The 115343-nt window shown below is 70.7% G+C and carries 104 protein-coding genes, 1 tRNA gene and 1 pseudogene (1 of these 106 running past the window's edge); 31 read left to right on the forward strand and 75 right to left on the reverse strand.

Features of this window, described 5'->3' with window-relative positions; genetic code table 11:
• Positions 1-17 precede the first annotated feature (17 nt).
• On the reverse strand, positions 18-596 hold the full coding sequence (locus OXR63_RS00005; RefSeq protein ID WP_267419179.1) for a hypothetical protein: 579 nt from the start codon (positions 594-596) through the stop codon (positions 18-20).
• Positions 597-676: 80 nt separating this feature from the next.
• Positions 677-1228: a phosphoribosyltransferase family protein gene (locus tag OXR63_RS00010; protein WP_267419180.1), complete on the reverse strand. Its 552-nt coding sequence runs from the start codon at positions 1226-1228 to the stop codon at positions 677-679.
• Between the two features lie 1231 nt (positions 1229-2459).
• Here OXR63_RS00010 and OXR63_RS00015 point away from each other — a divergent pair.
• Positions 2460-2696 carry a hypothetical protein gene (locus tag OXR63_RS00015; RefSeq protein ID WP_308202647.1) on the forward strand — a complete coding sequence of 79 codons (237 nt, stop codon included), beginning with the start codon at positions 2460-2462 and terminating at the stop codon, positions 2694-2696.
• Positions 2697-2817: 121 nt separating this feature from the next.
• Here the strand turns inward: OXR63_RS00015 and OXR63_RS00020 are convergent, their stop codons facing one another.
• From OXR63_RS00020 to OXR63_RS00095, 16 genes and pseudogenes are all read right to left on the reverse strand, one after another.
• Positions 2818-3627: a hypothetical protein gene (locus OXR63_RS00020; RefSeq protein WP_267419181.1), complete on the reverse strand. Its 810-nt coding sequence runs from the start codon at positions 3625-3627 to the stop codon at positions 2818-2820.
• 170 nt (positions 3628-3797) lie between these two features.
• Positions 3798-5552 (reverse strand): annotated as a pseudogene (locus tag OXR63_RS00025) (AMP-binding protein).
• Between the two features lie 24 nt (positions 5553-5576).
• Positions 5577-6194: a hypothetical protein gene (locus OXR63_RS00030; protein ID WP_267419182.1), complete on the reverse strand. Its 618-nt coding sequence runs from the start codon at positions 6192-6194 to the stop codon at positions 5577-5579.
• Positions 6191-7246: a BLUF domain-containing protein gene (locus OXR63_RS00035; protein WP_267419183.1), complete on the reverse strand. Its 1056-nt coding sequence runs from the start codon at positions 7244-7246 to the stop codon at positions 6191-6193. Before OXR63_RS00035 ends, OXR63_RS00030 begins: the two co-directional genes overlap by 4 nt.
• 89 nt (positions 7247-7335) lie before the next feature.
• The gene (locus OXR63_RS00040) at positions 7336-8382 is read right to left on the reverse strand and encodes a zinc-binding dehydrogenase (RefSeq protein ID WP_267419184.1); all 1047 of its coding nucleotides are present in this window, start codon (positions 8380-8382) and stop codon (positions 7336-7338) included.
• A gap of 14 nt (positions 8383-8396) precedes the next feature.
• A complete protein-coding gene (locus OXR63_RS00045; RefSeq protein WP_267419185.1) occupies positions 8397-9371 on the reverse strand; it encodes a ketopantoate reductase family protein in 975 nt (324 codons plus the stop codon).
• A 39-nt stretch (positions 9372-9410) separates the two neighbouring features.
• Complete coding sequence (locus OXR63_RS00050) at positions 9411-11114, reverse strand: DUF885 domain-containing protein (RefSeq protein WP_267419186.1); 1704 nt, start codon at positions 11112-11114, stop codon at positions 9411-9413.
• 83 nt (positions 11115-11197) lie between these two features.
• Positions 11198-11869: an SDR family NAD(P)-dependent oxidoreductase gene (locus OXR63_RS00055; RefSeq protein WP_267419187.1), complete on the reverse strand. Its 672-nt coding sequence runs from the start codon at positions 11867-11869 to the stop codon at positions 11198-11200.
• Positions 11870-11973: 104 nt separating this feature from the next.
• Entirely contained in the window at positions 11974-12918 is a 945-nt protein-coding gene (locus tag OXR63_RS00060) for a MurR/RpiR family transcriptional regulator (RefSeq protein WP_194660523.1), read from the reverse strand.
• A 117-nt stretch (positions 12919-13035) separates the two neighbouring features.
• Positions 13036-13986 carry an isoaspartyl peptidase/L-asparaginase family protein gene (locus OXR63_RS00065; RefSeq protein WP_267419188.1) on the reverse strand — a complete coding sequence of 317 codons (951 nt, stop codon included), beginning with the start codon at positions 13984-13986 and terminating at the stop codon, positions 13036-13038.
• Entirely contained in the window at positions 13986-14819 is an 834-nt protein-coding gene (locus OXR63_RS00070; protein WP_267419189.1) for a M55 family metallopeptidase, read from the reverse strand. Before OXR63_RS00070 ends, OXR63_RS00065 begins: the two co-directional genes overlap by 1 nt.
• Positions 14816-16138 carry an oligopeptide/dipeptide ABC transporter ATP-binding protein gene (locus tag OXR63_RS00075; protein ID WP_267419190.1) on the reverse strand — a complete coding sequence of 441 codons (1323 nt, stop codon included), beginning with the start codon at positions 16136-16138 and terminating at the stop codon, positions 14816-14818. Before OXR63_RS00075 ends, OXR63_RS00070 begins: the two co-directional genes overlap by 4 nt.
• Positions 16135-17262 (reverse strand): ABC transporter ATP-binding protein, encoded by a 1128-nt coding sequence (locus OXR63_RS00080; RefSeq protein ID WP_267419191.1) that lies wholly within the window; start codon positions 17260-17262, stop codon positions 16135-16137. The genes OXR63_RS00075 and OXR63_RS00080 overlap by 4 nt, the downstream gene beginning before the upstream one ends.
• A 1-nt stretch (position 17263) precedes the next feature.
• Positions 17264-18148, reverse strand: a complete 885-nt coding sequence (locus tag OXR63_RS00085; RefSeq protein WP_267419192.1) for an ABC transporter permease — start codon at positions 18146-18148, stop codon at positions 17264-17266.
• Positions 18145-19104, reverse strand: coding sequence for an ABC transporter permease (locus OXR63_RS00090; RefSeq protein ID WP_267419193.1), 960 nt, complete (start codon positions 19102-19104; stop codon positions 18145-18147). The genes OXR63_RS00085 and OXR63_RS00090 overlap by 4 nt, the downstream gene beginning before the upstream one ends.
• A gap of 89 nt (positions 19105-19193) precedes the next feature.
• Positions 19194-20762 carry an ABC transporter substrate-binding protein gene (locus OXR63_RS00095; protein ID WP_267419194.1) on the reverse strand — a complete coding sequence of 523 codons (1569 nt, stop codon included), beginning with the start codon at positions 20760-20762 and terminating at the stop codon, positions 19194-19196.
• Positions 20763-20889: 127 nt separating this feature from the next.
• On the opposite strand from OXR63_RS00095, the gene OXR63_RS00100 reads away from it, so the two are divergent.
• Positions 20890-21381, forward strand: a complete 492-nt coding sequence (locus tag OXR63_RS00100) for a GNAT family N-acetyltransferase (protein WP_267419195.1) — start codon at positions 20890-20892, stop codon at positions 21379-21381.
• A gap of 104 nt (positions 21382-21485) precedes the next feature.
• Here OXR63_RS00100 and OXR63_RS00105 read toward each other — a convergent pair whose 3' ends face one another.
• Positions 21486-21638, reverse strand: coding sequence for a hypothetical protein (locus OXR63_RS00105; protein ID WP_267419196.1), 153 nt, complete (start codon positions 21636-21638; stop codon positions 21486-21488).
• 127 nt (positions 21639-21765) lie between these two features.
• Positions 21766-24132: an excinuclease ABC subunit UvrA gene (locus OXR63_RS00110; RefSeq protein WP_267419197.1), complete on the reverse strand. Its 2367-nt coding sequence runs from the start codon at positions 24130-24132 to the stop codon at positions 21766-21768.
• Positions 24133-24209: 77 nt separating this feature from the next.
• On the opposite strand from OXR63_RS00110, the gene OXR63_RS00115 reads away from it, so the two are divergent.
• Positions 24210-24608 (forward strand): VOC family protein, encoded by a 399-nt coding sequence (locus OXR63_RS00115; protein ID WP_267419198.1) that lies wholly within the window; start codon positions 24210-24212, stop codon positions 24606-24608.
• On the opposite strand, the gene OXR63_RS00120 is transcribed toward OXR63_RS00115, so the two are convergent.
• Together OXR63_RS00120 and OXR63_RS00125 are read right to left on the reverse strand one after the other, a co-directional pair.
• A complete protein-coding gene (locus OXR63_RS00120; RefSeq protein WP_267419199.1) occupies positions 24592-25050 on the reverse strand; it encodes an NUDIX hydrolase in 459 nt (152 codons plus the stop codon). The genes OXR63_RS00115 and OXR63_RS00120 overlap by 17 nt on opposite strands.
• A gap of 40 nt (positions 25051-25090) precedes the next feature.
• A complete protein-coding gene (locus tag OXR63_RS00125) occupies positions 25091-25852 on the reverse strand; it encodes an SDR family oxidoreductase (RefSeq protein ID WP_267419200.1) in 762 nt (253 codons plus the stop codon).
• A 149-nt stretch (positions 25853-26001) separates the two neighbouring features.
• On the opposite strand from OXR63_RS00125, the gene OXR63_RS00130 reads away from it, so the two are divergent.
• Positions 26002-26475 carry an NfeD family protein gene (locus tag OXR63_RS00130; protein WP_267419201.1) on the forward strand — a complete coding sequence of 158 codons (474 nt, stop codon included), beginning with the start codon at positions 26002-26004 and terminating at the stop codon, positions 26473-26475.
• Positions 26472-27662, forward strand: coding sequence for an SPFH domain-containing protein (locus OXR63_RS00135; protein WP_267419202.1), 1191 nt, complete (start codon positions 26472-26474; stop codon positions 27660-27662). The genes OXR63_RS00130 and OXR63_RS00135 overlap by 4 nt, the downstream gene beginning before the upstream one ends.
• Before the next feature lie 79 nt (positions 27663-27741).
• Here OXR63_RS00135 and OXR63_RS00140 read toward each other — a convergent pair whose 3' ends face one another.
• The 9 genes from OXR63_RS00140 to OXR63_RS00180 all read right to left on the reverse strand — a co-directional run bounded on the left by OXR63_RS00140 (position 27742) and on the right by OXR63_RS00180 (position 38316).
• Positions 27742-28092 (reverse strand): RNA polymerase-binding protein RbpA, encoded by a 351-nt coding sequence (locus OXR63_RS00140; RefSeq protein ID WP_071275321.1) that lies wholly within the window; start codon positions 28090-28092, stop codon positions 27742-27744.
• A gap of 105 nt (positions 28093-28197) precedes the next feature.
• A complete protein-coding gene (gene lnt, locus OXR63_RS00145) occupies positions 28198-29754 on the reverse strand; it encodes an apolipoprotein N-acyltransferase (RefSeq protein ID WP_267419209.1) in 1557 nt (518 codons plus the stop codon).
• A 101-nt stretch (positions 29755-29855) separates the two neighbouring features.
• Positions 29856-32306 carry a DEAD/DEAH box helicase gene (locus tag OXR63_RS00150; RefSeq protein WP_267419211.1) on the reverse strand — a complete coding sequence of 817 codons (2451 nt, stop codon included), beginning with the start codon at positions 32304-32306 and terminating at the stop codon, positions 29856-29858.
• The gene (tatC, locus tag OXR63_RS00155; protein ID WP_267419413.1) at positions 32303-33055 is read right to left on the reverse strand and encodes a twin-arginine translocase subunit TatC; all 753 of its coding nucleotides are present in this window, start codon (positions 33053-33055) and stop codon (positions 32303-32305) included. Before tatC ends, OXR63_RS00150 begins: the two co-directional genes overlap by 4 nt.
• A gap of 395 nt (positions 33056-33450) precedes the next feature.
• Positions 33451-34422 carry a helix-turn-helix transcriptional regulator gene (locus tag OXR63_RS00160; protein WP_267419212.1) on the reverse strand — a complete coding sequence of 324 codons (972 nt, stop codon included), beginning with the start codon at positions 34420-34422 and terminating at the stop codon, positions 33451-33453.
• Positions 34415-35437 carry a helix-turn-helix transcriptional regulator gene (locus tag OXR63_RS00165; protein WP_267419213.1) on the reverse strand — a complete coding sequence of 341 codons (1023 nt, stop codon included), beginning with the start codon at positions 35435-35437 and terminating at the stop codon, positions 34415-34417. The genes OXR63_RS00160 and OXR63_RS00165 overlap by 8 nt, the downstream gene beginning before the upstream one ends.
• A 95-nt stretch (positions 35438-35532) precedes the next feature.
• On the reverse strand, positions 35533-36438 hold the full coding sequence (locus tag OXR63_RS00170) for an FKBP-type peptidyl-prolyl cis-trans isomerase (protein ID WP_267419214.1): 906 nt from the start codon (positions 36436-36438) through the stop codon (positions 35533-35535).
• Positions 36439-36481: 43 nt separating this feature from the next.
• Positions 36482-37519, reverse strand: a complete 1038-nt coding sequence (locus OXR63_RS00175) for a tRNA (adenine-N1)-methyltransferase (RefSeq protein ID WP_267419415.1) — start codon at positions 37517-37519, stop codon at positions 36482-36484.
• A 26-nt stretch (positions 37520-37545) separates the two neighbouring features.
• Positions 37546-38316 (reverse strand): HAD family hydrolase, encoded by a 771-nt coding sequence (locus tag OXR63_RS00180; protein ID WP_267419215.1) that lies wholly within the window; start codon positions 38314-38316, stop codon positions 37546-37548.
• Positions 38317-38456: 140 nt separating this feature from the next.
• Between OXR63_RS00180 and OXR63_RS00185 the strand changes: the two genes are divergently transcribed.
• Positions 38457-39389, forward strand: coding sequence for a proteasome assembly chaperone family protein (locus OXR63_RS00185; RefSeq protein ID WP_267419216.1), 933 nt, complete (start codon positions 38457-38459; stop codon positions 39387-39389).
• A 239-nt stretch (positions 39390-39628) separates the two neighbouring features.
• Here OXR63_RS00185 and mshC read toward each other — a convergent pair whose 3' ends face one another.
• The 3 genes from mshC to OXR63_RS00200 all read right to left on the reverse strand — a co-directional run bounded on the left by mshC (position 39629) and on the right by OXR63_RS00200 (position 43083).
• Positions 39629-40870, reverse strand: a complete 1242-nt coding sequence (gene mshC / locus OXR63_RS00190) for a cysteine--1-D-myo-inosityl 2-amino-2-deoxy-alpha-D-glucopyranoside ligase (protein ID WP_267419217.1) — start codon at positions 40868-40870, stop codon at positions 39629-39631.
• The gene (locus tag OXR63_RS00195; protein WP_267419218.1) at positions 40867-41694 is read right to left on the reverse strand and encodes an undecaprenyl-diphosphate phosphatase; all 828 of its coding nucleotides are present in this window, start codon (positions 41692-41694) and stop codon (positions 40867-40869) included. The genes mshC and OXR63_RS00195 overlap by 4 nt, the downstream gene beginning before the upstream one ends.
• 63 nt (positions 41695-41757) lie before the next feature.
• The gene (locus OXR63_RS00200; protein ID WP_267419219.1) at positions 41758-43083 is read right to left on the reverse strand and encodes a M20/M25/M40 family metallo-hydrolase; all 1326 of its coding nucleotides are present in this window, start codon (positions 43081-43083) and stop codon (positions 41758-41760) included.
• Between the two features lie 166 nt (positions 43084-43249).
• Between OXR63_RS00200 and OXR63_RS00205 the strand changes: the two genes are divergently transcribed.
• A tRNA-Leu gene (locus OXR63_RS00205) sits at positions 43250-43335 on the forward strand.
• Between the two features lie 229 nt (positions 43336-43564).
• Here OXR63_RS00205 and OXR63_RS00210 read toward each other — a convergent pair.
• The 3 genes from OXR63_RS00210 to OXR63_RS00220 form a co-directional block, all read right to left on the reverse strand.
• Positions 43565-44149 (reverse strand): hypothetical protein, encoded by a 585-nt coding sequence (locus tag OXR63_RS00210; RefSeq protein WP_267419221.1) that lies wholly within the window; start codon positions 44147-44149, stop codon positions 43565-43567.
• Positions 44150-44166: 17 nt separating this feature from the next.
• Positions 44167-45306, reverse strand: coding sequence for a zinc-dependent alcohol dehydrogenase (locus OXR63_RS00215; RefSeq protein ID WP_267419223.1), 1140 nt, complete (start codon positions 45304-45306; stop codon positions 44167-44169).
• A 135-nt stretch (positions 45307-45441) separates the two neighbouring features.
• Positions 45442-46134 carry an SDR family NAD(P)-dependent oxidoreductase gene (locus OXR63_RS00220; RefSeq protein ID WP_267419225.1) on the reverse strand — a complete coding sequence of 231 codons (693 nt, stop codon included), beginning with the start codon at positions 46132-46134 and terminating at the stop codon, positions 45442-45444.
• 193 nt (positions 46135-46327) lie between these two features.
• On the opposite strand from OXR63_RS00220, the gene OXR63_RS00225 reads away from it, so the two are divergent.
• Complete coding sequence (locus OXR63_RS00225) at positions 46328-47173, forward strand: helix-turn-helix transcriptional regulator (protein WP_267419227.1); 846 nt, start codon at positions 46328-46330, stop codon at positions 47171-47173.
• Between the two features lie 82 nt (positions 47174-47255).
• Positions 47256-48197 carry a LysR family transcriptional regulator gene (locus tag OXR63_RS00230; RefSeq protein ID WP_267419228.1) on the forward strand — a complete coding sequence of 314 codons (942 nt, stop codon included), beginning with the start codon at positions 47256-47258 and terminating at the stop codon, positions 48195-48197.
• A 79-nt stretch (positions 48198-48276) separates the two neighbouring features.
• Here the strand turns inward: OXR63_RS00230 and OXR63_RS00235 are convergent, their stop codons facing one another.
• The 6 genes from OXR63_RS00235 to OXR63_RS00260 all read right to left on the reverse strand — a co-directional run bounded on the left by OXR63_RS00235 (position 48277) and on the right by OXR63_RS00260 (position 56957).
• Complete coding sequence (locus OXR63_RS00235; RefSeq protein ID WP_267419229.1) at positions 48277-48930, reverse strand: NAD(P)H-binding protein; 654 nt, start codon at positions 48928-48930, stop codon at positions 48277-48279.
• 78 nt (positions 48931-49008) lie between these two features.
• Positions 49009-50508, reverse strand: a complete 1500-nt coding sequence (locus OXR63_RS00240) for a class II fumarate hydratase (protein WP_267419230.1) — start codon at positions 50506-50508, stop codon at positions 49009-49011.
• Positions 50509-50511: 3 nt separating this feature from the next.
• A complete protein-coding gene (locus OXR63_RS00245) occupies positions 50512-52185 on the reverse strand; it encodes an NAD-dependent malic enzyme (protein WP_267419231.1) in 1674 nt (557 codons plus the stop codon).
• A 37-nt stretch (positions 52186-52222) separates the two neighbouring features.
• Positions 52223-53110 carry an SDR family oxidoreductase gene (locus OXR63_RS00250; protein ID WP_267419233.1) on the reverse strand — a complete coding sequence of 296 codons (888 nt, stop codon included), beginning with the start codon at positions 53108-53110 and terminating at the stop codon, positions 52223-52225.
• A gap of 308 nt (positions 53111-53418) precedes the next feature.
• On the reverse strand, positions 53419-55488 hold the full coding sequence (locus OXR63_RS00255; protein WP_267419235.1) for an FUSC family protein: 2070 nt from the start codon (positions 55486-55488) through the stop codon (positions 53419-53421).
• Positions 55488-56957: an NAD-dependent succinate-semialdehyde dehydrogenase gene (locus tag OXR63_RS00260; RefSeq protein ID WP_267419236.1), complete on the reverse strand. Its 1470-nt coding sequence runs from the start codon at positions 56955-56957 to the stop codon at positions 55488-55490. Before OXR63_RS00260 ends, OXR63_RS00255 begins: the two co-directional genes overlap by 1 nt.
• Positions 56958-57129: 172 nt before the next feature.
• Here OXR63_RS00260 and OXR63_RS00265 point away from each other — a divergent pair, with 172 nt between their 5' ends.
• From OXR63_RS00265 to OXR63_RS00275, 3 genes are all read left to right on the forward strand, one after another.
• A complete protein-coding gene (locus OXR63_RS00265) occupies positions 57130-57717 on the forward strand; it encodes a TetR/AcrR family transcriptional regulator (RefSeq protein WP_267419237.1) in 588 nt (195 codons plus the stop codon).
• Between the two features lie 98 nt (positions 57718-57815).
• Entirely contained in the window at positions 57816-59219 is a 1404-nt protein-coding gene (locus OXR63_RS00270) for an amidase (RefSeq protein WP_267419238.1), read from the forward strand.
• 135 nt (positions 59220-59354) lie between these two features.
• The gene (locus OXR63_RS00275; protein ID WP_267419240.1) at positions 59355-60080 is read left to right on the forward strand and encodes an alpha/beta fold hydrolase; all 726 of its coding nucleotides are present in this window, start codon (positions 59355-59357) and stop codon (positions 60078-60080) included.
• Positions 60081-60152: 72 nt separating this feature from the next.
• Here the strand turns inward: OXR63_RS00275 and OXR63_RS00280 are convergent, their stop codons facing one another.
• From OXR63_RS00280 to OXR63_RS00300, 5 genes are all read right to left on the reverse strand, one after another.
• Entirely contained in the window at positions 60153-61481 is a 1329-nt protein-coding gene (locus tag OXR63_RS00280) for an NAD(P)/FAD-dependent oxidoreductase (protein WP_071275294.1), read from the reverse strand.
• 70 nt (positions 61482-61551) lie between these two features.
• The gene (locus OXR63_RS00285; protein ID WP_071275292.1) at positions 61552-61755 is read right to left on the reverse strand and encodes a hypothetical protein; all 204 of its coding nucleotides are present in this window, start codon (positions 61753-61755) and stop codon (positions 61552-61554) included.
• 55 nt (positions 61756-61810) lie between these two features.
• A complete protein-coding gene (locus OXR63_RS00290; RefSeq protein ID WP_267419417.1) occupies positions 61811-63601 on the reverse strand; it encodes a DEAD/DEAH box helicase in 1791 nt (596 codons plus the stop codon).
• Between the two features lie 143 nt (positions 63602-63744).
• Positions 63745-64995 (reverse strand): DNA polymerase IV, encoded by a 1251-nt coding sequence (dinB, locus tag OXR63_RS00295; protein ID WP_267419242.1) that lies wholly within the window; start codon positions 64993-64995, stop codon positions 63745-63747.
• Complete coding sequence (locus OXR63_RS00300; RefSeq protein WP_267419244.1) at positions 64992-66269, reverse strand: acyl-CoA dehydrogenase family protein; 1278 nt, start codon at positions 66267-66269, stop codon at positions 64992-64994. Before OXR63_RS00300 ends, dinB begins: the two co-directional genes overlap by 4 nt.
• 23 nt (positions 66270-66292) lie before the next feature.
• Between OXR63_RS00300 and OXR63_RS00305 the strand changes: the two genes are divergently transcribed.
• The gene (locus tag OXR63_RS00305) at positions 66293-67081 is read left to right on the forward strand and encodes an SGNH/GDSL hydrolase family protein (protein ID WP_267419246.1); all 789 of its coding nucleotides are present in this window, start codon (positions 66293-66295) and stop codon (positions 67079-67081) included.
• Here OXR63_RS00305 and OXR63_RS00310 read toward each other — a convergent pair.
• A complete protein-coding gene (locus tag OXR63_RS00310) occupies positions 67078-68325 on the reverse strand; it encodes a D-alanyl-D-alanine carboxypeptidase family protein (protein WP_267419247.1) in 1248 nt (415 codons plus the stop codon). The genes OXR63_RS00305 and OXR63_RS00310 overlap by 4 nt on opposite strands.
• 89 nt (positions 68326-68414) lie before the next feature.
• A complete protein-coding gene (locus OXR63_RS00315) occupies positions 68415-69233 on the reverse strand; it encodes a TrmH family RNA methyltransferase (RefSeq protein ID WP_267419248.1) in 819 nt (272 codons plus the stop codon).
• A 96-nt stretch (positions 69234-69329) separates the two neighbouring features.
• On the opposite strand from OXR63_RS00315, the gene OXR63_RS00320 reads away from it, so the two are divergent.
• On the forward strand, positions 69330-70163 hold the full coding sequence (locus OXR63_RS00320) for a Sir2 family NAD-dependent protein deacetylase (protein ID WP_267419249.1): 834 nt from the start codon (positions 69330-69332) through the stop codon (positions 70161-70163).
• Positions 70164-70249: 86 nt separating this feature from the next.
• Complete coding sequence (locus OXR63_RS00325) at positions 70250-70888, forward strand: histidine phosphatase family protein (RefSeq protein ID WP_267419251.1); 639 nt, start codon at positions 70250-70252, stop codon at positions 70886-70888.
• A gap of 50 nt (positions 70889-70938) precedes the next feature.
• Here the strand turns inward: OXR63_RS00325 and OXR63_RS00330 are convergent, their stop codons facing one another.
• Entirely contained in the window at positions 70939-71148 is a 210-nt protein-coding gene (locus tag OXR63_RS00330; RefSeq protein ID WP_267419253.1) for a hypothetical protein, read from the reverse strand.
• Between the two features lie 170 nt (positions 71149-71318).
• On the opposite strand from OXR63_RS00330, the gene OXR63_RS00335 reads away from it, so the two are divergent.
• The gene (locus OXR63_RS00335) at positions 71319-72092 is read left to right on the forward strand and encodes a hypothetical protein (RefSeq protein ID WP_267419255.1); all 774 of its coding nucleotides are present in this window, start codon (positions 71319-71321) and stop codon (positions 72090-72092) included.
• Between the two features lie 15 nt (positions 72093-72107).
• Here OXR63_RS00335 and OXR63_RS00340 read toward each other — a convergent pair whose 3' ends face one another.
• Entirely contained in the window at positions 72108-73178 is a 1071-nt protein-coding gene (locus OXR63_RS00340) for a glycosyltransferase family 4 protein (RefSeq protein ID WP_267419419.1), read from the reverse strand.
• Positions 73179-73183: 5 nt separating this feature from the next.
• Complete coding sequence (locus OXR63_RS00345) at positions 73184-74176, reverse strand: alpha/beta fold hydrolase (RefSeq protein WP_267419257.1); 993 nt, start codon at positions 74174-74176, stop codon at positions 73184-73186.
• Between the two features lie 118 nt (positions 74177-74294).
• On the opposite strand from OXR63_RS00345, the gene treS reads away from it, so the two are divergent.
• Both treS and OXR63_RS00355 read left to right on the forward strand, forming a co-directional pair.
• A complete protein-coding gene (treS, locus tag OXR63_RS00350; RefSeq protein WP_267419258.1) occupies positions 74295-76049 on the forward strand; it encodes a maltose alpha-D-glucosyltransferase in 1755 nt (584 codons plus the stop codon).
• An 88-nt stretch (positions 76050-76137) separates the two neighbouring features.
• Entirely contained in the window at positions 76138-76884 is a 747-nt protein-coding gene (locus OXR63_RS00355; RefSeq protein WP_267419259.1) for a 3'-5' exonuclease, read from the forward strand.
• A gap of 155 nt (positions 76885-77039) precedes the next feature.
• Here OXR63_RS00355 and OXR63_RS00360 read toward each other — a convergent pair whose 3' ends face one another.
• The 3 genes from OXR63_RS00360 to glgA form a co-directional block, all read right to left on the reverse strand.
• Positions 77040-77288, reverse strand: coding sequence for a type B 50S ribosomal protein L31 (locus OXR63_RS00360; RefSeq protein ID WP_071275272.1), 249 nt, complete (start codon positions 77286-77288; stop codon positions 77040-77042).
• A 119-nt stretch (positions 77289-77407) separates the two neighbouring features.
• The gene (locus tag OXR63_RS00365; protein ID WP_267419264.1) at positions 77408-78190 is read right to left on the reverse strand and encodes an ABC transporter ATP-binding protein; all 783 of its coding nucleotides are present in this window, start codon (positions 78188-78190) and stop codon (positions 77408-77410) included.
• 141 nt (positions 78191-78331) lie between these two features.
• Positions 78332-79528 (reverse strand): glycogen synthase, encoded by a 1197-nt coding sequence (gene glgA / locus OXR63_RS00370; RefSeq protein ID WP_267419265.1) that lies wholly within the window; start codon positions 79526-79528, stop codon positions 78332-78334.
• A gap of 47 nt (positions 79529-79575) precedes the next feature.
• Between glgA and OXR63_RS00375 the strand changes: the two genes are divergently transcribed.
• Both OXR63_RS00375 and serB read left to right on the forward strand, forming a co-directional pair.
• Entirely contained in the window at positions 79576-80817 is a 1242-nt protein-coding gene (locus tag OXR63_RS00375) for a glucose-1-phosphate adenylyltransferase (RefSeq protein ID WP_267419267.1), read from the forward strand.
• A gap of 103 nt (positions 80818-80920) precedes the next feature.
• Positions 80921-81577 carry a phosphoserine phosphatase SerB gene (serB, locus tag OXR63_RS00380; protein ID WP_267419268.1) on the forward strand — a complete coding sequence of 219 codons (657 nt, stop codon included), beginning with the start codon at positions 80921-80923 and terminating at the stop codon, positions 81575-81577.
• A gap of 3 nt (positions 81578-81580) precedes the next feature.
• On the opposite strand, the gene fabG is transcribed toward serB, so the two are convergent.
• On the reverse strand, positions 81581-82294 hold the full coding sequence (gene fabG, locus OXR63_RS00385) for a 3-oxoacyl-ACP reductase FabG (protein ID WP_267419269.1): 714 nt from the start codon (positions 82292-82294) through the stop codon (positions 81581-81583).
• Positions 82295-82471: 177 nt separating this feature from the next.
• Here fabG and OXR63_RS00390 point away from each other — a divergent pair, with 177 nt between their 5' ends.
• Genes OXR63_RS00390 through OXR63_RS00400 form a run of 3 tightly spaced genes read left to right on the forward strand, consistent with a single transcriptional unit; the run spans position 82472 to position 84209 of the window.
• Positions 82472-82903 (forward strand): DUF3099 domain-containing protein, encoded by a 432-nt coding sequence (locus OXR63_RS00390; protein ID WP_267419270.1) that lies wholly within the window; start codon positions 82472-82474, stop codon positions 82901-82903.
• Positions 82903-83238 carry a hypothetical protein gene (locus OXR63_RS18510; RefSeq protein WP_374116038.1) on the forward strand — a complete coding sequence of 112 codons (336 nt, stop codon included), beginning with the start codon at positions 82903-82905 and terminating at the stop codon, positions 83236-83238. The genes OXR63_RS00390 and OXR63_RS18510 overlap by 1 nt, the downstream gene beginning before the upstream one ends.
• A complete protein-coding gene (locus OXR63_RS00400; RefSeq protein ID WP_267419271.1) occupies positions 83235-84209 on the forward strand; it encodes an SURF1 family cytochrome oxidase biogenesis protein in 975 nt (324 codons plus the stop codon). The genes OXR63_RS18510 and OXR63_RS00400 overlap by 4 nt, the downstream gene beginning before the upstream one ends.
• 85 nt (positions 84210-84294) lie before the next feature.
• Here OXR63_RS00400 and OXR63_RS00405 read toward each other — a convergent pair whose 3' ends face one another.
• Positions 84295-85893, reverse strand: a complete 1599-nt coding sequence (locus OXR63_RS00405) for an ABC-F family ATP-binding cassette domain-containing protein (protein WP_267419272.1) — start codon at positions 85891-85893, stop codon at positions 84295-84297.
• Positions 85894-86008: 115 nt separating this feature from the next.
• Between OXR63_RS00405 and OXR63_RS00410 the strand changes: the two genes are divergently transcribed.
• On the forward strand, positions 86009-86608 hold the full coding sequence (locus tag OXR63_RS00410) for a biotin transporter BioY (protein WP_267419273.1): 600 nt from the start codon (positions 86009-86011) through the stop codon (positions 86606-86608).
• Positions 86609-86861: 253 nt separating this feature from the next.
• Here the strand turns inward: OXR63_RS00410 and OXR63_RS00415 are convergent, their stop codons facing one another.
• The 5 genes from OXR63_RS00415 to sufB form a co-directional block, all read right to left on the reverse strand.
• Positions 86862-87191, reverse strand: a complete 330-nt coding sequence (locus tag OXR63_RS00415) for a metal-sulfur cluster assembly factor (RefSeq protein WP_123653503.1) — start codon at positions 87189-87191, stop codon at positions 86862-86864.
• Positions 87191-87964: a Fe-S cluster assembly ATPase SufC gene (gene sufC, locus OXR63_RS00420; protein WP_194660470.1), complete on the reverse strand. Its 774-nt coding sequence runs from the start codon at positions 87962-87964 to the stop codon at positions 87191-87193. The genes OXR63_RS00415 and sufC overlap by 1 nt, the downstream gene beginning before the upstream one ends.
• Positions 87965-88074: 110 nt before the next feature.
• Positions 88075-88401, reverse strand: coding sequence for a non-heme iron oxygenase ferredoxin subunit (locus OXR63_RS00425; RefSeq protein WP_194625583.1), 327 nt, complete (start codon positions 88399-88401; stop codon positions 88075-88077).
• Entirely contained in the window at positions 88401-89693 is a 1293-nt protein-coding gene (sufD, locus tag OXR63_RS00430) for a Fe-S cluster assembly protein SufD (RefSeq protein WP_267419283.1), read from the reverse strand. The genes OXR63_RS00425 and sufD overlap by 1 nt, the downstream gene beginning before the upstream one ends.
• The gene (gene sufB / locus OXR63_RS00435; protein ID WP_267419285.1) at positions 89694-91112 is read right to left on the reverse strand and encodes a Fe-S cluster assembly protein SufB; all 1419 of its coding nucleotides are present in this window, start codon (positions 91110-91112) and stop codon (positions 89694-89696) included.
• 263 nt (positions 91113-91375) lie between these two features.
• Between sufB and OXR63_RS00440 the strand changes: the two genes are divergently transcribed.
• Positions 91376-92347, forward strand: a complete 972-nt coding sequence (locus OXR63_RS00440) for a COX15/CtaA family protein (RefSeq protein WP_267419287.1) — start codon at positions 91376-91378, stop codon at positions 92345-92347.
• A 776-nt stretch (positions 92348-93123) separates the two neighbouring features.
• On the opposite strand, the gene OXR63_RS00445 is transcribed toward OXR63_RS00440, so the two are convergent.
• Positions 93124-94047, reverse strand: a complete 924-nt coding sequence (locus OXR63_RS00445; RefSeq protein WP_267419288.1) for a heme o synthase — start codon at positions 94045-94047, stop codon at positions 93124-93126.
• A gap of 399 nt (positions 94048-94446) precedes the next feature.
• Between OXR63_RS00445 and tkt the strand changes: the two genes are divergently transcribed.
• The 6 genes from tkt to pgl all read left to right on the forward strand — a co-directional run bounded on the left by tkt (position 94447) and on the right by pgl (position 102818).
• Complete coding sequence (tkt, locus tag OXR63_RS00450) at positions 94447-96543, forward strand: transketolase (RefSeq protein ID WP_267419289.1); 2097 nt, start codon at positions 94447-94449, stop codon at positions 96541-96543.
• Positions 96544-96695: 152 nt separating this feature from the next.
• Positions 96696-97811 carry a transaldolase gene (tal, locus tag OXR63_RS00455; protein ID WP_071275229.1) on the forward strand — a complete coding sequence of 372 codons (1116 nt, stop codon included), beginning with the start codon at positions 96696-96698 and terminating at the stop codon, positions 97809-97811.
• Entirely contained in the window at positions 97811-99436 is a 1626-nt protein-coding gene (locus OXR63_RS00460; RefSeq protein ID WP_267419291.1) for a glucose-6-phosphate isomerase, read from the forward strand. The genes tal and OXR63_RS00460 overlap by 1 nt, the downstream gene beginning before the upstream one ends.
• Before the next feature lie 22 nt (positions 99437-99458).
• On the forward strand, positions 99459-100997 hold the full coding sequence (gene zwf, locus OXR63_RS00465) for a glucose-6-phosphate dehydrogenase (RefSeq protein ID WP_194625575.1): 1539 nt from the start codon (positions 99459-99461) through the stop codon (positions 100995-100997).
• Positions 100994-101938, forward strand: coding sequence for a glucose-6-phosphate dehydrogenase assembly protein OpcA (locus OXR63_RS00470; protein WP_267419293.1), 945 nt, complete (start codon positions 100994-100996; stop codon positions 101936-101938). Before zwf ends, OXR63_RS00470 begins: the two co-directional genes overlap by 4 nt.
• Positions 101939-102047: 109 nt before the next feature.
• Positions 102048-102818, forward strand: coding sequence for a 6-phosphogluconolactonase (gene pgl, locus OXR63_RS00475; RefSeq protein WP_267419295.1), 771 nt, complete (start codon positions 102048-102050; stop codon positions 102816-102818).
• A 205-nt stretch (positions 102819-103023) separates the two neighbouring features.
• On the opposite strand, the gene OXR63_RS00480 is transcribed toward pgl, so the two are convergent.
• The 11 genes from OXR63_RS00480 to uvrB form a co-directional block, all read right to left on the reverse strand.
• Complete coding sequence (locus OXR63_RS00480; protein WP_071275214.1) at positions 103024-103383, reverse strand: RNA polymerase-binding protein RbpA; 360 nt, start codon at positions 103381-103383, stop codon at positions 103024-103026.
• Positions 103384-103386: 3 nt separating this feature from the next.
• Positions 103387-103638: a preprotein translocase subunit SecG gene (secG, locus tag OXR63_RS00485; RefSeq protein WP_071275211.1), complete on the reverse strand. Its 252-nt coding sequence runs from the start codon at positions 103636-103638 to the stop codon at positions 103387-103389.
• 104 nt (positions 103639-103742) lie between these two features.
• Positions 103743-104522: a triose-phosphate isomerase gene (gene tpiA / locus OXR63_RS00490; RefSeq protein WP_267419298.1), complete on the reverse strand. Its 780-nt coding sequence runs from the start codon at positions 104520-104522 to the stop codon at positions 103743-103745.
• 43 nt (positions 104523-104565) lie between these two features.
• Positions 104566-105783 (reverse strand): phosphoglycerate kinase, encoded by a 1218-nt coding sequence (locus OXR63_RS00495; protein WP_267419299.1) that lies wholly within the window; start codon positions 105781-105783, stop codon positions 104566-104568.
• Between the two features lie 3 nt (positions 105784-105786).
• Positions 105787-106791, reverse strand: coding sequence for a type I glyceraldehyde-3-phosphate dehydrogenase (gene gap, locus OXR63_RS00500; RefSeq protein ID WP_267419300.1), 1005 nt, complete (start codon positions 106789-106791; stop codon positions 105787-105789).
• Between the two features lie 165 nt (positions 106792-106956).
• Entirely contained in the window at positions 106957-107937 is a 981-nt protein-coding gene (whiA, locus tag OXR63_RS00505; protein WP_267419302.1) for a DNA-binding protein WhiA, read from the reverse strand.
• A gap of 78 nt (positions 107938-108015) precedes the next feature.
• Positions 108016-108903 (reverse strand): RNase adapter RapZ, encoded by an 888-nt coding sequence (rapZ, locus tag OXR63_RS00510; RefSeq protein WP_194660456.1) that lies wholly within the window; start codon positions 108901-108903, stop codon positions 108016-108018.
• A gap of 150 nt (positions 108904-109053) precedes the next feature.
• The gene (gene uvrC, locus OXR63_RS00515) at positions 109054-111156 is read right to left on the reverse strand and encodes an excinuclease ABC subunit UvrC (protein WP_267419305.1); all 2103 of its coding nucleotides are present in this window, start codon (positions 111154-111156) and stop codon (positions 109054-109056) included.
• Positions 111157-114222 (reverse strand): excinuclease ABC subunit UvrA, encoded by a 3066-nt coding sequence (gene uvrA / locus OXR63_RS00520; protein WP_267419306.1) that lies wholly within the window; start codon positions 114220-114222, stop codon positions 111157-111159.
• Between the two features lie 48 nt (positions 114223-114270).
• Entirely contained in the window at positions 114271-115188 is a 918-nt protein-coding gene (locus OXR63_RS00525; RefSeq protein WP_267419308.1) for an SDR family NAD(P)-dependent oxidoreductase, read from the reverse strand.
• Positions 115178-115343, reverse strand: the final stretch of a protein-coding gene (gene uvrB, locus OXR63_RS00530; protein ID WP_267419310.1) for an excinuclease ABC subunit UvrB. Its footprint extends 1925 nt past the window's final position; 166 of the gene's 2091 nt are visible here — the last part of the coding sequence; its start codon lies beyond the right edge, outside the window; it ends in the stop codon at positions 115178-115180. Before uvrB ends, OXR63_RS00525 begins: the two co-directional genes overlap by 11 nt.

The raw sequence follows: 115343 nt of genomic DNA on the forward strand, positions 1-115343 counted from the left end.
CCGGACGCCTCGCGGCTTCATCGAATACGAGACCAGCGGTCATTGACCCGGAGGCTACGGATGGCATACACGAGCGTGAACGGCCCGAGGATCAGCAGCGGCAACCATGACCCGATGCTGGCGGTATTTATCACAAGGTTGACCAGCGCGAGCAGGAGCATGAGAGCACCAGTGATAGCTGAAAACCAGGCGATGGGCTTTGGCCACGGTGAGAGTTGCCCGACGTTGGCCGCCGCCGGGGCGATTCCGGTCTCACCGTCGCCGGTGCCGCTCGCATGACCGACCGCGTCGTGCAACGCGCGGATGTCGCGAGCACCTTCGCCCCAGTCGAACAGCGTCGTCGGCACGGTTGGACGCGATCGAGCAGTCACGCTTGTCCCGCCGGTTGTCGGTGCGAGGTCGATGGTGATGACCTCACCCCAGGAGTACAGGTTCCCACGTACGCCAAGTTCGACGCGGGCATCCGCGGACGACGTGATCCTTGCGCGCTGCGTCGACGTGGCGACTCGCACGAACAGACGATGCGTCTCTTCGAGAGGCTTCGCGACTATCCAACTGGCCGTTGAGCGCGCCGCTCGCGTCCTCACTTCAAGCATGTGCTCAGTCAACCCGATCGAGCGTGCCCTGGTCCCATTAGCGGATCGTCCAGCGGACGGTGCCGAGCTGGTACTGCGTCCTACAGCTCGCGCAGCGACACGAGCGAGCGCAGTCGCAGCGCTCGACGAAGCGGGGTCCGCTCGAGTCCGTCGACCACGACGGCGGCTCCGATCCAGGTCGCTCCGGCCATGTCCACGAGAGCGTGCGCGGCTTCCGCCTGGGCTCCCGTCGCTATCCAATCGTCGACGAAGAGCACGCGGTCCCCGGATTGCAACAGCGAGCGTCGAACTCCAAGGCGGAGGGAGCGGTCTCGGTAGTCTGGCCCGGTCGAGACCTCCCACCAGGGATCACTGTCCGCGGCACGCCTCGGGTCCTTCCGGACCTCGGCGAGGCCGACGCCGAGGTGCACTGCGACGAGCGCTCCGAGGATGGCCCCGCGCGACTGGATCCCCATGATCACCGAGGGGTGGGCGTCATCGAAGAGGGAAGCAAGGCCGGGACCGAGGGAACTCAGTACGTGCGGATCACGCCACCAGCCCGTTAGGTCGGCGTAGGAGTTGTAGTCCGTCCGGTCACCGAGCCACCGAAACGAGGTCTGTAGCCGTCGTTTTAAGTCAGCGTCCGTGGTCACGACGCCATTGTCTCAGGGCGTGTGACTGCTCAGGAAAGCAAGTCGAACCACGGACACGTGGTCTAGATGCCCGTTAGCCGGTCGTCCACCGGACCACACCCGGTAGTGACAACCACGACAACTCGACCATGTTGTGCTTGATCAGGGGATTCCCGTACAGGTGTCCCGCGAAAATGCCCGGTGAAGGGGCGCCAAACGCTACAACGCAGCAGGCGCCGTATGGTCGTGGTCAGCTGTCTCTGCCGTGGTGGGGGAGAGAGGCGTCGCGAGCATGGGGAGAGGTTGGTGCAGTCGATGCCGAACTCGCGGGCGATGGTGGCCGAAGCAAGCCGACGCGGACGCATCGGCATGCTCCTACGACCTGACGGTCAGTGAGCTTGAGGGTGCGCCCTTGTACACGCCGGCGGTCTTCGGGATGCGTATGCGTTGACGCTTGTGAACGACGGTGCGAACGAAGTCGCCGAGGAGGTCCAGGATGAGGCGACCGGTTGAGTCGTCGGTCTCGCGGCTGGAGGGCTGCTGTTGCTTGAGATGGAGCAGTCGGGAGAAGCTTGAGGTCCTCGACCTGACATAATAGGCATTATCGGCGCGCTGACGTGAGACGCTGCCGTTGGGCTGCTGCTACTTGCCGAGGCCGGGTCAGCCGCTCATGCCGCGGTTCCGGTACTTCGAGCCCACGTTCGCGGCCAGCGCCGATAGTCATAAGAAAACAGTCCCGGCTCTCTGAAAAGAACCGGGACTGCCTCTTGAAAGCAAGCTCCAGGAGGCAAAATTGAGCCCACGAGTGCGCCGCTGTTGGAATCCTTCTTCGCGACGGATTCCTTCGCGGTACACGCGAGGAAAACTTCCAAGGATGGCGCCTCTACTTCTTGAAACTCAACAGGAACAAGGTTGCGAAAACAGCAAACCCAACAACGGCGATCACTGACAGAACGATTGCCGGGAGAAGTATCGCTGACGAAGCAGAGGGTGGATCATTTGATGTTGACAAAGTGATGAGGTTCGCCACTGGAAGTATCGCGAAGACTGCGAAGACTGTAGTGAAAATCAGGCTAAGAGTCCGATTTCGCTTACTCCACCTAGGCCTAGCTTGCGTCGGATCGTTTGTTCCATGTGATGACATTGCGGCCCTTAGTACGTGTCGACTGGGTTGTGTTGTAAGTTCACCCAAAGCTTGGGGCCCAGCCGGAGGTCAGAGCATAGCTCCACGAACCGTCGCTGTCTGCTCGCGATGCAGTCACCCCAAGGAACGAGTAATCGGAGGACCAGCCCGACGAGCTACTACTGCTTCCAGGTCGACATGACGCTCCGGGTCCACGACCTCGGTGGGCGGATCGTCGAGGTACCGATCCGTTTCCGTGACCGCATTCACGGTGTGTCGAAGATGAGCCAGGCGATCGTCGTCGAAGCCATGCTCCGCACCACGCAGTGGGGGCTCCAGCGCCGCTTTCGTCGGCGAACGCACTGACTGACGGTCAAACCGACATCTGCCTGTCGCACTGGCCCTCGGCGGCGGTCAGAGCCGCCACGTCATGCACAGTGGGAAGCCCGTCACCACTGATGGGTCGGCGGTGCTGCACGCTCGATCATCATCCGACCAACTCGGTCACGATACGAACATCAAGGTCGAGTTGCGTCCTCGAACTGTGCTCCACTCGAGGTTCATCGAGCGATCTCGAGGTCACGACTGCGCCAGTTGAGACCGTGACCTCGATCTGATGTGCGTCGAAGACCGCGCCACTGTCCACTTGCACGTGTTCCGAGCTGATCCAGCGAACCGATCGAGATGCGCGCCGAATGCTCTCGATCGTCGTCGAACCGATGAACTCTGCGCTCAGGTTCACTGCACCATCGCGCGCAACACGAAGACACAGGCGTGCGAATCCATCGTCAGCGATCCTCGCTTCGAGGCGAACGCGCGTCTTCCGGTCCCGACTCGACTTCCACGGGCCGGTGAACGCGAACCGGTACTGCGCCTGGCGGAGCGAGGCAGCGGCGCGAAGTACTCGCGACATTTCCAGAGCGCGGAGTTCCGCAACGCCGACCGCTCCTGCCACGAGCGCTTCTCCTGCCAGGACCCGGATCACCTCGCTCGACGCTTCTCGAAGGCGCATCGGGATGAGGATGACCCCGCCCTCCTCACCCCCGCGATGGAACGATCGTTCGACCAACACGGTCACGTCGGGGCCGTCGTGGGCTCTGCCCGTGAAGCCGATCGATGACGAGTGCGGTGTGTCCACGGCTTCGTCCTCCAGCAGGGCGGAGAACGCCTCTGCGGGCGATCGCGAAGCACGGAGGAATCGGTCCAAGGCAACGTCGGAGCGCTCTGGTTCCTCGAACCACGGATCGCTGAGCGAACCGGCTGTCGGCCAGAAGGCGATCCGTCGCAACTTCGGCATCTCGGAGCTCCTTCAATGCTGTCTCACCTGCAACTACGACGCCTGGTCCGGCAAGTGTCCCATCCGCGCGGCGGCTCACCTCGTGTCCTGCAGCAGCTGGGAGTACTGCTCCCGCTACCGATGTCCGCGACGGGGCTCGGTAGACACATGCACGGACATCATCTCCATCGTCAGCGCCGATGTGGGCTACTCACGGGGCCCCGGAGCTCCGGGAACTGCTCGTCTCGCCACTCGCCGTCGATACCCGCGCCACTCGCAGCTGCACGCTCCTCACGCTCGCGCAGCTCCACCCGACGGATCTTGCCCGAGATCGTCTTCGGCAGCTCTGCGAACTCGACGCGTCGCACCCGCGCGTAGGCCGGCAGCGCGGTCCGAGCGTGCTCGAGCACTTGCTTCGCGGTCTCGGCCGTCGCCTCCCACCCGGCAGCCAAGGTGACGTAGGCCTTCACGATGTTGAGTCGAGCGTCGTCAGGTGCCGGCACGACGGCGCTCTCCGCCACGGCGGGGTGCTGCAGCAGGACGCTCTCGACCTCGAACGGCGAGACCTTGTAGTCGGAGGACTTGAACACGTCGTCGATCCGGCCGATGAAGGTCAGTTCGTCGTTCGCGTCCCGCGAGGCGATGTCGCCCGTGTGGAAGAACCCGTCGCGCATCGACGCTGCCGTCCGCTCAGGATCGCCGAGGTACTCCGCCATCAGGTTGACGGGCCGTTGGCGGAGGTCCAGGCAGACTTCGCCCTCGTCGCCCGGCTTCCCGGTCACCGGGTCCAGCAAGGTCACGGTGACACCAGGCAGCGGGCGCCCCATCGCGCCCGGTGTGACGTGCGCGCCAGGAGCATTGCCGATGATCGCCGTCGTCTCGGTCTGGCCGTAGCCGTCACGGATGGTCAAGCCCCAGGCTTCGGCGACTCGGTCGATCACCTCGGGGTTCAGCGGTTCCCCCGCCGACACGATCTCGCGCAGCGCCTGGGGACGCTCCCCCAGATCGGACTGCAGCATCATCCGCCACGCGGTCGGCGGCGCGCAGAACGTGCTCACCTCGGCTGCGTCCATCTGGGCCAGGAGCGCAGCGGGGTCGAAGCGCGGGGTGTTGTGGATGAACACCGTGGCCTCGGCGATCCACGGCGCGAAGAAGCAGCTCCAGGCGTGCTTCCCCCAGCCGGGAGAGCTGATCGCCAGGTGTACGTCCCCGGGCCGCAGGCCGAGCCAGTGCATCGTGCTGAGGTGCCCGACGGGGTAGGACGTCTGCGTGTGCACCACCATCTTCGGCTTCGACGTCGTCCCGGACGTGAAGTAGACGAGACAGGGGTCGGACGTACGGGTGACCACGACGGGCCGCGACTCCCCCGCGGGTGCGCGCTCACCGAGGTCCGATGGGTACTCCGTCCAACCCTCCGCCGCGCCACCGATCACGATGCGCGAGAAGGCCCCACGGACATCGTCGTACTTCGCCGTCTCGCCGTGGTTCGTGACGACGTGCGCCACGGCTCCGCGGTCGACTCGGTCCTGCAGGTCGGAGGTGTCGAGCATCGTCGACGTCGGGAGGATCACGGCGCCGAGCTTGATCACCGCCAGCATCGTCTCCCAGAGCTCGAGCTAGTTGCCGAGCATGACCAGGACGTGGTCACCCTTCCGGACGCCGTGCTCGTGCAGGCGCACGGCCAGGCGGTCGGACCTCGCGGCCATCTCCGCGTAGCTGAGCCGCTGCTCCGCACCGGCCGCATCGACGATCCACAGCGCGGTGCGGTCGTTGTCGGCGGCGATGACGTCGAACCAGTCGTTCGCCCAGTTGAAGGTCTCTCCGAGGTCGGGCCACCGGAACCCGGCGCGCGCGGCCTCGGAGGACTCCGCGGCGAGCAGCTGGTCACGGGCAGCGCGGTACGCAGCGGTCGGGGTCAGTGGTGGCACGGTCCGATCATGCCGCATCCGTCCGACGCGAATGCCCGCTGCTCAGTCGCCGGGCTTGGCGTCCTCGTCGCTCCAGCCGCTCCGCATGCGAGCGACCGCACGGTCCCAGGTCCCGAGCAGGTCGGGTTCGACCGTGAGCAGGTACTGCAGCTGGAGTCCGTCGTAGAGCGCGACGAGCTGCTTCGCCGCGTGCCGCGGCGCCATCGACCGTGGCTCCCGCCCGGTGACCATGTCCCGAGTCAGGAACAGCGTCGTGTCCTGCAGCAGCTGCGAGTACTGCTCCCGGTACCAGCCGGCGTCGGTGTCCGGTGCGCTGCAGGCCGTGCTCATCAGGTGGATGCGCGCCCGCATCATCGCCGGGTCGAGCTGCCCGAGCCGGAGCAGGTGACGGAGGTAGGGCACGGCGCCCTTCGTCTCGGCGATGACGCGCGACTGTCGACGGCCGGCTTCGATCCAGTGTGAGGCCGCGGCGACGACGAGCGCGTCCCAGGTGGGGAAGAGCTTCTTGACCATCCACACCTCGACGTTCGCCGCGCGCGCGACGACGAAGTAGTCGATGGTGTCGAAGCCGTCGCGGCGGGCGGCCTGGACGGCGCCGGCGATGACGCGGCCGCGTTCCGCCTGCTCCCCCGTCAGTGCGGTCGATCCGCTGTCGCTCATGGGCGTGCGCCCACGGGCAGCTGCTGGAACGGGTCGTGCTGCTCGTACGGCTCGGACCAGCCGCGTCGGGCACGTGCGGTGGCACGGTCGAACGCGTCGACGATGTCGAGTCCCGGTTCGAGCAGCGCCTGGACGCGGAGGCCGTCGAACAGCGCCAGGAGCTGCTGCGCCCCGCGCTCGGCGTCCATCGTCGCCGGCTCCCGACCGGACCGGACGTCGTCCTCGAGCGCGTCGCGGACGACGGCCTTGAAGCCCGAGTACATCGCCCGGAAGTACTCGCCGCCGGGTTGGGTCGAGCTGGTGCTCGTGCTGAGCGTGCTCGCGACGAGTCGCATCAGCGCCGGCTGTTCCGCGTGCGCCCGGACCAGGGCCCGGAGGTAGGCGACGGCGCCGAGTTCCGCGGCGATCGGCAGCAGCGGGCCGGACAGGGCACCTGCCCAGCGCTCGATCATGGCGCGCACGAGGTCGGGCCGCGTCGGGAACAGCACGAGGAGCTCGTCGAGGTCGATGCTGGCGACGTCCGCGACGAGCTCCAGGGAGCAGTCCTCGATGCCGGTCTCGTGCAGCACCTCGATCGCCACGTTCACGATGCGCACCTGCTCGGAGGTGCTGTCGGTGTGGTGCTGGGCGGACAGGGGTGCTCTCGGGTGCGCTCGGAACCAGGTCAGCAGCGCTCCCCCGCGACGAGCCAGGAGCTCCGGGTCGGTGTCGAGCGGTGCCGTGAGCAGCGCGGCCACGTCCTGGTCGCCGTGCAGGAGCGGGTCGGCCTGCTGGTACGCCGCAGCCGACTCGGGGAAGACCCGGCGCCGGGAGGACTCCGACCACAGCACGCGGACGGTGCCGTACCGCGGCTCGGCCTGGAGCTGCGCCAGACGGTCCGACACGGCGGCGTCGTCACCCTCGACCACCCCGACGGCCCGGTCGTGGTGTCGCGTCAGGACCCCGGTGACGCCGACCGCGGCGTTCCCCTCCCGCAGAGCGGCGAGGAGCACCGCGAAGGCTCCGTCCGTCCACGGCGTCGACGGAACCATCGCGAAGACGACTGCCCGCATGCTGGATCCCCTGATCAGTCGGTAAACGAGTCGTCCTCACCGTCGCACCTCCCCCGCCCGGGCGGAAATCGCGAACTGGGGGTTGACTCTCAGCCCGCGAGCATCGCCTTGATGCTGCGTCGTTCGTCCATCGCGCGGTACCCCTCGGCGACGTCGACGAGCGGCAGCGTCAGGTCGAACACCGAGCCGGCGTCGTAGGTGCCGGCCATCGTGCGCGCGACGAGGTCGGGCAGGTACCGGCGCACCGGTGCGAGACCGAAGCGCAGCGTCAGGTGCTGCACGAACGGCTGGAAGATCCCGAGCTGCGGGCTGGTGTGCGGGACGCCGACCGCGCCGATGGTGCCGCCGACCCGGGCCATGCCGATCGCCGTCGCCCAGGACTCCGGTGTCCCGACGGCCTCGACGACGTGTCGGACGCCGAGCCCCCCGGTCATCTCGCGGACGGCGGCGACGGCCTCGTCCCCGCGGACGCTCACGACGTCGGTGGCGCCGTACGACCGACCGATGGCGGCGCGGTCCTCGTGACTGCTCATCAGGATGACCCGCTCCGCACCGAGGACGGACCGGGCGCCGAGCACCGCGGCGAGCCCGACGGCGCCGTCACCGATCACCGCGACGGTCGAGCCCTCGGTGACGTCGGCGAGGACGGCGCCGTGCAGGCCGGTGCCCGCGACGTCGCTCAGCGCGAGGAGGGACGGGAGCAGGTGTTCGTCGACACCGGCGAGGCCGCCGGGCACGACGACGAGGGTGCCGTCGGCCAGGGGCACCCGGACGGCCTCCCCCTGTCCTCCGTCGGCGCCGGGCGCGCCGAAGGTCCCGCCGTGCTCGCACCGCGTGTTGATGCCGTCCAGGCAGGCCGGGCAGGTGCCGTCCGACCACTGGAACGGGGCGACGACGAGGTCGCCGACCGCGACGGTGTGGACGTCCTCGCCGATCTCCTCGACGACGCCGATGAACTCGTGGCCGAGGCGTGATCCGGGCGCACGCTGGGTCACGCCGCGCCACGACCAGAGGTCGGACCCGCAGACGCACGACCGGACGACACGCACGACCGCGTCGGTGGGCTCGTGCAGGGCGGCGTCGGGGACGTCCTCGACGGTGACTTGGCCGGCGGCCTGGTAGAGGGCTGCGCGCATGGGGGGACTCCGGTTCAGGCGTGGGTGGGGAGGTCGTGGACGAAGGCGGCGAGCTCGTCGAGGTTCGCGCGCTCGCAGGTGCGGCGGCCCTCCTCGACGTCGTGGACCATGGCGACGATCCGGTCGAACACCGGACCCTGGATGTCCTTGTGCACCTCGTCGACCTCGGTCTTGCGCCTGCGCACCATGAGGTCGCGCCAGATCCCGGACCGGGCCTTGGCGCTGCGGCGGTTGAACGCGGCGAGGCGGTCGAGGGAGCCGGGCAGGTCGTCGGGCACGAAGCCGTCGAAGGACTCGACCTGGACGGGTGCCTGGTCGATGGCCTCCTGCGCGACGGCGATCATCAGCTCCCGGTAGGCGGGCAGCGAGAGCGAGTCGGCGATCGTCAGGTCCGAGACGGCCCCGGCCCAGAGCATCGCGCCGTAGGCCTCCTTGCCCCACAGGTACCCGAGGACGTTCTCCGTCGGCAGCGCGTACGGCATCGCGTCCGCGAGCAGGCCGACGCGTGGGGTGATCGCTCCCCCGGCGAGCTCGCCGATCCGGAACGCGGCGATGTTGCCCTGCAGGATCCGCCCCGGCTCGAGGTAGTCCGCGCCGACGTTGATGAAGCTCGACACCACGCGCTCGGCGCCGACGACCTCGGACAGAGTGTCGGCGGTCAGCCCGTTCTGGGTGGTGAGCACGTACCCGTCCGGGGCGAGCACCTCGGCGAGCACCCGGGCAGCGGACGCGGTGTGCAGGCTCTTCACCGCGACGACCGCTGCGCCGACCCCGCCGGCGCCGACCCGCGACGGCAGCTCCTCCGGCGTGACGGCGTCCACGCGGACCGTGAAGTCCTCGACGGGCCCCTCGATGTGCAGCCCGTGGGCGTTGATCGCGGCGACGTGGTCGGCGTCCGCGTCGCACAGCAGCACGCCGTGCCCGGCGCGGGCCATGTGTGCGCCGATGGTGCCACCGATCGCGCCGGCGCCGATGATCGTGATGTCCACGGGGGTCCTCCAGGGTCGTACGGACGGGGGTGGTGCAGGTCAGACGGCGGCGGTGGTCCGCTGCTGCCAGCGGGTCACGGCGTCGGCGAGGACGGTCAGCGGGACCGCACCGTTGCCGAGCACGATCTCGTGGAAGTCGCGGATGGAGAACGCGTCGCCGAGGGCCTCGCGCGCGCCGCTGCGGAGCCGGAGGATCTCGCGTCGGCCGATCATGTACGCCAGCGCCTGTCCGGGCCAGGCGATGTAGCGGTCGACCTCGCTCCGGACGTGCTCGTCCGTCGTCGCGGTGTTGTCGAGCATGAACTGCACGGCACGCTCGCGGGACCAGCCGAAGGCGTGCATGCCCGTGTCGACCACGAGTCGGCAGGCCCGGACGGCCCGCATCGAGAGCATCCCGAGCCGCGAGAGGTCGTCGGAGTACAGGCCGGCGTCGTCCGCGAACTGCTCGGAGTACAGCCCCCAGCCCTCGTTGAAGCTGCAGGCCTCGACGTCGAGGTGTCGTCGGTACCGCGGGATGTCGAGCCGCTGCGCCATCGCGAGCTGCATGTGGTGTCCCGGGACCGACTCGTGGAAGGTCAGGGCCTCGTACTCGTAGCGGTAGTGCGTCTCGGGCGCGCTGGCGTTGATGCAGAAGGTCCCCGGACGGCTGCCGTCGACGGCGGGCGGACGGTAGAACCCGAGCGCACTCGACGCGGCGTCGACCTCGTTGATCGGACCGATGGCGCAGTCGGTGATGTCGTCCGCGGGGAAGTACCGGTCGCGCACGGCCTCGGCACGGGCGAGGGCGTCGTGTGCGACGGCCATGATCTCCTCGCTCGAGGTGAACCGGAGCGCCGGGTCCTCGCGGAGTCGGGTGGCGATGGCGGCGAAGTCGCGCAGCCCGAACAGCCGGTCCCCGATCTCGGCGGCCTCGGCGCGGATGCCCTCGAGCTCCTCGAGCCCGATCCGGTGCACCTCGTCCGGGGTCAGGTCGGTCGTGGTGTGCCGGGCGACCGCGGCGACGTACCCCTCGGTCCCGCCGGGCACCTCGCTGATGCCGACGTGCTCGTCGTCACGCGCCACCGGCAGCAGTGCGCGGAGCGCCACGGCCAGTGCGGCCATCCCGGGGCGCACGGACTGCGCGACGAGGTCCTCCGACTGCGCGACCAGCGACGCCGCCTCGGCCACCGTCGCGGTGCGGGCGGGCTCGAGCAGTGGGTCCTCGGCGAGCGGCAGCCCCAGGTACCCCTCGAGCTGCTCGACGGCGTGCAGGACACCCATGCTCGTCGGGACACGGCCGGCGGCGGCCTCGTCGGCATACCGCTCCCCCAGCGCGACGAACATCGCGCCGAGCCCGGCGAGCCGGGACGTGTACCGGGCTGCCGCGGCGCGGTCCGGGACCGTCATCGCGGGCACGGCCTGGAACACGAGGCCCTGCCGGCTGACGTAGCCCTTGGCCGAGGCGTTCGCCGCCCAGAGTGCGTGGCGGGCGTCCGCCGCGGCACCGCGGGCCAGGGCGACGAGCACGTCCCGGTCGACGCGGCCGGCGTCGTCGAGGTCCTCCGCCGGCAGCGCCGCGGCCTCCTCCGCCACGGCTTCGAGAAGGTCGGCTGCGCGGTCGCTCGCCGCCCGCGACGGGTCCCCCGGCAGGTGGTCGAACTCCGTGATCCCGAGCAGGGTCGCGTTGTACGGGTCGTACGTGTGCTGCGCGACGAAGTACCGCTCGCCGAGGGCGTGCAGTCGGGTGGCCGTGTCGGTGGTCAAGGGTCCTCCAGAGGACAGGAACAGGGACGAACAGGAACGAACAGGGACAGGGACAGGACGGACTGGAGGCTCGCGCAGCCGACTCAGAAGAGCGAGTGGCCGCCGTCGACGGAGAGCGTCTGCCCGCTCACCCATCCAGCGTCCGGGGCGACGAAGAAGGACACGGCACGGGCGATGTCCTCGGGCGTGCCGGTCCGGCGCACCGCGATCCGCTCGACCAGGGCGCGCTGCCCCTCGGGCCCGTAGGAGTCCCACTGCGCCTGCGTCGTCGGGTTCGACAGCACGAAGCCGGGCGCGATGCAGTTCGCGGTGATGCCGTACTGGCCGAGTTCGTGCGCCATCTGTCGGGTGAAGCCGATCTGTGCCGCCTTCGCCGCGGTGTACGCCTGGATGCCGGTGAGGCTGACACTCCGACCGGCACCGGAGGCGATCATCACGATCCGGCCCCACCCGCGCGGCTTCATGCTCCGGACGGCGGCGCGCGTGCAGTTCCGCGTGGTCGTGAGGTTGGCATGCAGGACGGCGTCCCAGGCCTCGTCCGAGAGCTCCTCGATCGGGGTGTGCGTCTGCCCGACCACGCCGCCGGCCACGTTCACCAGCACGTCGACGGGACCGAGCGCGGCGAACCAGGCATCGGTCGCCGCGGAGTCACTGAGGTCGACGTCGTCCCGGTCCACCCGGTGCACGACCGCTCCGTCGGCGGCGAGCCGGTCCGCGATGCCGGACCCGATGCCCTGGGCCGCACCTGTGACCACCGCGACCCGACCTGCGAGCGTCTCCCCGGGCCTCCCGGCCGGAGCAGCCGGAGCAGCCGGAGCAGCCAACCCAGCCGAACCGTCCGACCCGTCGACACCCGCGCTCACAGCGCGCCCCCGGTCCCCGGCAGGGCGAGCGCCTCGACGTTGCCGGCCCCGACCTCGCGGGGTCCGGTGTCGTCGCGGACGTCCTCCTCGGCGTGGGCGGCACGGGAGGCGCGGGTGATCCGCACCGACTCCTCCCACTGCCGCATCCGCTCCAGCCCGCGGGGCCCAGCGGCGCGCAGCACGCCCTCGACCAGGGCCTCGATGAGGACCAGCAGCGGCGTCATGGAGTCGAACGGGATGCCGTCGACGGTGACCGGGAGCACGATGTCCGCGCTCTCGACCACGGGCGACAGCGACGTGTCGGTGATGAGCAGGACGGTCGCGCCCTGGCGCTTCGCCGCGGCCGCCGCCTGCTGCGCGACGAGCTCGTGCCGGCGGAAGTCCATCACGACGACGACCCCGCCCTTGCCGAGCTGCAGGAACCGGCCGACGTCGTGGCCGAGCGGCTCGGCGACGAAGTCGACGTTCGGCAGGATCTGGTCGAGCTGCGCCGCGAGCACCATCGCGAAGTACCGGCTGAAGTAGCCGCCCAGCAGCGCGACCTGCTTGGGACGGTCGGCGAGCACGGCGACTGCCCGGTCGAACTCGCTCGGCGGGACGCTCGTGCCGAGCGACTCGACGAGCGCGACACGGTCGGCGATGGCGCGACCGAGCGTGCCGCCGTCGCCGAGGGCGATCCCCTCCTGGGAGCGGCGGAGCGGGCTGTTGAGGTGGTCGGCGATCTCGTCGCGGACCCGCGCCTGGAAGTCCGGCCAGCTGCCGAACCCGAGTCGGCTCGCGAGCCGCAGGACCGTCGGCGTGCTCGTCCCGGCGGTGCGGGCGAGGCTCGCGGCGCTCTCCGTCCCCGCGGTGGGCCAGGCGGCCAGCAGGGCGCGGGCGACCTTGCGCTCCGCCGGGCTCAGCTCGTCCATGCGGGCGAAGACCTCGTCGTTGATGGGCATCCCAGCTCCTCGTCGTCGGTGGTGGTCGTGGTGCTCGTCGTGCTCGTGATCGCGAGCCTGGCAGGCCCGACCGGACGGACGCCCGGACGGGCGCCCGGACGGGCGCCCGCCCGCGGCTCAGGTCCGGAGCACCAGGCCGCTGCCGTCGTCGAACGCCGCGAACATCGTCGGCGAGTTGTGGGCCACGACGACCCGGCCGTCCGCGCCGACGGCGACGAGTCCGCCGCTGGCGTGCTCCTCGGTCAGCTCCTGCTGGATGGTCGCGGCGACGGCGTCGTGCAGCGCGCTGCCGCCGTACCGCATCCGCGCGACGATGTCGTAGGACACGACCCCGCGGATGAACGCCTCGCCCTCGCCCGTGCAGGAGATCGCGGCGAACCCGTCGAGCGCGTAGGTGCCGGCCCCGATGATCGGCGAGTCGCCGACACGGCCGTCCTCCTGGTTCGCCATGCCGCCGGTCGACGTGGCCGCCGCGATGGAGCCGGTCCGGTCGCGGGCCACGGCCCCGACGGTGCCGTGCCGCGGTGCGACGAGCCGGTCCGCCAGGATGCGGGCGAGCTGCGCCTGCCGGGCCTCGGTGACGAAGTAGTCCTGCTCCGCGGTGGCGAGTCCCCACGACTCGACGAGCGCGCGGGTCGGGTGCACCAGGAGCAGGTGGGCGGACCGTTCCATGACGGCGCGCGCCAGGTGCACGGGGTTGCGGGCATGCCGGGAGGCTGCGATCGCCCCCGCCAGGCCGGTGCGGCCGTCCATCACGGCCGCGTCCAGTTCCACCTCGCCGTCGGTCGTCAGGGCGGCGCCCCGTCCGGCGTTGAAGAGCGGGTCGTCCTCGAGCTGCTCGACGGTCGCGCAGACCGCGTCGAGCGCGGAGCCGTCCTGGTCGAGGACCGCTTCGCCGGCTCGGTAGGCGCGCGTCAGGCCCGCCTCGAAGCGCTCGCGCTCCTCGGCGGCGAGCTCCTGGATCCGGCCGCCGGCACCGCCGTGCAGGGCGAGCGACCAGCCGCGGACCGCCGGCACGTCGAACAGGACGGTGTCGCGCGGCGGGGCGATGGACTCCTCGGCGGGCATCAGCGCCCTCCGGCCTGGCGGGTGATGTAGTTCACGGCGACGAAGCGCGTGAACACCGAGAGCAGGTCGTCACCGCTGATCGCGATGGTCCTGGTGGCGATCCGGTCGACGCCGCCGACCCAGGTCGCGACGTCGGCCATGTCGGCCGTGGCGACGTCGAGCTCCAGGGTGGCCGGTCCCTCGATCGCCCGGGTGCGCATCTCGGGGATCCGCTCGACGGCGGTCTTCGCGGCCTCGCGGATGCGGCGGCACGACTCGGTCGGGTGCAGCGCGTCGGCGCTGGCCCGGGTGATCGAGGTCTTCGTCACGACGTGCTCGGCGTCCGGTGCGAAGGGCTCGGTCTCGTCCCAGGTGACCTCGTCGCCGGTGACGAGGGCGATCGGCACGCCGTGGTGCGAGGTGACGAGGGCGTTGATGCCGCTCTCCCCCACCCAGGTGCCGTCGACGCGGGCGCCGGTGAACACCTCGGGGTTGTACGTGTGTGACAGGACCGACGGCGCCCCCGAGATCGAGCCGTGGTACCCGACCAGGAACGCGCCGTCGACCGAGGCGTCGAGGCCCTGCATCATGTACATCGGCTTGTGGCGACCGGTGATGAACCGCACCTTGTCGGGGTGCACGACGGCACGCGGGTCGAGGTTCGACATCCGGCTGTGCGAGTCGTTGAGCAGCACCTCGGTGGCACCGCCGGCGACGGCGCCCTCGATGGCGGCGTTCACCTCGTCGAGGAGCAGTGCGCACCCCTGGGCGTAGCCGTCGCTGCCCGGGCGGCACTGGTCCCAGTCGACGATGCCGGCGACGCCCTCCATGTCGTACGAGATCCAGATCTTCATGCGGACGGTTCCTCCTGGTGGTGCGCGGCCGAGGCGGCCGGTGCGGCTGGTGCGACCTCGCTGAGGTCAGTCTCGACGACCCGTTCGGGGTCGAGGAGCACGTCGGGGCGGGTGAGTGCGGGGTCGTCGGCTTCGATGGCGGGTTCGTGGAGCGGGTCCACGTCGCCGAGCTCCGCCGAGCGGATGCAGGCGGCGACGTGCGGGGCCTGCGGTGCCGTCGCCTGAGCGGCGGTCGTGTCGGCACCGGGAGCCGACGTCGGGACCGTGGACGGGCCTCCTGGCCGGGTGCCGAGCACAAGCGGGACCGGGGTGAGTGCGGGGTCCGTCGTGCCGCAGGCGTCGACCGCGTACGGGCAGCGCGGGTGGAAGCGGCAGCCCGTCGGGATGTCGAACGGGCTCGGCGGGTCGCCCTGCAGGGCGAGCCGGGACGTGACGCTCTCGGCACCCATGCGCGGGATCGAGTCGATGAGCGCGCGCGTGTACGGGTGGCGTGGGTTCCGGAACAGCTCGTCGGTGTCGGCGACCTCGACGATGCGGCCGAGGTACATCACGGCGACCCGCTGGCTGAGGTGCTGCACAACGGCGAGGTTGTGCGCCACGAACAGGATGCTCAGGCCGAGCTCGCGCTGCAGCCGGGCGAAGAGCTCGAGGATCGTCGCCTGGACGGACACGTCCAGGGCCGACACCGGCTCGTCGGCGATGAGCACGTCGGGGCGGACCGCGATGGCGCGGGCGATCGCGATGCGCTGGCGCTGGCCGCCCGAGAACTGGCTCGGGTAGGCGTCGAGCGCGTCCTCCTCGAGCCCCACGAGGTTGAGGATCCGGATGCTCTCCGCACGGACCTCGGCCCGCGGCACGATGTGGTGCAGCACCAGGAGCTCCCGGAGCATCGAGCCGACGGAGATCCGCGGGTTCAGGGACGAGTACGGGTCCTGGAACACCATCTGGATCCGACGCGAGGCGTCCTTGTCGCGGTGGAGGGGCACGCGCTCGCCGTCCGCGTCGAGGGTCCCGGTGGTCGCGGTGACGCTGCCGACCAGGATCTTCGCCAGGGTCGACTTGCCGGAGCCGGACTCCCCCACCAGGGCGAGGACCTCGCCGCGGCGGAGCTCCAGGTCGATGCCGTCGAGCGCGGTCAGGGCGGTGGGAGCGGACCGGCGCATCCGGTCGATGACGGTCACGGGCAGCTGGTAGCGCTTGGTGACGGCCTCGGCGCGGAGGACGGGGGCGGTGGTGGTGGTGCTCGTGCCGGTGCCGGTGCTGGTGTTCGTGTTCGTGTTCGTGTTCGTGTTCGTGTTCGTGCTCCTGCTCGTGCTCATGCCAGGACCTCCACGGGTTCGCCGGGGGCGGCGGAGCCGATCTCGTGCGTGCGGATGCAGGCGGCCGTGCGGCCGGGGCCGACGTCCTCCTGCGCGGGCATCGCCGTCGTGCAGGCCTCGATCGCGAACCGGCAGCGCGGGGCGAACGGGCAGCCGTCCGGGCGGGCGGCGACGTTCGGCGGGAACCCCGGGATCGGGATCAGGGCGCGGTCCGGGTCGTCGAAGTCCGGAGCGGACTCGAGCAGACCCCGCGTGTACGGGTGCCGGGGGTCGCGGAAGACGTCCTTCACCGGCCCGGCCTCGACGCGGTGCCCGGCGTACATCACGGCGAGCTCGGTGCACGTCTGGTTCACCACCGCGAGGTCGTGGGTGACGAACGCCAGCGCGGTGCCGGTTTCGTCACAGAGTTCCTCGACGAGCTGGAGCACCTGGTGCTGCACCGTGACATCGAGCGCGGTCGTGGGCTCGTCGCAGAGCAGCAGCCGCGGGGAGCACGAGAGCGCCATCGCGATCATGATGCGCTGCCGGAGTCCGCCGGAGAGCTCATGTGGATAGGCCCGAGCGCGACGAGCCGGGTCGGGGATGCCGGTGCGGCGCATCATCTCGACGGCGAGCTCCGCGGCGGCCGCGCGGGAGAGCCCGAGGTGCCGGCGCGGCCCCTCGGCGATCTGCTCGCCGACCCGGACGACGGGGTTCAGGGCCGTCATCGGCTCCTGGAACACCATCGCGATCTGCGGGCCCATCAGCTTCCGACGGGCGGCGGCGGACATGCCGCCGAGGTCCTCGCCGCGGTACCGGATCGTGCCGGAGAGCACCTCGACGCCCTTCGGCAGGAGCCCGGCGATCGCGCGGAGCGTCAGGGACTTCCCGGAGCCGGACTCCCCGACGATGCCGAAGCGCTCGCCGGGCTGGATCGCGAACGAGAGGTCCTCGACGATGCGCACGTCGTCGCGGCCACGACGGCGGATGCCGATCGTCAGGGCGTCGACCTCGAGCAGGGGGGCGGTCATGCGCGGTCCTTCCGAGTGGACGCTGGTGTCGGTGCTCGTGCTCGTGCTCGTGCTCGTGCTCGTGCTCGGGATCTTGCTCGTGCTCGTGCTCGTGCTGGTGCTCGTGCTCGGCATGTCAGCGCCTCCGGTCGGGGCTCAGCAGGTCGCTGATGCCGTCGCCGAGCCAGGACAGGCCGAGGCTCGTGACGACGACGACCAGCCCGGGGATCGTGGTCTGCTGCCACTGGGTGGTGATGAACTCCTGGCCGTCCACGATCATCGAGCCCCACTCGGCCGTCGGTGGCTCGATGCCCAGGCCGAGGTAGCCGAGCGTGACGATCGCCATGATGTCCATCACGATGTCGCTCATCGCGTAGATCACCGCCTGGCTCATCACGTTCGGGGCGATGTGGCGGACGAGCAGCCGGGCGTGGGACATGCCGCCGAGCCGGGCGGCGACGACGTAGTCCTGCTGGCGGGCGACGATGACCTCGCCGCGGACGATCTTGGCGTAGGACACCCACGAGACCGCCGCGATCGCGAGGTAGATGCTCGTCTCCCCCGCGCCGAGGACGAAGACCAGCACGATGACCATGACGTAGAAGGGGAACGCGAAGAACACGTCGACGATGCGCATCAGGATGGTGTCGACGATGCCACCGACGTACCCGGCGATCGCCCCGATGACGCTGCCCACGACGAACGGGATGAGCACCGCGAGGAAGCCGACGCGCAGGTCGACGCGGGCGCCCCAGATCAGGCGGGACAGGACGTCGCGGCCGTACTTGTCGGTGCCGAGCCAGTGCGCGGCGCTCGGGGACTCGAGTGCCTGCTCGAGGTGCTGGGCGATCGGGTCGTAGGGCGCGATCACCGGGGCCAGCACGGCGACGAGCACCAGCAGGCCGACGATGACGATGCCCGCCATCAGGGAGCCGTTGCGGTACCAGGCGCGGAGCGACCGGGAGCGCGACGCCCGACGGCGCTGCTTGAAGCCCACGAGCGCGGCGGTGGGGGTGGTCATGGGGTGGTGCCTCCGGCCAGGTCGACCCGCGGGTCGAGCATCGTGTAGACGACGTCGGTCAGGATCCCGACCACGACGACGAAGATCGCGACGAACAGCGTCACGCCCTGGATCGTCGGGAAGTCACGGGCGAAGATCGCGTTCACCATGAGCGAGCCGAGGCCCGGCAGCGCGAACACCTTCTCGATGACGAGCGACCCGCCGACCAGGTACCCGAGGTTCACGCCGATGATCGACACCGTCGGGATCGCCGCGTTGCGGAGCACGTGGTCGCGGAACAGCGGCATGCCAGCGGCGCCCTTCGACTTCGCGGTGCCCACGTACTCGGACTCGAGCACCCCGATCATCGACGCCCGGAGGCTCCTGATGATCGTCGGGGACATCGCGATCGCCAGCGTCAGCGCCGGCAGGAACAGGAAGTACAGGTGGGCGCCGGCACCGTCGCCGTACCCACCGACGGGGAAGGCCCGCACGTTCACGGCGAGCAGCAGGATCAGCATGATGCCGACCCAGAACTGCGGCATGCCCTGACCGAGCAGGGTGAACCCGCGGGCGAACAGGTCGCCGGCGCGGTTCGGACGGCTCGCGGCGAGCGAGGCGAGCGGGATGCTGATCACGAGCGCCATCACCAGCGCGAGGCCGAGGAGCGACAGGGTGACCGGCACCGCCTGCAGCACCAGCTGCCCGACGGGGAGCTGGTAGGTGAGGCTCGTGCCGAGGTTGCCGTGCACGATCTGCCCGAGGAACCGGAAGTACTGCTCCCACAGCGGGCGGTCCAGGCCGAGCTGTTCGGTCAGCGCCGCGACGCTGGCCTTCGTCGCCCGTTCGCCGAGGAGCGCGAGTGCCGCGTTGCCCGGCAGCAGGTGGGAGAGGAAGAACACGATGATGGTCACGCCGAACGCGACCGGGACGGCCTGCAGGAGCCGTCCGGGGATGAACCGGAGCCGGTGGAGCATGACTGCCTTTCCGAGAGGGGCGGTGGGGTCCGACCGGAGTCGGACCCCACCGGTGTCGGGGTCCGGCGGGCGGCCGGACCCCGACGGAGTCACTTGCTCTTGGAGACGTCCTCGAGCTGGTAGTTGCCGAGCGGCGTCACGTGGAAGTCGTTCACCTTGTCGGTGGTCGCGAACACGTAGGGCGAGTAGTACAGGTACGCCAGGAAGGCGTCGTCACCGGTCTTCTGCTGGAGCTCGGAGTACAGCTCCTGGCGCTTGGCCGGGTCCGTCTCCTGCTGCGCCTGCTTGTTGACCGCGATGACGTCCGGGTTGTCGTAGTGCGTGAAGGCCGAGTTCGAGCCGCCCTCGGGGTCGACCGCGAAGGAGGTCCACTCGTCGGGGTCCGGGATGTCCATCGTCCAGGCGGACCACGCCATGTCGAAGTCGCCGGCAAGTCGGGCCTGCTTGTTCGCCGTCGGGTCGAGCTGCTTGATCTTCATCGTGATGCCGATCTTCTTGAGCTCGGCCTGCATGATCTGCGAGATGGACGTCTGGTTCGGGTCACCCGACCGGATCAGCAGCGTCGTGGTGAAGCCGTCGGGCTGCGACGACTTCGCCAGCTCCGCCTTCGCCTTCGCGACGTCGAACGTCGGGCCCTCGGCCTTGGCGTCGTAGTAGGGCGTGCCGGGCGAGAGCAGCGAGTTCGCCGTCGTGCCGTTGCCGAACAGCACGGCCTTGACCATCGCCTTGCGGTCCAGCGCGTACGCGATCGCGCGGCGCACGTGCACGTCGTCGAACGGCTTACGCTGCTGGTTGAAGGCGACGTAGTCGATCTGCGTCGACTTGAACGTGTCCGCCTTGACCCCGGCCGCCGACTTCAGCGACGACAGGCTCGACCAGTCCGGGGTGTCGTCGATGTCGACCTGACCGCCCTGCACCTGGAGCTTGCGGGTGTTGGCGTCCGGCACGACGGTCCACTTGACGCCGTCGAGGTAGGGCTTGCCCTTCTGCCAGTAGTCGTCGTTCGCCGTCAGGCTGAGCGACTGCCCCTTCTTCCAGGACTCCCACACGAACGGACCGGTGCCGACCGGGTGCGTGTAGAACTCCTTCTTCGACTCGCCGCCGTAGTTGTCGGGGACGATCGCGTTGCTGAACAGCGACAGGTCGGCGATGAGCGGTGCCCAGGCGTACTTGAGGTCGATCTCGACGGTCTCGTCGTCGACGGCGCTGACCTTGTCGATCGCCGCGTTGATGTAGCCCCAGCCGGACGAACCGGTGGCGGTGTCGGCGTTGATGGAGAAGACGACGTCCTTCGCGGTCATCGGGTCCCCGTTGGAGAACTCGACGCCCTTGCGGAGGTGGATCGTGTACTTCTTGCCGTCGTTCGACGCGTCGTACCCGGTCGCCAGCCACGGCTGGAGCTTCTTGCCGTCCGCGCTCACGTTGAACAGCGGCTCCATGATCTGCTGCATCACGTGGATGGAGTTGTTGTCGAAGGTCGTGGTGTTGTCCATCGAGATGATGTCGGCGGAGCGCGCCATCGTCAGGACACCGCCCTTCGGGTGTCCACCGGCGGCGGTGCCGGCGGTGTCCGCCGAGCCGCCGGCGCTGCAGCCCGCGAGGACCAGGGCTGCTGCCGCTGTCACCGCGGCCACGGCCGCCCGATTCCGTTGTCTCATCGTTGCCTCTTCGCTTCTGTGCACCGGTGCTGGTGCGGAGTCCGTGTCGGGGAGGTGGAGCGATTGGTGCTGTAGTGATGATTACAGTACGACAGGTTCTTTTCAGTTTTGTTACGTTTGGAAGACGATGGACCACGACACCCAGCCGATCGCCCTCCGGCCGTTCCGCGCCACCGACGCCGCGACCGTCGTCGCCTGGTTCCACACGCCGGAGGACGCCGTCGCCGTCGCCGGCACCGGTGCGCCCTGGCCCTACCGGGCGTCCGACCTGGTCGCCGCGTCCACCGGGGACGACCGAGTCCCGCTGACGGTCACGCCCGCCGACGACCCCGACGACGTCGTCGGGCACGTGGCGGTCGTCCGCGTCACCGCGACGACCGGGCGGCTGGCACGGATCGTCCTCGCACCACGACTCCGCGGGAAGGGGCTCTCCGGTGCCCTCGTGGCGCTCGCCGTGGCCGAGGCCCGGGCGCTCGGCCTGACCGAGCTCGCACTGTTCGTCGTGCCGGGCAACACCCCGGCGCTGCGGGCCTACGCGGCCGCCGGGTTCGTGCGCGGCGAACCCGACCAGGAGCACCCCGAGTACGTCCGGCTGGTCAGGTCGTGGCCGTCGGGCTGACGCACACGTCCCCCTCCCGGGCATGACAGAACCGCGGCCCGGACACGGCACCCCGTCGCTGCGGGGTGCTGTGTCCGGACCGCGGTCCGGTGGATGGGTGGGGCTCAGGCCTCGGAGGTCGGCACGTCGTCCGCGTCGATCTCGAGCGCGGCGTGCTCCTCGCCCTGTTCCTCGACGTTGCTGGAGGCCGTGTCCGGCTGCTCCGGTGCGTCTGCCTGCGTGGTCTCTTCTGCCGGATCCGGCTGGCTGTAGCTCATGGGCGGGACGCTACGCGCGCGGGCCTGAGGACGGCCGCGAGGTGCGCCCACCGGTCACCGCGCCGGACAGGAGGCTCGTCCCGGGTCCGGCACGGAGCCTCCCGTTCGGCGACGGCGCAGGGGCCGGTCAGGCCCCGACGTACGCCGCCAGGTGCTGCCCCGTCAGGGTCGAGCGTGCAGCGACCAGCGCGGCCGGCGTGCCCTGGAACACGACCTGACCGCCGTCGTGCCCAGCTCCGGGCCCGAGGTCGATGAGGTGGTCCGCGTGCGCCATCACGGCCTGGTGGTGCTCGATCACCACGACGGTCCTGCCCGCGTCGACCATCCGGTCGAGCAGCCCGAGCAGCTGCGCGACGTCCGCGAGGTGCAGGCCGGTGGTCGGCTCGTCGAGGACGATCACCCCGCCGGGCTCCCCCAGGTGCGTCGCGAGCTTCAGGCGCTGGCGTTCCCCGCCCGAGAGCGTGGTGAGCGGCTGGCCGATCGTCAGGTAGCCGAGCCCGACGTCGGCGAGCCGGGTGAGCAGGGTGTGTGCGGCCAGCAGACGGGACTCCCCCGCGCCGAAGAAGTCGAGGGCCTCGGTGACGGACATCGCCAGGACCTCGCTGATGTCCTTGCCACCGAGCCGGTACGCGAGGACCGACTGGTCGAACCGGCGACCCTCGCACTCCGCGCAGGTGGTGGAGACGCCGGCCATCATCCCGAGGTCCGTGTAGATCACGCCGGCACCGTTGCACGCGGGGCAGGCGCCCTCGGAGTTCGCGCTGAACAGCGCGGGCTTGACGCCGTTCGCCTTCGCGAAGGCCTTCCGGACGGGTTCGAGCAGCCCGGTGTACGTGGCCGGGTTGCTGCGCCGGGACCCGCGGATGCCGCTCTGGTCGACGGTGACGACGTCGTCACGGTGGGACAGCGACCCGTGGACGAGCGTGCTCTTGCCGGAGCCGGCGACGCCGGTCACCACGGTCAGGACCCCGAGCGGGACGTCCACGTCGACGTCCCGCAGGTTGTGCCGGTCGGCGCCGCGGATCTCGATGACACCCGTGGGCTGGCGCACGGTCGCCTTGACGGAGACGCGGTCGTCCAGGTGCCGACCCGTCACCGTGCCGCTCGCGCGCAGGCCGTCGACGGGCCCCTGGTAGCAGAGCGTGCCCCCGGCGGCGCCCGCCCCGGGCCCGAGGTCGACGACGTGGTCCGCGATCGCGATGACCTCCGGCTTGTGCTCGACGACCAGCACGGTGTTGCCCTTGTCGCGCAGGCGCAGCAGCAGCCGGTTCATCCGCTCGATGTCGTGCGGGTGCAGCCCCGTGCTCGGCTCGTCGAAGACGTAGGTGATGTCGCTCAACGAGGACCCGAGGTGCTTCACCATCTTCACGCGCTGCCCCTCGCCGCCGGAGAGCGTGCCGGTGGGACGGTCGAGCGACAGGTAGCCCAGCCCGATCTCGACGAAGGCGTCGACGGCGTCGCGGAGTCCGTCGAGCAGCGGACCGACGGACGGCTCGTCGAGGCCGTGCAGCCAGGCGGACAGGTCGGTGATCTGCATCGCGGCGACCTCGGCGACGTCCTTCCCGCCGATCTTCGACGACCGTGCGACGTCGTTGAGCCGCGTGCCGTCGCAGTCCGGGCACGTGGTGAACGTGACCGCGCGGTCGACGAACGCGCGGATGTGGGGCTGCATCGCCGTGCGGTCCTTCTGCAGCAGGGACCGCTTGACGCGGGGCACGAGGCCCTCGTACGTCATGTTGATGCCGGCGATCTTCTGCTTGGTGGGCTCGCGGTACAGGAAGTCCTGCCGCTCCTGCTCGGTGAAGTCCCTGATCGGCTTGTCCCCGGGGTAGTAGCCCGACTCGGCGTACATCCGCACGTTCCAGCCGTCCGTGCCGTAGCCCGGGACGGTGAGCGCGCCGTCGTTCAACGCGCGCGCGTCGTCGAAGAGCTGCGTCAGGTCGATCTCGCTGACGTTCCCCCGTCCTTCGCACCGGGCGCACATCCCGCCGAGCCGACTGAACGAGACCTTCTCCGCCTTGGCCTCTGTCCCACGCTGCACGGTGATGGCACCACCGGCGGTGACCGTCGCGAGGTTGAACGAGAACGCGTTGGGCCCGCCGATGTGCGGCTGACCGAGCCGGCTGAAGAGCAGGCGGAGCATCGCGCTGGCGTCCGTCGCGGTGCCGACCGTGGAGCGGGGGTCGGCGCCGATGCGCTCCTGGTCGACGACGATGGCCGTCGTCAGTCCGTCGAGCAGGTCGACGTCCGGCCGGCCGAGCGACGGCATGAACCCCTGCACGAACACGCTGTAGGTCTCGTTGATCATCCGCTGCGACTCCGCGGCGACGGTGCCGAAGACGAGCGAGCTCTTGCCGGACCCCGACACCCCGGTGAACACGGTCAGTCGACGCTTCGGCAGGTCGACGTCGACGTCCCGCAGGCTGTTCTCCCGCGCACCGCGCACCCGGATGCGGTCGTGGCTGTCGGCGACGTGCCCCGTGTCGGTGTCCATGCGGGTCAGGCTAGCGGCAGCGGTCCGCCGCACGAAGGGCCCTGGACGAGCCTGTGGAGAAGGACCATGCTGTCGCCATGGCACTCCGTTGGTACTCGATCGTCATCGACAGCCGTGACCCCGCGGCGCTCGCCCGCTGGTGGGGTGAGACCCTGAGCTGGCCCCTCGTCTACGAGTCCGAGGACGGCGACGAGGCCGTCATCGCGCCGCCCTTCGCCGACGAGCTCGCCGGCACCGTCCCGCGCGAGCAGCAGCCGCAGGGACTCGTCTTCGTCCCCGTGCCCGAGGAGAAGACGGTCAAGAACCGGCTGCACATCGACCTGGCACCCGCGCCCGACGAGTCGCTGCAGGACGCGGTCGACGCCCTGGTCGCCCGGGGTGCCGCCCTCGCCGACGTCGGCCAGCACGACGTCCCGTGGGTCGTCCTCACCGACCCCGAGGGCAACGAGTTCTGCGTCCTCACACCGCGCGAGTGAACCGCCGGACCAGGTCGGGCAGCTCCCGCGGCTCGAACGGTTCGTCGGTGGCGTCGAGTTCGTCGGCCGTCCACCACCGGGCGTCGAGGATGTCGACGCGCTCGTCCTCGGTCCACTCCTCGCTCGACAGCGAGAAGCCCGCGGTGCGCACGACGTAGAACTCGGAGTGGCCGCGGTCGTGGTCGGCCTGGTCCCACGTGACGTCGAAGTCCGACGACCAGACCGGCTCGCCGGGGTCCGTGATGACGATGCCCGTCTCCTCGCGGAGCTCGCGGATCGCCGCGTCGCGGTGCGACTCCCCCGGGTCGACACCGCCGCCCGGCGTGATCCAGCGGTGGAAGCCGTCGGAGGACGGCGCGTTGGTGTCCATCAGGAACACGCGCCCCTCCGGGTCGAGGAGCAGGATCCGGGAGGTTCGGCGCAGGCCGGGCGTGGCAGTCACGTCCCCGACGCTAGCCGACGCTGCGGAACCGGGTGGTCCCTCAGCCGACGAAGCCGCTCACGTCGCCGACGAGGCGGGTGTGGTCGGCCGGGATCGGGTCGACGGCGGCCTGCGCGATCTCCGCGGCGAACTCCGAGACGCTGTAGAGCTTGCCGACCTCCTGCCGACGGCCCTCGATCGCGCCGGGGTTGATCCGGTTCAGGAGCGTGGCGGTGATGGTGCCCTCGATCATGTCGCCGGAGACCACGACGAACTCGATGCCGGCGGCCTCGAGCTGCGGGACGAGCTCGCGCAGGGCGAGTTCGCCGGCACGCTTGCTCTTGGCGACGGGCACGTACTCGGGCAGCGTCTCGGCGGTCTCGACGAAGTGGGCCTGGTGGCTGGTGACGAAGACGACCCTGGACCCGGCGGGCATGTGCGGGACGGCGGTCTGGAGCATGTCGACCTGGGCGTCACGGTTCAGCCGGAGCGCGTAGTCGTCGCCCATGCCGGACTCCATGCCGCCGGAGGCGTTGAGCACGAGCAGGTCGATGCCGCCCCAGGCCTGCACGACGGCGTCGACCATGGCCTGCACGGACTCGTGGTCGGTGAGGTCAGCACCCACGGCGAGGGCGTCCCCACCGGCGGCGACCACGCGCTCGGCGATCTGCTCGGCACGACGGGCCTTGTTGCGGTAGTTCACGACGACCTTCGCGCCGGCCTCTGCCAGGAACCCGACGGTGTCGGCGCCGATGCCGCGGGAGGACCCGGTGACGAGGGCGCGGGTGCCGGCGAGTGCTCCGGGGGCGAGGGGGTTGCTCACAGTGCTGTTCTCCTGTTCGAAGGGTCCGTGTCGACCGCAGCGAGCCTACCAATCCCCTGCGAGATGTCGGTGGTCGTCCGATATGTTGAACGGAGTTGAACCGGCTCCGCGGCGTCGCGGGGCCGTCGCGGCACAGGGAGGGAGCTCGCGTGCACATCACCGAATGGGTCCAGACGATCATCTGGATCGCACTGGTCCTCGTGCTGGGGGTGGTCGAGGTCTTCACGCTCGACTTCATCTTCATCATGCTGGCCGCCGGAGCCGCCGGTGGGTTGATCGCCGCCCTGCTCGGCGCCCCGTGGTGGCTCTCCACGATCATCGCCGCGGTCCTCGCGCTCGTGCTGCTCTCGCTCGTGCGCCCCCGCGTCCTCGCCGCCCTCGGCCGCGGAGCAGACCCGCGCCGCACGGGGATGGAAGGCCTCGTCGGCATGCCCGGCACGGTCGCCGTCGCGTTCACCACCACAGCACCCGGTCAGGTCCGCCTGGCCAACGGCGAGACCTGGAGCGCGCGCATCGACGCAGCCGCTCCCGACCGCACCCCGCCGCTCGGCACCGGCGTCGTCGTCGAGTCCATCGAGGGCTCGACCGCCGTCGTCCGCATCCAACAGAAGGCAGCTCAATGACCCTCGCACCCGGGACGATCGTGCTCTTCGTACTGATCGCCGTCATCGTCATCTTCGTGATCGTCGTCCTCGCCAAGGCGATCCGGATCGTCCCCCAGGCGACGGCCGGCGTGGTCGAACGACTGGGCAAGTACCACAAGACCCTCACCCCCGGGCTGAACCTGCTGGTGCCGTTCATCGACCGGCTCCGGCCGCTGCTCGACATGCGCGAGCAGGTCGTGTCCTTCCCGCCGCAGCCCGTCATCACCGAGGACAACCTCGTCGTCTCCATCGACACGGTCGTCTACTTCCAGGTGACGGACGCCCGTGCGGCGACCTACGAGATCGCGAACTACCTCGGTGCCGTCGAGCAGCTCACGACCACCACGCTCCGCAACGTGGTCGGTGGCCTCAACCTGGAAGAGGCCCTGACCAGCCGCGACAACATCAACGGCCAGCTCCGCGTGGTCCTCGACGAAGCCACCGGCAAGTGGGGCATCCGCGTGGGCCGTGTCGAGCTCAAGGCGATCGAGCCGCCCGTGTCGATCGTCGACGCCATGGAGCAGCAGCTCCGTGCCGAGCGGAACCGTCGTGCCGCGATCCTGCAGGCCGAGGGCACCAAGCAGTCCCAGATCCTCGAGGCCGAGGGCGCCCGTCAGGCGGCGATCCTCCAGGCCGAGGGTGCTGCCAAGGCACAGGTGCTCCGTGCCGAGGGTGAAGCCCAGGCCATCGCGACCGTCTTCGACGCCATCCACGTCGGCGACCCGGACGAGAAGCTCCTGTCGTACCAGTACCTGCAGATGCTCCCGAAGATCGCCGAGGGCACCGCCAACAAGGTGTGGATGATCCCGAGCGAGTTCACCGAGGCCCTGTCCGGCATCGCGAAGGGCTTCACCGCACCGCGCATGGGCGATGCACCTGCGGGTGGGTCGACCGGTGGCTCGACGGCCGGCGGCGCTGGCGCAGCCGGCGGCAGCGACTTCCTCGCGAAGATCTCGCAGCTCGCCAACGAGAGCCTGGCGAACAGCGCAGCGGCCGACGGCACGAACACCTCGGCAGCGACGCGGGCGAACGCTCCGGCGTCGGACATCATCCCGGACTCCGTCCTCGACGAGCGTCTCGCCGAGTCGAACCGCAGCGTCGAGGAGAAGCTCGCAGCGGCGGCCGATGCCACCCGCGCACAGCTCCGGGACGACCAGCAGCAGTAGAGGACCAGCAGCAGTAACGGTCCATCAACGACGACGGCCCGCTCCCCGATGAGGGGAGCGGGCCGTCGTGCGTTGCAGGTCAGGCGCCGCGTCGGGCGCGGAGGAACTGCAGTCGTTCCTGCAGCAGTTCCTCGAGCTCTTCGCGGGACCGCCGCTCGAGCAGCATGTCCCAGTGCGTTCGCGGTGCCTTGACGTCCTCTGCCGCGACCTCGACGGGCACGCCGTCGTCGCCGAGCAGGCGTCCCTCGAAACCGCTGCGCGGGTCGGACCAGCTCTGCGGGACCTCGGCGTCGGCCGAGAACACCACGTCGAAGGTCTCGCCCGTCGCGGCCTGGTACACCGCACGCTTGCGATCCGAGAGCTCGACGCCCTCTTCGCTCTGGAGACTCTGACTCCCGAGCCGCATGCCGCGGAGACTCCGATCAGCCATGGTGGACTCCTCTCGTCGTTCCCCCGTTCCAACACTGTCCCACGCGCTTCCGTTCCGGGACCGGCGCATTCACAGTGGGTTCCCAGTGCCGCGACCGGGGACGCGTCAGACGGCGGCGCGACCTCGGCCGCGACGACGACCCCACGGCGCACAGGCGAGCAGCACGAGCAGCCCGCCGAGGGAGAGCACGAGGGTGATCGCTCCGGAGGCCACCGTCGCCGGGGTGGTCGAGGTGCCGAGGGGCACGTCGGTGATCATCGACGTGGCGGTGTACTCCGGCACGCGGTCGATCGTCCGGCCGGTGGGGTCGATCACCTGCGACGCCCCGACGGTCGAGATGTTCACGAGCGACCGCCCGCTCTCGATCGCGCGCATCCGGGCGATCTCGAGCTGCTGCAGGTTCTCGTCGGTCCCCGAGAAGTCGGCGTTGTTCGTCTGCGCGAGGATCACCTGCGCTCCCCGGCGCGCCATGTCGGCGGTCAGCCCGTCGTCGACGATGTCGAAGCAGATCGCGATGCCCGCCTTGACCCCGGCGACGGAGAGCACGTTCGGCTTCGTCCCCGGCGTGTAGTCGCGCTGCAGCAGCCCGATGAGCGACGGCGCCAGCTTCGAGAAGAACCACCGGTCGGGGACGTACTCGCCGAACGGCACCGGGCGCACCTTGTCGTACGACGACTGCCAGCCGTCCGCGGTCCAGACGAACGAGGTGTTGTGCAGGACCCCGGACGGCGTCTGTGTGATCGCCCCGGCGACGATCGGGGCCCCGACGCTGCGCACGACCTGGTCGAGGTCGGTCGCGATGACCGGCTGCGCGCGGGGGTCGTACTCGGCCGAGGCCTCGGGCCAGACCACCAGATCGACCCCGCGGGCATCGACGTCGGTGGCGGCGACCTGCGACCGGAGGACGTCACCCGGCTGTGCCCGGTCGAAGTACCCCGCCGGCCCGTTGCCCTGCACGGACTCGATGCGGATCGTGCCGTCGGTGGCGGTCGGCCAGGCGGGTACGGCGAGCACCGCGGCGACGAGCAGGCCCGCCGTCGCGACACGCATGCGGAGCCGGACGCCGGACACCAGTCCGAGCGAGACGACGACCGCCACGCAGTAGACGACCACGAACGACAGCCCGAGCACCCCGACGTAGGCGGCCAGGTGGGCGAACGGGCTGTCCGACTGCGACAGCCCGACGCGGCCCCAGGCGAACCCGCCGTAGGGCCAGCTCCCGGAGAACCACTCGCGTCCGGTCCAGATCGCGGCGACCACGGCCGGGAGGCCCCACACGCGTCCGGCGGTCGTCGTCACCACCCGGGCGACCCAGCGGTACGTGAGGGCGAGGGCCACGCTGCCGACGGCGAACATGGCCGCCTCGAACAGCGCCAGCGCCAGCCACGGGACCGGTCCGAGGTAGCGCCCGGCCCAGGAGATCGCCGGCACCCAGAACGCGACCCCGCCGAGGTACCCGATCCAGGCCGCACGGCGCCACCCCTGGCCCATCGCGGCGAGGAGCGTGCACGCCACCGCCGGGTAGGCCAGGAACCACCACCCGGGCGTCGGGAAGGCGAGCGCGAAGAGCACGCCGCCGATCACCGCGAGCGGCAGGGCGACCCGCACCGGCAGCGCGGTGAACGGCGAGGGCCGCGAGACGCCGCCGAAGTCGCCAGACACCGCCGGAACCGGCGGCGTCTCGGCAGGGCCGCGGCGTCTCGGTGGGACGCCACCGTCTCGCGGAGGCGCGACGGACTCGCGGACGGACACGGAGCCTCCCGTCAGACCGTCGCGTACGCGACGATGCCACGGCGCACCGCGTCGGTCGCGCGGCGGGCGGTGTCGGCGAGGTCGGGGTCTCCGGCGTTCTTGATCTGGTCGAGGAGGTCGATGACCTGCTTGGACCAGCGGACGAAGTCGCCGGCGGCCAGGTCGAGTGCGCGGAGGACGTCGTCGAGGGCCGAGCCCGAGGCCCAGCGGAACATGCCGAGCGCGATCGCCGGCGTCGGCGGCTGGGACCCGGACAGGCGGGCGTCCCGCTCCACGTCGTCGAGCCGGGCCCAGATGGTCAGGGTCTGGTCGAGCGCCGGCCGGAACGCCCCGCGCGGCAGGGCGTGCTCGGTGCCGGGCGCGTCCTCGCGGCGGGGCTGGTACACGATCGTCGCGGCCATGGCGGCGAGCTGGCCCGGCGTGAGCTCCTTCCAGACCCCGGCCTCGAGGCACTCGGCGACGAGCAGGTCGCGGTCACCGTAGATGCGCTGGAGTCGACGGCCACCGGCGGCGACCGTTGCCTCGCCAGAACCGTCGTTCGTCGGGACGAGGTAGCCGAGCTGGAGCAGCACGTCGGTGACGCGGTCGAAGGTCGTCGCGACGGCACCGGTGCGCGAGCGGATCTGCTGGACGAGCTTGTCGTTGACGCGCTTGAGCTTGTACCAGCGCTCGGCCCAGCGAGCGTGGGCCTCGCGGTCGGGGCAGGCGTGGCAGGGGTGCCGCTGCAGGGCGCGCCGGACCTCGGTGATCGAGGCCTGGCGTTCGGCGCGGGCGCCGTGTGAGGCTTCACGACCCCCGGGGACGTTCGAGCGCTCGAGGTCGGAGAGTTCACGCCGCAGTGCCGCATACTCGGTGAAGTCGCCGAGGTGGCACTGCATCGACTTCTGGTAGCCGTCGAGGGACTCCTGCTGCGACCGCACCTTGCGCGCGAGGTCGACGACCGAGCGGTCCGCCTGGAACTGCGCGAACGAGGTCTCGAGGACCTCTCTGGTGCGCTGCCTGCCGAACTGGTCGATGAGGTTCACGGCCATGTTGTACGTCGGCTTGAACGAGGAGTTCAGCGGGTACGTCCGACGGCTGGCGAGGGACGCGACCGCCTGCGGCTCGAGGCCGTCGGACCACTGGATGACCGAGTGGCCCTCGACGTCGATGCCCCGGCGTCCGGCGCGACCCGTCAGCTGGGTGTACTCCCCCGGCGTGATCGGGACACGGGCTTCGCCGTTGAACTTCTCGAGCTTCTCGAGGACGACGGTGCGCGCCGGCATGTTGACGCCGAGCGCCAGGGTCTCGGTCGCGAAGACGACCTTGAGCAGCTTGCGCTGGAAGAGGTCCTCGACGACCTCCTTGAACGCGGGAAGCATGCCGGCGTGGTGGGCGGCGACCCCGCGCTCGAGGCCTTCGAGCCACTCCCAGTACCCGAGCACGGCGAGGTCCTCGTCGAGGAGCGTGCGGCAGTGGTACTCCGCGGTCTCGCGGATCTCGTTGCGCTCCTGCGAGGTGGTCAGCGAGACGCCGGAGCGCAGGACCTGCCGGACGCCCTGGTCGCAGCCCGCCCGGCTGAACACGAAGAAGATCGCGGGCAGGAGCATGCGCTCGTCGAGCATCCGTGCGATGTGCTCGCGGTGCAGCTTCTCGGTGCGCGGCCCCCGGCGCTCCGGGTACCCGCCACGGCCACGTCGGCCGTGGTGCCCGCCGCCGCGGCCCTCGTTGCGGGCGGCGCCGCCGACCAGGCGGAGGAGCTCCGGGTTGACGCGGTTGGTCGCCGCGGCACCGGAGGAGTCGAAGAGGTCGACCATCTTGTTGCCCACGAGCACGTGCTGCTCGAGCGGCACGGGCCGGTCCTCGGACACGATGACGTCGGTCTCGCCGCGGACGGTCTGCAGCCAGTCGCCGAACTCCTCGGCGTTGGACACCGTCGCGGAGAGCGAGACGAGGCGGACCTCGGTCGGCAGGTGCAGGATGACCTCTTCCCACACCGCACCGCGGAACCGGTCGGCGAGGTAGTGCACCTCGTCGAGGACGACCCAGGCCAGGTCGTCGAGCAGGTCCGAGTCCGCGTAGATCATGTTGCGGAGGACCTCGGTCGTCATCACGACCACGCGCGCCCGCGGGTTCACGTTCGTGTCGCCGGTCAGCAGCCCGACCTCGGTCTCGCCGTAGACGTCGACGAGCTCCTGGTACTTCTGGTTGCTCAGCGCCTTCATCGGCGTCGTGTAGAACACCTTCGCCGTGGGCTGCCGCATTGCCAGCCAGATCGCGAACTCCGCCACGATCGTCTTGCCGGCGCCGGTCGGTGCCGCCACGAGCACGCTGCGGCCCTGGTCGAGCGAGTCGCACGCGGCGAACTGGAACGGGTCGAGGTCGAAGCGGAGGTCAGCGCGGAACAGCTCGAGGTTGCGCGACCGGTTGCGGATCCTGGCGGCCTGGAAGCGCTCGGCGGCACTCAGCCCGGTGTCGCTCACAGTCCGTACTCGGCGTCGAGCTTGGCCTGACGCTTGGCCAGGCGGCGGTCGTGGAACCACGTGACGACGCACGCCGCGACGTACAGGACGACCATCGGGACCGCGAGCAGGAACATCGAGATGACGTCGGCGCTCGGCGTGACGATGGCGCAGAAGACCAGGATGCAGAGGATCGCCACACGCCAGGACTTGATGATCGCCTTCGCCGAGAGCACCCCGACGAAGTTCAGCAGCACCAGGAACACCGGCAGGACGAACGCGATGCCGACCGCGACGATGAGCTTGATGACGAAGTCGTAGTAGGCCTTGGCGTCGACGATCGAGGTGTCCTGGCTGGACACGAAACTGCCGAGGATGCCGACGATGTGCGGCAGGACGTACCAGCCGAACCAGCAGCCGGCGAAGAACAGCGGGATCGCGGTGCCGAGGAAGCCCCAGACGTACTGCTTCTCACGACGCACGAGCGCCGGGACGATGAACGCCCAGATCTGGTAGAGCCACACCGGGCTGGCGATGACGACGCCGATGGTGATCGCGATCTGCAGGCGGAGGTCGAACGCGCCCGTGATCATCGGGAAGTTCAGCTCCGCCGTGTGCCCGCCGACCTTGGCGAGCTCGGACACGGGTGCCCGTAGTGAGTCGAGCACGAACGGCGTGAGGAACCAGCCACCCACCGCCCCGAGGAGCACTGCGACTACGGCCTTGAACAGCCGGTTGCGCAGCTCGATCAGGTGCTGCCCGAGGGACATGCGGCCTTCGGGTTCCCTGGACTGGCGACCCTGCCGCTTCTCTCGCCCGCGCGCGGTCGTCGAAGCCATGTCCCGATCCTACGGCAGCGGGACCGACAGTCGGCGGCGAGAGCCGCGAACGCACAGGTCGGTCACCACGGCGGACGGGAGGCTCGGTGCGGCACCGCCACGGGCCTCCCGTCCCGCGCGACTCGCCCACCTGGTGGCGCGAGCGGTCACGACACCCCGCTCACGGTCGCCGAGCGGTCGCCGGCCGTCGCTCCCGACGGCCCGGGCCGACAGGTCGTGACCACTCGCGCGCGACCGGCGGGGTGTTGTGACCGGTCAGGCAGCGGACCGGGCGGCGCAGGCGCCAGGCGCCAGGCGCCACGACCCACGAGCCAGGCGCCAGCGCCTCAGTCGGCGCTGAGCGCCGAGGCGGCGAAGTCGCGGACCGCGTCCCGCGCCGCGGGCGGGTCGATCACGACGGCCCGGCCCGGCAGGCCGGCGACGAGGCGGACGACGCCGTCGAACCCGGCGGAGGCCGCGAGCCGGATGCGCACGCGGCCGCCGTCGTCGGGCGCGTCGGCGGTGTCGGCGAGGAAGTCGGCCACGAGGGGCAACGACGAGGCGTCGAGCTCGAGCGTGACGATGACGTCGTTCGAGCTCTGCTGGAAGAGGGTGTCCGGGATCACGACGTCCTCGATGGAGCGCTCGGCGGGGCGGTCGTCCACGCGGGCGTTCGTCATCCGGTCGAGGCGGAAGGTCCGGAGCGCCTGGCGGTCGAGGTCCCACGCGCGGAGGTACCAGTCGGTGTCGATCGACTCGACCCGCAGGGCGTCGACGCGGCGGGTGCTGCCCTTGCTGCGGGGGCCGGCGTAGTCGAAGACCAGCCCGCGGCACTCGGACATCGCGCGGCGGATCGTCGTCAGGGTGGCGTCGTGGAGCTCCTGCCCGACGGCGACGTTCGCGGCCGCTCCCCCGGCACCACGGGACAACTTGGCCATGAGCGCACGGATCGCGTCGCGGTCGGCGGCCTCGGGCAGCGCGGAGAGGTACTGCAGCCCCGCGATGAGCGCGGAGGCTTCTCGGGCGGAGAGCCGCGGGGAGTCGTCGATCGCGACGAGGTTCGTCAGCACGATCATGTCGTTCTGCTCGAAGTCGTCCCAGGCGATGTCGAACAGGTCGCCGTGCTGGTACTGCATGGTCTCGCCGGGGATGCCGGACACCGCGATGAGCTCGACGGCGCGGCGGATCCGGGCCTCGGGCACACCGAAGTGCCTGGCGGCCTCGGCCACGGAGACGCGCTCGCGGTCGATGAGGTACGGCACGAGGGCGAGCAGGAACGCGAGCTTGTCCTGCGCCTGCAGCGGTTGGGTGTCAGCCACGGAGCGCTCCCTCGGCGTGGTCGGCGACGAGTGCGCGGAGCCGTGCGACCACGCGCTCGCGGACGTCGTCCGGTTCGAGCACGCGCAGCTCTGGCCCGAAGGCAGCGAGCTCCTCGGCCAGGATCTGCGGGTCGACGTAGTGGATGAGCAGGGCGCCGTCGGTCGTGGTGGTGGTGTCACGGCGGCGGGCGAGCCGGCGTTCAGCGTCCGAGCCGGGCTGCACGGCGACGGTGGCGGTGCGCTCGGACCAGAGCCGGTCGAGCTCGGTCAGGGCGCGTTCCCCGGCCCCGGCGGGTGCCGGGTGCTGGCCGGCCTGGAACGACGTGACCGGGCCGACGATCCGGGACAGCAGGTAGTTCTTCACGCCGTCGGTCGAGGGCTCGTAGCCGGTGAGCATCCACCGACCGCCGTGCTGCACGAGCGCCATCGGGTGGAGCTCGCGGCGGCGGGGCTCGTGCTCGCCCGGGGTGATGTAGTCGAAGCGGACGCCGGCGGCACGGTCGAGCGCGGCACGGAGCGGCTCGAAGGCGGCGTCGCGGGTGCGGAGGCGCGGGGCGTAGGCGTCGATGCCGAAGGGCTCCCCCGGGCCCTCGTCGTCCCCGGCCGAGCGGACCTTGAGCAGGCCGCGGCGGGAATCCGACGACAGCGCGCCTTCACGCCAGGCCATCGCGGCGAGGGAGAGCAGCGCGGACTCGTCCGGGGTGAAGCGGACATCGAGCGGCAGGTCGTACTCGCCCTTGGGGATCCGGTAGCGGAGCGTCTGGTTGTTGCCGGCGGCGCCCGGGGTCTCGATGGTCTCGAGCGGGATGCCGAGCTCGCGGACGTCGTCCTTGTCGCGCTCGAACTGACGCTCCAGCGAGGCGTTGTCACCGCCCGTGGTGAACCGCTGCCGGTAGCCCTGCACGTTCGCCAGGATCTCCGACTTGGTCAGCCCGGCTTCGGTCGAGAGCAGCGCGAGCACGAGGCTGAACAGGCGTTCTTCCGCCGGTACGCGGGGCACACGGGTGGCTGGCACGAGCCGATCCTACGGCAGCGCGAGGGTGCAGGAGTGCACCCTCGCGCGAGGTGGTGGACAGTCGGTCAGGGCCGTCCGCGGGGCCGTTCCGGTGATCAGGACGGCATGACCCCGAGCACGTCGATGACGTACGCGTAGGCGATGCCCTGCTGGTGCACGACGGCGAGCACCTGGTCCCCGACGCGGCTGCCGACGATGGCGTTCCGGACGCCCTCCTGCACCTGTCCCTTGGTGAGCGGGACGGTCTGCGCGCCGGTGCCGTCGGTCCAGCTCGAGCCGGCGACCGTGGAGTCCTCGCCCCACGTGACGGCCGTGTACTTGATCACCGCGGTGTCCTTCGCGGTGAGGACGGTGCCGGATCCCTTGCGGAGCAGGTGGGTCTCGTCGCTCTTCGGCGCCGTGGTCGAGGGCACCGTGATGCCGGGGGCACCGTCCGGCGCGAGCACGACCGCGGGCATGCCGTCCGCGGCGACCTGCGGGGTGCCGGTGGCGCGGGCGTCGTACGCGCGCTTGACGTCGATGACGGCGACGACGGCGTCCTCGGTCTTCTTCGTGGCCTTCGCGCCGCTCGCCAGCGCGCTCTGCGGCAGGGCCACGGCGAGGCGGTCCCCGACGTTCGCGCACTGCAGGGCGTCACCGAGGGCCCCGGCGTTCGACGAGCCCGCGGTGATCGGGGCCGTCTTGCCGTTGTACCCGCTGGTCTGCGCGACCTTGCCGGTGGTGCCGTCGACGAGCGTGTACTCGATGAGCACGGGGGTGCCGTCGTCGATGCGGCGGCCCTCGCCCTGCTTGAGGACCGAGACCTGCGTGCCCTTGGTCGTGAGGCCTGTCGGGATGTTCACCTTCGGCTCGGCGCCGAAGCGGCCGGAGGCACTGACGGCCTCGGATGCGGACCCGGGGGCGTCACAGCTCGACGGGGACGACCCTGCGCCGCTCGACGCGCACGCGGTCAGCGACGCGGCCAGTCCGATGGTGACCAGGAGTGCGGGGATGGTGCGCACGGACCCTCTTTCCGTTCGATGCAGGACGAGCGACAGCGGAAGCCTACCGGTCGCCACCATCGGTCTCGGCCGTGCTGCCCGCCTCGGCCGCCGCGACCTTGCGGGCCTGCGCGGCCGCCTGCCGTGCGACCTTGCGGAGCTTCTTGTCGCTCGCGGTCCGGTCCCCGACGGCCCCGGGGGTCCAGGCCTCGACGTCCTCGTCGGAGAACTCGGCCTTGCTCGCTCGGCGCTTCAGGTTCGGGAGCACGACGCCGTCGGCCAGGCGACGCGCCGTCACGAGGAACCCGGTGTGCCCCACCATGCGGTGGTCCGGTCGGACGGCGAGGCCCTCCACGTGCCAGGTGCGGACCAGGGTCTCGCTCGACTGCGGGTCCGTGAAGCGCCCGGTGTCGCGGAGCGCCTCGGCCGTGCGGGACAGCTGGGTGACCGTCGCGACGTAGCAGACGATGAGGCCGCCGGGCACGAGGGCGTCCGCGGCGGCGTCCACGCACTCCCACGGCGCGAGCATGTCGAGGACGACGCGGTCGACGCTCTGCTCCTCGACGGCACCGGGGAGCTCCTCGACGAGGTCGCCCACCGTCACGCTCCAGTTGTCCGGCACGGCGCCGAGGAAGGTGCCGACGTTGCCGCGGGCGATCTCGGCGAACTCGTCGCGACGCTCGAACGACTGCAGACGACCGGTCGGACCGATCGCGCGGAGCAGCCAGAGCGAGAGGGCGCCGGAGCCGACGCCGGCCTCCACCACGCGGGCACCGGGGAAGACGTCCGCGAAGGCGACGATCTGGGCCGCGTCCTTCGGGTAGACGATCGCGGCACCGCGCGGCATCGACATCACGTAGTCGTTGAGCAGGGGGCGGAGAGCCAGGTACTCGTCGCCGGAGCTCGCGGTGATGACGGACCCGTCTGGCTGCCCGATGACGTCGTCGTGCGCGAGCATGCCGCGGTGCGTGTGGTAGATCACGCCGGGCTCGAGGGACAGCGTCGTGAGCTTGCCCTTCGGCCCGGTCAGCTGCACGCGGTCCCCGGCCCGGAACGGGCCGCGCGGCGGGGTGTGCGGCGCACCGCCGGCCGTGTGCGGCAGGCCGGTCGTGTCGGGGAGCTCGGCGTTCACGAGGTGACCCCCTCGGTGCCGGTGGCGGACCCGTCGACCGCACCAGGGCCTCCAGGCCGAGACGACACGGACGAGCCACCGCGCGCAGCCAGCGCCGGCGACGTCAGCTCGACCAGGCGGTCGACGTCGATGCCGGCCAGCGACGTCAGGTAGACGTCCCCGGCGGTCTCGGGGAGCGGGACGATGTGCTCGACCGCGATCGTGACGGCGCCGGACGCGACGGCGGCGGCGACACCGGTGGCGGAGTCCTCGATCGCGACGCAGGCCGTGGCGTCCACACCGAGTTCGGCGGCGGCGCGGAGGTAGGCCTCGGGGTGCGGCTTCGGGTGCTCGACGTCGTCACCGGCGACGACGACCCGGAAGGCGTGGTCGGCGAGGGCGTCGGCGGCCACGAGGGCCATCGTGCGGCGGGACATCGTGACCAGGGCGGTGGGGATGCCGCGGGTGTGCAGCTCCTCGACGAGCTCACGTGCACCGGGGCGCCACGGCAGGTCGTCGCCCTGCAGGCGCTCCATCACGTAGGAGGTCATCCACTGGACGATCTCCTCGACCTCCATGTCGACGCCACGGTCGCGGAGGATCTCGCCCGAGCGCTCGAGCCCGCTGCCGACGAGGGACAGGCCGTCCTCGTGCGTCCAGGTGGCGCCGTAGCGGCCGGTCAGCTCCACTTGGGACTGCTGCCAGATCGGCTCGGTGTCGATGATCGTGCCGTCCATGTCCCACAGCACGGCTGCGGGCTGGACGAGGGCGGGGGGATGCGCAGTCACGGGCGTCGAGTCTACCGGCGGCCGGCGCGGGGCCGACCCGCCCGAGGGGCCTACAGTGGATGCCTGATCGTGTCCGGTCGTCCGGCGCGCCGTGCGCGCGCTGGTGACCCGCTCCACTCCACCTCCAGGAGGTCCGCTCCGTGCCACAGCACTCCACATTCAACGACGGCCGGCTGCTGGTCGTCGCCTTCGAGGGCTGGAACGACGCTGGTGAGGCCGCCAGTGGTCTCGCTCGCCGCATCGTCGACGCGCTCGGGCTCGACGAACTCCGGGAGATCGACGGCGAGCGGTACGTCGACTACCAGTTCAACCGCCCGAACGTCGGCACCGACGACAACGGCGTGCGCGGGATCGAGTGGCCGCGCATCGTGCTGCACGGTCCGGGTGAGCTCGGCCGTCCGGTCATCGGCGCCGCCGGCTCCCCCGCGGCCCGCGACGTCTTCGTGCTCGTCGGCCCGGAGCCCTCGCGGACGTGGCGTGCCTTCTGCGCCGAGGTCATCGACCTCGCCGACGTGTACTCGATCGACGCCGTCGTCTTCGTCGGTGCGATGCTCGCCGACGTCCCGCACACCCGCCCGATCTCGGTCTTCGTGTCGAGCGAGAACGCCGAGGTCCGCCAGGCCTTCGACGTGGACAAGTCGTCGTACGAGGGCCCGACCGGCATCCTCGGCGTGCTGTCCGACACGATGGACAAGGCCGGGCTGACCACGCTGTCGCTCTGGGCCTCGGTGCCGCACTACGTGCACAACGCGCCGTCGCCGAAGGCCACGCTGTCGCTGCTCGACAAGATGGAGGAGCTCACGGACGTCACCGTCCCGCGCGGCACCCTCCTCGACGACGCCTCCGAGTGGGAGGAGGGCATCGACGCCCTGGCCGCCGACGACGAGGACATGGCGTCCTACATCGGGCAGCTCGAGCAGGCCCGCGACACCGTCGACTCCCCCGAGGCCTCCGGGGACGCCATCGCGCAGGAGTTCGAGCAGTACCTCCGCCGTCGGGAGCGCAAGGACGGCAAGGACGGGGGCGGCTCCGCGGGCGAGGGCCCCTGGCGGCCGCCGCAGCCGCCGCAGTAGCGGGCCGTCCCGTGCGTCGCGGGTCGTGCCGCGCGTAGCGAGTCGTCCCGCGCGTAGCGAGTCGATTCGCGCTTAGCAGGTCGTTCCTTCCGACCCGCAACGCGCGTTCCGACCTGCCATCGCAGGTGTCAGGGGTCGGAACGCACGCCCATGACGGACGGGAGGCTCGGTGCCAGCTGGCACCGAGCCTCCCGTCCGTCATGTGGCCAGCCCGTCTCCCGGGCGAGCGAGCAGACGCGTCAGCCGATGCGGATGCCGAGGAGCGCGTCGACGACGTCGATGAGCGCCGGCGTGGAGCGCGTGCCGCCCGCGACCGCGGTGTCGACTGCGGCCACGGCGCCCGGCGTGTCGAGGTCGTCCGCCACGCGGGCACGGAGTCGGGCCACGACGTCGTCGGCGTCGTCGGCGTGTCCCGCGCCGCCGGAGGCCCAGGCGTCCCAGGTCGCGAGTCGACGGGTCGCACTCGCGAGCTCGCCGTCGAACCATTCCCAGTCGTCCGAGTACCGGTGCGAGAGCAGTGCCAGGCGGATGGCCCGCGGGTCGGCGCCGTCGTCCAGCAGACCCCGCACGGTGACGAGGTTGCCGAGCGACTTCGAGATCTTCTCGCCCTGGTAGGCGATCATCCCCGTGTGCACGTAGGCGTTCGCGAGCGGCTGGTGCGCCAGGGCCGCAGCGTGTCCCGCGCTCATCTCGTGGTGCGGGAAGACGAGGTCGCTGCCGCCGCCCTGCACGGTGATCGGCAGGCCGAGGCGGTCGCCGGCGATGACACTGCACTCGATGTGCCAGCCGGGACGACCCGGGCCGACCTCCGTCTCCCAGCTCGGCTCCCCCGCTCGGGCGGCGCGCCAGAGCAGCGGGTCGAGCGGGTCGCGCTTGCCCGGGCGATCGGGGTCGCCGCCGCGCTCGGCCGACAGCGTCAGCATGGTCTCGCGGTCCAGGCGGCTCTCGTCGCCGAGGGCCCAGGACTCGGTCGGGCGGTTGACGTCGAAGTAGAGGTCGTCCCCCTCGGAGTCGGGGGTGGGCACGCTGTAGGCGTAGCCGGTCTCCTGCAGGAACGCGATCGCCTCCGCGATGCGCTCGACCTCGTCCGTGACGGCGACGTAGTCGTCCGGCGGCAGGATGCGCAGGGCCTCCATGTCGCGGCGGAACAGGTCGATCTGCGACGCGGCGAGGTCCTGCCAGTCGACGCCGTCCCGCGCGGCGCGTTCGAGCAGCGGGTCGTCGACGTCCGTGGTGTTCTGCGCGTACTCGACGTCGAAGCCGGCGTCACGCCAGGCCCGCCCGAGCGTGTCGAACGCCAGGTAGGTAGCCGCGTGGCCGAGGTGGGTGGCGTCGTACGGGGTGATGCCGCACACGTACAGCGCGGCGCGGTCGTCCCCGCGCGTCGGGTCGACGGGCCGACCGACGGCCGTGTCGTGCACGACGGGGCGAGGGCCGTTGCCGGGGACCTCGGGGACGGACGGGGCCTGCCAGGCCCTCACGGGTTGATCACTCCGAGCGACAGCAGCACGATGAGCACGATACCCAGTGCGATCCGGTAGTACACGAAGGGCATGAAGCTCCGCCGGCTGATGTAGCGCATGAACGCGGCGATCACGATGTACCCCACCCCGAAGGCGACGACGGTCGCGATCAGCGTGTCGGCCAGCCCGAACGGTGCGCCCGTGTCGCTCAGGCTGGTGGCGGCCTCGAACAGCCCGGACAGGAACACCGCGGGCACGGCGAGGAGGAACGCGAACCGGGCGGCGGCTTCGCGGGTGTAGCCGAGCGCCAGGCCCATCGACACGGTCGCGCCGGAGCGGGAGACACCCGGGACGAGGGCGAGCACCTGCGCCAGACCGACCAGGATCCCGCCGCCGTACGTCATCTGCTCGATGCGGCGCTCCTTGCGGCCGACGCGGTCGAGCACGCCCAGCACGACGCCGAAGACGATGAGCACGACGGCCACGATCCAGAGCGACCGGAACGTGGTCTCGATCGTGTCCTGCAGCAGCAGCCCGACGACCCCGATCGGGATGGTGCCGAGGATGACCAGCCAGCCGAGCCGGACGTCGGGGTCGGTGCGCGGCACCCGGCCGGAGAGCGACCCGAACCAGCGGGCGACGATCCGCCTGATGTCCCGCCAGAAGTAGATGAGCACCGCGGTCTCGGTGCCGAGCTGGGTCACGGCGGTGAACGCGGCGCCCGGGTCCTTGGCGTCCGGCAGGAAGAGCCCGACGATGCGCAGGTGTGCGCTGGAGGAAACGGGCAGGAACTCGGTCAGTCCCTGCACGAAGCCGAGGAAGATCGCCTCGAGGATGTGCACTGGCGCGGCCTTTCGGAGTGGGTCGTCGTCGGGCGTCGCCGGGTCAGGCGACCGTCCAGTGTCTCAGTACGAGCCGAGCAGGTCGCCGAGCACGCGCCGTCCGAACGCCAGCGACTCGAGCGGCACCCGCTCGTCGACCCCGTGGAACATCGCGGGGAAGTCGATGCCCGCTGGCAGCTGCAGCGGCACGAAGCCGTAGCCGGCGATGCCGAGGGTCGAGAGGGCCTTGTTGTCCGTGCCGCCGGAGAGCAGGTACGGCAGCACGGGGGCGCCCGGGTCGTGACGGCCGAGGACGTCCCGCACGGCGTCGACGAGCGGCCCGCCGAAGTCCTGCTCCATGCCGATGTCCCGGTGCGACATGACCACCTCGACGTCGTCCCCGGCGAGTTCCCGCACGCGGGCGAGCACGGTGTCCTCGTCCCCGGGCAGGCAGCGGACGTCGATGAGCGCCTCGGCGGCGTCGGGGATCACGTTGTGCTTGTAGCCGGCCCGGAGCACGGTCGGGTTCGTCGTGGTGTGCAGCGCCGCGTGGATGAAGCGGGAGGCGGACCCGGTCGCGAGGGCGATCTCGTCCGGACCGGTCACCGTGGGGTCGACCCCGAGGAACCGTGCGATCTCGGTGACCATCGACTCGGTCGTCGCGGAGAGCCGGACTGGCCACTCCTCGCTCCCGATGCGGGCGACCGCGGCGGCGACCTTCGTGACGGCGTTGTCGCGGATGACGTGGGAGCCGTGGGCGGCCGTCCCGCGGGCGACGAGCTTGATCCACATGAGGGCCTTCTCGCCGGTCTGCAGCAGGTACGCACGCCGGTCGTCGAGGGTGACGGAGTAGCCGCCGACCTCGCTGATCGCGGCCGTCGCCCCGGCGAAGACCTCGGGGTGGTTCGACACCACGTGGTGGGCGCCGAGCACCCCGCCGGCTTCCTCGTCCGCGAAGTACGCGATCACGAGGTCCCGCTCGGGTGCGCCGTGCTCGGCGATGACGTCACCGAGGGCGGTCAGCATCATCGCGTCCATGTTCTTCATGTCCACCGCACCACGGCCCCAGAGCATGCCGTCCTTGACCACGCCGCCGAACGGGTCGACGCTCCAGTTGGCAGGGTCAGCGGGGACGACGTCGAGGTGCCCGTGCACGACGAGGGCCGGCTTCTCCGGGTTGCGCCCGGGGAAGCGCGCGACGACGCTGACCCGGTCGGGTTCGGACTCGAACAGCTGCGGCGTCGCGCCGAGGTCACGGAGCGCTGCCTCGACGTAGTGGGCGGCCTCGGTCTCGCCGGTCGAGCGGCCTTCGCCCCAGTTGGTCGTGTCGATCCGGATGAGGTCGCGGGCGATCCGCGCGGTGGCTTCGAGCTCCGGGTCGGTCGTGGTGCCCTGCGCGTCCGTCGTCATGCCACCACGCTACCGGCCAGGTCCGACGGCACCGGCAGCGCACCCCTCGTCAACGCGCCCGGGATGTCCGGCCGTGTTCAACCGGCGTTCAGACCCGTGCTAATGTCTTCTCCGGCAGCAACGCCGGGGAAACCCGCGGAGCGGCCGCACAACTGAAGAACATCCTGTCCGGATGGCGGAATTGGTAGACGCGCTAGCTTGAGGTGCTAGTGCCCGTATTAGGGCGTGGGGGTTCAAGTCCCCCTTCGGACACGCAGTGTTGAGACACGCGGCGAACGGCCCACCTTCGGGTGGGCCGTTCGTTTTCGTGTGCCCGGATGCAGCTGGCCCGACCCGGAACGACACAGGGGCCGCGCGTGCCCGACCCGGAACGACACAGGCGCCGCGCTGGCCCGACTCGGAACGACACCATCGCTGTCGTACGACCTCGACGATGTCGTCCCGAGTCGGAAGCCCGCGGCAGGGCCCCGGGAACCACCCCCTACCGCCGCCGCAGCACCCGCCGCACGACGAGCAGCACCACGCCACCGGCCACGACCGCGGGCCAGTTCACGACGAACGGGTCCATCCACGTGTGGTGCGTGTCGGGCCGCGTGCTCCCGAGTCGTGACGCGATCGGCCGCTTCCCCCGCTCGGCACCGACGCCGGTCTCCCCGATCAGGTCGTCCGGCCGCCCGCGCAGCGCATCGGTCACGCGGTGCGTGGCGACGTCGATCCGGTCACCCACGACGAGCAGCATCCAGTGCGCCAGGCGTCCCTCGCTGAACCGCCGGTAGGCGTACCGCCGCACGGCCCCGGCGAGCCCGCGGAGCGGCTGGGCCGTCCCGAACACGGGCGTCAGGTGCGCGTGCTCGATCGACCGTTCCCGTCCTGTCCCGCCCGGCTGCTGCTCCGGCTTGTCCCAGTGGGCACCGGTGGCGGAACCGACCTTCCGCGACAGCTTCGGCACGCTCGGCCGGTCGGCGGGGTCGAGGTCGCTCCCCCACCCGGGGATCCGCGCCCGGAGCTCGTCCGCGCTCGGTGCGTTGCGCTTGCCGTCGGCGATGTACGCGATGTGGTCCGTCATCTCCTCGTCCTCCCTGCTCACGGCACGATCACCGTCTTGATGCACCCGTCGAGCTTCGCGGAGAACAGGTGGTAGCCCTCGGCGATGTGCTCGAGCGGGATGCGGTGCGTGATGATGTCGCTCGGCTTCAGGTGTCCTGCCTGGATGTGCTCGAGCAGCCGCGGCCACTGCCGCTTCACCGGTGCCTGGTTCATGTGGATCGTGACGCCCTTGTTCATCGCGTCGCCGAACTTCACCAGGTTCGGGATCGGCCCGTACGCGCCCATGGCCGACACGGTGCCGCCCTTGCGGACGCCGTCGATCGCCCAGTTCAACGCGACCGGTGAACCGCCCTGCATCTTGAACTTCGCAGCGCTGACGTGCTGCAGGAAGTTGCCGTCCGCCTCCGCACCCACCGCGTCGATCACGCTGTCGGCCCCGAGGTAGTCGGTCTGCTTCTTCATCTCCACGACGACGTCGTCGACCTCGGCGTAGTTGATCGTCTCGGCGTGTGCGAACGTCCGCGCCTTCTCGAGGCGGTACTCGAACGCGTCGATGACGATCACGCGGCCGGCACCCATGAACCAGGCCGACTTCGCCGCGAACAGCCCGACGGGGCCGGCGCCGAGGACCACGACGGTGTCACCCTCGCGGATCGAGGCGAGCTGCGCCCCGAAGTACCCGGTGCCGAGCGCGTCGGTCATCATCAGTGCGTCGTCGGGGTCGAGCCAGTCCGGGATGACCTGCGGCCCGACGTCGGCGTACGGCACGCGGACCCGTTCGGCCTGCCCACCGTCGAACCCCCCCGTCGTGTGCGAGTACCCGAAGATCCCGCCCACCGCGGTGGCGTTCGCGTTGACGTTGTGGCAGTTCGTGAACAGGCCCCTGGCGCAGAACCAGCAGGTCCCGCAGGAGATGTGGAACGGGACCATCACGCGGTCGCCCACGCTGAGGTGTTCGACCGAGGACCCGATCTGTTCGACGACGCCGATGAACTCGTGGCCGAACGTGTGGCCGACCCGGGTGTCGGGCATCATGCCGTGGTACAGGTGCAGGTCGGAGCCGCAGATCGCAGCCCGCTCGACGCGGACGATCGCGTCGTTCGGGTGCTCGATGCGCGGGTCGGGCTTCTCCTCGACCCGGACGCGGTACGGACCGCGGTACGTCATGGCGCGCATGGACGCTCCTCTCACTCGTCCGCCCAGGGTGACGAGCGACGCGTGGGAGCCGTTCCAGGTCTGCGCATGGTGACCAATGACGGACGGGAGGCTCGGTGCCAGCTGGCACCGAGCCTCCCGTCCGTCACCGGTGACCTACCAGGGCAGGCGACCGTCGCGGTCGGTGACGGTTCCGGTCGGGGCGTCCGCACCGAGGGTCGCGATCCGGACCGCTGCGTCGGCCCCGTCCTCGACGCTGTGTCCGAGGTGACCGGTGAACTCGGTTGCCGTCTGTCCGGGGTCGACCGCGTTGAAGCGGACGTCTGGGGTGGTCTTGGCGTACTGCATGGTGAGCATCGTGACCGCTGTCTTGGAGGAGCCGTAGGCCGCGAGCGGGTACTGCGACTCGACACGCGCCGGGTCGTGGATCAGTGTGAACGACCCGAGGCCGCTCGTGACGTTGACGACCGAGGGTCCCGCCGACTTCCGGAGGACCGGCAGGAACGCGTTCGTGACGCGGACGACGCCGAAGACGTTCGTCTCGTAGACCGCACGCAGCTGGTCGACGGTCATGTCCTCGGGCGCGGTGACGTCCCCGAGGACGCCGGCGTTGTTGACCAGGACGTCGAGGTGACCCGCCTGGTCCTGGATCGTCGCGGCCGCCGCGGTGACGGATGCGTCGTCCGTGACGTCGAGCTGCACGAACGCGGCATCGAGCTCCGCTGCAGCAGCCCGCCCGCGGTCGGTGTCCCGAGCGCCGATCCACACGGTGTGTCCGGCGGCGATCAGGCGTCGGGCGGTCTCGCGGCCGATGCCCTTGTTGCCCCCGGTGATGAGCGTGATGGTCATGGTTCTCCTGTCGGTGGTGGTGAGAGGCCAAGCGTGCGACTCTGCGAGGCACCCGAGCCAGGGAAGAACGGTGCTACCCAGCGGCGGTGCTCGCCGGCAGGTGCTCGCCGGCAGGTGCTCGCCGGCGGGTGCTCCCGGAGCATGGGACAGGCGTTCCCATGCGCTCATCCCTCCGCGCACTGACAATGGACGGGTGCCCGCAGACCACGTCGAGAACCTCAGTGACCTCCTCCGCGCCTGGCGCGGACGACTGCGACCCGAGGACGTCGGCCTGGCGTCCTTCGGGCGTCGGCGGACGGAGGGGCTCCGCCGGGAGGAACTCGCGCAGCTCGCCGGGGTCAGCGTGGACTACGTCATGCGCCTGGAACAGGGTCGCTCCAGCACCCCCTCGGCCCAGGTCGTCCAGTCCCTCGCACGCGCCCTCCAGCTCGACCGCACCGAGACCGACCTGTTCCACCGCGCCGCCGGACTCGCACCGCCCCGGTCGGGCGTGGTGTCCCGACACATCCCACCCGGTGTCCAGCGCATGCTCGTCCGGATGGCGGACCTCCCGCTGGCCGTGTTCACCGCTGACTGGACGATGCTGCACTCCACGCCGCTCTGGCAGGCCCTGTTCGACGCGCCGTCGGTGCTCAGGGACCCCGAGCAGAACCTGGTCGTGCAGACCTTCATCGACGAGAGCGTGACCGAGATCGCGACGGCGCACGGCGGCCCGGCCTCGTTCGAGCGTGCCCTCGTCGCTGACCTCCGACGGACAGCCGCGACCCTCGGCGAGGACGCCCGTTTCTCGGCCTTCATCGCTCGGCTGCGGCGTGAGAGCGAACGCTTCGCAGAGTACTGGGACGAGGGGCGAGCGGCGGCGCACCAGTCGCTCGTGAAGACCGTCCACAACCGCGTCGTCGGCGACGTCGTGCTCGACTGCGACGTCGTGACCGTCCCGGACTCCGACGTCAAGCTCGTCGTCTACTCGACCGCAGCAGGAGGACCCGACGCCGAGAAGCTCGACTTCCTCCGCGTCGGGGCCGTCCGCACAGCCTGAGCGGATCACAGGGTGACCCGCGCGCGGAGAACCGCTAGCTTGTCGCTCATCCTGAACATCCCGGCGCCCTGGAGGTTGCACGATGGTGAACGCCCGAGACGTGCGGTCGGACGACCTCCGCTACCTGGCTGCGCTGGCGGACAGCGGGCGACTCATCACCGCGGCGAAGGTGCTCGGGGTGGACCACTCGACCGTGTCCCGACGGCTGCACGCCCTCGAGAACGCCCTGGGCATCCGGGTCCTGAACCGCGGTGACGACGGCTGGGTGCTCACCGACGCCGGTCGGGACCTCCTCGAGCACGCCCGTGCGGTGCAACGTTCGGTCGAGTCCGTCGCGCAGTACGCCGCGGCGTCCCGGCCCGGCAACGCGGCCGGGACGGTCCGTGTCACCGCTGCCGACGGCTTCGGCACCACCTTCGTCGTGCCGGCACTGGCACGCGCGCAGCGGGAACACCCCGAGCTCAACGTCGAGCTCGTCACCGGCGCGCGCGAGCTGACGCTGCAGGCGGGCAGCTTCGACATCGCGGTCACGCTCGGCCCCCCGTCCCCCACCCGTCTCTACGTCGAGCGGCTCTGCGAGTACGACAGCGCCTTCTACGGCACCACGGAGTACTTCGAGGAGCACGGCAACCCGACGACGCTCGAGGAGCTGCAGGCGCACCGCCTCGTCTTCTTCATCGACGCGATGCAGCGGATCCGGGAACTCGACCTCGCCGATCACCTCGACAAGCCGCGGATCGCCTTCAGCTCGACGAACATCTTCGCGCAGCTGGCGGCCGTCCGCGCCGGCGTCGGCATCGGACTCATCTCGAAGTTCATGGCCAGGACGATGAGCGACCTCCACCCGATCGCCGCGGAGATCACGCTGCCGCGCGTGCCCGTGTCGATCGCGGTCCGCGAGGACACCATGCGCCGGCCCGCGATCGCCGTGGTCCGTGAGGCGTTGCACCGTGAGGTGCGGAGCCGTCGCGCTGAGCTCGTCTGGGCCACGTCGGTGGACGACCTCCGGAGCGCGACGGCCTGACGGCCGGACGCCCTCGGCGGGCGGACGCCCTCGGCGGGCGGCGCGTGGTGCACCAGCCGTCGAGGGCGTCGCGGGGCCGCTAGCCGCGCGTGGCGTGGCTGATGGCCTCGGCGATGGGTGTGTCCCCGGCCGTGGCCTCGAGGATCTGGCGGCTGATCCGGGTCTCGTGCAGGAGCCCGGCGAGGGTGGCCGCGACGTCGGCGCGGGTGATGGTGTCGTGGATCTGTGCCGGGCCGAGTGCCACGGTCCCGACGCCCGGGTCGTCCTGCAACGCGGACGGCCGCAGGATGACGTAGTCCAGGTCGCTCTGGGTGAGCGCGACCTCGGCGTGCTTCTTGACGTCGATGTAGTGGTCGAAGTCCTCGCCGAGGTCCCGTTCCCGCCACGCCTCGGGGAACACGGACACCAGGCCGAACCGGGGCCGGTTCGGGAGCAGGTCCGCGGCGGCGATGGCGGTGACGACGCCGTCCCCGTCGATGGCGGTGGTGGCGTCCTGGCTGCCGCCGGCGCCGGCGGTGAACACGATCGCGTCCGCAGTGCCGATGTGCTCGGCCAGCGCGGCGGGGGTGAGCTGGGTGAGGTGCCCGACGGTCGCGGTGATGCCCTGCTGCTGCAGGTGCTGCGCCTGCTCGGGTCTCCGGACCAGACCGGTGACGGTGTCGCCGCGCTGGATGAGGTCCGCCACGAGCAGCGACCCCACCCCGCCCGTGATGCCGATGATGAAGACGTGCATGGACTGCTCCTGACGTTCGGGTGTGGAGAGGTGTCGATCAGCGGCGCGGGACGGCCCCGCGCGTCCTGCGGGTGGCGTTCAGTCGTCGCCGAGTGTCGTGACCGCCGCGGCGAGGTCCCGCGCCGGGTCACCGACCATCGACCGCGGTTGGACGACACGGTCGAACTCGTCCGGGTCGATGCCGGACGCGAGCGCGGCGTCCCGCAGGGAGGTCCCCTCGTCGTTGGCCTTGTGCGCGATCCTCGATGCCGCGTCGTACCCGATGACCGGGGACAGCGCGGTGACGAGCATGAGCGATGCGCCGACGAACCGGTCGATCTGCTCCCGGTCGAGTTCCGTGCCCTCGACGCTGTACCGCCGGAGCTTGTCGCTCGCGTCGCCCAGGATCCGTGCACTGTGCAGGACGTTGTTGATGATGATCGGGCGCATCGCGTTGAGTTCGAAGTTCCCCTGGGCGCCGGCCGCCGCGACGATCGAGTCCTCCCCGATCACCTGCAGGCACACCATGATCATGGCTTCCTGCTGCGTCGGGTTCACCTTGCCGGGCATGATCGACGATCCCGGTTCGTTCTCCGGGAGCCGCAGCTCGTGGAGCCCGGTCCGTGGACCGGAGGCGAGCCACCGCATGTCGTTGGCGACCTTCAGCAGGGCGACCGCGACGCCACGGAGTGCGGCGGAGACGGCGACCATCGCGTCGAGTGAGCCCTGCGCCGCGAACTTCGACGGGGCGGTCCGGAACGCCTCGCCGGTCAGCTCGGTGAGCTCGGCCGCGATCTCGACGTCGAACCCATCGGGCGCGTTGAGCCCGGTGCCGACCGCGGTGCCGCCGGCGGCGAGCTCTCGGACACCGTCGAGCGAGTGCTCGAGCCGGTCCGCCGCCTGCCGGATCTGCACCGCCCACCCCGACCACTCCTGGCCGACGGTGATGGGCGTCGCGTCCTGTAGGTGGGTGCGGCCGGTCTTGACGACGTCGACCCAGCGTTCGGCCCTGGCCATGACGGCGTCGGCGAGCTGGCGGACCTGCACCAGGGTGTGGGTGCGCACCTGGAGCACCGTCGCGATGTGCATCGCGGTGGGGAACGTGTCGTTGGAGGACTGCCCGAGGTTGACGTGGTCGTTCGGGTGGACCGGCGTCTTGCTCCCGATCTCCCCGCCGAGGAGCTGCGAGGCGCGGTTCGCGAGCACCTCGTTCATGTTCATGTTCGACTGGGTCCCGGAACCCGTCTGCCAGACGTACAGCGGGAACTGCTCGTCGAGCTCGCCGGCGGTGGCCTCGTCCGCGGCGCGCACGATGGCTTCGGTGCGGGCGTCGTCGAGCCGCCCGCCCGCGTGGTTGACGAGCGCGGCCGCCTTCTTCACGTACCCGTACGCGTGGTAGACCTCCTTCGGCATGCGGTCGTCCCCGATCGAGAAGTGCAGCAGCGATCGCTGCGTCTGCGCTCCCCAGTAGTGGGCGGCCGGCACCTCGATGTCGCCCATCGAGTCGCTCTCGACACGGCTCCCCCTCGCCCCGGTGCCGATGGGCACCTCGCGGAACTCCAGGTCGTCATCGTCGTGGTGTGCGTCCTGCGTTGCCATGGCTCAGCGCTCCTGGGTGCCGTAGACGGGCTGCCACATGGCGTCGTGGACCGCCTGGGTCAGCTCGGAGTCGGTCGCGAACTCGACGGTCGCGACCCCGTCTGCCGCTGCAGCCCGTGCCACGGCGAAGGCGGCGATGGCGGACGACGCCCGGAGGTTCTCGACGGGCGGGAGCAAGGACGCGCCCAGGGCCGTCGCATCGACCTGGTCCGCCACGGCTTCGGCCGCTGCGAGCAGCATGCCGTCCGTGATCCGGGTCGCCCGCGAGACGACGGCACCGAGGCCGAGTCCCGGGTACAGCAGGGAGTTGTTCGCCTGCCCGATCGTGAAGGTCGTCCCGTCGTGCTCGAAGGGGTCCGTGGGGATCCCGACCGCCACGAAGGCCTTCCCGTCCGACCACGTGACGGCGTCGTCGGGCATCACCTCGATCCGTTCCGTCGGGTTCGACAGGGGCAACAGGACAGGTCGATCGACCCCGGCACACAGCGCCTCGACGACCTCCTTCGTGAACGCACCGTGCGCGGTGGACGTGCCGATGAGGACGGTCGGCCGTACCTGCTGCACGACGGTGAGCAGGTCGATCACCCCGTGCTCCCGGTTCCAGCCCGCGACCTCGGCCGCGGGGCGTGCGTACTGCGCCTGGTAGTTCGGCAGGTCCGCCATGTCGTCGGTGACGAGTCCGTGCTTGTCGATGAGCCAGATCCGCGCCCGGGCGTCGGCGGCGCTCAACCCGTCCCGGACCATGCCGGCGGCGATCTGGTCGGCCATCCCGGTCCCTGCGGTCCCCGCGCCGAAGACGACGAGCCGCTGGTCGGCGAAGGTCTGCTTCGTGACGCGCATCGCCGAGATGAGGCTCGCGACGACGATCGCGCCGGTGCCCTGCATGTCGTCGTTGAAGATGCGGTGGCGGTCGCGGTACTCGTCGAGGATGCGGCGCGCGTTCTGCGGGCCGAAGTCCTCGAAGTGCAGGATCGCTCGGGGGAAGAGCGCAGCGGCGACGGTCACGTACCGGTCGATGAACTCGTCGTAGCGTTCCCCGCCGACCCGCGCATGCCGGTTCCCCAGGTAGGCGGGGTCGTTCAGCAGCGCCGCGTTGTCCGTCCCGCAGTCGAGGCTCACAGCGATGACCCGCCCGGGGTCGATGCCGGCAGCCGCCGTGTAGATGGCGAGCTTCCCCACGGAGATGTCCACGCCGTTGACACCCCAGTCACCGATGCCGAGGATCTCCTCGGCATCGGTGCAGACGATCAGGTCGACGTCGTCGGGGCCGTACCCGAAGGTGCGGAGCGTCGGCTCGATGTCCTCGATCCGGTCGATGGAGAGGTAGGCGGCCTGCGAGACTCGGTAGTCCCGGCTCCAGTCCTTGATCGCCTGTCCGACCGTCGGGTCGTAGACGACCGGGAGGAGCTCGCGGAGGTGGTCGCCGAGGACCCGGAAGTACAGCGTCTCGTTGCGCTCGTGGAGGAGTTCGAGGTAGGTGAACCGCTCCATGGCCGTGGTCTTGCGCTGCAGTTGTGCCCAGCAGCGAGCGGCCTGCTCGTCCAGGGTCTCGACGGCCGCTGGGAGCCGGCCGGTGATGCCGAGCTGCCGCCGCGCCTCGTGCGAGGTGGCGGTGCCGTGGTTCCGGAGCGGGTCGGTGAGGACTGCCCGGGCTTCGTTCGGTGTGGAGATGCTCACGACGTTCCTTCTGATCGAGCTGCCTGGGGTCGGGTGGTCAGGGGGCGGTGATCGGGTCCTGGTCGTCCCGGAGCTGCTCGGGCTGCATGTCGAAGGCGTTCTGGATGCCCGCGTTCCGCGTCCCGAGTCCGTCGGTCGTCTTCTTCGACCACGGCGCCTCGATGAGCTGCTTGGTCTCCTCGGTCATCGACGTCGGCTCGAGGTTCCGGTACGAGTCGATCTCTCCCGCAGCGAGCGCGGTGAGCGTCGCGTAGACGGGTTCCGGGTTGAACTGCTCGCGGGGGAACGCGAGCTTCGAGTAGTCGTACAGGCGCTGCGACGCGTCGTCGTCCCAGCCCTCCCAGGTCTGGAAGATGCGGTCGTTGAAGCCGGTGAGGAACGGCCCGGGGTTCATGGTGGCGACCTCGACGCCGTACTCCTGCAGCTCGTCCTTCATGCTCTCCGCGATCGCCTCGACGGCGTGCTTCGAGGCCGAGTAGATGCCGGTGAACGGGTTCACGTTCAGGCCCTCGCGCGAGGAGACCCAGATGATCCTGCCGGTGCCGCGCTGCGCCATCTGCTTCGCGATCCCCTGGGTGAGCAGCAGCGGGCCGGTGACGTTGACGTCGAACTGGTGGCGGATGTTCCACTCCGGGATGTCGACCGTCGCACCACCCTCGCCGACTCCGGCGTTGTTGACGAGGATCTCGATCCCCCAGTCGAGCGCCTTGCGACGGTCGCCCTCGACGGTGACGTCGAGCTTGCTGACGTGCAGCGACACACCGCGTGCGGCTGCCTGACGCTTGAGCGTCTGCACCTGCCCGTAGATCTCGACGGTGGCGTGGACGTCGAAGCCCTTCTCGGCGAGGCGGAACGCGACCTCCTGCCCGAAACCGGTTCCGGCTCCGGTGATGAGGACCTTCTTGAGTGCGGTTGACGGTGACATGACGACCTGTCTGTTCGTGTGCGGAGGACGGTGGCGGACGGACCCCGGGGACACCACGGAGCGGTCCGAGCGGTCAGGGGGATGCGCTCGAACGGAGACGGGGTGGTCCACAGGGTCGGGTGGGACGACGAGGCAGCGCTCCGGGTGGCACGTCAGCGGGGAGAGCGACGGTGTCCACCTCGGGACGACTGGCTACGAGATCGACTGTAGGACTGCTTCGGCGGGTCCGTTGCGGGAGATCTGCACACCGGGTGGGCAGAAGCGCACACGGCGACGTCGTCGCGGCGCGGCGATGCGGAGCGCCGGCATCAGGGCCTCCTCCTGGCGGGTGGGGACGACCTGCTCAGGCGTGCAGCGGTCGGGAGCACGTCGCGAGCCGTCTGCTCGAGGGCTTCGACCTGCGCGCAGGCCCACACGCTGAACGCGGCAGCCGGATCCGCCGATCGTGGCACGCGGGGTTGCTCGTCGACAGCCGGCGCGGTGGTGGTCTGCTCCGCCGTCGCACCCAGGCGGATCCCCCGCGCGAGTGCACGCACCTGCCCTCGGTACCGTTCGGCTGCCGCGGTGAGCGCGCTGGCCTGTGCCGGGGACGGGTCGAGGTGGTGCTCCTGCCGGAGGTGGGACCCGAGGTCCAGGATCGCGTCCGCGGCCTCCCGGGCCTCCGACGGCGCGGCGACGAGCCGGATCGACGCCACGGGTGACGCGGCGGTGCTCCGGTGTTCGAGCAGGAACTCCCGGAAGGCGTCGTCGAGTCTGCGGCCCGCTGCCACCGCGGATCGCCGGGCGGTCAGCGCGGAGCCACGGTCAGCGGCTGACGCTGCAGCGCTGACGACCTCGACGACGTAGTCCGCGGAGGCCTCGTACGCCGCAGCGAGGTCTGCTCGGAAGGCGGTGACGACCCCGCTCGGCCAGAGCAGCCACCCGAGCACGGCGCTGACGGACGCCCCGAGGAGGACGTCCCCGAGCCGGATCAGCCCGATCGTCGGCTGTTGGGGAGCGGCGAGTGCGAACAGGCCGAGGATCGCGGTCGAGAACGCGGCTTGGCCGACGAGGAACGGGAACACCTCCGGGGAGAACGCCATGACCGCGAGCGCCACGGGCACCACCACCCAGGTGATCCATCCCGCGTGCGGGGTGAGGAGGAGCACCAGTTCCGCGACGACCACACCGACGACGGTGCCGAGCACGGCCTGCCATGCGGACCGGGCGGTCCCGACGGCGTTCGTCCGCAGGACAGCGAGCGTTCCGAAGGCGACCCAGAACGCGTGCTCGGCGCCGACGAGGTTCGCCGCGGTGATCGAGACCGCGAGGGTCGCTCCCGTCCGGACGCTGTTCCGCAGCCAGGCGGATCGCCAGGACCAGTGACTCCGGAGCGTGTCGGACACGTACCGGTGTGCGCGTCCCCCTCCACCGGACGCCGCCTCGACCAGCGCGATGGTCCGCTGCAGCAGCTGGTGTGCGGGCCACGCCTTGGCGGCACGGTCGCCCAGGTACCGCAGCTCGCGCTGTTCACGGAGGTCCTCCAGCCGGGCGCGCACGTCGAGGAGTGCGCTGGTCACGTCCGTTCCCTGGAGGCGCAATCGGACGACGTGCAGGGCCGCACCGATGGCGGTCCGCTCGGCGTCGTCCACGACGGTCTCGTCCGACTCCCCCGTCGCCGTGACGGCGTCGTCGACGGCGAGCACGGCGTTGATGACGACCAGGAGACGTCTGCCGCCGGGTCGGAACCCCTCGGGGCGACGCGGTTGGGTGGAGAAGGACTCGCGGAGGGTCTGCACCTGCGGGGCAGCCCGACGAGTCCGGAGCCGCAGCATGAGACCCAGCAGGGCGTCTCGGGTCTGGTCACGGAGCGGGTCGTCCGTGGCGGTCGGGAGGACGAACGCCTTGGCGGCGACGACCAGCACCGCCGCGACACCCCACGCTGCGAGGCGCGGCAGGACGGCGTCCACCCCCGCCGGGACGGTCGCCGCGAGCGCCAGGGCGAACAGGAGCACCGGTGTGGCGAGCGCGACACTCGAGCTCACGACGCCCGCGAACGCGATCGCGAAGGCGAGCAGCCCGACGCCGACCGTCGCCGAGACGGCCGAGGACGACAGTGCGGTCCCCACGGCGATGAGCGCGCTCGTCGCCACGGCGACCCCGATGGTCCTCCGGAGTCGTGCCGGCCCGCTGAAGTCGACGAACACGATCTGCATGATCGAGCCGAAGGCCGCGAACAGCGCGACGTCGGCCGGGAGGAACCCCCGGGCGACGGCGAACGCCGTCGGTGCGACCACCGCGACCCGCAGCGCCCGCCGGCGAGCGGACACGGGAACCCGGCGGAGCAGCCGCTGGTCGAGGCGCACACGCTGGGTGGAGTCGACGACTGCGTCGCGCATCAGAGATCGATGGCGACGTACTTGTCCTCGACGTACTCCTCGATGCCCTCGGAGCCGCCTTCACGACCGAACCCGGACTGCTTCACCCCGCCGAACGGTGCCTGCGGGTTCGAGACGAGCCCCCTGTTGAGGCCGACCATCCCGGACTGGATCGCCTCGCTGACGCGGAGCCCGCGGCGGAGGTCGTTCGTGTACACGTACGACACGAGCCCGTACTCGGTGTCGTTCGCGTCGGCGATCGCCTGCTCCTCGTCGGAGAACGTGAACACGGGGGCGACCGGCCCGAACAGCTCGGCCTGTCGCAGCTCGGCGTCCTCCGGGATGCCCGTGAGGATCGTCGGCTCGTAGAAGTACCCGGGGCGGTCCGGCGCCTCCCCGCCGATGAGGGCGTGCGCGCCGCGGTCGAGCGCGTCCTGCACGAGGCCGGAGGTGGTCGTCCGCTGCGCGGCGTCGATGAGTGGCCCCATGGTCACGCCCTCGTCGGTGCCGCGCCCGAGGGTGAGCGCCTGCATGCGGCTCGTGAGCTTGTCGATGAACTCCTCGGCGACGCTGTCCGCGACGTGGAAGCGGTTGGCCGCGACGCACGCCTCACCGTTGTTGCGCATCTTCGCGATCATCGCACCGTCGACGGCGGCGTCGACGTCGGCGTCGTCGAAGACGAGGAAGGGGGCGTTGCCGCCGAGTTCCATCGACGTGCGCAGCAACTGGTCGGCCGCCTGCTTCACGAGCGCCTTGCCGACCGGCGTCGAGCCGGTGAAGGAGAGCTTCCGGAGCCGCGGGTCCGCGATCACCGCCGCGAGGGTGTCCTTCGCGTTCCCGGTCGTGATGACGTTCAGCACACCCGTCGGCAGTCCGGCGTCGGCGAGGATCGACGCCAACGCCAGCGACGACAGCGGCGTCTGTGCCGCGGGCTTCAGGATCATGGTGCAGCCGGCGGCGATCGCGGGCCCGATCTTCCGCGTCGCCATGGCGAGCGGGAAGTTCCACGGGGTGATCAGCAGGCACGGTCCGACCGGCTGCTTCATCGTCAGGATCCGGCCGTCGCCGTCGGAGTGACGGTTGTACCGCCCGTCCATCCGGACCGCCTCCTCGGAGAACCAGCGGAAGAACTCCGCCGCGTAGGCGATCTCCGCCTTCGCCTCCTCGACCGGCTTCCCCATCTCGAGGGTGTTGATGAGGGCGAGCTCGTCGGTGCGCTCCACGATGAGCTCGTACGCCTTCCGCAGGATCTCGCCGCGTCGACGTGGTGCCAGTGCCGCGAAGGCGGCGCCAGCGTCGACGGCGGCGTCCAGGGCCTGCACGGCGTCGTCCGCGGTCGCGTCCGCGACCTCGCAGAGCGTCTCGCCCGTCGACGGGTCCTCGACGGCGAACACCCCGTTCGCAGCGGTGGCCCAGTCGCCGCCGATGAGCAACTGCTTCCGCACGCCGTCGACGACCTGCGCTTCACGACTCGAACTGATCACGGCCATGGCTGTCCTCCTGCGAGATGGGCGGCGGACGAACGACCCGCCGTTGCGAACGGTAGGCGTAGCGCTCACTGCCGGGACTGTGCAGTTCTGCACACCGGATGTGCACGGTTCACGACGGTCTCCACCACATCAGCACTAGACGACTGGTCTACTGGAGCGGTACGTTCTCCTCATGCCCACCACGGAGATCGACACCCGGCAGCACCTGCTCGACACCGCCCAGCGTCTGATGGCCCGGAAGGGCTACACCGCGGTCGGTCTCAGCGAGGTGCTCTCGGAGGCCGGTGTCCCGAAGGGGTCGTTCTACCACTGGTTCTCCTCGAAGGAGGCTTTCGGTGAGGCGCTCATGCAGCACTACTTCACCGACTACCTCCGCTCGATGGACCGCATCGCGAGCAACACCGGCGCGACCGGCGCCGAGCAGCTGCAGGAGTACTGGCAGCGGTTCTACGACCTGCAGGCGTTCGACGACTGCCAGGGCAAGTGCCTCGTGGTGAAGCTCGCCACCGAGGTGTCCGACCTCTCCGAGCCCATGCGACGGCAACTCGTGGACGGCACGGCCGGCATCATCGACCACCTCGAGCGCATGATCACCACCGGCACGCGAGACGGCTCCGTCCCCGTGGACGAGGACCCACGCGCACTGGCGCAGGAGCTCTACGAGTCCTGGCTCGGCGCCAGCACCATGGCGAAGATCCAGCGGACGCCCGACGCGCTCCAGCGCGTCCTCGACCGCACGAGCGCACGCCTGCATTCCTGACAAACGACGCTCCAGCCCCACGAAGGTCCAACGAGCGCTTCCCCCTCACATTTCCGTCCCACTAGACGACTGGTCTACTAATCCCCGAAGGAGCCATCATGGCTGACATCACGTACCTCGACGCGACCGAACTGGCCGCGCGCATCGCGTCCGGCGACCTGACATCGGTACAGGTCGTGCAGGCCCACCTCGACCGCATCGCCGCCGTCGACCCGGCGATCAACGCGATCGTCACCCTGAACGACCACGCGCTGGCCGAGGCCCAGGCGGCGGACGACGCCCTCGCGGCCGGCGACGAGGTCGGGCCGCTGCACGGCGTGCCGTTCACCGTCAAGGACTCCATCGACACCAACGGCGTCCTCACCCAGCGCGGCTCCCCGGTCTTCGAGGGCCGCACGCCGGACGAGGACGCCGTGGCCGTCGCCCGGATGAAGGCGGCCGGCGGCATCCTGCTCGCCAAGACGAACCTGCCGGAGTTCTCCTACTCGACCGAGAGCAACAACCTCCTCTCCGGCCGGACGAACAACCCGTGGAACGTCGACCGCACCTCCGGCGGCTCGAGCGGCGGCGAGTCCGCGGCCATCGCCGCCGGGCTGAGCCCGATCGGCATCGGCACCGACCTCGCGATCTCGGTCCGTGGTCCGGCGTCGCACACCGGCATCGCGGCCATCAAGCCCACCCACGGCCGCATCCCGATGACGGGCATCTGGCCGCGCGTGCCGCGCCGCGACTGGCACGTCGGCCCGATGGCCCGCACCGTCCGCGACCTCGAACTCGGCTACGAGGTCATGCGAGGACCCGACGGCCAGGACGGCTTCGCCGTCACCCCGGACGCCGTCGACACCGGCACGCGCGACGCCGCTCCCGAGCACCTGCGCGTCGCGTGGTTCACGAACTCCGGACTCGGCCCGGTCGACCCGGAGGTCGCGGACACCGTCCGCCGTGCAGCGGCAGCACTTGCAGGCGCCGGCGTCCACGTCGAGGAGATCGACATCCCGACGCTCCACCACGACAACCCACTGGCACTGTTCAACAAGCAGCACGTCATGGAGCTCAAGCCCGCGATGGCAGCAGCCACCGAGGGACACGAGGACCAGCGCTTCACGATGTCCACGGCCATGCTCGCCACTCCCGACACCTCGGTCGAGGACTACGTCGCCGCGGAGCAGGGCTTCGAGCGCATCCGCGACGCGTACGCCGAGGTGTTCACGCGGTTCGACGCGGTCCTGCTGCCGGTGCTGCCGATCCCGGCGCACGAGCACGACAGGACCGAGTTCGTCATCGACGGGCAGACCGTCGACGCCACCCACATCCAGACGTTCACCGTGCAGTTCAACATCACCGGGATGCCCGCGCTGTCGATGCGCTTCGGCACCAGCTCCGACGGCCTGCCGATCGGCGTCCAGATCGCCGCCCCGTGGCACGCCGAGTCCACCGTCTTCGCCGTCGCGTCGCTGCTCGAGTCGCTCAGCCCGGTGCGCGACGAGCACCCCGAGAGCTGAGCGGACCAGGTCAGCTCCGCACTCCTGCACGGCCCCCGTGCAGTTCTGTTCCTGGCGCGCTGGTCCGCCGCCCTCCTACAGTCACAGCGCTGTCGCCACCGGCGACCGCTGACCACACGAACGAGGAGCAGACCGATGAACGAACCGACCGTCGTCCTGGTGCACGGAGCCTTCGCCGACGCGGCGAGCTGGACCCCGGTCACACAGGCCCTGCTCGCTGCGGGACACCGGGTGGCCGCGGTGCCGAACCACCTGCGGTCCCTCTCCGGTGACGCGGCGAGCGTCCGACGCGTCGTCGAGGCGATCGACGGACCCGTCCTGCTCGTCGGACACTCCTACGGCGGCGCCGTCATCACCGTCGCAGGGGTGGCGGAGAACGTCGTCGGGCTGGTCTACGTCGCCGCCTACACGCCCGACGAGGGCGAGAGCCCGGCCGACATGGACGCTCGGTTCCCCGCCACCTCGCTGCGCGACCACCTGGTCTCGCTCCCCACGACGGACCCGGCCAACGACCAGGACGTCGACCTGTCCGTCGCTCCCGACGCGTTCCTGCCGGTCTTCGCCGCCGGCATGGACGAGGAGACCGCAGCGGTCCTGGCCGTCTCGCAGCGGCCGTTCGCGGTGGCGGCCTACACCGAGGCGGCGTCCGCAGCGGCCTGGAAGGTGAAGCCCAGCTGGGGCATCGTCGCGACGGCCGACCAGACCGTGCAGCCCGAGGTGGAACGCACCGGGTACCAGCGCGCCGGGTTCCGGGAGGTCATCGAGGTCGACGGTCCGCACCTGCTGATGCACACCCACCCTGCCGACGTCGTGCGCGTCGTCGTCCGGGCACTCAGCGAGACGGCCGGCCACACGGACTGACGCGCGACCAGACGACGGACGGGAGGCTCGGTGCCAGCTGGCACCGAGCCTCCCGTCCGTGGGTGGGACTGATCAGCTCTTGCTGGCGTCCACGAAGGAGCGGCGCGGGTCGGTCTCCTTGATGAGCGAGGTCGCGTCGCGACCGGAGACGGCGCCGGTGACCCAGCCGATGACGATGCGCGCCTTGCGGTTCAGCGTCGGCATCGCGTACACGTGGTACGAGCGGTGCGCGAGCCACGCGAACAGGTTCGTCATCTTGATGCCCTTGATGTTGGCGGCACCCTTGGCGACACCGTACGAGGCGACCGTGCCCACGGAGACGTGGCGGTACTCCTCGAGCGGCTTGCCGGTGATCGTGGCGACCACGTTGTCCGCGGCCACGACGGCCTGGCGGACGGCGTTCTGCGCGTTCGGCGGGTAGTACGCCGGCTGCTTGTCGGCGGTCAGGTCGGGGACCTGTGCGACGTCGCCGAGGCCCCAGACGCCGGGGACGACCTCGTGGGTGTCCTCGGCCTCGACCTGGAGCTTCGCGTTCGCGGCGAGGTGGCCCTTCGGCCCGCGCGGCAGGTCCGAGGCGTCGAGGAGCGGGTTCGGCTTCACGCCGGCCGTCCAGACGAGCAGGCCGGTGGCGAACTCGTCGCCGTCGGAGAGCTTGACGACGCCGCCCTCACAGCTCGGCATGGTGGTCTTCAGGCGGACGTCGATGCCACGGGCGCGGAGGGACTCAAGGGTCCACTTCGACAGCTCGGGGCCGACCTCGGGCGCGACGCGGTCGAGCGCGTCGATGAGCACCCAGCGGGGCTGCTCGCCGGCGAGCGACGGGTACGTTTTGATCGCGGCCTGCGAGACGTCGAACAGCTCGCCGATGGCCTCGACGCCGGTGTAGCCACCGCCGACGAAGATGCTGGTCAGCAGACGGCGACGCTCGTCGTCGTCGCGGGTGGCAGCGGCCTTCGCGATGTTGTCGAGGAGCTTCGCGCGGACGTAGGCGGCCTCCTCCACGGTCTTGAAGCCGACGCCGACCTCGTCGAGGCCGGGGGTCGGGAAGGTGCGCGTGACGGAGCCGAGCGCGACCACGAGCTGGTCGTAGCCGAGCGTGCGGTCGTCGCCGCCGGCCGTGGCGATCGACACGGTCTTGTCAGCGGAGGAGATCCCGGTGACCTTGCCCTGGATCACGCGGGTCTTGCGGAGCGCGCGACGGAGCTCCACGGTGACGTCCTTCGGGGCGATGTGACCGCCGGCGACCTCGGGCAGGAACGGCAGGTACGTGTAGTACGTGTTCTGGTCCACGAGGGTGATGCGCATCGGCACGGTCGCGGCGTGCTTCTGCAGCTGCTTGACGGTGGAGTAGCCGGCGGAGCCGCCACCGAGGACGAGGACGTGAGGGATCGAATCTGCCATGAGTCCGGTCTACTCGATCAAGCCTCGCAGCGTCATCATCGCCGCGCGGATCGGGCAGATCGGATGATGATCAGCGACGGGTGTCGCGCAACCGCCACCAGGCGGTCTCGGCGAGCTCGAGACCCGTGTAGACGCCGTGTGCGGTGCGGCGGGACTCGACCAGGCTGAAGCGGCGGAGTCGGTAGCCGCCGCCGAAGCGGTCGATCACCGCCTCTGGGGAGGACGACTCGTCACGCTTGACGAGCCAGGTGCGGTCGTCGACCTCGACGATCACGGCGCGGGCGGGGTCGATGGTGCCGACGCGGCCGTCGCGGTCGCCCCCGACCGCGTCACCGTCGGCCGCCGATGCGGGACCGGAGGATGTCGATCCGCTTCTGGATCTGCTCGATGCTGGCCTGCGCGACGGCGGGACCACCGCTGATGCGGCGCAGCTCGGCGTGGATCGACCCGTGCGGCTCGTTCGAGTGCCTCGACCAGATGGACACGAGGCGCTGCAGCTCCGAGCGCTGCTCCTTGATCGTCATGTACATCGGGCGGTGGGGCTCCGGCGCCTTCGGGGTGCCGTCCTTGACCGCGCGGCCCTTCGACCGCTTCGCCTGGGTCGCCTGGCGTGCACGGAGCAGGTCGCGCACCTGGTCGGGTTCGAGGAGCCCGGGGATGCCGATGAAGTCGAGTTCCTCGAGGGAGCCGATCTCGCCGCCGGTCCCGAACTCGCCGCCGTCGTAGAGGACACGGTCGAAGGAGGCCTGCGAGTCGAGGGCCTCGAAGGGCTGCATGTCGAGCAGGCTCTCGGAGGCGCGGTCCTCCTTGTTGGCCTCGGCGACCATCGCGTCCTCGGGGTTGTACATCCCGTCCTCGGCGTCCTTCGGGCGGTCGAGGGCGTGGTCGCGCTCGAGCTCGAGGGTCGCGGCGAGGGCCATCAGCCCCGGGACGCTCGGCAGGAACACGGACGCGGTCTCGCCGCGACGACGGGCGCGCACGAAGCGGCCGATCACCTGGGCGAAGAACAGCGGCGTGCTGGCGCTCGTGGCGTACACGCCGACGCAGAGCCGGGGGACGTCGACACCTTCCGACACCATGCGGACGGCGACCATCCAGCGGGAGGTGTCCGCGGCGAAGGCGCCGATGCGGCTCGACCCGGCGGCCTCGTCGGAGAGCACGACCGTGGGCCGCTCCCCCGTGATCTGCTGCAGGATCCTGGCGTAGGCCCGTGCGGTCGTGGTGTCCGTGGCGATGACGAGCCCGCCGGCGTCGGGGACCCCGCGTCGGACCTCGGTCAGGCGCGTGTCGGCGGCCTGGAGCACGGCCGGCATCCACTCGCCCTCGGGCGAGAGCGCCGTGCGCCAGGCCTGTGCGGTGATGTCCTTCGTGACCTGCTCGCCGAGGGACGCCGACATCTCGTCGCCCATCCGGGTCTTCCAGCGCATCTGTCCGGCGTAGGCCATGAACAGGACCGGGCGGACGACGCCGTCGGCGAGGGCGCGGCCGTACCCGTAGTTGTAGTCGGAGATGGACGTGCGGATGCCCTGCTCGTCGGGGGCGTACTGCACGAACGGGATCGGCGCGGTGTCGGAGCGGAAGGGCGTGCCGGAGAGCGACAGCCGGCGGGTGGCGCCGCTGAAGGCCTCTCGGATGCCGTCGCCCCACGTCAGGGCGTCGCCGCCGTGGTGGACCTCGTCGAGGACCACGAGCGTGCGGCCGCCCTCGGTGATGCGCTTGTGGACCTCGGGGTTCATGCCGACCTGGGCGTACGTGATCGCGACGCCCTGGTAGTGCCGGCCGAACATGCCGTCGCCGTTCTTGAACATCGGGTCGATGCGGATGTTCACGCGGTCCGCGGCGTCGGCCCACTGCCGCTTCAGGTGCTCCGTCGGTGCGACGACCACGATGCGGTCGACGGTTCCGCGGGCCAGGAGCTCGGTCGCGAGACGCAACGCGAACGTGGTCTTGCCGGCACCGGGGGTCGCGGCGGCGAGGAAGTCGCGCGGCTCGGACTCGAAGTACTTCGTGAGGGCTTCGACCTGCCAGGCGCGGAGCTTCGACGCCGTGCCCCAGGCCGCACGGTCCGGGAAGGCCGGGGACAGGTGCTCGGCGGCCGCGTTGCCCGCGATCTCCGCCAGCTCGGCCGGCGCGAGGTCGAGTTCGGGGCCCTGGCCGCCGTGCCCGTCCGCCGCTGCGCCGGCATGGTCGGCACGGACACCGCCGGGTGCGGCGGGCTGCTGGTCGTCGTACTCCGCTGCGCTCACTTCAGGCGATTCTACCGTCACCCGATGTCCTGCCGAGCATGTGGCGGTCGCTGCTGAGATGCACCGCGGACGAGCGATGCCGGTCGCAGCACGCCGGCACCGAAGCGGGCGGTGACGGCGTCGACGGTCGTCTCGGTCTCCCGCCACGGCGCGTCGTCGTCCCACAGGGCGTTGCTCGCCGCGGTCGGGACGAGGTTCTCCCCGCGGACACCGATGAGCCGGATGCGGTTGCCCGGCTTGTGCAGCACGTCGTAGAGCTCGACGGCCTCGAGGTGGATGCGGCGTGCCACGTCGGTCGGCTCGGCCAGGGTGCGGGACCGGGTCAGCGTGGTGAAGTCGGTGTACCGGACCTTGAGCGCGAGGGTCCTGGCCTGCACCTCGGCGCGGCGCATCCGGACGGCGACCTTCTCGGACAGCCGCAGGAGCTCCCGTGCGACGGCGTCGCGGTCGGTCAGGTCGGTGCCGAAGGTGACCTCGTGCCCGATGGACTTCTCGCCGACGGCGGTGTCGACCCGGCGGGGGTCGCGGCCCCACGCGAGGTCGTGCAGGCGCTGCCCACCGGCGGGACCGAGCAACGACACGAGCGACCCGAGTGGCGTCGTCGCGAGGTCCCCGACCGTGCGGAGCCCGCGGTTCTCGAGGGTCTCCTGCGTCTTGCCGCCGACGCCCCAGAGCGCGGACACCGGCTGGGGGTGCAGGAACGCGACCGTGTCGGCGGCCGGCACGACGAGGAGCCCGTCCGGCTTGGACCGGCTGGAGGCGAGCTTCGCCACGAACTTCGTCGACGCGGCGCCGACGGAGCAGTGCAGCCCAGTCTCGGCGAACACCGCTCGACGGATGGCCTGGCCGATCTCCCACGGCGTGCCGTACAGCCGCAGGGCACCGGCGACGTCGAGGAAGGCCTCGTCGATGCCGAGACGCTCGACCTGCGGGGTGAACTGCTCGAACACCCGCATCACGGCGCGGGACTTGGCCTGGTACTTCTCGAAGTGCGGTTCGACGATCACCGCGCCCGGGCAGCGGCGCTTGGCGACGGCCATCGGCATCGCGGAGTTGATGCCGTACTTGCGTGCTTCGTACGTGGCGGCGGTGACGACCGAGCGGTCCGAGTCGTGCCCGACGATCACGGGCAGGCCGACGAGGTCGGGGCGGTCGAGCAGTTCGACGGAGGCGAAGAAGGCGTCCATGTCGACGTGCAGCACCGTCGCGGTGACGTCTGCGACCGGCTGGTCGGAGACGAGCCGGTTGCGTCCGTCCTGCTTGCTCACGAGGAGATGGTGCCACCGGCCGCCGACATCGGCGCCGCGACGGGCCCGGGCGCCGCCGACGCGTCCGGCGCCGCGACCGGCCCGGGTGTTGCCGACGGGTCCGGCGCCGCGACCGGCCCGAGCACGGCGGACGCGATCGTCCTGGCCGCCGAGTCCCTGGTCGACGGGTGGTACTGCCCGGCGCGGACGTCCCTGGCCAGGCGGGCGAGCTCGCCCGTCGCCCGGAACGCGCCCCCGCCGACGACCCGCGTCGCCTCGTCCACCACGTGCTGCGCGGTGTCGACCGTCCGCGCCTTCGTGCCCACGAGCAGCGGGAACCACCGTGCCCCGTGGTCCTCGAGCTCGTCGACGTCCCGGGCGAGCGCGTCGACCTGCAGCGCGACCGCGTCGACCGCGCCCTGCATGTCCGCCACCGCACGCCGGACGTCCGGGTCGTCGGCGCGTGCCCGGCCGTCCAGCCCGTGCCGGTCACGGACGTGCGCCACCGTGAGCTCGACCGCTCGCTCCGCGATGCCGACGTACACGGAGGCGACGAGGAGCTCGAACGCCGCGAACACCCCGAACACCAGCGGGTCGGCCGTCGGACCCACGGGCAGCGACCGCACGATCCGGTCCGCCGGCACGTGGACGCCCTCGAGCAGGGTCGTCCGGCTCTGGGTCGCCCGCATGCCGAGCGTGTCCCAGTCGTCCAGGTGTCGGATGCCGCCGTCGGACCGCAGCGCGAAGCCGTGCACCAGCCGTGGTTCGGCGCCGCTGACGTCCTTGCCGAAGACACTGAGCACGTCCCACGCCGGTGCCAGGGACGTGGAGACCTTCGTCCCGCTGAAGCGGTAGCCGCCGTCGCCGTCCGGCACCGCGTCGGTCAGCGAGTCGAACAGCACGCGGTCGTTGCCGGGTTCGCTCACCCCGAAGGCGAGCAGGCGGTCCGCCGCGGCGTGCGTCGTGACGGACTGGAGGAACGACTCACCCCGCGCGGACACACTGCGGGCCGCCTGCACCCAGACCTGGTGCATCCCGAGCCCGAGTGCCGTCGCCGGTGCGGCCCGGGCGAGGCGACGCTGCACGGCCGCCGTGGCGCGGAGTCCGAGCCCGCTGCCGCCGTCCGCGACCGGCACGCCGATCCGCAGGTAGCCGGCCGCCCGGAGCTCGTCGAGGTCCTCCGCCGCGAAGGCGTTCTCGGCGTCGTACCGGGGTGCCCGCTCCGCGACGCGGACGAGCAGGTCCTCGGGGAGGGTCCAGGGGCGGCTGCCGCCGGACGAGTTGGCCTCGGTCATGGCACGAGACTATGGTCCGAACCGTGTCAGATCGTCATCCCTGGTCCAGGTACGTCGCGATCGGTGACTCGTTCACCGAGGGGCTCGGTGACCCCGACCCCGGAGCACCGGGTGGGAACCGCGGCTGGGCCGACCGGGTCGCCGAGGTCCTCGCGGGCCGGACGGACGACTTCGCCTACGCCAACGTCGCCGTCCGTGGCCGCCTGCTGCAGCAGATCATCGACGAACAGACCGAGCAGGCGCTCGCGCTCCGCCCCGACCTCGTCACGGTGTCCGCCGGCGGCAACGACATCATCCGCCCGGGCTCGGACCCGGACGAGGTCGCCGCACGCTTCGACCGGCTCGTCGCCGACCTGCGCCGCGACGGCGCGACCGTCGTCGTGTTCACCGGGCCCGACGTCGGCATGACCCCGGTCCTCGGGCTGGTCCGCGGCAAGGCCGCCATCTACAACGAGCACATCCACGCGATCGCCCTGAAGCACGGCGCGCTGGTGGCGGACATGTGGGCACTCCGTGTGCTGCGGGACCCGCGCATGTGGGCGCCGGACCGCCTGCACCACTCGCCCGTCGGCCACGCCACGATCGCGGCCGCGGTGCTCGACACGCTCGGCGTCGACCACGAACTCGAGCCGTTCACCCCCGAACCGCTCGCCGCCCGACCCTGGCGTGAGGCCCGCGCGGAGGACCTCGGCTGGGCGCGCGAGTACCTGGTGCCGTGGGTCGTCCGGCGCATCCGGCACACGTCCTCGGGCGACGGCATCAGCCCGAAGCGGCCGGAGCTGCAGCCGTTCGGCGGTCGGGACCAGGCCTAGACGCCGTCGGTGGACGTGCCCTGGAACGGGTTCGTCCACCGCCACCAGACGCCCGGGTCCGGGATGTCCTGCTCGAGGACGAGCGGCACCGACACCGGCGCGTGGTCCGAGACGTCGAACCGCACCCGACCGACCCGCTCCCCCTTCGTCCCGAGGGTCACGGCGTCGAGCTTCGTCGTCGCCCGCACGGTGGCCTTCCCCCACACCAGCACCTGCGCGGCCGACCGGGTGACGGCGTCGGTCTCGTCCTTCCACGGGGTCGAGTAGGTCCCGAAGGACTGCCCGCCGTGGGTCAGCGTCACCACGTGGAAGCCGTCCGCGACCGAGTGCAGCAGGCGCTGGACGTCCCCGTCGAGGGTGTCGTGGTCGACCCCGCCGAGCATCGCCCCGACGACCGTCACGGTGCGCCCACCCCGCTCGTACTGTGCCGCGAACAGCAGGCACGCACCGGCCTCGTCGAGCGTGCCGGTCTTGATGCCCTCCACCCCGTCGATCCCGAGGAGCTTGTTCGAGTTCTCGATGTCCCCGACACCCGGGATCGACACGGTCTTCGTGCCGACCACCTCCTTCACCACGGGGTTCGCGAGGGCGAGCTGCCCGAGGTCCACCAGGTCGGTCGCCGTGGACTTGTTGTCGGCGTCGAGGCCCGTCGGTTCCTCGATCGTGGTGTGGTCGAGGTCGTGCGCGGTCAGCCACGACGCAGCGGCCTCCTCGTAGGCGTCGAGCGAGCCGAACGCCCAGATCGCCAGCGCGCCGGCGTAGTTGTTCGCGGACTTCATGAGCATGACCTGCAGCGTCTGGTGCTCGGACAGCCGGAGACCCGCCGGCATCGGGGCGACCTCCCCGTTGACCGCGAGGTACTTGGCGTACAGGCCCTGCATCTCCGGCGTGAAGGCGATCGACGGGCCGTCCTGGCCGGCGCGCAGCGGCTTGGCGTCGAGGACCACGAGCGCGGTCACGACCTTCGAGATGCTCGCGATCGACCGACGCTGCTCGTCCCCGCTCGTCCGCAGGCTCTCCGGGAAGTCGGTGGCCTCGACCGCCGTGGCGCCGTACCCCGGGAAGTCCAGCGCCGGCACCGTCGAGGTCGGAGCGGCGTACCGGGTGGTCGTCGCGCTCGCCGGGGAGAACGGCACCAGGGCAGCGGCCACGAGGTAGGCGACAGCCAGGAGCAGCACGGCGACGACCGCGATCGTCACCGGTCGGCGGACGGCGGAGCGGGGGCGGCGGACGACACGGGACACGACAGCCGAGCGTACCGGCGGTGTGGACCGGCCATCCGTGGAACCGCCGGGCTGTGGAGAACGCGGGACGGGCCTCCAGGCCGGGTCCGTCAGCGCCGGGCGCGCTGGGCGGCGGCGACCGCCCAGAGCCCCACGGCGCTCGCCGCGGCGACGTTCAACGAGTCCACGCCGTGGTGCATCGGGATCCGCACGGTCGTGTCGGCGGCGGCGATGGCCGCCGGCGTCAGGCCCTGCCCCTCGGTGCCCATCACGAGCGCGACCCGTTCCGGGACGTCCGCGGCGAAGACGTCCAGGTCGACGGAGCGGTCCGTCAGCGCCATCGCGGCGAGGTGGAAGCCCTGGTCCCGCAGTTCCTCCCCCGCGGCCGGCCAGTCGCCGATGCGGGTCCACGGCACCTGCAGGACGGTGCCCATGCTGACGCGGACGCTCCGTCGGTACAGCGGGTCGGCGCACCGCGGGCTGACGAGCACGGCGTCCGCGCCGAGGCCGGCGACGCTCCGGAAGACCGCACCGACGTTGGTGTGGTCGACGATGTCCTCGAGCACGACGACCAGGCGGGCGTCGCGGACGACGTCGGCCACGGTCGGCAGCCCGGGCCGCTGCATCGACGCGATCGCGCCCCGGTGCATGCGGAAGCCGGTGAGCTCCTCGAGCAGCGCGTCCGGCCCGACGAAGACGGGTCCGTCGTGCCCGGCGACGAGGGGCAGCACGTCGTCGAGCCACTTCTCCTGCACGAGCACGCTCCGCGGGACGTGTCCGGCGCCGATCGCTCGCTCGATGACCGTGCTCGACTCGGCGATGTACAGGCCGCCCTCGGGTTCGCTGACCCGCCGGAGCGCGACGTCCGTCAGCCGCGCGAAGTCGTCGAGGCGTGGGTCGTCGAGGGAGTCGATGCGGACGGGGTGCACGGGTCTCGTTCCGGTCGGGCGGCGGTGGCTGGCGACCGAGCCGTCGTGGACGGGAAGTGGCGGGGCCGGTCGGCTGTTGAGGGTACCGTGAACCTGATGGCGACGAGCGACGCGACGAGCACCGACCTCGACCAGGCCGCTGCGCTGCTGGCGGGGAAGCGGATCGCCGTGCTGTCCGGGGCCGGGCTCAGCACCGACTCCGGCATCCCCGACTACCGCGGCGCCGGCCGGGTGGTGCGGAAGCCCATGACCTTCCAGGAGTTCCTGGCCGACCCGGGCAAGCGCCAGCGGTACTGGGCCGGGTCGCACCTCGGCTGGCGCACCTTCGCCGCCGCGCGGCCGAACGACGGCCACCGTGCCCTCGCCGCGCTCGAGGACCGTGGTGTCGTCACCGGGGTCATCACCCAGAACGTCGACGGGCTGCACCTGCGCGCCGGCTCACGTCGGGTCGTGGAGATCCACGGGTCGATGGACCGCGCCCTCTGCCTGACGTGCGGACAGGTGTTCGCCCGCGCCGACCTCGCCGCGACCATCGACCGGGCGAACCCGTGGATCGACGAACCCGGGTCCGTGCAGCTCCAGCCGGACGGCGACGTGGAGATCACCGACGTCGAGCGCTTCGTGGTGCCGGGCTGCTCGGTCTGCGGCGGGGTGCTGAAGCCGGACGTCGTCTTCTTCGGCGAGTTCGTCCCCACGGAGAAGTTCACCGAGTCGGTGTCGATCGTGGCCGACGCGGACGCGCTGCTCGTCGTCGGGTCCTCGCTCACGGTGAACTCCGGCGTGCGGCTCGTCGACCACGCCGCCCGGCGGAAGCACCCCGTCGTGATCGTGAACCGCGGCGCCACCAGGAGCGACCGCCGCGCCGCCGTGAAGATCGAGGGCGGCACCACCGAGACGCTCGTCGCCCTGGCGGAGCGCCTGGCGCACTGACGGAGCACGCCCGGCTGCCCGTCGCGCTCCCGGCCGCTCGTCGCGCACTGACGGGCCCGCTCGGGCCGCTCTGTCATGATCGTGGTGTGACGACCCACCTGTACCTCGTCCGGCACGGCGAGACCGACTGGAACGCCGAACGCCGCATCCAGGGCTCGACCGACATCCCGCTCAACGACACCGGACGCGCGCAGGCACGGGCCGCCGCGGAGCTGCTCGCACGGCGCTCGTTCGACGCGGTCGTCGCCTCACCGCTCTCGCGGGCCCAAGAGACCGGGTCGCTCATCGCCGAGCGGCTCGGGCTCCCGACCCCGACCGCCTACCCGGGTCTGGCCGAACGGGCCTACGGCGACGCCGAGGGGCTGACGGACGACGAGGTCCTCGCGCAGTACCCGCACGACGCCATCCCCGGGCGGGAGTCCCGGTCGGCGTTGCTCGCCCGGGTCACGGAGACCCTCGGCGAGATCGCCGTCCGGTTCGACGGCGGGGTCATCGTCGTCGCGACCCACGGTGCCGTCATCCGCAGCGTGGTGAACGCCGCTGCCCCCGGCACCGCCGATCGCCGGCACACCCCGATCCGGAACGGCTCGATCCACTCGTTCCGGTGGGACCCGGACCGGTTCCACGCGGAGCTCGTCCGCTTCGACGACCCGGTCGAGGAACTGCCGGCAGCGCCGGAGTCGGCCGCGTTCGACGACCAGAACCCGCTCGAGCAGCGGAGCTGACCCGCAGGCCGCGCCCACGGCCACACGGAGGCCGCGCGGCCCGCGCTGCTTCAGAAGGCGCCGAACCCGCCGACGCCGCTGTCCGGCCGCGCCGCCTTCGCCTGCGCCGTCTGCACCCCGTGGGCGCCGTCGTCCTGGGTGCGGGGCGCCAGCGGGTCCTCGAGTCCACGCAGCGAGCGGTCCCGCCGGACGCCGATCACCGCGAACACGGCGCCGAAGACGACGAGCGCCACGAACACGGCCAGCAACACGATCCCCATGCGCGCCACGCTAGCCCCACCCGCCCCTCGTCGACAGGCTGTCCGTGGTGGTCGTTGCGCGATCGTTGTCCGGCCCTGGCGTGTCCCCTCGGGCAGCCGGACTACGATCCTGAAGCACTCGACGACACGACGCCAGCGAAGGCCGTGCCGCGTGCGACACCGGGGGTGACATGACGATCGAGGGTCCGGGTGGCACCGGTTGGCACCGCGAGCAGCCGTCGGGTCCTGCCGCGTACGACGACGACGACCTCGACCGCGCCTTCGGGACGGAGACTGGCGCGGTCGCCACGCGGAGCGGCCCGCAGCGGGTGCGGTCGTGGGGGCTGCTCCTCGTCGGTGTCGTCCTCGCCGCGGGGGTCATCGTCGTCGTCCTCGGCCTGATCCTGTCGAGCGTGCAGAACGGCGTCGGCGGCTTCGTGCCCCGACCGGAGCAGAGCGCCGCGCAGTTCACCACCGCCGTCCGAGGCGTCTCCGGCATCGCGTCCGCGAAGGCGGCCGAACCGACGAAGACGTCGCTCATCAGCTACGACGTCGTCAGCGCGGTGCAGGCCGACGGTGACCTGTCCCACGCCCGCCGCGCGGAGCTGGTGCGACAGGTCAGCACCGCGGCAGCCTCCTCCGGCAGCACCGGTGTGCACGTGTACGCGCTCACCGACTTCGGCGACGTCGTCGTCGGCGTGTCCGGGTCGTCCGAGGTCAGCGCCCAGCGTCTCGCCGTTGCCGAGGACGTCAAGGCGATCGGTGGCGTCCTCCGGGTGCACGCCGTCTGGAACACCGACGGCGACGACGGCAGCCGGTCGGACGACGCGACCGCGCAGCGCGTGATCGTCGAGACCGCCGGCACCGGTGTCGGCCTGGCCGCAGTGGACCACGCGGCGAAGGAGATCGTGCTGAAGACGTTCCCCGGGGCGACCGTCGAGACGGCGATCCCGGGCAGCGTCTGACGGACCTGTCCCGGTTCAGCCCCGCCGGTCCGCCACGGCGCGCTCGACGGCCCGCACGACCTGCTCGGCCGAGTCCGCCCACCGGAAGCGCGCGGCACGGTCGAGCGACGCGGCTGATGCCTCGTCCCACCGTCCCTCGAGCCGCCGCACGGCAGCGGCCACGGCGGACGGCGAGTCCGGGTCGAAGTACTCCGCGACGTCGCCGCCGATCTCCCGGAAGATGGGGATGTCGCTCACCGCGACGGGGGTGCCGACGCCCATCGCCTCGACGAGCGGGATGCCGAAGCCCTCGTCGTGGGACGCCGTGACGAGTGCCGTCGCCGACCGGAGCGCGTCGAGGTACTCCTCGTCCGACGCCCCGTCGTGGAACACGATCGCGCCCGCGGGTGCGAGGGCCTCGAGCCGCGTCCGGTCAGCGGCCGACACCCGGGACATGCAGTGCAGCGTCCAGTCCGCGCCGAGCAGCGGCAGCGCCGCCGCGAGCGTCTCCACGTTCTTGTACGGCATGAACGACCCCATGTAGACGAGGGTCTTCGTCCGCGCTCCCCCGGCCGGCCGTGGCGTCGCCGGGTCGGCCGCGTTGTACGCCACGGTGACCGGTCGCTTCGTCAGGCGGTGGTCCGCGATCAGCCCCGCCGTCGTCTCGGACACCGTCACGACGCCGTCGGCACCGTTCAGCAGCATCCGCTGCGGCCACCACGCCAGGTGGAAGGCCCGCCAGCCCAGGCGCAGCGGCCAGGCGAACTCGCGCGGGGGCGTGCGGTTCCGGTAGTAGATGAGGTCGTGCAGCGTCAGCACGAGGGCGTAGGAGCGCCCGCGTGAGCCCATCGTCTGCATGGGCGAGAACACGGCGTCGAGCCCGAGCCCGTTGACGCGCCGGGCGACGAGCGGTTCGCCCGGCTCGGTCGGTGCCGGCACGAGCTCCCACGGCAGGTCCCGCGGCAACGAGGCCAGCTGCCGTTCGTCGTTGACGAGCAGCACGGCGTCGTGGCGGTCCGGCAGGTGCGCGGCGATCCCGGCGGTGAACCGGCTGATGCCGTCGTGGCGTCCGATGCGGACGTACCGGCAGTCGATCCCGATCCGCAGGCGGGTCACGACGCGTTCCCCCGGTCCGACGCGCTCCCCCGGTCGGACGCGCTGCCACGCTCCGGCCGGGAGGCTCGCCCCGGCTTGGCGGCGCGGCCCGGCTTCCGCACGGGGTCGGCCATGCGCCGCAGGGTCGCCTCCGCCGCGGCGGCGGGTGTCTCGTAGTGCACCAGGTGCCCGACCCGCGGGATGACCACCAGCTCGGCGTCCCGCATCCGTGCGGCCAGGGCCCGCTGCTCCGGCACGGCGGTGATGTCGTCGCGCTCGGCCGCGATGAGCAGCACGGGGACGGTGATCCGGTCCGCGTACTCCGAGACGTCGTGGGTGACGGACGTGCGGAAGGCCTCGAGCACGCTGGTCCGGTCCGCGAACGCCGAGAAGTACCGGTCGTGCTGGTCGTGCACCCAGCGCCGCAGGTCGGGGTCGTGCGACTTCAGCATCGCGACGCTCATCGCGCGGACGATCGCCCGGTTCCGCAGGATCCCGAGGCCGAGCGGTCGCGGCAGGGCGGCGCCGGCGCGGTAGTAGGCGATCGCGATGCCGGTGCCCACGGCGCGCGGACCTTGCAGGGCCGGGGCGGCGATCGGGTTCACGAGGACCAGCAGCCGGGTGTCGAGCCCGGCGGCGACCGCGGCGGACACCACGATCGAGCCGAACGAGTGCCCGAGCACGACGGCGCTGCGGTCGAGCCCCAGAGCGGTGTGGAACGCGCGGAGCCACGCGACGTAGGAGTCGAGGTCGGACACCGTCAGCGGGTCCGACACGCCGAAGCCGGGCAGGTCCGGCACGATGACCCGCACGCCGACCAGGTGCGCGGCGATGGACTCGAGTCCGTGGTGGTCACCGCGGAACCCGTGCACCGCCAGAACGGTCTGGGTGGCGTCCGTCGGGCCGTACTCCCAGTAGTGCGTGGTGCGGCCGCCGACCTCGACGGCGCGGTGGACGACCGGGGTCGAGGCCATCAGCGACTGGTACGGGGAAAGGACGGGCGATCGCATCCGCGTCAGTCTAGGACTGCCGTTCGCCCTGACCCTGGAACACGTTCGGCCGGACGCGCCTATCGTGTCCGGGGCGGGCCTGGTGACAACCGGTCCGTCTCTGACGACGAGGAGCACGGTGACCTTCACAGCCCCGATCCAGCTGCCCGGACTGACGCTCGATCCGCTCTGGTACAAGCGCTCCGTGTTCTACGAGTGCATGATCCGGTCCTTCGTGGACTCGAACGGCGACGGCACCGGCGACCTCCAGGGGCTCATCAGCCGCCTCGACTACCTGCAGTGGCTCGGCGTCGACGCGCTCTGGCTCCCGCCGTTCTTCCGCTCGCCCCTGCGCGACGGCGGCTACGACATCTCCGACTACAAGGCGATCCTGCCGGAGTTCGGCACGCTCGAGGAGTTCCGCGAACTCGTCACGAAGTCGCACGAGCGCAACATGCGCATCGTGATCGACATGGTGATCAACCACACCTCGGACCAGCACGAGTGGTTCCAGCAGTCCCGCGAGGACCCGGACGGCCCCTACGGCGACTTCTACGTCTGGCGCGACACCGACGAGCACTACGAGAACATCCGCGTGATCTTCGTCGACACCGAGGAGTCGAACTGGACGTTCGACCCGGTCCGTCGGCAGTTCTTCTTCCACCGGTTCTTCTCGCACCAGCCCGACCTGAACTTCGAGAACCCGGCCGTCGTCGAGGCCATCTACGACGTCGTCCGGCACTGGCTCGACCTCGGTGTCGACGGCCTGCGGCTCGACGCCATCCCGTACCTCTTCGAGTCCGAGGAGGGCAACGGCGAGGGCGAGCCGGAGACCCACGAGTTCATCAAGAAGATGCGCAAGATGGTCGACGAGGAGTACCCCGGCCGCGTCCTCATCGCCGAGGCGAACCAGTGGCCCCGCGAGACCGCCGCGTTCTTCGGCACCGACGAGGAGCCGGAGTGCCACATGGCGTTCGACTTCCCCGTGATGCCGCGCATCTTCTACTCGCTCCGCGCCCAGCACGCCAAGGAGCTCTCCGCGATCCTGTCGGAGACCCTCGACGTGCCGGAGAGCGCCGCGTGGGGCGTGTTCCTCCGCAACCACGACGAGCTCACCCTCGAGATGGTCAGTGAGGAGTACCGCCAGGCGATGTACGGCTGGTACGGCTACGACCCGCGGATGCGCTCGAACATCGGCATCCGCCGTCGTCTCGCGCCGCTGCTCGACAACTCCCGCGCCGAGCTCGAGCTCATCCACGCGCTGCTGTTCTCGCTGCCCGGCTCGCCGTTCCTGTACTACGGCGACGAGATCGGGATGGGCGACAACATCTGGCTGCCGGACCGCGACGCCTCGCGCACGCCGATGCAGTGGACGCCGGACCGCAACGCGGGCTTCTCCAGCGCCGACCCGGGCAAGCTCTTCCTGCCCGTCGTCCAGTCGCTGGTCTACAACTACGCGCAGGTCAACGTCGAGGCCCAGCTCGCGCAGTCCCGGTCCCTGCTGCACTGGGTGCGCAACGTCATCCACGTGCGGAAGGCCCACCCGGTGTTCGGCATGGGCTCCCTGGCCGTGCAGCAGTCCGACAACGAGAGCGTCCTGGCGTTCGTCCGCTCGTGGGAGGGCTCCGGCACGCAGTTCGGCCCGTCCGCCGAGGACGTCCTCTGCGTCTTCTCCTTCGCGGTGAACGCGACGACGGCGACGATCTCCGCACCCGAGTACGCCGGACGCCCGCTGTACGACCTGTTCGGCGGCGCCTCGTTCCCGTCGTTCGACGACGAGGGCAACGTCACGCTGACCCTCGGCACGCAGTCGTTCTACTGGCTGCACGTCGGTGCCGCGCCCACGCAGCAGGCCCCGGCCGCTCCGGCAGCGCCGGCGGCACCCGCCGCGTAGTCCACACCACACGCCCGCCGGGAGGCCCCACTCGCTCCCGGCGGGCGCGTCGCGTCGAGGTGTCGGTCGCTCCGGTTAGCCTCGTGGTGTGACGTACTCCGCAACCGAGCTGGACGCCCCGGCCACCGCTCAGGACCTCTCAGCCCGACCGTGGTGGCACGCACTCGGCGTCTTCGACCTCGAGACCACCGGCATCGACGTCGAGACCGCCCGGATCGTCACCGCCCACGTGGGCCTGATCGACATGACCGGGCGCAGCATCGTGGAGGGCGCCTGGCTCGCCGACCCCGGTGTGCCGATCCCCGAGCAGGCCTCGGCGGTCCACGGCATCAGCACCGAGCGGGCCCAGGCCGAGGGCCGCCCCGCGGGAGAGGTCGTCGCGGAGATCGTCGCCGCGATCGAGGCCGTCTTCGCCCGGGGCATCCCCCTGGTGATCTACAACGCCCCGTACGACCTCACCCTGCTCGACAGGGAGGCCAAGCGGCACGGCATCGCCTCCCCCGTCATCGGCAACGTCGTCGACCCGCTCGTGATGGACAAGGCGCTCGACACCTACCGCAAGGGCAAGCGCACGCTCGAAGCCGCGGCGGAGACCTACGGCGTCACCCTCTCCGACGCCCATGACGCCGGCGCCGACGCCATCGCTGCCGGGCGCGTCGCACAGGCCATCGCGCTGAAGTACCCCGACGACCTGACCATCTCGGCCGAGGAACTCCACCGCAAGCAGGTCAACTGGTGCGCCGACCAGGCCGTCTCGTTCCAGGACTACATGCGGAAGAAGCGCGACCCGTCCTTCATCGCCGACGGCCGCTGGCCCCACCGCACGGCCGACTAGCCACAGCACCAGGAAACGGACACTGCACCGGAGACCCTCCCGGTGCAGTGTCCGTTTCGTGGTTCCGTCGTCCGTGAGGCCGTGCCGGAGCGCACCGTACAACGCACACGGGCGGCCCTCCGAAGGAGGACCGCCCGTTCCGTGTGCAGGACTGCTTACTTGCTGAAGCCCTTGAAGCGCTGGTTGAACTTCTCGACGCGACCGGCCGAGTCGAGGATGCGCTGCTTGCCCGTGTAGAACGGGTGCGACGCGGACGAGATCTCGACGTCGATCACCGGGTAGGTGGCACCGTCGAGCTCGATGGTCTTGTCGCTGTTCGCGGTCGAACGCGTCAGGAACGTCTCACCGGAGGCCAGGTCGCGGAAGACGATGGCGCGGTACTCGGGGTGGGTCTCGGTCTTCATGAGGTGATTCCTTGGGTGGATAGCGGTGTTGAGAGCGGGGCGGTCGCCCCGGAAGTCTGCGGCTCACGCCAGCCGTCAACGTTACCAGACGGCGGGCCCGAACGGGAGCAGGACGCGGCTCAGGCGGCGCGCGCCGTGAAGCGTCCGGCGTCCTTCGTGACGGTCAGCGCGATGCCGAAGGCCTCGCTCAGGGTGGCGTCGGTCAGGACCTCGTCGATGGGGCCGGCGGCCTGGATGTGCCCGGAGGCCAGGATCAGGGCGTGCGTGAAGCCCGCCGGGATCTCCTCGACGTGGTGCGTCACGATGACGATCGCGGGCGAGTCCGAGCTCTGCGCGTACCCGCCGAGAGTGCGCACCAGGCTCTCGCGGGCGCCGAGGTCGAGCGACGCGGCCGGCTCGTCGAGGAACAGGATCTCGGGGTCGGTCATCACGGCCCGGGCGATCTGCACGCGCTTCTGCTCGCCGTCGCTGAGCTCGCCGAAGGTCCGGTCGGTGAAGGACCCGAGGCCCCACTCGTCGAGCACGCGCTGGGCGCGACGGACGTCGAGCTCCTCGTACTCCTCGTTCCAGCGACCCGTGACCGAGTACGCGGCGGTGAGGACCACGTCGATGACCTTCTCGGTCACCGGGATGCGGCGGGCCAGTGCCGTGGACGCGAAGCCGATGCGGGGCCGCAGCTCGAACAGGTCGGCGCCGCCGAGTTCGGTCCCGAGGACCTCGACCTCACCCGACGTCGGGAAGCTCTGGGCCCCGGCGACCTGCAGCAGCGTGGTCTTGCCGGCACCGTTCGCGCCGAGCACGACCCACCGCTCGTCGTCCTGCACCTCCCACGAGACCGCGTCGAGGATGGTGGCCCCGTTCCGGACCACGGACACGTCTGACAAGCGCACAACCGAGGGCATGCTCCAACCCTACGCGAGCGGACCGTCACCCGATGTCCGCACTGCGCGCGTCGCGCCCCAGGGCCAACGGACGGGAGGCCCGGGTGACGTCCGTCGCGGACGTCACCCGGGCCTCCCGGCGGGTTCGGGTGCCGGCTCGCCTCAGCGAGCCGCCAGGACCTGGTCGTAGACCGCCCGGGTGCGCGTCGCGATCGCGTCCCAGGTGAACTCGCTCTCGACGCGGAGTCGGCCGGCGCGCCCCATGAGCTTGGCGAGTCCGAGGTCCGACAGGACCTCGTTCAGCGTGGCTGCGAGGTCGGCGACGTACTTGTCCGGGTTCGTCGGCGTGCCGGTGCCGTCGGTGACCTGGTCGATCGGCACGATGCGCCCGGTGAGGCCGTCGGCGACGACCTCCGGGATGCCGCCGGTGCCGGACCCGACGACGGGGATGCCGCAGGCCATGGCCTCGAGGTTGACGATGCCGAGGGGCTCGTAGACCGAGGGGCAGACGAAGACGGTGCCGGAGGAGAGCACGTTGACGATCTCGCGGTGGGCCAGCATCCGGTCGATCCAGACGACGCCGTCACGCTGCTGGCGGAGGTCCTCGACCAGCCCCGTGACCTCGGCGAGGATCTCGGGAGTGTCCGGCGCGCCGGCGCACAGCACGATCTGGACCTCCGGCGGCAGGGCTGCGACCGCGCGGAGCAGGTACGGCAGGCCCTTCTGCCGGGTGATCCGGCCGACGAAGACGACGCTCGGGCGCTCCGGGTCGATGCCGAGGGCACGGACGGCGTCGTGGTCGACCTCGGGCTTCCACTCCTCGACGTCGATGCCGTTGTAGACGACGTGCACCTTGGCGGGGTCGATGGACGGGTACGAGCGGAGGATGTCGGCGCGCATGGCCTTCGACACGGCGATGACGGCGTCGGCCTCCACGAAGGACTCGCGCTCCATCCAGCTCGACAGGCGGTAGCCGCCGCCGAGCTGCTCGGCCTTCCACGGGCGCAGGGGCTCGAGGGAGTGGGCGGTGACGACGTGGGGGATGCCGTGGGTCAGCTGCGCGATGCGCCCGGCCGCGTTGGCGTACCAGGTGTGCGAGTGCACCACGTCGGCACCCGCGACGTCCGCGGCGATCTGCACGTCGGTGCCGAGCGCCTGCAGCGCGCCGTTGGCCTGCTCGAGGCCGTCGGGCGTGCGGTACGCCCACACGTCGGCCTCGTCGCGGAAGGCCCCGAAGGCCCGGACGCGCACCTCGGTGTCCGTCCCGGACCGCAGCGCTGCGGTCAGTTCGGCAACGTGGACACCCGCTCCGCCGTAGACCTCCGGCGGATACTCCCTGGTCAGTAGATCGACTCGCACGGACTCAACGTAACGGGTTCCCACTCCGGACGCCTACTGTGAACCCCATGGCACCAAAGAAGGTATTCGGCATCGTCCTCGCGGGAGGCGAGGGCAAGCGGCTCATGCCGCTCACTGCCGACCGCGCGAAGCCCGCAGTCCCGTTCGGCGGGAACTTCCGACTCGTCGACTTCGCGCTCTCGAACCTGGTGAACTCCGGGTTGCAGAAGATCGTCGTCCTGACGCAGTACAAGTCACACAGTCTGGACCGCCACGTCGCGGAGACCTGGCGGATGGAGGGCCTGCTCGGCTCGTACGTCGCGTCGGTGCCCGCGCAGCAGCGCCTGGGCAAGCGGTGGTTCGCCGGTTCGGCCGACGCGATCCTGCAGTCGCTCAACCTGCTGCGTGACGAGCGTCCCGACATCGTCGTGGTGGTCGGCGCCGACCACGTGTACCGCATGGACTTCTCGCAGATGGTCGACGCACACATCGCCTCGGGCCGCAGTGCCACGGTCGCGGCGATCCGTCAGCCGATCGGCCTCGCCGACCAGTTCGGCGTGATCCAGGTCGACCAGGACGACCCGACCAAGATCGACGCGTTCCTCGAGAAGCCGAAGGACGCGATCGGTCTGGCCGACTCCCCCGGGGAGATCCTCGCGTCGATGGGCAACTACGTCTTCGACGCCGACGCGCTCGTCGACGCCGTGCTCCGCGACGGGCAGGTCGAGACCTCGGCGCACGACATGGGCGGCGACATCGTCCCCGACTTCGTGGCCCGCGGCGACGCCGGTGTGTACGACCTGCAGCGCAACGAGGTCCCCGGGTCGAACGACCGCGACAAGTACTACTGGCGCGACGTGGGGACGATCGACTCGTTCTACGACGCCCACATGGACCTCATCGCCCCGGTGCCGGTCTTCAACCTCTACAACACCGACTGGCCGATCTTCAACCAGCAGACGAACCTGCCGCCGGCGAAGTTCGTCCGGGACGCCAACGGCAACACCGGCGCGACGGTCGACTCGATCGTGTCGCTCGGCTGCCTGATGTCGGGTGCCCAGCTGGAGCGCAGCGTCATCGGGCCCTGGTGCACGGCCGACTCGGGGGCGAAGGTCCTCGACTCGATCGTCTTCGAGCGGGCGACCATCGGCGCCGGTGCCGTCGTGAACCGGGCGATCCTGGACAAGGACGTCGTGCTCGCTCCCGATGCCCGGGTGGGTGTCGACCGCGAGGCCGACGTCGCCCGTGGCTTCACCGTGACCGAGTCCGGCATCACCGTGGTCGGCAAGGGCGTCCGCGTCGAGGCCTAGTCCGACCGGAGGACCCACTGCACCGACCAGAGGACCCACTGCCCCGACCGGAGCAGTGGGTCCTCCGGCGTAACGGGGTGCGCGGCACCGCTACCGTGGTGGCGTGCCGCACTTCCTCGTCGTCCTCGATGCCGACTCCACCCTGCTCGAGGACGAGGTCATCGAGCTGCTCGCCGAGTCCGCGGGGACGCGGCCCCAGGTCGAGGCGGTCACGGAGCGCGCGATGCGCGGCGAGATCGACTTCGCGGAGAGCCTCCGGGAGCGGGTCGCGACCCTGGCGGGCCTCCAGGCCGACGTCTTCGTGCGGGCACAGCAGGCGGTCCGCGTGACGCGGGGTGCGGAGGACCTGGTCCGGGGCGTCCACGCCGCCGGCGGCACCGTCGGTGTCGTCTCCGGCGGCTTCCACGAGGTGCTCGACCCGTTCGCCGCGCGCCTGGGGCTCGACCACTGCCGGGCCAACCGGCTCGAGGTGGTCGACGGCGCCCTCACCGGGCGGGTCCTCGGCGACGTCGTCGACGCGCACGCCAAGGCCACCGCGCTCGTGGCGTGGGCTGAGGCCGACGGCGTGCCGCTCGCACGGACCGTGGCGGTCGGCGACGGCGCCAATGACGTCGAGATGATGCGGGTGGCAGCGCTGTCCGTGGCCTTCGACGCCAAGCCACGCGTCCGTGAGTCCGCCGACGTCGCCGTCGTGGACCGCGACCTGTCCGCCGAAGCCCGCGCAGTGTCCGCCCAGCCGAGTCTCGGCGGGGCCGCGTGACGCCTAGTGGCCCATCCCGAGGCCGCCGTCGACCGGCACGACCGCGCCGGAGATGTACCCGGCGCCGTCCCCGGCCAGGAAGAGCGTGGCGTCCGCGACGTCGTCGACGGTGCCGTAGCGCGCGGCCGGGATCTGCTTCTTGAACTCGGCCTGCAGCTCCTCGGGCAGCGCGGCCGTCATGTCGGTCTGGATGAACCCGGGCGCGACGACGTTCGCCGTGATGCCACGGGACCCGAGCTCCCGCGTGATCGAGCGGGCCATGCCGACGAGCGCGGCCTTCGACGACGCGTAGTTGACCTGCCCGACCTGCCCGTAGGCGCCGACGACGCTCGACATCAGAACGATGCGGCCGAACTTCGCGCGCATCATGCCCTTCGTCGCACGCTTCACCACGCGGAAGGTCCCCGTCAGGTTCGTGTCGATGACGCTCGTGAAGTCCTCCTCGCTCATCCGGAGCAGCAGGCCGTCGTTCGTGATGCCGGCGTTCGCGACCAGGACCTCGACGGGTCCGAGCGCGTTCTCCACCTCGGTGAACGCGGCGTCGACCGAGGCCGTGTCGGTGATGTCCGCCTGCACCGTCAGCGCGCCGTCCGGCCCGCCCTGCCCGTTCCGGGAGGTGACCGCGACCCGGTGTCCGGCGGCGACGAACCGCTCGGCGAGGGCGTGGCCGATGCCGCGGTTGCCGCCGGTGATGAGGACGGTACGGGGGGTGGTCATGGGCGCTCCGTTCGGTGGGGTGCTCGGGGTGCACGGCGTGGCTGTCCGAGGGCGCGCAGACGACGCTCCGCCCGACACGCCCGCACGAGCCTACCCGGGCACACACGGCCCAGATCGCGCGGTCAAGTGTCGGTGGCCGGGCTTAGGCTGGTGTGTAGGCAGACGGAGAACGAAGGCATGAAGACGACGCGTACGACGCAGAGCATCACGGCACTTCCGAAGTCACCGACGCGTGACCGGCACCACCGTCTGTCGCGCTACATCTGGCAGATGGCCGTCCGCGTGTTCCTGTTCGTCGGGGCCGTGCTCGTCTACACCGTCTGGCACAGCCCGATCCTCGCGATCATCCCGATCGTGCTCGCCGGTGTCATCCCCTGGATCGCCGTCGTCATCGCGAACGCGGGCAGCCACGTCGAGTCCGACGCGATCGCTCCGGCCGGTGCCCTCGTGCGCGCCGCCGACTACGACCCGGCACTCCGCCAGCAGCAGGAGGAAGCCCGCGCGCAGGCCTACCGCGACGAGCAGGAACGACTGCGTCAGGCGGCCCAGCACGCGCAAGAGGAATGGCAGCGCAACGGCGACCGGTCCCGCATGTGGGGCCATCGCTGATGGGGGCCACCTTCGACCTGTTCACCGAGCCCGGCTCCACGCCGGTGTGCTCCCGCGCCGGGTGCTCCACCGCCGCCAGCTGGCGCGTCAACTGGCGGAACCCGCGCATCCACCCGCTCGACCGCGTGAAGATCTGGGCGGCCTGCGACGAGCACTGCGACTTCCTGGCCGGGTACCTCCGCTCCCGCACGTTCCCCGTGAAGGTCACCGGCATCGACGAGGACGTCGACCAGCTCGACGACTCCCACCGCCCCGACGCCCTGCAGCACGGCGCGCTCCACGGCGGCCCGAAGAACGACGTGGGTGAACGGACCCGCTCCGCGAACGAGCGATGAGCGACGACTTCGACCCGCAGTCGCGCTACGGCCGCAAGCACGCCGAGCGCATCCGGCAGGCGACCGCTCGGGAGCGTGCCGCCCAGGTGCAGACCGCCGTGCACGACCCCGACGAGCCCTTCGTCGGGTGGCACTTCGTCCGGAGCCGTCGCTGGCTCGGGTACTTCGCGATCGCCGTGGCCTTCGCGATCCTCTGCACGCTGTTCGGCATGTGGCAGTGGGACCGCCGGAACGAAGCCGTGCGCGAGAACCTGCAGATCGCCACGAACTACGACCACACCCCGGTCGCCGTGCAGGACGCCCTCCCCCGGGCCTCCAGCTGGACGAACGACCAGACCTGGCTCCGCGTCACCGCCACCGGACGCTACGACACCGACGACCAGCTCCTCGTCCGCAACCGCGTCCACAACGGCCAGCCCGGCTTCGAGGTCCTGACGCCGCTCGTCACCGCCGACGGCCGCGCGTTCATCGTCGACCGCGGATGGGTGCCCACCGGCAACCGGCAGGACGCCCCCGACCACGTGCCCGCTCCCCCGTCCGGGCAGGTCACCGTGACCGCCCGGCTGCAGCAGTCCGAGCCGCGCATCCCCGGACGCACCGACCCCGCCCACACCGACCAGGTCCAGTCCGTCACGCTCGCCGACGTGGCCGCGAAGATCGAGGCCCCCATCTGGACCGGCGCGTACGGGCAGCTCGCGTCCGAGTCACCGGCCCCCGCGGACGCCCGACCCCTCGGCTGGGACCGCCCGAGCGCCGACACGGGGCTGCACCTGAGCTACTTCATCCAGTGGTTCATGTTCGCCGCCGGGGGCTTCGGGTTCCTGGCGTACCTGATGGTGCAGGAGTACCGGAACCTCAACCAGGACGACCCCGAGGAGCGCGAGCGCGCCCTCGAGCGGCAGCGCCGCAAGGACGCCAAGCCGAAGACGGACGCGGACATCGAGGACGAGCTCCTCGAGTCGCGGCGCTGACCCGGTCACGCGGCGGACTGGAGGCTCGTGGCGGCACCGCCACGAGCCTCCAGTCCGCCGCAGGGGTGCGTCAGCAGGGCGCGGGCTACGCGAGCTCGATGAGCTCCGCGTAGTCCTTGTTCCAGTGGTCCTCGGTGCCGTCCGGCAGGAGCAGGACGCGCTCCGGGTTGAGGGCCTCGACCGCGCCGGCGTCGTGGGAGACGAGGACGACAGCCCCCTCGAAGTTGGCCAGGGCGTTGAGGATCTCCTCGCGCGACGCCGGGTCGAGGTTGTTCGTGGGCTCGTCGAGCAGCAGCACGTTCGCCCCGGACACGACGATCATCGCGAGCGAGAGACGGGTCTTCTCGCCACCGGAGAGCACACCGGCCTTCTTGTAGCCGTCGTCGCCGGTGAACAGGAACGAGCCCAGGACGCGGCGGGCCTCGGTCTCGTTGAGGTCCGTCGACGCCGAGACCATGTTCTCGATCACCGTGCGGTTGACGTCGATGTTCTCGTGCTCCTGCGCGTAGTACCCGATCCGCAGGCCGTGCCCGGGCAGGATCTCGCCGGTGTCCGGTGCGTCGGCGCCCGCGAGGATGCGGAGCAGCGTCGTCTTGCCTGCACCGTTGAAGCCCAGGATGACGACCCGGGAGCCGCGGTCGATCGCCAGGTCGACGCCCGCGAAGATCTCGAGCGACCCGTAGGACTTCGACAGCCCCTCGGCCATGAGCGGCGTACGGCCGCAGGGGGCCGGCGTGGGGAAGCGGATCTTCGCGACGCGGTCGGCGACGCGCTCGTCCTCGAGGCCCGCGAGCAGCTTGTCGGCGCGCGCGACCATCTGGTGCGCTGCAGCGGCCTTCGACGCCTTCGCACCGAAGCGGGCGGCCTGGTCCTTCAGCGTGGCGGCCTTCTTCTCGGCGCCGGCGCGCTCCTTGCGGCGACGCTCCTCATCGGCGACGCGCTGCCGCTGGTACAGCTTCCAGCCCATGTTGTAGATGTCGATGGTCTGGCGGTTGGCGTCCAGGTAGAAGACGCGGTTGACGACCTCATCGACGAGCTCCACGTCGTGGGAGATCACGATGACGCCGCCGGGGTAGGTCTTCAGGTGCTCGCGCAGCCAGGCGACCGAGTCGGCGTCGAGGTGGTTGGTCGGTTCGTCGAGGATCATCGTCTCGGCGTCCGAGAACAGGATGCGTGCGAGCTCGATGCGTCGACGCTGACCACCCGAGAGCGTCTTGAGCTGCTGGTCGAGGATGCGGTCCGGCAGCTTGAGGTTCGACGCGATGGAGGCCGCCTCGGCCTCGGCGGCGTAGCCACCGAGCGCGTTGAACTGGTCGTCGAGGCGGGAGTACCGGCGCATCGCCTTCTCGGCGACGGCGGTGTCCGCACTGGCCATGTCGATCGTGGCCTGGCGGATGCCCTCCACGAGCTCACCGAGCCCACGGGCGTCGAGGATGCGCTTGCGTGCGGTGTCCTCGGGGTTGCCCGAGCGGGGGTCCTGCGGCAGGTAGCCGATCTCCCCGGTGCGGTCGATCTTGCCGTCGGTGGGCGGCTGTTCGCCTGCGAGGGCCTTGGTCATCGTGGTCTTGCCGGCGCCGTTGCGGCCGACCAGCCCGATCTTGTCGCCCTTCTCCACACGGAAGGACACGTTCTCCATCAGGAGGCGAGCCCCGACGCGGATCTCGAGGTCGTGCACGGCAAGCACAGTGGTGGTCCAATCAGTTGGTGGTTGTGCACAACGGTGTGTGCGGGAGGTTCACCGCTACGCTGACGGGACCGACAGTCCCGAAGGGGACCAGCAGTCCATTCTAGGAGAATCCATGACGAACGCCACCGGGTTCGCTCCCCGCGCAGTCCTCGCCGACCGTCTTCGGACCCACGGGCTGGCCACCGACGCCGCCCTGGTCGCCGGCGGTGCCCTGTTCACAGCCGCGATGGCCCAGCTCGAGGTCCCGATGTGGCCGGTCCCGATCACCGGTCAGACCCTCGCGGTCGTGCTCGTCGGCGCGACGCTCGGCGCCCGCCGCGGTGTGCTCTCGATGCTCGTGTACGCCCTCGTCGGACTCGCCGGCGCCCCGTTCTTCGCCGGCATGTCCGGTGGCCTGCACATGCTCAGCGTGCCGAGCTTCGGGTACGTCATCGGCTTCATCCCGGCCGCCGGTGTCATCGGCTGGCTCGCCCGCCGCAACTGGGACCGCAAGGTGGGGCGGGCCGTCGTCGCCTTCACCCTCGCCAGCGCGATCCCGTTCGTCACGGGCCTGCCCTACCTGGCGCTGACGCTCGGCGCGCTCGGCCTGCCGAACGACCTGCAGTCGGTGCTCTCCGCCGGCCTGTACCCGTTCATCGTGGGCGGCGTCGTGAAGGCGCTCATCGCCGCGGGCATCGTCCCGCTCGTCTGGAGCCTGCTCCGCCGCCGCTGACGGCGTCAGCACGCACGAGGGCCCTGTACCGCCGGTACGGGGCCCTCGTGCGTCGGGGGGGCCCGGACCGCGGACCGCGCTGACCGCGGACCGCGGACCGCGGACCGCGCTGAGATCGCACTTCGTGTCGGCTCCCGCAGGCCGGACCCGACACGAACTGCGATCTCAGGGCACGGACCGGACCCGACCCATGACGAACGGGAGGCTCCCTGCCAGCTGGCAGGGAGCCTCCCGTTCGTCGCGTGGGTCGCGACTAGATCGAGAACCCGAGGGCGCGCATCATCTCGCGCCCGTCATCGGTGATCCGGTCCGGGCCCCATGGCGGCATCCAGACCCAGTTGATGCGGAAGGCGTCGACGATGCCGTCGAGCGCGTTCGCGGTGTCGCCCTCGATGACGTCGGTCAGGGGGCAGCCGGCGCTCGTCAGCGTCATGCTGATGATGAGCGCCGAGGCCTCGTCGTCCCAGGCGAGGTCGTAGATGAGCCCGAGGTCGACGATGTTGACGCCGAGTTCGGGGTCCTGGACCTCCTTCAGGCCCTCGACGACCTCGTCGAACTTCTCCGGTGCGAGTGTGGTGATCATCAGTTCCCCGCTGCTGCGGCTGCGGCCTGCACGTAGCGGTCGTAGCCCTCGTTCTCGAGACGGTCGGCCAGCTCCGGACCGCCCTGTTCCGCGACCTTGCCAGCGACGAACACGTGGACGAAGTCCGGCGTGATGTAGCGGAGGATGCGCGTGTAGTGGGTGATGAGCAGGACGCCGAGGCCGGTGGCCGCCTTGGCACGGTTGACGCCCTCGGACACGATCTTCAACGCGTCGACGTCGAGGCCGGAGTCGGTCTCGTCGAGGACGGCGAACTTCGGCTTGAGGAGCTCGAGCTGCATGATCTCGTGCCGCTTCTTCTCGCCGCCGGAGAAGCCCTCGTTGACGTTGCGCTCGGCGAACGACGGGTCCATCTTGAGGTCGGCCATCGACGAGCGGAGGTCCTTGACCCAGCCGCGCAGCGCGGGGGCCTCGCCGTCGATCGCCGTCTTGGCGGTACGGAGGAAGTTCGAGACGGTCACGCCGGGGATCTCGACCGGGTACTGCATGGCGAGGAACATGCCGGCGCGGGCACGCTCGTCGACGCTCATCGCGAGGACGTCCTGGCCGTCGAGGGTGATCGAGCCACCGACGACGTGGTACCGGGGGTGGCCGGCGATCGTGTAGGCGAGGGTCGACTTGCCCGAGCCGTTCGGCCCCATGATCGCGTGGATCTCACCCTCGTTGATGGTGAGGTCGACGCCCTTGAGGATCTCCTTGACACCCTGGTCGGTGTCGATCGAGACCTTGAGGTCGCGGATTTCGAGAGTGGACATTGCGTTCCTTCGGTTGCAGCTGGGGTGCGGCGTCAGCCGCGGGAAGAGTGTGGGTGTCGAGCGCAGTCGGCCGGGACGGGACGGTCCCGGTCAGTGTGTACCGGGTCGTCTCAGTCGACCGGAACGGGGTCGTGCACGTCGACGTAGACGTCGCCGTCGCGGACCTCGACTCGGAAGACGGGCACGGGTTCGTACGCCGGGAAGTTCTTCGGCTTGCCGGTCGTCAGCGAGAACTGCGACCCGTGTGCCCAGCACTCCAGCGAGTCGCCCTCGACGAAGCCCTCGGCCAGCGAGATCTCCCCGTGGGTGCAGGTGTCACCGATGGCGTGCACGACGCCGGCGGAGTCCTTCACGATGGCGACCGGGGTGCCCTCGACGACGACACGCATGGGGCTCTCCACCGCGATGTCGCCTTCGGCGCAGACCTTCTCGGCCATCAGACCGAGGTCTCGGTCAGGGAGGCGTCGGTGATCGGCGCGGCGAGCACCGTCTTGCCCTCGAGCAGCTCCTGCTCGACGGCTGCGACGAGGCGTTCCTCGAGCTCGGGCGCACCGATCTTCTGGATGACCTCGACGAGGAAGCCGAGCACGACGAGGCGGCGGGCCTCTTCCTCGGGGATGCCGCGGGCCTGCAGGTAGAACAGCTGCTCGTCGTCGAAGCGTCCGGTCGCGCTGGCGTGACCGGCACCGGCGATGTCGCCGGTCTCGATCTCGAGGTTCGGGATGCTGTCGGCGCGGGTGCCGTCCGTCAGGACCAGGTTGCGGTTCTGCTCGTAGGAGTCCGTGCCGGGAGCAGTGCGGCCGATGAGCACGTCACCGATCCACACGGTGTGCGCCCCGGCACCCTGCAGTGCGCCCTTGTAGTTGACGCGGCTGCGGGAGTTCGGTGCGTCGTGGTTCACGTACACCTGCTGCTCGATGTACTGCCCGGCGTCGGCGAAGTACACGCCGTACATCTCGACGTCGGCACCCTGCGCACCGAGGTGCGTCGACGGGTTGACCCGGACGACGTCGCCGCCGAGCGAGACCACCACGTGCTTGAGGAAGGCGTCACGGCCGACCTCGGCGAAGTGCGTCGAGACGTGCACGGCGTCGTCGTCCCAGTCCTGCACGGTGACGACGGTCAGACGTGCGTTGTCCTGCACGACGATCTCGACGTTCTCCGACAGGAGCGCGGAACCGCGGTTGTCGATGACGACGATGCCCTGCGCGTTCGGCTCGGCCGTGATGACCGTGTGCGCGGCCCGGGGCTGCTGCCCGAAGTCCGAACGCGTGATCGCGATCGACTCGTGCGCATCCGTCGCCTTGACGGTGACGGCGAGCACGGCGTCGCGCGCGGTCCACGCCGCGGCCGCTGCCCGGTCCTCCGGCAGGCCGGCGGTGCCAACGCGCGGGTCGTCGCTGCGACCCCACTCGACGTCGGCGCCGTCGCTCTGGGTCGCGAGGAAGGGGTACGCCGAGCCGTCCAGACCGCCCGCGAGCAGCGGTGCGATCTTGTCGAGCGGCGCGAACTTCCAGTTGACCTCACGGCCGGTGACCGCGGCGAAGGCGTCGATGTCACCCGACTGCGGGCGCTCCGAGCGGGTCTGCACCGGGACCTTCGTGTCCCAGGCACCGTCGGAGTGTGCCCGCGCGCCATGCTGTTCCTGACCGGCACCGCGCTCGGTCGCCGTGGGGGCAGCAGGCTCGATCGGCTGGTCGATTCGGGGGGTGGGGGTGGAGCTCGACATCTAGCCGACGGATCCTTCCATGCTCATCTCGATGAGCTTGTTGAGTTCGAGCGCGTACTCCATCGGGAGCTCGCGGGCGATCGGCTCGATGAAGCCACGGACGATCATCGCCATTGCCTCGTCTTCCGCCATGCCACGCGACATGAGGTAGAACAGCTGCTCCTCGCTCACGCGGGAGACCGTGGCCTCGTGGCCGAGCTGGACGTCGTCGACGCGGATGTCGATCGCCGGGTACGTGTCCGAGCGCGAGACGGTGTCGACGAGCAGCGCGTCGCAGCGGACCGTGTTGGCCGAGTGGTGCGCGTTCGGGTCGACCCGGACCTCACCGCGGTAGCCGGCGCGGCCACCGCCACGGGCGATCGACTTCGACACGATGGAGGACGTCGTGTACGGCGCCATGTGGATCATCTTCGCACCGGCGTCCTGGTGCTGACCGGGGCCCGCGAAGGCGACGGAGAGCGTCTCGCCCTTGGCGTGCTCACCGGCGAGGTAGATCGACGGGTACTTCATCGTCACCTTCGAGCCGATGTTGCCGTCGATCCACTCCATCGTCGCACCCTCGTGTGCGATCGCACGCTTGGTGACGAGGTTGTAGACGTTGTTCGACCAGTTCTGGATCGTCGTGTAGCGAACGCGGGCGTTCTTCTTCACGATGATCTCGACGACGGCCGAGTGCAGGGAGTCCGACTTGTAGATCGGCGCGGTGCAGCCCTCGATGTAGTGGACGTAGGAGTCCTCGTCCGCGATGATCAGCGTCCGCTCGAACTGACCCATGTTCTCGGTGTTGATCCGGAAGTAGGCCTGCAGCGGGATCTCGACGTGAACGCCCTTCGGGACGTAGACGAACGACCCGCCGGACCAGACGGCCGTGTTGAGCGCGGCGAACTTGTTGTCACCGGCGGGGATCACGGTGCCGAAGTACTCCTGGAACAGCTCCGGGTGCTCGCGCAGCGCCGTGTCGGTGTCCATGAAGATGACGCCCTGCTGCTCCAGGTCCTCGCGGATCTGGTGGTAGACGACCTCGGACTCGTACTGCGCGGCGACACCGGCGACGAGGCGCTGGCGCTCGGCCTCGGGGATGCCGAGCTTCTCGTAGGTCGAGCGGATGTCCTCGGGCAGGTCTTCCCATGACTGGGCCTGCTTCTCCGTGGAGCGCACGAAGTACTTGATGTTGTCGAAGTCGATCCCGGTGAGGTCAGCGCCCCACGTCGGCATCGGCTTGCGGTCGAACAGCTGGAGCCCCTTGAGACGGTTCTTCAGCATCCACTCGGGTTCGGCCTTGAGGTTCGAGATGTCGGTGACGACCTCGTCCGAGACACCGCGACGGGCGGAGGCACCGGCGGAGTCGGAGTCGGACCAACCGAACTCGTACTGGCCGAGCCCTTCGAGCTCGGGACGGTCGATGAGCACGTCGGACATGATCTCCTCGTTTCCTTCTCGCGGCAGTTCCCTGGTGGCAACCGGCGGCTGCCGATCACCATTCCATCGCGGACCACCGACAGGACGAACCCGTCCACGGTGGTCACGCAGCTGCTGCCTCGCAACGTCATGGTTCCACGCAGTCCTGGGTGTGATCGGCGATCTCGGCCCATTCGGAGCCGGCGCCTGCCTAGACTTGACTGCTGCTGAACCCTCGAATCCTACAGGCCCGCAGCGCGGAACAACAGGAAGGCACCACCCTCGTGACTCGCGTCGCATCCCCCGTCGACCAGGACGTCAGCACCCGGTGGTGGTCACTCCCCCGGCTCGTCGACCCGCGCGTGGTCGTCCTCGCCTGGGCGTCCTTCGTGGTGGAGGTCGTGCTCATCGGCACCGGTGGCCTCGTCCGCCTGACCGCGTCGGGCCTCGGATGCCCGACCTGGCCCCGTTGCACGGCCGACTCACTCGTCTCCACGCCCGAGATGGGCGTGCACGGGATCATCGAGTTCGGCAACCGCCTGCTGACCTTCGTGCTCGTCGTCGTGGCGATCGCGATGTTCCTCGCAGTCGTCCGGATGCGTCGGACGCGCCCCGAGCTGTTCTGGCTGGCGTTCGCCCAGGGCGCAGCGATCCCCGTCCAGGCCGTCATCGGTGGCCTCAGCGTCCTGACGAACCTGAACCCCTACGTCGTCGGCCTGCACTTCGTGGTCTCGATGGCGCTGACCGCGATCACCGCGACCCTGGTCTACCGGTCGATGAACGGGCCCGGCACGGCGCGGCGCCTCGTGCCGAACTGGTATGTCGGCGTGGTCCGCGGCACGATCGCCGCCACCGCCGTGACGGTGCTCCTCGGCATCCTGACGACGGGCAGCGGACCCCACGCGGGCGCTGACGAGGCCGTCGACGGTGGCCGCCTGCACCGCACGGGCTTCGACCCGGCGGTCCTGCAGCACGTGCACGCCGTCCCCGCGTACGCCCTCTTCGCACTCACCCTCGTGCTCGTGGTCGGCGCCGTGCGGCTGCAGTTGTCGAGCAGGTGGGCGCTCCTGCTCCTGGTCGTCGAGTTCGTGCAGATCGCCGTCGGGCTGACCCAGGCACGCACCGCACTGCCAGTCGGCCTCGTGGGGACGCACATGGTCCTGGCGGGGCTGCTCGTCGGCGCCGTCACCGTGGTCACGCTGTCCACGCGGGCGACGGCGGGCCGTGCCGCCACACGGGAGCCCGTCACGCGCTGAGTCCCGGCGACACGCCCCCGTCTGCGCGATACGCCCCCGTCTCGGCGGTTGCGAGGCGTCCACCCCGCCCCGCGGGTCACCCGCTCGCCGGTCGCTGTCGAGAGACCCGCCTGTCGTTGCGGCACTCCCCCGTGTGACAGTTCTGACGAGACACCCCCGTCTGCACGCGACACCCCCGTGTGGGCGAGACGGCCTCGTTCTGCGCGAGACAGGCGAGTCGAGCGCGAGAGGCTCGTCCTCCGCGAGACACCCCTGTCTGCGCGAGACACCGCCAGGCCGACGAGACGACGCCGTTTTCTGCGGCGTCTCGCCCTCCGCGAGGCGTCTCGCTGAGACACCGGCGTCGCGCGCCTCCCCAGCACGGCGTCTCGCCCTCCACCAGGCGTCTCACCGAGACCGGCGTCTCGCGCCTCCCCAGCACGGCGTCTCGCCCATCGCGAGGCGTCTCGCTGAGACACCGGCGTCTCGCGCGCCCCCAGCACCGCCGCCTCGCCCTTCGCCCGGCATCTCGGTGAGACGCCGACGTCTCGGGCTTCACCGGCGCGGGTCCGCACCGAGACGCCGGTGTCTCGCGTCGAGACGGGGGCGTGTCGCCGCGCCGGACGCGGCGGGAGCGCACCGGACGACGCACCACCCACCGGGCGGGAGGCTCGGGGCGGGCCCGGCACGAGCCTCCCGGCCGAAGCGGTGCCGGACTGCACCCCGGACACGACGAGGTCGACGTCGTGCGACGTCGACCCTGTCGTTCTACGTCGGAACAGTGCCCGACCGGACGCCTAGAAGCTGAAGACCTGCGGCAGCAGCGGGTCGATGCCCACGGCGATGAAGAGCAGCGTCAGGTACGTGATCGAGCTGTGGAAGACCCGCATCGGCTGCACGTGCTCGACGTGCTGGATGGCCCGCGTGTAGAGCTTGTGCGACTCGACGACGAACCAGATGCCGCCGGCCAACGCGACCACCGTGTAGAGCGGCCCCATGTGGGCGACCGGGATCAGCAGCAGCGAGCAGACGAGGGTCGCCCAGGCGTAGAGCACGACCTGCAGCCCGACGACCGTGCGGCCCCGGACGACGGCGAGCATCGGCACGTCGGCGGCGTCGTAGTCGTCGCGGTACTTCATCGACAGCGGCCAGTAGTGCGGCGGCGTCCAGAGGAAGATCACCATGAAGAGGATGACCGGCGCCCAGGTCAGCGACCCGGTGACGGCAGCCCAGCCGATGAGCACGGGCATGCAGCCGGCGGAGCCGCCCCAGACGATGTTCTGCGGGGTGCGGCGCTTGAGCCACAGCGTGTAGACGAAGACGTAGATCAGGATGGCGGCGACGCTGAGCGCGGCCGCGAGCCAGTTCACCAGGAAGCCGAGCACCGCCGTCGACCCGATGCCGAGGATCCAGGAGAACACCAGAGCCTGGCGGTCGGTGAGCTCACCCGTGACCAGGGGGCGCGTGCTGGTCCGCTTCATCAGGCGGTCGATGTCGCGGTCGATGTAGCAGTTGAAGGCCGACGCCGAGCCGGCCGACATCGCACCGCCGAGGAGCGTCCAGAACACGAGCCACAGGTCCGGCACCCCGCGCTGGGCGAGGAACATCGTCGGGGCGGTCGTGACGAGCAGCAGTTCCATGACGCGCGGCTTCGTCAGCGAGACGTACGCCCGGACCTTGCGGGACAGCGTCGAGCGTCGCTCGATGTCGGGCCTGGTCACGGTGGCAGTCGGCAAGGGGACCTCAGTCTGTGTCGCTTCAGCTCGCACACTCGGTGGACGGCGTCCTCGGCGTCCGGGCGTGCGCTGACCCGGTGTGTCCACGGGTCACCACCACTTTACGCGATGCAACCGACGGAGCGGTGCCCCGGTGTCACTGCGTCGTCGCAGGATCGACCTCAGGTGGACACCCGTGTGAACAGGCGGGGTCACCTGGACACCTTCTGAGTGGCAGTTCACTATGCTGGAAGGGCCATCCGCAGTGTGCCCCGAAGACGTCGGCCGCGAACGAGTCGGTCGGCCGCCGTTGACCGGCGACCTGACGGGGCCCCGGGTGGCCACCATGTCCGTGCGGTGGCACGAGCCCTCGCACACGTCGCATCAAGAAGGGTCAACATCCAAGTGGCTGAATTCACCTGGGACGCCATCGACAAGAAGGCCGTCGACACGGCGCGCGTACTCGCCGCCGACTCCGTGGAGGCGGCCGGCAACGGTCACCCCGGCACCGCGATGAGCCTCGCCCCGCTCGCACACCTCCTGTTCCAGAAGGTGATGCACCGCGACCCGAGCGACTCCACCTGGATCGGACGCGACCGCTTCATCCTCTCCGCGGGTCACGCGTCCATCCTCCAGTACGTGCAGTTCTACCTGCACGGCTACGGCCTCGAGATCGAGGACCTCCAGCAGCTCCGCAAGTGGGGCTCGAAGACGCCGGGTCACCCGGAGTACGGCCACACGGACGGCGTGGAGATCACCACCGGCCCGCTCGGCCAGGGCTTCGCGTCCTCGGTCGGCTTCGCCTACGCGCAGCGCTTCGAGCGTGGCCTGTTCGACCCGGAGACCCCGGCCGGCCAGTCCCCCTTCGACCACTTCACCTACGTGATCGCCGGCGACGGCGACATGCAGGAAGGCGTGACGAACGAGGCAGCCTCGCTCGCCGGTCGTCAGCAGCTCGGCAACCTCATCGCGTTCTACGACTCGAACCAGATCTCGATCGAGGACAACACCGACATCGCCTTCTCGGAGAGCGTCGCCGACCGGTACAAGGCGCTCGGCTGGCACGTCCAGACCGTCGACTGGAAGAAGACCGGCGAGTACTCCGAGGACGTCGAGGAGCTGTACGCAGCCGTCGAGGCAGCCAAGCAGGTCACCGACCAGCCGTCGCTCATCGTCCTCAAGACGATCATCGGCTGGCCGTCGCCGACCAAGCAGAACTCCGGCAAGATCCACGGCTCCGCGCTCGGCGCCGAGGAGATCAAGGGCCTGAAGGAGGTCCTCGGCTTCGACACCGAGAAGACCTTCGAGGTCGCCCCCGAGGTCCTCGAGTACACCCGTGGCGCCGTCGCCAAGGGCCAGGCGCAGCACGCCGAGTGGCAGAAGTCCTTCGACGCGTGGGCCGCGGCCAACGCCGAGAAGAAGGCACTGTTCGACCGGATGAACGCCAAGGAGCTCCCCGAGGGCCTCGAGGCAGCGCTGCCGGTGTTCAGCACCGAGAAGGCCGTCTCGACCCGCGCCGCCTCCGGCAAGGTCATCAACGCCATCGCGCCGCACATGCCCGAGTTCTGGGGCGGGTCCGCTGACCTCGCCGAGTCGAACCTCACCACGATCGAGGGCGCCAAGTCCTTCGGTCCGGCCGAGGCCTCGACGTCGACCTGGAGCACCGACCCGTTCGGCCACGTGCTGCACTTCGGCATCCGCGAGCACGCGATGGGCGCGATCCTCAACGGCATCGTGCTGCACGGCAACACGCGTCCGTTCGGTGGCACCTTCCTGATCTTCAGCGACTACATGCGTCCGGCAGTCCGTCTCGCCGCCCTCATGAAGGCGCCGGCGATCTACGTCTGGACCCACGACTCCATCGCCCTCGGCGAGGACGGCCCGACGCACCAGCCGATCGAGCAGCTCACGGCCCTCCGTGCGATCCCGGGTCTCGACGTCGTCCGCCCGGCCGACGCCAACGAGGTCGCGCACGCCTGGCTGACCATCCTCAAGCACACCGACCGCCCGGCCGGTCTGGCGCTCAGCCGCCAGAACCTCCCGGTGTTCGAGCGTGGCGAGGGCGACGCATCGGGTGAGACGCTCGCGTCCGCCGCGAACGTCGCCAAGGGCGCGTACGTGCTCGCCGAGGCGCCGAACGGCACCCCGGACGTCATCCTCATCGGCTCCGGCTCCGAGGTCCAGATCGCGCTCGACGCCCGCGAGCAGCTCAAGGGCGAGGGCATCAACGCCCGCGTCGTGTCGGCTCCGTCGCTCGAGTGGTTCTTCGCGCAGGACGAGGCCTACCGCGAGTCGGTGCTCCCCGCCGCGATCAAGGCCCGCGTCTCGGTCGAGGCCGGCATCGGCATGAGCTGGCGCGACGTCGTCGGCGACGCCGGCCGCAGCGTGTCGATCGAGCACTTCGGTGCCTCGGCCGACTACCAGAAGCTGTACGACGAGTTCGGCTTCACCACGGAGCACGTCCTCGCCGCGGCGAAGGAAACCATCGCAGCAGCGTCCTGAGTCACGAGGGCCGGGTCCGGATCACGGACCCGGCCCTTCCGACGGGAGGCCCCCTGCGGCCCCGCAACGGGCTTCCCGTCCTCAGGCGCTCACCCCACAGACCCCGACTCACCGCTCAGAGCGAGCGCACGTCGACGAAAGAAGAGAAACACATGACTGACACCACCCCCACCGAAGCCCTCTCCGCCGTCGGCGTGAGCATCTGGCTCGACGACCTCTCCCGCGAGCTCCTCGAGACCGGGCGTCTCGAGAACCTCATCAAGGACCGCAACGTCGTCGGCGTGACGACCAACCCGACGATCTTCGCGTCGGCACTCGCCAAGGGCGAGCGCTACGACGACCAGGTCAAGGAGCTCGCCGCGGCGGACACCGACGTGACCGACGCGATCTTCGCGATCACCACGCAGGACGTCGCCAACGCGTCCGACGTCTTCAAGCCGATCTACGACGAGACCAAGGGCTTCGACGGCCGTGTCTCGATCGAGGTCGAGCCGGGCCTGGCCCACGACACCGCGAAGACCATCGAGCAGGCCAAGTTCCTGTTCGAGAAGGTCGGCCGCGAGAACGTCCTCATCAAGATCCCCGCGACGCTCGAGGGCCTCGAGGCCATCACCGAGGTCATCGGCGCCGGCATCTCGGTCAACGTCACCCTGATCTTCTCGCTCGAGCGCTACCGCGCGGTCATCGACGCCTACCTCGGTGGGCTCGAGAAGGCCAAGGCCGCCGGCCACGACCTCTCGAAGATCCACTCGGTCGCGTCCTTCTTCGTGTCGCGCGTCGACTCCGAGATCGACAAGCGCCTCGACGCCGTCGGCACCGACGAGGCCAAGGCCCTGAAGTCGAAGGCCGGCATCGCCAACGCCCAGCTCGCCTACCAGGTGTGGACCCAGGCCTTCGCCTCGGAGCGCGCCCTCGGCCTGCTCGAGTCCGGCGCCAACACGCAGCGTCCGCTCTGGGCCTCGACCGGTGTCAAGGACCCGTCGCTCTCCGACACGCTGTACGTGACCGAGCTCGCCGCGCCGAACACCGTCAACACGATGCCCGGCAAGACGCTCGAGGCCACGTTCGACCATGGCCAGGTGCACGGCGACGCGATCGCGGGCACCTTCGACTCGGCCAACGAGTTCATGGACCAGCTGGCTGCGGCCGGCGTCGACTACGACGACGTCGTCGGGCTCCTCGAGAAGGAGGGCGTGGACAAGTTCAACGTCTCCTGGGGTGAGCTCGTCGAGACCGTCAAGACGGCACTCGAGAACGCCAAGAAGTAGTGACAGTCTCCATCGCCGCCAGGGGTGACGCGGCGCGGGCCATCGAAGTGGTGGTCCCGCGCCTCGTCACCGACCTGGTGGCGTCGGGCATCACCGCCCAGGACCCCGACCTCTGGGGCCCGGCGGCGGAGACCGAGGCCTCCTCGCGCCTCGGGTGGGTCGAAGCCGTCGCGGTCTCGCGACCGCTCGTCCCGCAGATCGTCGAACTGCGCGAGCAGCTCCACGCCGACGGGATCGACCACGTCGTCCTCGCCGGCATGGGCGGCTCGTCCTTGGCACCCGAGGTCATCACCCGCACGGCGGGCGTCCCCCTCACGGTGCTCGACTCGACCGACCCCGCCCAGGTCACCGCAGCGCTGACCGACCGACTCGAGCGCACCGTGCTCGTCGTCTCGTCGAAGTCCGGCTCCACGCTCGAGACGGACTCGCAGCGCCGCATCTACGAACAGGCGTTCCAGGACGCCGGCATCGACCCCACCAACCGCATCGTCGTCGTCACCGACCCGGGCTCCCCGCTCGAGGCCGCTGCGAACGACGCCGGCTACCGCGTCTTCACCGCCGACCCCACCGTCGGCGGCCGCTGGTCGGCACTGACCGCGTTCGGGCTCGTGCCGTCGGGGCTCGCCGGTGCGGACATCGAGGAGCTGCTTGACGAGGCCGACGCCATCTCGGCGCTCCTGGCAGTCGACATCGACGAGAACCCCGGACTCGTGCTCGGCGCGGTCCTCGCCGGCACCGATCCCCTGCGCGACAAGATCGGCATCGTCGCGGACGGCACCCACATCATCGGGTTCGCCGACTGGGCCGAGCAGCTGATCGCCGAGTCCACCGGCAAGGCCGGCAGGGGCCTGCTCCCCGTCGTCCTCGACGTCGACGCCCCTGAGCTCACCGCCGACCTGCACGACCTGCAGGTCATCCGGCTCGTCGGCTCGGCCCACGAGGAACGCCACGTCGCCGACCACGAGGTCGAGATCACCGGCACGCTCGGTGGCCAGTTCCTCGTGTGGGAGTACGCCGTGGCCGTCGCCGGGCGTCTGCTCGGCATCGACCCGTTCGACCAGCCCGACGTGGAGGCCGCCAAGGTCGCCACCCGGGCGCTGCTCGAGGGCGACGGCGACCAGCCGGCGTCCGCGCCGGCCGAACCCGCCTTCCGCGAGTCCGGCATCGCGGTGTCCGCGACCGGTCTCGAGACCGGCAGCAGCATCGCCCAGGCCGTGTCGAGCCTCCTGTCCGCTGTCGGCCCCGACGGCTACGTCGCCATCCAGGCGTACGTGGACCGCGGCGTCAACCGCGAGCTCGCGGTGCTCCGCGACATCGTCGCCGAGCGCATCGGCCGACCGGTCACGTTCGGCTACGGCCCGCGGTTCCTGCACTCCACCGGCCAGTACCACAAGGGCGGACCCGCGACGGGGGTGTTCCTGCAGATCCTCGCGGACGACGCAGGCGACCTGCCGATCCCCGGGCGGCCCTTCACGTTCGGCCAGCTCATCCGGGCCCAGGCAGCCGGGGACGCCAGCGTCCTCGCGCAGCACGGCCGCCCGGTGCTGACGCTGTCGTCCGGGGACCTCCCCGCCCTGGCAGACGTCGTCACCGCCGCGGTCCAGGGGCCCACACCCACTTCCTGACACCAAAGGAGTTCACCGACACATGTCACCGGTGGCGATCACCCCGGAGCACAACCCGCTCCGGCTGCCCACGGACCGTCGACTGAACCGGATCGCGGGTCCGAGCACCCTCATCATCTTCGGCGTGACGGGCGACCTGTCCCGCAAGAAGTTGATGCCCGCGGTCTACGACCTCGCGAACCGAGGGCTCCTGCCCCCGGGGTTCGCGCTGGTCGGGTTCGCTCGGCGTGACTGGGAGGACCAGGACTTCTCCCAGCTCGTCCACGACGCGGTCAAGGAACACTCCAGGACCCCCTTCGACGAGGACGTCTGGCGGCAGCTCGAACAGGGCATCCGCTTCGTCCAGGGGTCGTTCGACGACCCCGAGGCCTTCGTCCAGCTCAAGGAGACCGTCGACGCCCTCGACGCCGAGCGAGGCACCCTGGGGAACCACGCGTTCTACCTGTCCATCCCGCCCAAGATGTTCCCGGTCGTCACCGAGCAGCTCAAGCTGTCCGGCCTGACGGACAAGCCCGAGGGCTCGTGGAGCCGCGTCGTCGTGGAGAAGCCCTTCGGGTCCGACCTCCGCACCGCGCGTGAGCTCAACGCGATCGTCGAGAGCGTCTTCGCGCCCGACGACGTCTTCCGCATCGACCACTACCTCGGCAAGGAGACGGTCCAGAACCTCCTGACGCTGCGGTTCGCGAACCAGATGTACGAACCCATCTGGAACTCGAACTACGTGGACCACGTGCAGATCACGATGGCCGAGGACATCGGCGTCGCCGGGCGTGCCGCGTACTACGACGGCATCGGAGCGGCGCGCGACGTCATCCAGAACCACCTGCTGCAGCTCCTCGCCCTCACGGCGATGGAGGAGCCCGTCTCGTTCAAGGCCGGACACCTCCGCGCCGAGAAGGAGAAGGTGCTCTCCGCGGTCGAGCTCCCGGAGGACCTGTCCACCGCCACCGCTCGCGGCCAGTACTCCGGCGGCTGGCAGGGCGGCGAGAAGGTCCTCGGGTTCCTGGACGAAGCGGGCATGAACCCCGAGTCCACGACCGAGACCTTCGCCGCGGTGAAGCTCAACATCGCGACCCGTCGCTGGCAGGGCGTGCCGTTCTACCTGCGCGCCGGCAAGCGGCTCGGCCGCCGCGTGACCGAGATCGCGATCGTGTTCAAGCGCGTCCCGGAGGCCGTGTTCGGCATCCCGCAGTCCCCCCTCGGCCAGAACGCACTCGTCGTCCGAGTCCAGCCGGACGAGGGCGTCACGCTCCGCTTCGGCTCGAAGGTCCCCGGCGTCGGCACGCAGGTACGCGACGTGACGATGGACTTCGGCTACGGTCACGCGTTCACCGAGGCATCCCCCGAGGCCTACGAGCGACTCATCCTCGACGTGCTCCTCGGTGACCCGCCGCTGTTCCCGCGGCACCAGGAGGTCGAGCTGTCCTGGAAGATCCTCGACCCCATCGAGGAGTTCTGGGCCACGCAGGGCCAGCCCGAGCAGTACCGCCCCGGGACGTGGGGTCCGGCTTCGGCCGACGACCTCCTCGCCCGCGACGGCCGGACCTGGAGGCGTCCATGAAGATCGACCTGCCCAACACCACGGTCTCGAAGATCCAGAAGACCCTCGTCCACATCCGCGAGGAGGGGGGCGCGGTCGCACTCGGCCGAGTCCTCACGCTGATCATCTCGACGGCCCTCGGCCACGAGGAAGAGGCGATCGCGGCGGCGAACGAGGCATCCCGCGAGCACCCGATGCGCGTGATCATCGTGTCGAAGAACGACGGTGACATCGCGTCGCCCGGCCGTCTCGACGCGCAGATCCGCGTGGGGAGCGACGCCGGCGCCAGCGAGGTCATCGTCCTGCGTGCCTACGGTGAGACGGCCACCGACGAGGAGAGCCTCGTCACCGGTCTGCTCCTGCCGGATGCGCCGGTCGTCGCCTGGTGGCCCGGGATCGCACCGCCGAAGCCGGCCGAGTCCTCCCTCGGGCGCATCGCCCAGCGGCGGATCACCGACGCCGCCGCCCAACGGGATCCGAACACGGCGATCACCGCCCTGGGCGAGTCGTACGTGCCCGGCGACACCGACTTCGCGTGGACGCGTCTGACGCTGTGGCGGAACCAGCTCGCCGCGGCGCTCGACCAGCCGCCGTACGAGCCGGTCACCGGCGTCGAGGTCTCCGGAGCGAGCGACAGCCCGTCGACGTTCCTCCTCGCCGCCTGGCTCCAGCTGCAGCTCCAGGTGCCCGTCTCGGTCGTCACGTCGCCCCGCGCGACGGGCTCGAGCGGCATCCACGGCGTCACGCTGGCCCGTGAGTCCGGCGACATAGAGCTCGAACGCTCCCTCGTCGACGTGGCGACGCTGTCGATGCCCGGTCAGCCGGTGCACGACCTGTCGCTGCCACGCCGGAACCTGCGTGACTGCCTCGCCGAGGAACTCCGTAGACTCGACCCCGACGTCCTCTTCGGAGACGTCGTCAAGCACGGCGTGGCACAGCTCCGCGACTCGCTCGCGAGCTGACCAGCACCACCGCGGTCCGACCGTCCCGCCCCTGTCGTCACGGCAGGGGCGGACCGGACGGGCCGACCGCGACCACATCCTCTGGCCGCTCCACGAACACGGGAGTCACGTGACCAACGAACGGCGGGTGCTGGTGCACCCGGACAAGCAGGCCCTCGGCGCGTCCGTCGCCGCACGCTTCATCACGAAGATCATCGACGTGCTGGACGAGCAGGAGCGGGCGGACATCGCCATCAGCGGTGGGTCGGTGTCCACACTGGTCCTCGCCGCGATCGGGCAGTCGCAGGCTCGTGAGAGCGTCGACTGGTCGAAGGTGCACGTCTGGTGGGTCGACGAGCGCTGGGCTCCGGAGGGCGACGCCGACCGGAACATCACGGGCACGCAGTCCGACTTCTTCGACCACGTCGGCATCCCCGCGGAGAACATCCACCCGATGGCCGCGTCCGACGCCGGACTCAGCATCGACGAGGCCGCCGCGCAGTACGAGCGTGAGCTCCAGGCTGCAGCGCCTGACTCCGCCATCGCGCCGAAGTTCGACATCACCCTGCTCGGGGTCGGCCCGGACGGGCACACCGCGTCGCTGTTCCCGGAGTTCCCGCAGCTCACGGTGACCGACCACGTGGTCGTGCCGGTCGACGACTCCCCCAAGCCGCCGCCGCAGCGTCTCACCCTGACCTACCCGGCGATCAACGCGTCGCAGCGGGTGTGGGTCATCCTGTCCGGCGCCGAGAAGGCCTCGGTCCTCGGGCTCGCCCTCGCGGGTGCCTCCGTCGACGAGGTCCCCGTCGGTGGCGTGCAGGGTCGCAAGCGCACCGTCTTCTTCGTGGACCAGGACGCCGCCCGCGACGTCCCGGAGAACCTCATCGCGTCGACCTACTGACGCACCCCGCAGACGGGAGGCCCGGTGCCAGCTGGCACCGGGCCTCCCGTCTGTCTGTGGTCACCCCGCGTGTGCCCCGGTGAGATCGCACTTGGTGTCGGCTCCTCACTGCGCGAGGCGACACCAAGTGCGATCTCACCAGAGCGCACGACACGACGAAGGCCCCCGCACCATCGGTGCGGGGGCCTTCGTGTGGAACTGGTGCCTACTTCGCGGTGCCGCGACGCTGGCGGAGCTGCTGCAGCGCGTCTTCGAGGAGCTGGGCTGCCTCTTCCTCGGTGCGGCGCTCCTTCACGTACGCGAGGTGCGTCTTGTAGGGCTCGGTCTTGGAGACCACGGGCGGGTTCTCCTTGTCGCGGCCGGCCGGGAGCCCGCTGGACGGCGAGTCGACCGTCTCGGGGATCTCCTCGTCGGGGAGGGTCGCGGAGAAGTACCGCACGACCTCGTTCCCGAGGGCGTCCCAGTACGAGATCGCCACGCGCTCTGCCTGGACCCCACGGTCCTGCTCCCCCATCGGGCCCGCGCCGACGCGAGACCCTCGGATTGCACTGCCTCCGGATGCCATGGCTCAGCTCCCCGCTGTGAACTTGTTGATGAGACCGAGCACGATGATGCTCGTGATCCACAGGAGACCGAGGATCACCGTGATGCGGTTCAGGTTGCGCTCGGCCACGCCGGACGCCCCGAGGTTGCTCGTCACGCCACCGCCGAACATGTCGGAGAGGCCGCCACCGCGGCCCTTGTGCAGCAGGATGAGGAGCGTGAGCAGGAGGCTCGTGATAGCGAGCAGGACCTGCAGCACGACGGAGAGTATCGCCACGACGTACCTTTCGTGTCAGTCAGCCGTACCAGTGTACCGGCCGAGCAGGGCTCGGCCGGTACCGGCGCGGGAGTGGTGCGGGAGCAGGTGCCCCAGGTGCGGTGTCAGAGCCCGACGTGCTGGCGGAACCGCGCGATCGCGGCGAACTCCTGCACGTCGAGCGACGCCCCGCCGACGAGCGCGCCGTCGACGTCGGGCTCGCGGAGGAACCCCGCGATGTTGCCGGACTTGACCGAGCCGCCGTAGAGCACCCGCGTCGCCGCGGCTGCATCCTCGCCCCAGGCCGCAGCGATCCCACGACGGAGTGCGGCGCACTCGTCCTGGGCCTGCTCGGCCGTGGCGGCCTGCCCGGAGCCGATGGCCCAGACCGGCTCGTAGGCGACGACGATCTCGGAGGACGGCACGGTGTCGAGGACGACCTGCAGCTGCTCGACCGGGACGATCCCGGGGCCGCGCTCGTCGCGCTGCTCCCCGGTCTCGCCGACACAGACGATCGGCACGAGCCCGTGCTTGACGGCCGCGGCGGTCTTGGCGGCGACGACCTGGTCGGTCTCCCCGTGCATCGTGCGGCGCTCGGAGTGCCCGACGATCACGTAGGCGGCGTCGAGCGCGGCCAGGAACGCACCGGACACGTCACCGGTGTACGCGCCCGAGTCGTGCTGCGACAGGTCCTGGGCGCCGAAGCGGATCGGGAGCTTGTCGGCGGAGATGAGCGTCTGCACGCTGCGCAGGTCCGTGAAGGGCGGGAACACCGCGACCTCGACGTCGTCGAAGTCGTGGCGGGCGTCCTTCAGCGTCCATGCGAGCTTCTGCACGGTCGCGATGGCCTGCAGATGATCGAGGTTCATCTTCCAGTTGCCGGCAATCAGCGGCGTGCGGCTCATGCTGCACCATCCCGTGCGTTGTCGGCGATCAGCGGCGTACGGCTCATGCGGACCACCCCAGGGCTTCGAGACCGGGGAGCGACTTGCCCTCGAGGAACTCGAGGCTCGCACCACCACCGGTGGAGATGTGCCCGAACTGGTCGTCCGTGAACCCGAGGGACCGGACCGCTGCGGCCGAGTCGCCACCACCGACGACGCCGAGGCCGTCGACCTCGGTCAGCGCCTGGGCGACGGTCTTCGTGCCGGCGGCGAAGGCCGGGAACTCGAACACGCCCATCGGGCCGTTCCAGAAGACGGTCTTCGATCCGGACACGGCCTTCGCGAACCGCGCTGCGGTCTCGGGGCCGATGTCGAGGCCGATGCCGTCGGCGCCGAACGAGGAGGACTCGATCGCGTCGGCCGGGACCGTCTCGTGGTCGGCGTCCGCGGCGAACCCGGAGGCCACCACGACGTCGGTCGGCAGGTCGATCGTGACGCCGAGCTCCTTCGCCCGCGAGACGTACTCGCGGACGACGTCGAGCTGGTCCTGCTCGAGCAGCGACTTCGCCACCCCGTGGCCCGCTGCGGCCAGGAAGGTGAAGAGCATGCCGCCGCCGATGCAGAGCGTGTCGACCTTGGGCAGGATGTGGTCGATGACCCCGAGCTTGTCGCTGACCTTCGAGCCGCCGAGCACCACCGTGTAGGGGCGCTCCGGGTCCTTGGTCAGCCGCTCGAGCACGGTGAGCTCCTGCTCGATGAGCTGCCCGGCCGCGGACGGCAGGGCGGAGGCCAGCTCGTACACGGAGGCCTGCTTGCGGTGCACGACGCCGAAGCCGTCGGACACGAAGGCGTCACCGAGAGCGGCGATGCGCTCCGCGAAGGCACTGCGCTCGGCGGCGTCCTTCGAGGTCTCCTCCGGGTTGAAGCGGAGGTTCTCGAGCAGCAGGACGTCACCGTCCTCGAGGTCCTCGGCGGCCGCGGTGGCCTCGTCGCCGACGGTCTCGCCGACGAAGGTCACCGGCTTCCCGAGCAGCTCCGAGAGCCGCTGGGCGACCGGCGCGAGCGAGAACTCGGGCTTGGGTTCGCCGTCGGGACGACCGAGGTGGGAGATCACGATGACCCGCGCACCGGCGGTGATCAGCGTGTTCAACGTGGTGAGCGACGCCCGCACGCGGCCGTCGTCCGTGATCGTGCCGTCCTTGAGCGGGACGTTCAGGTCACAGCGGACGACGACACGCTTGCCGGCGAGGTCGCCGAGGTCCTCGAGGGTGCGGAGAGTCATGTGTTACAGACGCTCGCCGACGTACTCGGTGAGGTCGACGAGGCGGTTCGAGTAGCCCCACTCGTTGTCGTACCACGAGGTGATCTTCACGAGCCCGCCGATGACCTTGGTCAGGCCGGAGTCGTAGATCGAGGAGTGCGGGTCCGTGGTGATGTCGGTCGACACCAGCGGGTCCTCGCTGTAGAGCAGGATGCCCTTCATCGGGCCCTCGGCTGCCTCCTTGTACGCGGCGTTGATCTCGTCGACGGTGACCTCGGACTTGGTCTCGAGGGTGAGGTCGGTGATCGAGCCGGTGGGGACCGGGACGCGCAGCGCGAAGCCGTCGAGCTTGCCGGCGAGCTCGGGCATGACCAGGCCGATGGCCTTGGCGGCACCGGTCGAGGTCGGCACGATGTTCAGTGCGGCGGCACGGGCACGACGGGGGTCCTTGTGCGGGCCGTCCTGCAGGTTCTGGTCGGCGGTGTAGGCGTGGACCGTGGTCATGAGACCGCGCTCGATGCCGAACTTGTCGTGGAACACCTTGGCGAGCGGCGCGAGGCTGTTCGTGGTGCACGACGCGTTCGAGATGATGTGGTGGTTCGCGGCGTCGTAGGTGTCCTCGTTCACGCCGAGCACGATGGTGACGTCGTCACCCGTGGCCGGAGCGGAGATGATGACCTTCTTGGCGCCGGCGTCGATGTGCTTCTGCGCATCGGCGGCCTTGGTGAAGAAGCCGGTCGACTCGATGACGATGTCGACGCCCAGCTCGCCCCAGGGGAGGTTCGCGGGGTCGCGCTCCGCGAGGACCTTGATCGGCTTGCCGTCGACGACGATGTTGTCGCCGTCCAGCTCGACGGAGACGCCGAGACGACCCGTGATCGAGTCGAACTTGAGCAGGTTCGCGAGTGCGGCGTTGTCGGTGAGGTCGTTCACCGCCACGATCTCGAGGTCGCTGCCCTTGGCCAGGGCGGCCCGGAAGAAGTTGCGGCCGATCCGGCCGAAGCCGTTGATACCGATCTTGACGGTCAAAGGATCTCCTGTGGGTGTGGAGCGCCCGAGGACGCTGCTTTCGGGAGTCACGCACCCGTGACGGGAACGCGGGTGGCTGACGATACGCCCCGTAACGCCACCGAAACGAGCCTAGCAGTCAGCGCCCCACACGCCGCCTGGACGACGTCGACCGTGCAGCGGGTGTCAGACGCCCTCGAGCTCCTCCGGCACGCTGGCCTCGGTGCCCGGGACGTCGAGCTCGACGGCACGCTTGTCGGCCATCGCCAGCAGGCGACGGATGCGGCCGGCGATGGCGTCCTTCGTCATGGGCGGGTCCGCGTGCTGGCCCAGCTCGTCGAGCGAGGCGTCGCGGTGCTGCAGGCGGAGCGAGCCGGCGTACTGCAGGTGGTCGGGGACCTCGTCGCCGAGGATCTCGAGGGCACGCTCGACCCGGGCGCACGCCGCGACGGCAGCCTGGGCGGAGCGGCGGAGGTTGGCGTCGTCGAAGTTCACGAGGCGGTTGGCGGTGGCCCGGACCTCGCGGCGCTGGCGCATCTCCTCCCACTCGGCGGTGGTGCGCGCGGCGCCCATGACGGTGAGCATCTGCCCGATGGCCTCGCCGTCGCGGATGACGACGCGGTGCACCCCGCGGACCTCGCGGCCCTTCGCGGCGACGCCGAGGCGCGAGGCGGCTCCCACCAGGGCCATCGCTGCCTCGTTGCCAGGGCAGGTGACCTCGAGCGCGGCGGCTCGGCCCGGGTCGGTCAGGGTGCCGGCGGCGAGGAAGGCACCGCGCCAGATGGCGGCCAGGTCCTCGCGGTTGCCCGTGGTCAGGCGGTTCGGGAGCCCGCGCACGGGTCGGCGACGGGCGTCCATCAGGCCGGTCTGGCGGGCGAGGGTCTCCCCCGCTTCGAGGACGCGGACCAGGTAGCGGGTGCCGCGACGAGCCGAGGCGGTCGAGCCGACCGAGGCCTCGCTCCGCACGCCGTAGAGCTCGGCGAGGTCCTTGCGCACGCGGTGCACGATGATCCGGGTGTCGAGCTCGACCTCGACGGCGATCCTGCCGGAGATGACGTGCAGGCCACCCGCGAACCGGAGGATCGTCGCGAGTTCGGCGGCACGGACCGTGTTGCGGCCCACGACGACCCTGGCCAGTTCGTCCTTGACCTCGGCAGTCAACGGCACAGCATCATTCCTAACGTTTCTGGTGGTGGGGCTCGTCGGTCCCGTTGGCGCACCCGTGTGCAGCGGCCGGTGGGACGGTCACTCCCGGCCGAGATCTCGGTTCTTCACACGCACGGCGACGTTGGGCATCCCGCGGAGGACGCTCGCCAACTCGGCGACGATGGCGACCGAGCGGTGCTTCCCGCCGGTACAGCCGATGGCGATCGTAGCGTGTCTTTTGTTCTCCCGCTGGTACCCGGCGAGCACGGGCTCGAGCACGGCGGCGTACCGGTCGACGAACTGCCGGGCCCCCGACTGGGCCAGCACGTAGTCCGAGACCGGCTCGTCGAGGCCGGTGTGCTCGCGGAGTTCCGGCACCCAGTAGGGGTTCGGGATGAACCGGACGTCGGCGACCATGTCGGCGTCCGTCGGCAGCCCGTACTTGAAGCCGAAGCTCATCAGCGTGACCTGGACACCGGTGAAGCGGTCCTCGGCGAACTTCTCGGTGATGGTGTTCGCGAGTTGGTGGATGTTCAGGTCGGACGTGTCGATGATCACGTCGGAGGCCTCGCGCAGCCCGAGCAGCCGGGTGCGCTCCCGCGCGATGCCGTCGAGGAGGGTGTCCTCACCCTGGAGCGGATGGGGTCGACGCACCTGCTCGAACCGTCGCACGAGGACCTGGTCCGTCGCTTCGAGGAACAGCACGCGGACCCGCGCCGACGTGCTCGACCGGAGCTGCTCGACCGCGTGCTCCGGAGCCGTGAAGTAGCGCCCACCGCGGACGTCCACCACCGCGGCGAGCTTCGGGATCTTCTCCCCCGCACGGTCGGCCAGGTCGGTGAGCGGCCCGAGCATCTGGGTCGGCAGGTTGTCGACGACGTACCAGTCGAGGTCCTCGAGCGCCTTGCCGACCGTCGAGCGGCCGGCACCGGACATCCCGGTGACGATGAGGACGTCGTGCTGGGGCTTCGGTTCGGTGTCCGTCATCTGGGAGATGTGCTCCGTCGTCGCTGCCCGGGCGCGTCGCCCGGGTGGTCCGGTGGCCCGCAGAGCGGGCCGTGGGTCTGGTGGCTCGGCGTCAAGGCTACCGTCCGGCAGGGGCGAGCGGACGGGCCGGCCTGGAGGCTCGTGGTGACGTCACGACGGCAGCGTCGGACCGTCGCTGGTCACCTCGGGGACCCGCACCGGGCCTCCCGTCCGGTCGTCCGTCTCCGTCGCGGCAGACGCGTCCGCGTCTCCGGCACTCGTCGGACCGGTCGGGCTCGTCGGCTCGGCCGGTGACTCGCCGGTCGGCGTGCTCGTCGGGACCGTCTGCAGCTTCCGGACGACCGCCGCCGCCGTCGCCGGGCCGACGCCGGGGACCACGCCGATCTCCTCGGCGGTGGCACCGCGGAGCCGCGCGACGGAGCCGAAGTGCTTCAGCAGCGCGCTGACCCGGCTCGGGCCGAGGCCCGGGATCTCGGACAGCTGCGTGCGGACGTCGCGCTTGCGACGGCCACGCTGGTGCGTGATCGCGAAGCGGTGCGCCTCGTCGCGGATGCGCTGGATGAGGAACAGGGCCTCCGAGTTGCGCGGCAGGATCACCGGGAAGTCGTCGTCGGGCAGCCAGAGCTCCTCGAGCCGCTTGGCGATGCCGACGAGTGCGATGTCGGTGACGCCGGCCTCGTCCATCGCGCGCTTGGCGGCCGCCACCTGGGGCTGGCCGCCGTCGACGATGAGCAGCTGCGGGCGGTACGCGAAGCGCTTCGTCGGCTTCTCCACCGCCACGACCCCGTCGGCGTTGTGGTCGGGCTGGTCCGGCAGCTCGGCGTCCTCGTCGAGCCGCGCGAGCCGACGGGTGAGCACCTGGTGCATGCTGTCGGTGTCGTCGCGGGTCTCGGCGATCGAGTAGCGGCGGTACTGGTCCTTGCGCGGCAGGCCGTCCTCGAACACCACCATCGAGGCCACCACGTTCGTGCCCTGCAGGTGCGAGATGTCGTAGCACTCCATGCGCAGCGGTGCCTCGGACATCCCGAGGGCCTCCTGGATGTCCGCCAGGGCCGCGGCGCGGGTGGTGTAGTCGGCCGAGCGCTTGGTCTTGTAGAGCATGAGGGCCTGCTTCGCGTTCTGCGAGGCCGTGCGGGCAAGGCCTGCCCGTTCTCCGCGCTGGGCGGTGCTGAGCTTCGTGCCGCGCCCACCACGGCGGTCGCTGAGCCACTGCTGCAGGGCGTCGGCGTCCTCGGGGAGCTCGGGCACGACGACCTCGCGCGGCGGCTCCTCCATGCTCGGACTGGTGAGGGCACCGGCGGTCTGGGGTGCCAGCTCGCCGTCGGCGTAGACGCCCTGGACGATCTGCTCGACGAGGTCGCCGGTGCTGATGTCGAGCTCCTTGTCCACGACCCATCCCCGGACACCGCGGATGCGTCCGCCGCGGACGGAGAACAGCTGGACCGCCGCCGCGAGCTCGTCCTCGGCGATGCCGAACAGGTCGAGGTCGACCGAGTCCTTCAGCACCACGGCGGACTTCTCGAGCACGGCTTCGAGGGCCTCGACCTGGTCGCGGAACCGGGCGGCCTGCTCGTACTGCATCGCGTCGGACGACGCCCCCATCCGCTGCCGGAGCTGCGTGATGATCCGGCGGTCGTAGCTGCCCATGAAGCGGACGAACTCCTCGACCATCGCGCGGTGCTCGGCGATGGTGACGCGCTGCGAGCACGGCCCGCCGCACTTGCCGATCTGCCCGGGGAAGCACGGCTTGCCCGTCTGCATGGCGCGCTTGTAGGACGAGTCCGAGCACGTGCGGATCGGGAAGACCTTGATCATCAGGTCGATGGTGTCGTGCACGGCCCAGATCTTCGGGTACGGACCGAAGTACTTCGCCCCACGGATCTTCCGGTTGCGCGTCACCATCACCCTCGGGGCTTCGTCGCCGAGGGTGATCGCCATGTACGGGTACGACTTGTCGTCCCGGAACTTGACGTTGAAGGGCGGGTCGAACTCCTTGATCCAGGTGTACTCGAGCTGCAGGGCCTCGATGTCGGAGCCGACGGTCGTCCACTCGACGCTCCTGGCGGTGAGCACCATCCGCCGTGTGCGTTCGTGGAGCGTGGGCAGCGGGGCGAAGTAGTTGCTCAGGCGCGCGCGGAGGTTCTTCGCCTTGCCGACGTAGAGCACCCGGCCGTTGCCGTCACGCCACCGGTAGACGCCCGGGTCGGTCGGGATCTCCCCCGCCTTCGGCCGCCACGAGACGGTGTCCGTCACCTACCGAGCACCAGCCTTCTGCTTGTCGGCGGCGCTGCCGCGCTTGAGCGAGCCGAGCGTGGTCTCGTCGACCGTGCGGGCGCCGACGGAGCGCTCCTTGCCGACGCGGGCGTCCTGGGCCTCGAAGATCTCGCGGAGGAACACCCCCGTGTGGCTCTCGGGGACCTCGGCGATGTGCTCGGGGGTGCCCACGGCGAGGACCGTGCCACCACCGGAGCCGCCCTCGGGCCCCATGTCGATGACCCAGTCGGCGGACTTGATGACGTCGAGGTTGTGCTCGATCGTGATGACGGTGTTGCCCTTGTCGACCAGGCTCTGCAGCACGAGGAGCAGCTTGCGGACGTCCTCGAAGTGCAGACCGGTCGTCGGCTCGTCGAGCACGTAGACCGTGCGGCCGTTCGAGCGGCGCTGCAGCTCGGTCGCGAGCTTGACGCGCTGGGCCTCTCCGCCGGACAGGGTGGTCGCGCTCTGCCCGAGGCGGACGTAGCCCAGCCCGACGTCGACGAGGGTGGCCATGTAGCGGTGGATCGCGGAGATCGGCTCGAAGAACTCGGCGGCCTCGCTGATGGGCATGTCGAGGACCTCGGAGATGTCCTTGCCCTTGTAGTGGACCTGCAGCGTCTCGCGGTTGTAGCGCGCACCGCCGCAGACCTCGCACGCGACGTAGACGTCGGGCAGGAAGTTCATCTCGATCTTGATGGTGCCGTCACCGGAGCAGTTCTCGCAGCGACCGCCCTTGACGTTGAAGCTGAAGCGGCCGGGCAGGTACCCGCGTGCCTTGGCCTCGGTCGTCTCGGCGAAGAGCCCGCGGATGCGGTCGAAGACGCCGGTGTAGGTCGCCGGGTTCGAGCGCGGGGTGCGACCGATCGGGGCCTGGTCGACGTGCACGACCTTGTCGAGCTGGTCGAGGCCCTTGACGCGGGTGTGCTTGCCGGCGATGTGCCGGGCACCGTTGAGCTGGTTCGCGAGCACCTTGTAGAGGATGTCGTTGACCAGCGTCGACTTGCCCGACCCGCTGACGCCCGTCACCGCGGTGAACACGCCGAGCGGGAAGTCGGCGTCGACCTCCTGCAGGTTGTTGGCGCGGGCACCCTGCACGCTGATGACGCGCTTGCGGTTGACCTTGCGGCGCGACGCGGGCATCTCGATCGCGCGACGACCGGCGAGGTAGTCCCCGGTGATCGACTCGCGGTTCTCGATCATGTCGGCGTAGGAGCCCGAGTGCACGACGTTGCCGCCGTTCACCCCGGCGCCGGGACCGATGTCGACGACCCAGTCCGCGGTGCGGATGGTGTCCTCGTCGTGCTCGACGACGATGAGCGTGTTGCCGAGGTTCTTGAGCTTGACGAGGGTGTCGATGAGTCGACGGTTGTCGCGCTGGTGCAGCCCGATGCTCGGCTCGTCGAGGACGTAGAGCACGCCGGTCAGGCCGGAGCCGATCTGGGTCGCCAGGCGGATGCGCTGGGCCTCTCCACCGGAGAGCGACCCGGCGCCACGGGACAGGGTGAGGTAGTTCAGGCCGACCTCGAGCAGGAACTCGAGTCGGGCGCGGATCTCCCGCAGGACGGCCGCGGCGATGTGGGCTTCGCGGTCGGTGAGCGACAGGGTGTCCATGAACGCGTAGGCGTCGTCGAGGCTGAGCTGGGTGACGTCCGCGATGCTGTGGTCGGCGACGGTGACGCCGAGGACCTCGGGCTTCAGACGGGTGCCGTCGCAGACGGGGCAGGGGACCTCGCGCAGGTACCCCTGGAAGCGCTGCCGCTGCGAGTCCGACTCGGCCTCGGCGAACTTGCGCTCGATGTAGGGCATGACGCCCTCGAACCCGCTGGTGTAGCGCATCTCACGGCCGAAGCGGTTGCGCCAGGACACCGACACCTCGAAGTCCTTGCCGGTGAGGATCGCGGCCTGCACCGTCGGGTCGAGCTGGTTCCACGGGGTGTCGAGCTTGAAGCCGAGCTCCTTGCCGAGGCCGCCGAGCAGCTTCTCGAAGTAGGAGTAGAGCCCACTCGTGCCGGTCCAGGGCAGCAGGACGCCGCCGGACAGCGTTGCCTCTGGATCACCGAGCACGAGGTCGGGGTCGACGGACATCCGCGTGCCGAGGCCGGAGCACTCCGGGCAGGCACCGAACGGCGCGTTGAACGAGAACGTGCGGGGCTCGATCTCGGTGAGCGCGAGGGGGTGGTTGTTCGGGCAGGACAGGTTCTCGGAGTAGGTCCGGACGGCGCCGGGCCCCTCGTGGTCCACGAGGTCGATCGCCACCGTGCCGTTGGTCAGGCGCAGCGCGGTCTCGAGGGAGTCCGTCAGGCGACCGAGGATGTCGTCGCTCGCCACCAGGCGGTCGATGATGACCGAGATGTCGTGCTTGACCTGCTTCTTCAGCGTGGGCGGGCTGTTCAGCTGGATCCGCTCGCCGTCGACGATCGCGCGGGAGTAGCCGGACGCCGCGAGCTCCTGGAAGAGGTCGACGAACTCGCCCTTCTTCTTCGACACGATCGGCGCGAGGACCTGGAACCGGGTGCCGGTCTCCTGCGTCATCAGCTGGTCGGCGATCTGCTGCACGCTCTGCTTGCTGATGACCTCTCCGCAGACGGGGCAGTGCGGGATGCCGATGCGCGCCCAGAGCAGGCGCATGTAGTCGTAGACCTCGGTGATCGTGCCGACGGTCGAGCGCGGGTTGCGGTTCGTCGACTTCTGGTCGATCGACACCGCGGGCGAGAGGCCCTCGATGAAGTCGACGTCGGGGCGGTCGACCTGCCCGAGGAACTGGCGCGCGTACGCCGACAGCGACTCGACGTAGCGACGCTGCCCCTCGGCGAAGATCGTGTCGAACGCCAGCGAGGACTTCCCCGAGCCGGACAGGCCCGTGAACACGACGAGCGAGTCGCGTGGGATCTCGAGGTCGACGTCACGGAGGTTGTGCACGCGCGCACCACGGACGCTGAGCGTCGACGTGCTGTGCGGAGCGGTGCCGCCGGGGAGGTGCAGGTCTGCAGGCTCGAGGTCCGCGGATTCGCCGAAGGCGTTCCGGCCGGAGGTCGCGGAGTCGCGGTCAGAAGTGATGGTCATCACCGACGATTGTACGAACCGGCTCCGACATTCGCCGACCCGAGCGCCTCACCCGAGTGCGTCGAGAGCGAACGCCACCCCGGAGACCTGCTCGCTGGCGTGCCAGAGCCGTGCCGCCTGGGTCCGGTCGTGGGCCCGGGGCTCCGCACGCACGACGGCGGCGGGTCCGCGCAGCTGGAACACACCGCTCGGCCCCCAGTACTCCCCCGAGCGGACGTCGTCACCGACGGCCGCGTGGACGAGCGGCAGCGCGCCGGCGTCCTTGCCCTGGGCGTACAGGCGCTGACCCGGGTGGGTCCAGCCGGGTTCGCTCCGTGCTGGTGCGACGTCCGGGCGCGCGGGCGAGAGGGCCTCGAGCGCCAGCCCCGGGTGCGCGACGACGCTCGAGACCGGGGAGCCAGCGTCCGCCAGCCGCTGCGCCAGCTCGAAGCCGAAGAGCATCACCGCGAGCTTGCTGCGGCCGTACTGGCGGTAGCTCGAGTAGTGCCCGACGCGCAGGGGGTCGGTGTGGTCGAGCGACGCCCAGCGGTGGGCGATGGACCCGAGGTGCACGACGCGCCCGCCGGTGCGTTCGAGGAGCGGCAGGACCAGGCCGGTGAGTGCGAAGTGCCCGAGGTGGTTCGTCCCGACCTGCAGCTCGACGCCCTGCGCGGTGGAGCGCTCCGTGCTCGACCCGACGACGCCCGCGTTGTTCACCAGCGCGTCGATCGGCCCCAGCGCCTGGAGCTCGTCGGCGGCCGTGCGGACGCTGTCGAGGTCCGCGAGGTCGACGTGCAGCTGCGTGAGGTCCGCCGTCGGCACGTGCTGCCGGATGCTCCGCTCCGCTGCTGCTGCCCGTTCGGGGCTGCGGGTCGCGAGCACGACGCGGTGCCCGGCGCGCGCCAGCTGCTCGGCCGCGTGGTACCCGAGCCCGGCGCTCGCGCCCGTGACCACGACGGTCCTTGCCGCGCTGCCCTCAGTTGACATGCCCGGCGGACTCCATCTGCCGGAGCGCCTTCTTGAGGTCCTGGACCTCGTCGCGCAGACGTCCCGCCAGCTCGAACTTCAGCTCGGCTGCTGCCTGCAGCATCTGGTCGTTGAGGTCGGCGATCGTGGCCTCGAGCTGGGTGGCGCCCTCGCCG

The sequence above is a fragment of the Curtobacterium sp. GC_Cur_3 genome, assembly GCF_026544205.1.
Taxonomy (GTDB): domain Bacteria; phylum Actinomycetota; class Actinomycetes; order Actinomycetales; family Microbacteriaceae; genus Curtobacterium.

Bases quoted from the DNA above. Each gene is read 5' to 3' on its own strand.
- OXR63_RS00020 (WP_267419181.1), bottom strand. From the start codon at position 3,627: ATGCCGAAGTTGCGACGGATCGCCTTCTGGCCGACAGCCGGTTCGCTC.
- OXR63_RS00215 (WP_267419223.1), bottom strand. From the start codon at position 45,306: ATGCGCGCCATGACGTACCGCGGTCCGTACCGCGTCCGGGTCGAGGAG.
- OXR63_RS00260 (WP_267419236.1), bottom strand. From the start codon at position 56,957: ATGGCCGTGATCAGTTCGAGTCGTGAAGCGCAGGTCGTCGACGGCGTG.
- sufB (WP_267419285.1), bottom strand. From the start codon at position 91,112: ATGTCCGACGTGCTCATCGACCGTCCCGAGCTCGAAGGGCTCGGCCAG.
- OXR63_RS00415 (WP_123653503.1), bottom strand. From the start codon at position 87,191: ATGATCACCACACTCGCACCGGAGAAGTTCGACGAGGTCGTCGAGGGC.
- OXR63_RS00230 (WP_267419228.1), top strand. From the start codon at position 47,256: ATGGTGAACGCCCGAGACGTGCGGTCGGACGACCTCCGCTACCTGGCT.
- OXR63_RS00090 (WP_267419193.1), bottom strand. From the start codon at position 19,104: ATGCTCCACCGGCTCCGGTTCATCCCCGGACGGCTCCTGCAGGCCGTC.
- rapZ (WP_194660456.1), bottom strand. From the start codon at position 108,903: ATGACGGACACCGAACCGAAGCCCCAGCACGACGTCCTCATCGTCACC.
- OXR63_RS00265 (WP_267419237.1), top strand. From the start codon at position 57,130: ATGCCCACCACGGAGATCGACACCCGGCAGCACCTGCTCGACACCGCC.
- OXR63_RS00235 (WP_267419229.1), bottom strand. From the start codon at position 48,930: ATGCACGTCTTCATCATCGGCATCACGGGCGGGGTGGGGTCGCTGCTC.
- OXR63_RS00525 (WP_267419308.1), bottom strand. From the start codon at position 115,188: ATGTCAACTGAGGGCAGCGCGGCAAGGACCGTCGTGGTCACGGGCGCG.
- tatC (WP_267419413.1), bottom strand. From the start codon at position 33,055: ATGTCCCTCGGGCAGCACCTGATCGAGCTGCGCAACCGGCTGTTCAAG.
- OXR63_RS00390 (WP_267419270.1), top strand. From the start codon at position 82,472: ATGAAGACGACGCGTACGACGCAGAGCATCACGGCACTTCCGAAGTCA.
- uvrA (WP_267419306.1), bottom strand. From the start codon at position 114,222: ATGACCATCACTTCTGACCGCGACTCCGCGACCTCCGGCCGGAACGCC.
- OXR63_RS00280 (WP_071275294.1), bottom strand. From the start codon at position 61,481: ATGGCAGATTCGATCCCTCACGTCCTCGTCCTCGGTGGCGGCTCCGCC.
- OXR63_RS00220 (WP_267419225.1), bottom strand. From the start codon at position 46,134: ATGACCATCACGCTCATCACCGGGGGCAACAAGGGCATCGGCCGCGAG.
- OXR63_RS00300 (WP_267419244.1), bottom strand. From the start codon at position 66,269: ATGACCGAGGCCAACTCGTCCGGCGGCAGCCGCCCCTGGACCCTCCCC.
- OXR63_RS00030 (WP_267419182.1), bottom strand. From the start codon at position 6,194: ATGAGCGACAGCGGATCGACCGCACTGACGGGGGAGCAGGCGGAACGC.
- OXR63_RS00320 (WP_267419249.1), top strand. From the start codon at position 69,330: ATGGCGACGAGCGACGCGACGAGCACCGACCTCGACCAGGCCGCTGCG.
- OXR63_RS00330 (WP_267419253.1), bottom strand. From the start codon at position 71,148: ATGGGGATCGTGTTGCTGGCCGTGTTCGTGGCGCTCGTCGTCTTCGGC.
- OXR63_RS00335 (WP_267419255.1), top strand. From the start codon at position 71,319: ATGACGATCGAGGGTCCGGGTGGCACCGGTTGGCACCGCGAGCAGCCG.
- OXR63_RS00060 (WP_194660523.1), bottom strand. From the start codon at position 12,918: ATGCCCATCAACGACGAGGTCTTCGCCCGCATGGACGAGCTGAGCCCG.
- OXR63_RS00105 (WP_267419196.1), bottom strand. From the start codon at position 21,638: ATGAGCTACAGCCAGCCGGATCCGGCAGAAGAGACCACGCAGGCAGAC.
- OXR63_RS00015 (WP_308202647.1), top strand. From the start codon at position 2,460: ATGCAGTCACCCCAAGGAACGAGTAATCGGAGGACCAGCCCGACGAGC.
- OXR63_RS00070 (WP_267419189.1), bottom strand. From the start codon at position 14,819: ATGAAGATCTGGATCTCGTACGACATGGAGGGCGTCGCCGGCATCGTC.
- OXR63_RS18510 (WP_374116038.1), top strand. From the start codon at position 82,903: ATGGGGGCCACCTTCGACCTGTTCACCGAGCCCGGCTCCACGCCGGTG.
- OXR63_RS00470 (WP_267419293.1), top strand. From the start codon at position 100,994: ATGAAGATCGACCTGCCCAACACCACGGTCTCGAAGATCCAGAAGACC.
- OXR63_RS00410 (WP_267419273.1), top strand. From the start codon at position 86,009: ATGACGAACGCCACCGGGTTCGCTCCCCGCGCAGTCCTCGCCGACCGT.
- OXR63_RS00200 (WP_267419219.1), bottom strand. From the start codon at position 43,083: ATGACGACGGACGCGCAGGGCACCACGACCGACCCGGAGCTCGAAGCC.
- OXR63_RS00080 (WP_267419191.1), bottom strand. From the start codon at position 17,262: ATGCCGAGCACGAGCACCAGCACGAGCACGAGCACGAGCAAGATCCCG.
- zwf (WP_194625575.1), top strand. From the start codon at position 99,459: ATGTCACCGGTGGCGATCACCCCGGAGCACAACCCGCTCCGGCTGCCC.
- OXR63_RS00040 (WP_267419184.1), bottom strand. From the start codon at position 8,382: ATGCGCGCAGCCCTCTACCAGGCCGCCGGCCAAGTCACCGTCGAGGAC.
- OXR63_RS00425 (WP_194625583.1), bottom strand. From the start codon at position 88,401: ATGGCCGAGAAGGTCTGCGCCGAAGGCGACATCGCGGTGGAGAGCCCC.
- OXR63_RS00360 (WP_071275272.1), bottom strand. From the start codon at position 77,288: ATGAAGACCGAGACCCACCCCGAGTACCGCGCCATCGTCTTCCGCGAC.
- OXR63_RS00115 (WP_267419198.1), top strand. From the start codon at position 24,210: ATGGCACTCCGTTGGTACTCGATCGTCATCGACAGCCGTGACCCCGCG.
- tpiA (WP_267419298.1), bottom strand. From the start codon at position 104,522: ATGAGCCGCACGCCGCTGATTGCCGGCAACTGGAAGATGAACCTCGAT.
- OXR63_RS00210 (WP_267419221.1), bottom strand. From the start codon at position 44,149: ATGACGGACCACATCGCGTACATCGCCGACGGCAAGCGCAACGCACCG.
- OXR63_RS00495 (WP_267419299.1), bottom strand. From the start codon at position 105,783: ATGACTCTCCGCACCCTCGAGGACCTCGGCGACCTCGCCGGCAAGCGT.
- OXR63_RS00110 (WP_267419197.1), bottom strand. From the start codon at position 24,132: ATGGACACCGACACGGGGCACGTCGCCGACAGCCACGACCGCATCCGG.
- OXR63_RS00480 (WP_071275214.1), bottom strand. From the start codon at position 103,383: ATGGCATCCGGAGGCAGTGCAATCCGAGGGTCTCGCGTCGGCGCGGGC.
- OXR63_RS00270 (WP_267419238.1), top strand. From the start codon at position 57,816: ATGGCTGACATCACGTACCTCGACGCGACCGAACTGGCCGCGCGCATC.
- OXR63_RS00140 (WP_071275321.1), bottom strand. From the start codon at position 28,092: ATGGCTGATCGGAGTCTCCGCGGCATGCGGCTCGGGAGTCAGAGTCTC.
- sufC (WP_194660470.1), bottom strand. From the start codon at position 87,964: ATGTCCACTCTCGAAATCCGCGACCTCAAGGTCTCGATCGACACCGAC.
- OXR63_RS00275 (WP_267419240.1), top strand. From the start codon at position 59,355: ATGAACGAACCGACCGTCGTCCTGGTGCACGGAGCCTTCGCCGACGCG.
- fabG (WP_267419269.1), bottom strand. From the start codon at position 82,294: ATGACCACCCCCCGTACCGTCCTCATCACCGGCGGCAACCGCGGCATC.
- sufD (WP_267419283.1), bottom strand. From the start codon at position 89,693: ATGTCGAGCTCCACCCCCACCCCCCGAATCGACCAGCCGATCGAGCCT.
- OXR63_RS00035 (WP_267419183.1), bottom strand. From the start codon at position 7,246: ATGCGGGCAGTCGTCTTCGCGATGGTTCCGTCGACGCCGTGGACGGAC.
- OXR63_RS00375 (WP_267419267.1), top strand. From the start codon at position 79,576: ATGGCACCAAAGAAGGTATTCGGCATCGTCCTCGCGGGAGGCGAGGGC.
- OXR63_RS00365 (WP_267419264.1), bottom strand. From the start codon at position 78,190: ATGCCCTCGGTTGTGCGCTTGTCAGACGTGTCCGTGGTCCGGAACGGG.
- OXR63_RS00250 (WP_267419233.1), bottom strand. From the start codon at position 53,110: ATGTCACCGTCAACCGCACTCAAGAAGGTCCTCATCACCGGAGCCGGA.
- OXR63_RS00075 (WP_267419190.1), bottom strand. From the start codon at position 16,138: ATGAGCACGAGCAGGAGCACGAACACGAACACGAACACGAACACGAAC.
- OXR63_RS00345 (WP_267419257.1), bottom strand. From the start codon at position 74,176: ATGCGATCGCCCGTCCTTTCCCCGTACCAGTCGCTGATGGCCTCGACC.
- tal (WP_071275229.1), top strand. From the start codon at position 96,696: ATGACTGACACCACCCCCACCGAAGCCCTCTCCGCCGTCGGCGTGAGC.
- OXR63_RS00240 (WP_267419230.1), bottom strand. From the start codon at position 50,508: ATGGCAACGCAGGACGCACACCACGACGATGACGACCTGGAGTTCCGC.
- OXR63_RS00005 (WP_267419179.1), bottom strand. From the start codon at position 596: ATGCTTGAAGTGAGGACGCGAGCGGCGCGCTCAACGGCCAGTTGGATA.
- OXR63_RS00095 (WP_267419194.1), bottom strand. From the start codon at position 20,762: ATGAGACAACGGAATCGGGCGGCCGTGGCCGCGGTGACAGCGGCAGCA.
- OXR63_RS00065 (WP_267419188.1), bottom strand. From the start codon at position 13,986: ATGCCCGCCGAGGAGTCCATCGCCCCGCCGCGCGACACCGTCCTGTTC.
- OXR63_RS00135 (WP_267419202.1), top strand. From the start codon at position 26,472: ATGACCCTCGCACCCGGGACGATCGTGCTCTTCGTACTGATCGCCGTC.
- OXR63_RS00400 (WP_267419271.1), top strand. From the start codon at position 83,235: ATGAGCGACGACTTCGACCCGCAGTCGCGCTACGGCCGCAAGCACGCC.
- OXR63_RS00085 (WP_267419192.1), bottom strand. From the start codon at position 18,148: ATGACCACCCCCACCGCCGCGCTCGTGGGCTTCAAGCAGCGCCGTCGG.
- OXR63_RS00255 (WP_267419235.1), bottom strand. From the start codon at position 55,488: ATGCGCGACGCAGTCGTCGACTCCACCCAGCGTGTGCGCCTCGACCAG.
- OXR63_RS00100 (WP_267419195.1), top strand. From the start codon at position 20,890: ATGGACCACGACACCCAGCCGATCGCCCTCCGGCCGTTCCGCGCCACC.